The following is a 113750-nucleotide window of genomic DNA, read 5'->3' as shown; positions in this document are numbered from 1 at the left end:
GTCCTCGAGGCGGTCGGCGATCGCGCGACTGTGGTCGCAGGGGCGGGCACCAACGACACCCGTCACAGTGTCGAGCTCGCGAAGCAGGCGGCACGTGCGGGTGCGCACGGTCTGCTGGTGGTGACGCCTTACTACAACAAGCCCCCTCAAGAGGGGCTGTACCAGCACTTCACCGCCGTCGCTGACGCGACCGACCTTCCGGTGATGTTGTACGACATTCCGGGGCGCAGTGGCGTGCCGATCAAGACTGAGACTCTGCTGAGGCTGGCGCAGCACGAACGCATCGTGGCCGTCAAGGACGCCAAGGGTGATCTGTTCGCCGCCAGCCAGGTGATGAGCGCGACCGAGCTGGCCTTCTACTCCGGCGACGACCTGCTCAACCTGGCCTGGCTCTCCCTGGGGGCGGCCGGGTTCGTCAGCGTCGTCGGGCATGTGGTGGGCGCCGAGCTGGCGCGCATGATCCACCTGCACAAGAACGGTGAGGTCTCCCAGGCCCTGGCCGTACACAGTCAGGTGACCCCCGTGGTAGACGGGATCATGCTGCGCGCCGGTGGCGCGATCATGGCAAAGGCGGCACTGAGCATGGTGGGCGTACCGGTGGGTTCGGTACGACTGCCGCTCGTGGACGCGACAGAGACGCAAATCGCCGAGCTGCGTGCTTGCCTGGTAGCCGGCGGGGTGAAGTTGACAGACGCATAGGAACGGGGAGGAACCGGGAGTTTTGAGAACACGAACTGACCGTGGGGGCCAGGCATGAGCCATCCGCATCCTGAGCTTGGTCCCCCGCCGGTGCTGCCTGATGGCGGCTTGCGCATCGTTGCGCTCGGCGGGTTGGGGGAGATCGGCCGGAACATGGCCGTCTTCGAATATGACGGCCGTCTGCTGATCGTCGACTGCGGGGTGCTCTTCCCCGAGCCCGATCAGCCGGGTGTCGACCTCATCCTGCCCGACTTCGAATACATCAGAGACCGGCTCGACGACGTCGAAGCCGTGGTGCTCACGCACGCTCACGAAGACCACATCGGGGCGGTGCCATACCTGCTGCGCGAGCGGCGCGATATCCCGCTCATCGGATCGAAGCTCACGCTTGCCCTGATCGAGGCCAAGCTCACCGAGCACAGGATCCAACCGACCAAGCTCGAGGTCGTCGAGGGCGAACGGCACATCTTCGGGCCGTTCGACTGCGAATTCCTCGCGGTCAACCACTCGATCCCCGACGCACTGGCCGTCGCCATCAGGACGCCTGCGGGCATAGTCCTGCACACCGGTGACTTCCGCATGGACCAGTTGCCGAGCGACGGCCGCCTCACCGACCTCGGCGGTTTCGCCAGGCTCGGCACCGAGGGCGTCGACCTGCTGATGTCCGACTCCACCAACGCCGAAGTGCCAGGGTTCGTCACCAGCGAGCGCGAGATCGGGCCGGTCATCGACGAGGTGATCCGCACGTCCGAACAGCGGGTCATCGTGGCCAGCTTCGCCTCGCACGTGCACCGCATTCAGCAGGTGATGGACGCCGCCGCCAAGCACCGCCGTAAGGTGGCCCTGGTCGGACGTTCGATGGTGCGCAACATGGGCGTGGCCCGCGACCTGGGATATCTCAAGGTGCCGCCGGAGCTGATCGTCGACTCGCGCGACATCGAGGAGTGGCCGCCGCAGGACGTGGTGCTCATCTGCACCGGCTCTCAAGGCGAGCCCATGGCCGCGCTGTCCAGGATGGCCAACCGCGATCATCCGATCCGCATCGCCGAGGGTGACACCGTACTCCTGGCCTCGTCGCTGGTTCCGGGGAACGAGACCGCGGTCAACAAGGTCATCAACGGGCTGACCAGGTGGGGCGCCCGCGTCGTGCACAAGGGCAACGCCAAGGTGCACGTCTCCGGCCACGCGGCCGCCGGCGAGCTCCTGTACGTGCTCAACCTGACCCGCCCGTCGAACTTCATGCCCGTTCACGGTGAGTGGCGTCATTTGCGTGCGCACGCCAAGCTGGCCGCTCTCACGGGCGTTCCCGAGGACCACATCGTGATCGCCGAGGACGGCGTCGTGGTGGACCTGGTCGACGGCCGAGCGAAGATCGTCGGTGCGGTTCACGCCGGGTACGTCTACGTCGACGGCTCGTCGGTGGGCGAGATCACCGACACCTCGCTGAAGGACCGTAGGATTCTCGGCGACGAGGGGTTCATCTCGGTGGTCGTCGTGGTCGACTCCAACACGGGCAAGCTCACCGCCGGCCCCGAGATCCACGCGCGTGGTTCCGGCATCGACCCTGCCCAGTTCGAGGAGTTCATCCCGCAGATAGAGCGAGCCCTCGCGGAGAAGGCCGCAGACGGGGTGGTCGACATGCAGGAGATCCGACGGGTGGTCCGCCGCACGGTGGGACGCTGGGTAAGCGACACCTACCGCCGCCGCCCCATGATCATCCCTGTGATCCTCGAGGTCTGAGCTTTCCCACGGTACGGCAGGCGCGTTTGTCTGCCGTACCCCCGGGGGAGCGGGCGTGGGACGGGCATCCGACCACGTCGCCTGCTCCTTCGGGGGGCCGACCGAAGGCCGGGCGATTCGCTGCCTTCGCCCCTCTGGGTTAGCGGCACTACCGGCCCGGATGATGCGGTGCCGCTGCCTCTTTGGGGCCCCGGCGGCCTGCAGGTTCCGACGACCTTGCTCTCCGGAGTGCGTGCTGGTCGTCAGTAGTCTTTGGTTGTCTCGCTCTCCAGGGTGGGTGCTGGTCGTCACGGGGGATTGCTGGTCTTGCCCTGCGGGGTGAGTCCCGGCCATCACTGGTGCTTGATCGCCTCGCCCTCCAGGGTGGATGCCGGGCATCTGAGGTGCTTGGTGGTCTCGCCCTCTAGCGATTTGGGGGACTTGGCGCCGCTGCCCCCCTGAGCGGCCGCAGTCGGTGTTGATGGTTCGGTGCCATCGCCGTTCCAGGTGGCCGCTGAGGGCTGAGGGGTTTGTTGCTCTCGCTGTCCATTGAGTGGGCGCAGGTGCTTTGGATGGTGTGGCGTCGTTCGCCGTTCTGGGTGGCTGCTGACGGCTGAGACATTCGCTGTCCCTGCTGTCCCTGTAGCCCCTTCTGTTTTCATTTGTCCCTGCTGTTCCGGCCGTCCTTGCCCCTCGTGAGTGCGGCTGGTGGCTTTGGCGCTGGTGGGCGCCCCAAGGGGTGGCAGGAACCTTGGCTGCGGAGGGTCGGCGGTGTTGTGAGCGGCCCGATTCGTTGGGCGTTGTTGGCTGTCGGAGATGGTTGAGCTGTTCTGGCGCTTTCGTGCGTGGCAGACCGATGGCGTGCTGGTCAGATCGGATGTTGAGGACGACTGGTCTTTCTCGCTTTGCCAGGAAGCGGGGAGCCCATGGATTCTGCCGGCGCCTCCGTGCACGGTGAACGGGCACGCTTGCTTGTCCTGTGGGTGCCACTGCGACGGTGTTGCGGCGTGTCCTTGGGAGACCGATGATGCGGCGGACGAGTTGCCAGGCGCGTCTGAGCCGAGAAGTGGCGCTCGGCCTGACGTGGTGATGGGGTGGTCGCATCAAAGGCCTCAGGGCGGACATCTCAGGCGTCCCTCCGGCTTACCAGCCACGCGGCCACTGCCAATGGGAACGCTGCGTACGCGATCAGCACTGCGGCGGCCGCTGCGGGAGATAGAAGGGAGCCGTATACCGATGTGGTGATCAGGTCGCCGGTGATCTCGCGGGGAAGTGCACCGATCATCACAGAGCCGAGGCGTTCGCTCCATGGCTCCGGGATGTTGCCGATGATTATGGGGATCACGTAGACGAGGCCGGCCAAGGTGGCGATCGAGGCGGCGGTCGAACGGAAGAGCGCGCCCAAGCCCAAGCCGAGCAACGCGAACGTAGGCACCGTGAGGCTGATGGCAGTGAGGAGTGGCAGTCGGTCCATGAAGGCGTCGGTGTACGCGCCGGAGAAGCGGTGGCCTATCACCCATCGGGTGACGAAGTAGGTGCCGAAGACCGTCACCAAGCCGATGATCAGGCCCAGCGTGCCGACGATGGCGGATTTGGCGAGGAGGACGGGCCAGCGGCGCGGGACGATGGTCAAGCTCGTTCTGATCAAGCCGGTCACGTATTCGGAAGTGATGGCAAGCGTGCCCAGGACGCCCATGCACAGTTGGGGCACGATCACGATCACCTCCTCCAGATCCGCGATCCGAGCGCCGGGTCGCCGGGTGGCGGGGGCGGTGTCGTACATGTTGGCGGCCATCATGGCGAGTGCGAACCCCAAGACAACCGTGCCTAGGCTGAGGCCGAGAATCAGGCGCGTGGAGCGGAGGGAACGTACCTTCAGCCATTCCGAGGTAAGAACGCTCATGCTTCCGTCCGCTTCGAGCTGAGGATGCCGATGGGGGTACCCATTCTTCGGATGAGTGTGGTCATGCGGGTGGGTCCGTTCGTGAGGGAAATGCTTCGTTACGCCTGTTCCTGAGGCAGGAGCGTTCGTTCGGCCTTGCGTTCCCAGGGCCATTGCCGTGGTGTGGGAACGTTCGGTCAGGTGACAGTGAGGAAGCTCGTGCAGCCGTCGTTATAGCGCCTACTGAGGACGCTTGAGCGAGAGCGTGCCGCCGCTCCTCAGGGAAACGCTCACGCAAGCGGCTCTTCCTGCTGCTGGGGGATGCTCATACAAGCGTCCCGTCGTAGGGCGAAAGCATGCTGTTGCCGCGGTTGGGCATTCATGGTCGTTGGTTCTTGGTGCGGGGATGCTCGAACGCTCGTGCGTCCTTCGGGCGAGAGCGTTCGTTTCACTGGCCGCTCATGTGGCGAGAGCGGGCTTTGGTGTCCTTGCTCCAGTGCTTAGAGCGGGCTTCGCTGTTCGCGCTCCAGCGGTGAGGGCGGCTTCGCAGCCCGCGCTTCCGTGGTGAGAGTACGTCTGTGGTGCTCGATCGTGGCGTAGCGGATGCTCGTGTCACTTCTGGCGCCGGATGCTCCTACGGGTATTTCAGTTCGCGTGGGAGCGCGCCTGTATGGGCGCTCGTTTCGGAGCTGATGGCGCTCTATCGGACCATGGCTTGTTTGTGTGGCGGCGTCTGTGGTGTTCGTTCTGGAAAAGGGGAGGGAGGACTCAGACGTCTCTTCGGTTGAGTTGGTAGTAGCCGATGGCGAGGGCGACGAGGGGATAGGCGAGGAGGGCGGCAAGTGCGGCCCAGGGAGGCAGGAGACCGTCGCCCAAGCGCGAGGAGAGGCGCTGGTCGGCTATTTGGGGGACGAGGTTCGGTAGGAGGAGCGTGGCCACGCGGGTGTTCCAGGGCGGCGGCAAGTAGTTGACGACACCTGGTAGCACGAACAGCAATGCCACGATCGAGACGATTGCTCCCGCTGTTGAGCGGATCGCGGTGCCGAGGCCGAGTCCTACCAGCGCCAGGGCGGTCACCGACAGGCCGGAAGTGAGCAGCATGGGCAGGTCGTCGGTGATCGAGGTGTTGTTGAAGCCCAGCTCGTGACCGCTCGCTATCAAGCGGCTCGCCGAATAGGTGACCAGGAGGACCGCGTTCGCGGCTGTCAACGTGGCCAGGCCGACGATGCCGGCCTTGGCCAGAAGTAATGTGCCGCGTCTCGGGACGGCGATCAGACTGGTGCTGATCGTCCCCGTGGCGTACTCGGAAGTGATCGCGAGCACGCCCAGCACCGCCAGACTGATCTGGACGAGCGGAAGGAAGCCCTGCTCTGGGGCCGCTGCCCGCAGCTCGCCCCGCTCGTCGGCCAGGCCGCTCACATAGAGCGTCCAGGCCACGCCCAGGAGCACTGTGAGGGCCGCCGTGCCCAGCGTCTGGTAGGTGGAGGTCACTGAGCGCAGCTTCAGCCATTCGGCGGAGAGGACCGCTTTCATCGGGATGCTCCGTACTGCACGCTTCCGGCGGTCAGGGCCATGTAGGCGTCTTCTAGCGAGGGGTAGCGCGCTGTCAGCTCCGCGACGGTGGCCTCGGCGATCAGCCTGCCACGGCCCACGATGATGATGCGTTCGGCGGTGAGGGCCATCTCGCTCATCAGATGGCTGGAGAGCAGGATCGTGCGACCTTCGGCAGCCAGAGAACGCATGAGGTCGCGGATCCAGCGCACGCCATCTGGATCCAGGCCGTTCACTGGCTCGTCGAACATCAACACGGCCGGATCGCCGAGCAGCGCCGACGCTATGCCGAGCCGCTGTTTCATGCCGAGTGAGAACCCGCCCACCCGTTTTCGGGCCACGCCTGCCAGGCCGACCTGGTCGAGCACCTCGGCCACGCGCGTAGGGCCGATGTCATTGGTGCGGGCCAGGGACAGCAGGTGATTGTAGGCGCTGCGACCGCCGTGGACGGCACCGGCATCGAGGAGAGCGCCCACCTCGTGCATCGGCTTGGCGATCGACGTGTATCGGCGCCCGTTGACCAGTGCTTGGCCGGAGGTCGGGGCGTCGAGGCCGAGGATCAGGCGCATCGTGGTGGACTTGCCCGCGCCGTTGGGGCCGAGGAAGCCGGTCACGTGACCCGGCTCGACCTTGAACGACAGGTCGTCCACGGCGAGGGTGCCGCCGTAGCGCTTCGTGAGGTGCTGGAGTTCGATCACGCGGTAAAGGATGCGGGACGGTGGGCCGCCCGCGCGTCGGACCACGGTTCGAATCTCAAGGTCAGACCCTGGGTTGACGTGAGGAGACCGTCGCAGCGGCTACCGTTCAACGCGTGGACGACACCCATCCCTTCTTCGCCAGGCGATTGAGCCGTGGCCAGCTGATCATGCTCGATCTGGCGGCGGGGATGTGCTTTGCCTTTGTCTCTTTCACGGTGGCGGTGAACGCCACCGCGCTGCCGCCCTGGATGAGGATCGCCATCCCTTTCTGGCTGGGGCTGCCGCTGGGGTTGCGAAGGCTGTGGCCCCTGCCCGTCTTCTGCTTCACGCTTGTGGTCGCCGTCTTCGCCGCGCTGGTCGACGCCGTGGGGTTCGCCTACCTCGCGCCTGCGTACGCGCTATATATAGTCGCCCTCTCCGACAGGTTCGGGGCCGTGGTCCCGACGTCGGCCATCGGCGGGTTGAGCCTGGTCACGGTTCTTGGCCTGGCTCTAGCAGGTGCGCCGCGTGACACCGCTCCGGGATGGCTGTTGAATCTCGACCAGCCACTCATGGGGATCGCAGCGCTGGGCGGCGCTTGGACGGTCGGCCGGGCCGTGCAGGAGCGCAGGCTCTACGCGGCCCGCGACGCTGAGCGGTTGGCGGCGCAGGCGGTGACGGAGGAGCGTTTACGGATCGCTCGCGAACTGCACGATGTGGTCACACACAGTGTGGGATTGATCGCCGTCAAGGCCGGCGTGGCCAATCACGTGATGGCGACCAGGCCGGACGAGGCGCATGACGCGCTGCGTGTGATCGAGACGGCCAGTCGGAGCGCGCTGGTTGAGATGCGCTATTTGCTCGGTGTGCTTCGATCTTCATCCAAGCCTGACCTTGTCCCCGCGCCTGGTCTGGCGGGGATCGAAGGGCTGGTGGCGCAGGCTCGGCTGGCCGGGGTCGAGGTCAGGCTCGAGGTACGGATCGGGAACGGCGATGGGGGCGGAGAAGGGGAGCCCGGCAGGCGAGGGCGGATGCCTGAGGGCGTGGGGCTGTCGGTTTATCGCATCGTGCAGGAAGCGCTGACGAATGTCATCAAACATGCCGCGCGCGCTCGCTGCCGGGTGTCCGTGGTCGCCGATGGCAAGAAAGTACGGATCGAGGTGGTGGATGACGGGACTGGCAGTCGTACGTCGTCTGCTGCCGGCACCGGGCATGGTCTGATCGGAATGCGGGAGCGGGTCATGATGTACGGCGGGACGTTCGAAGCCGGGCGCCTTTCTGGCCGAGGGTTTCGTGTTTTCGCCGAACTGCCTTATGAGGAGGTCTCGTGATCCGGGTCGTTATCGCCGACGATCAGGCGTTGCTCAGGGGAAGTTTTCGCGTGCTTGTGGACTCCGAGCCGGATCTGGCTGTTGTCGGTGAGGCGGCCACTGGGGTGGAGGCTGTTACTGTCGCTTTGGAGCTGCGGCCGGATGTCGTGCTTATGGACGTTCGAATGCCCGAAATGGATGGGATCGAGGCCGCTCGGCGCCTCCGGGATGTTTCCCGAGTGCTTGTCGTGACGATGTTCGACCTCGATTCTTATGTCTACGATGCGCTGAGGGCTGGGGCTAGCGGATTCCTGCTGAAGGACACGCCGCCTGCGGATTTGCTCGCCGCTATTCGCGTGGTCGCGAGCGGGGAAGCTTTGTTGGCGCCTACGGTTACGCGCAGGCTGATTGAGGAGTTCACGCGTACACCGGTTCTGCCTCGGGTGAAGGGGTTGGACGGGGTTACGGAGCGGGAGCGCGAGGTTCTGATGTTGATCGCGCGCGGCTTGTCCAATGGGGAGATCGCGGAATATCTTCAGGTGAGCTTGGCTACGGTGAAGACTCATATCACTCGGTTGCTGGCCAAGTTGGAGGCTCGGGATCGGGCGCAGCTTGTTATTGCGGCATATGAGAGTGGGCTCGTTTCCGCTGCGGGCTAAATTTGCGCGCGCCGGGGTCGAGTCACGGAGCTGATGTTGGAGCTGTCGGGGCTTGCTAGGGCGATATTAGCGGCCTTGTTTGAGGAATTGGCTGAGGTCTCGGGGGTCAGGGTCTCGGGTGACGTCTTAGCGAGATGCCGGGCGGTGGTGAGGGCCGGGCGGTGGTGGGATGCGGCGCGGTGGTGAGGGCCGGGCGGTGGTGAGGTTTTTCATCCTGGGTCTGTTCGAGGCAGTTGCTGGTCCTCAGCTGAGGCGCAGCTTCGACTTGAGTCATGCGTCGGCTTCCGATGTCGTCGACCGGCTGCCTGTGATCTTCGAGGACCATGACCTCGTCGGTCCGGCAGGCGACGCGCTTCAGAAGATGGCCCGCTCGATGCGGCAGAACGGCACTCGTAGCCGTCGGGCTCGTGCAGCCTTACAGCCGGGATCTCAGCACGTCGACCTCGCAGCCTGGTGAGAACGGGTCGAAGCCGTTCTCGACCAGCCAGCGGATCACCAGCAGGCTTCGCAGCGACCACCACGCGCGGATCACGTCGAGGTCGACGTCGGTGCCGTAGCCGGCGACGACGTCGCCAAGGTGCTCCTCGTGTCCGAGCGTCAAGGTGGCGAGGTCGAACAGGGCATCGCCCTGGCTCGCCTCGGACCAGTCGATCACGCCGGTGATCTCGTCACCGTCGACGAACATGTGGGTGATCTGCAGATCGCCGTGCGTGAATACCGGTGTCCACGGCCGGAGCGCAGCCTCGGCAACCTGGCGGTTGCGCGTGACCAGGTCGGTGGGAAGGACACTGTTCGTGACGAGCCATTCGCATTCGCTGTCGAGGTGCGATGCGATCTCGTCGAGGCTCCGACCGGGCCATGGCGGCAGTGGCGCGTCGTGCAGCATCCGTGCGGCGGCACCCGCCGCGGCCCACGCCGCCGGCGACGCGGTCGATGGCTCTCCGAGGCGGCCGAGTGCCGTGCCTGGGAGAGCGGCGAGCGCGAGCACGGGTGGTTTTCGCCACAGGACCTCCGGAGTCGGGATCGGCGCCATAGCCATCGCCTCGACCTCGACGTCAATGCGCGTCTGATCGGAGTCGATTTTCAGGAACACGTCACCGACGCGCAGGGTTGCGCGCTCGCGATGGGCGACGACGACCTCGACCTCGACCTCGACCTTTTCCACGTCGGCGATTATCGCGGGGATGACCATCGACGTCACCGGGTTTATCGCGTGCGACTGCGCGGCTGATCCACTCCGGCGTCGGCGGCGTGGGCCTGCCCGGCGGCCTTGTGCACGCCACCGACCGCTGACGGATCGAGCAGTGAGGTATTTCTCATCTGAAGGTGCAGGTCATGACCCGATTGCGGATCACCCGGCTTGATCACAAATAGCGAGCCCCTGGTAGATGGGTTGTCGACCAAGAGCAACACCGTTCCAGGAGCTTCGTGTGCTGTTCTACTGCGCCGCAGTATCGGTGTCATGCCGCTCCCTGGCGCACTTCGCCAGCATCATCGTCCGCCGCCACTGCACCGCCGGCGGCTCGCGATGGCGCAAGCTCACCTCTGGCCAGCAGGCATTACTGGTGCTGGCCCGCCTGTCCAACGGTGACACCTACGCCCAGGCCGGCTGCGACCACGCCAAGCTCCGCTGTCTCGACGAGCGCGCGAAAGGCCCAGGCTGTAGAAGCCGCGCGAAAGGCCCAGGCTGTAGAAGCATCGCTGTAGCCCGTTCAAGGCTGAGCATCTCTGCAAGGTCGTCGCCAGGCTTCACGATCGGTGCGTTGCCTGTGCCGTATTGGGACGAAAAGGGGTTGTTGGTGGATCTTTTGGTGTGGTTTTTCTCGGTGGTTGTAAGGCTTGGTGGGGTGTAACGGTGTGGGTTCTTGTGAGTTGGTCAGGTGGTTCTGGTGAGCCATTCGAGGTGGGCGCCGCCGAATGGGCCCTTTCTGTGGCCTACTGCGTCGAGTAGCCAGCGGGCAGCGGCTTCTGCCTGGGTGATGAGCTCGGGGGGATAGCCCAGGAGGACCTGATGTTCGGCGAACTCGTCTTCGTCGTCGAGGATGAGCCGGCCGTCTCGCATCCTGATCACGTCGAGATCGAGGTCGAGCATCGTCACCTCGCCGTCTCTCCACTCGGGGACGGTCGTGACGTCGACGTAGATCTCGCTTCGGTGGGGTGGTGCGTTGAAGGACGCAGTCCACCAGGCGTTTCGAGGGAACAGCATGATCGCAGTGGTCTCCCACGTGACCGGGGGGCCCTCGCCCTTGCGGGCGACCGTTCCGCCGGGGACTTCGGCCCAGACTCCGTGTTCGTCCTCGCCCAGCAGTTGGCCGGGGTGGTTCCAGTGCAGCGCTCCGCCGTACTTTCGGTACACAATTCGCACATTGGTCACGTATGGCAACTTATCTGCGGTGCGGGGGCTTCAGTGTTCAGGGCCCTGCGTATTGCGCAGGGCCCTGTTCGGTTCTCGGCGGGTGTTCGGGTGGCTGGGTTTGTCGTGTTAGGCGTGCTGGCGTAGAGCTTCTGTGATGGCGGCCAGGCGCTGTGGGGAGGCCAGACCGGCGTGGTACAGGTGGAACTCGGTCGCGCCTGCCTTGGCGTACGTACGGAGTTGGTCGGCCAGGGCCGCGGCGTCGGCCGGACGAGGGGGCAGGGCCAGGACGTAGGCACCGATTCGCTGGCCGGGGGTGGACAGGCCCTTGAGCTGGGCGAGGCGGGTGGCGTCCGTGGCGGGGTCGCCCCAGCAGTTGGCCACCAGCACGTCTGCTCCCGGTTCGCCTGACGGCAGTGGTGCGAAGGCGCCTGCTGCCCAGGGGTTCGGGTTGGCGTGCAGGGTGATGGGGGTGTTGGGGGCGGTGTTGCGGGCGATGGCGATCAGGCGGTGGCGGAGAGAGTCGGACAGGTCTACGCGAACGGCGCGTACCTCGTCGGTCAGCTCGCCGAGAGCCTGTTCGATCGTGAGGGGGTGAGTGCTGGGAGTCGTGGCGCCGACCGTGGTGCTGGTGCCGGCTGTTGTGGCGCTGGCCGTGGTGCTGCTGCCGGCTGTTGTGGTGCCGATCGTGGTGCTGCTGCCGATCGTGGTGCTGGTGGCGGCGGTGGTGGGGCCGGTCGTGGGGGCTGGGGTGGGTTGCGTGGGGTGGGTGCGGTCGATGGTGGCGCGGACTCTGTCTCGGGTGTCTGCGGGGTAGCGGTCGGCGCAGGCAGTGCAGAAGCACAGGGAGAGGAGGTCCGAGTCGGCGGGTGTCCAGTCCGCACCGGAGGTCTTCTCGTGGACGCTCTGGTGGCCGAAGCCCATGGGGCCGCAGGCCTCCAGGATGAGGCCGTCCGGCTCGCCCACCGTGAGGATCTCCTTGACCAGGAGCTCGCAGTACTCCAGGACGTCCTCGTGGGCGGGGCAGAGCGCGTACGGGTACGGGTCGCCGAAGGCGTTGCGTACGACCAGGTCGGGATTCGCGGTGCCCAGGTGGGAGTTGTGAGTCAGGACGGTCCAGGCGTGTACCTGGAGGCCGACCGCCTTCAGAGCGTCTCGGGCCTGGAGGTACGCGTCCTCCGGGGTCCAGGTGGGGGTCGCGGGGACCAGGCGGGACCAGGACGCCGGGCGGATCGGCAGGTAGAAGGCCGGATAGGGAACGTCGAGCACGCGATGGGACGGGTGGTAAGGCGTGGCCGCTCTCGTCGAGTGGTAGCTCGCTGCCAGAGCTACCGCCTCCACCCCGAGGCCGGCCAGGCGGTCGGGGGCGGAGGGGTCGCCGACGATGTCCCAGGGGTAGACGTAGGCCACGTTCACCAGCGCGGTCTCCTTGCGGAAAAGGTGGGCTCGAAGCGTTGCATGTAACTCGTGTCGTCGCGGGCGGAGATCCCGCACGTCTCGTACTGCTCGTTCATGACGGCCAGCGCGTCGCGGTCGAGCTCGACGCCGAGGCCGGGGCCGGTGGGCACGGGGACGGCGCCGTTCACGAAGCGCAGGACGCTGGGCGCGACCACGTCCTGGCCATCCTGCCAGGGGGTGTGCGTGTCGCACGCGAACGTGAGGTTCGGTGTGGCGGCGGCCAAATGGGTCATGGCGGCCAGGCTGATCCCGAGATGGGAGTTGGAGTGCATGGACAGCGCCAGGCCGAATGTGTCGCACAAGGTGGCGACATGCGCGGAACGTACGAGACCGCCCCAGTAGTGGTGGTCCAGGAGGAGCACGCCGATCGCGCGGGAGGCGATGGCGGGAGGGAGGTGTTCATGGGTGACCACGCACATGTTCGTGGCGAGCGGCATGGGGACGGCGGCGGCCACTTCCGCCATGCCGGCAATACCGGGAGTGGGGTCCTCCAGGTATTGGAGGGTGCCTTCCAGTTCCTGGCCCACGCGGATCGAGGTCTCGACCGTCCAGGCGGCGTTCGGGTCCAGGCGGAGGGGAACCCCAGGGAATGCCTCGTGAAGCGCGCGGGTTGCCGCTATTTCCTGGTCGGGAGGGAAAACGCCGCCTTTGAGCTTGATGGACTCGAAGCCATATTCCTTGATGAGGAGGGACGCTTGTTCAACGAGACCCGATTCGTCCAAGGCTGCGCCGAACCGGTCGGGGTCCTGGCCGGGGTGGCCCGCCCACTTGTAGAAGAGGTACGCGCTGTACGGCACCGCATCCCGGACACGGCCGCCCAACAGATCGCTCACCGGGACACCGGCCGCCTTGCCCCGGATGTCGAGGCAAGCCACCTCGAAGGGGGAGAAGACCCGGTCGATGCTCTTCTCCTTGGTGGCGGCACCGGTCAGTCCGTGCAGGTCGGTCACCGTGTGGCCGACGATCGCGCTGATCCGGGCGTACATCGTGTTCGTGGCGTGCACGTCGAGGCCGATCAGGGCCTGCGCGCACTCGCGTACCTTGCCCAGGTGCCCGAGGTCCCCATAGGTCTCCCCCAACCCGGTCAGGCCCTCATCGGTGACGACCTCGACAATGGTACGGAGGGCCCACGGTTCGTGGACTCCGGCGGCGTTCAGAAGCGGCGGATCCCGGAAGGCGACAGGGGTGACGTGGATCTGTCTGATGATCATTTAGACCGCCGTCCAGATATGTGAACAATAGCCAGATTTGTGGACAAGTTGCCGCAACTGTAAGAATCAAGCTGAAGAAGTGTCAAGCTCGGAAGGGCCTTTCGATGATCTACGGACACGACCCCAGGACCGGCGGGACCGTTGGCGCCGCACTGCCGGAGACCGACAGTGCCGGGGTCGACTTGATCGTTTCCGCCGCGGCCGCCGCCGGCGCTGCCTGGCGGGCGACTCCGGCGGCTGAGCGGGCGCTCGCGCTCGAGGCCGTCGCCGACGCGCTCACCGCGCACGTGGACGAGCTGTGGCAGCTCGCCGACCAGGAGACCGCGCTCGGCGAGGTACGGCTGCGCGGCGAGGTCGCGCGTACCGCGGGACAGTTCCGGCTCTTCGCCCAGGTCCTCAGGGACGGCGGTTACGTCGAGGCCATCATCGATCATGCGGATGCCTCGCTCGCGCCGCCCCGGCCCGACGTACGGCGGATGAAGCACGCGCTGCCGGGCGTCGTCGCCGTGTTCGCGGCCAGCAACTTCCCGTTCGCGTTCTCGGTGGCCGGTGGTGACACGGCGTCCGCGCTGGCAGCGGGATGTCCGGTGGTCGTCAAGGCGCACCCCGGGCACCCGAACACCTCCGAGCGGGTGGCGAAGATCGTTCGTGGCGCGCTCCCGTACCCCGATCTGCTGGGTCTGGTGCAGGGCATGCAGGCGGGGATCGATCTCGTGCAGCACCCCGGGGTGGTCGCGGCCGGGTTCACCGGGTCCGTGGCCGGGGGCAAGGCGATCCAGCGCCTGATCGACGAGCGGGAGGTGCCGATCCCGTTCTATGGCGAGCTGGGCAGCGTCAACCCCGTCGTCGTGCTGCCCTCCGCGCCGGCCAAGGACGTGGCCACGGGGTTCGCCGGGTCGCTGACGCTGGGGGTCGGGCAGTTCTGCACGAACCCCGGGCTCATGTTCGTGCCCGAGGGTGACGAGCTGCGCAAGGCCCTGGCCGAGGCGGTCGAGGGGACCAGCGGTGGCCCCATGCTGGCCGAGCGGATCAGGGACGGGTACGTCGGCGGTGTCGAGCGGCTGGGCGAGCTGCAGCTGCTGGCCGAGGGCAAGCCTGGGGAGGGGAGCTGGGCGGTCACGCCCAAGGTGTTCACCGCCGATCTCGACACGTTCGAGGAGAAGCTGCCGCGGATCGCCGAGGAGTGCTTCGGGCCGGCGTCGATCGTGGTGACGTATCGGGAAATTTCCGATTTGGGGCCCGTGCTTGAGCGGCTGGAAGGGTCGCTGACCGCGACCGTCCACGGCACCGATCCCGAGGAGGCCGGCGAGGTCGTCGAGGTGCTCGGGAGGAAGGCCGGCCGGCTCATCTGGAACGGGTGGCCGACCGGGGTGGCCGTGTGCTGGGCGATGCAGCACGGCGGTCCTTGGCCTGCCGCGACCACGACGTCCACCTCCGTCGGGGCGACGGCGATCGATCGGTGGCTGGCGCCCACGGCGTACCAGGACTGGCCGGAGGCGCTGCTGCCGGACGAGCTCAAGGACGACAACCCGCTGTCCGTTCCGCGGAGGGTTGACGGTCGTCTGGAGGTGTGAGCGGGTCACTCCCGAAATGGGGGTGATGGTGGTCGCGCACTGACGGGGCTCGTGGCGATGGTTTCGTGCGGCTGACTGGCCGGCTGTGAGGCCGGCTGGTCGGTCGCGGGCCGAGGGAGCGGCCATGGGCGATGGCGCGGCAATGGCGACGGCGTGGCAATGGGGCTGGGTCCGATGCCTGGGGGTGGGGGTCGGCTGTCGGCTTCGGGGTGAGGTCGGGGGTGGGATCGGGTGCTGGCCCTGGGTGGGCTTGAGCCTCGGTTTTGGGGCGAGGGTCAGGCGCTGGCTTGGGGTGGAGGGCCGGGCGCGCGCTGCGTCCCCGCCACCGCAGTCAGGGTCCTGCGCAATGCCCAGCGCTTCATCGACAAGCACCTGCGCAACCTGCGCCAAGACCCGCCGAGCTCGTGGCCGGACTTCCCGCCGGCAGCCATTCTGAACCTGGCCGAGCTGCCGCCCTTCGACGTCAGCTGAGGCTGAATCGACCGGCTATGGCCAGGCCGGTGGTGATGATGCGTTCCAGAGAGGCCGTGTGCTCAGGGGTGGGGTCCAGCAGGGGCGGGCGTACGCCTCCGACCTCCGCACCCCGCAACCGCGCCCCCGCCTTCACCAGCGAGACCGCGTAGCCGGGTACGAGATCGCGGAGCTCCACCAGCGGGAGGTAGAAGTCGGTCAGCAGCCGCTGCGTCAGCACCTCGTCCCCGCCCGTCACCGCCTTGTAGAACGCCAGGGAGATCTCGGGCGCGAAGGCGAACACCGCGCTCGAGTACAGGTTCACGCCGAGGCCGCGGTAGGCGGGGACGGTCAGTTCGGCGGTGGGGAGGCCGTTGAAGAAGGTGAAGTCCTTGCCGGTGGACCGGCGGACGGTGAGGATGATCCGTTGCAGCAGGTCGAAGTCGCCCAGGCCGTCCTTGAAGCCGATGATGTTGGGCAGCTCGGCGAGTTCGGCGACGGCTGAGGGGGTGAAGCGGGCGGTGCCGCGCTGGTAGATGATGATCGGCAGGTCGACGGTCGCGGCCACCTCGCGTACGTAGCGCACCAGGCCCGCGGGCGGGCCGCTGACCAGGTACGGCGGCATGAGCAGCAGCCCGTCGGCGCCCTGGGCGGCGGCCGCGCGGGCGATGGCCCTGGCGGCGGGCAGCGGGCCGCCGGCGCCGGCGAAGACGGGGACGCGGCCCGCGGTGGAGGCGACGGCGACGCCCACCACCCGGGTGTACTCGTCGAGGTCGAGGGCGTTGAACTCACCGGTGCCGCACGCGGCGAACACTCCTCCCGCTCCCGCCGCGACGCCGTCGGCGACGTGCCGGGCCAGCGCGGGTTCGGCGAGGTCGCCATCGGCTTCGAAGGGGGTCACCGGGAAGAAGAGAACACCATCCAGCCGCATCGACGGTCCTTTCTAGCGGATGCCCTCCCTGCGCAGAGTGGCAGCCAGCTTGCGGGTGTGTTTGATCGCCGCCTCGGTGATCCGCTCGACCTCGGCGGGCGCCAGCCTCGCGGGCATCGAGCAGCTGATCGCGTCGGTGGCCGGGATGCGGTAGTCGACCGCGACGGCCACGCAGGCCAGGCCGGGGGTGCCCTGCTCGCGTTCGTACGCCCAGCCGCGGGTGCGGACCTGGTCGAGCTCGCCGGTCAGTTTGTTCAGGTCGGTGATGGTGCGGTCGGTGAGCGAGGACAGCGGGTCGGGCAGGATGGCCATGACCTCGTCGTCGGTGAGCTGGGCGAGCAGCACCTGGCCGAGCGCGGTGACGTGGGCGGGCAGGCGCCGGCCCACCCTGGGGATCACGTGGTCGGCCTCGCGTGACTCGCGGGTGGCCAGGTAGAGCACGTGCGCGCCGTCCCGGCGGGCGAAATGGGCGGTCTGGCCGATCTCTGCCCGCAGGTCCTCCAAGGTCTCCTGCGCGAACGGCAGCGCGGGATCCTTGTCGAGGTACGCGGTGCCGGTGAGCAGCGCGTGCGGCCCGATCCCGAACGCGGACCTGGCCGAGTCGGTCTCGACCCAGTTGAGCTCGACCAGCGTCCGCATGAGGGCGTGGAGGCTGCTGCGCGGGAACCCGGTGCGCTGCTGGAGCTCCGACAGCGTCAGGCTGTCGTGCGAATCGGCCAGGGCCTCCAGGATGCGCACCGTCCGCTCCGCGGACTTGACCAGCTGAGGCTCCATACTCCATCCCCTCTACTGCTGCGGGTTGACATCCAGGATATGGGATAGCGTCCAGATACATGGACACTTAACCCTTGATGGCACCGCTTGTCAGACCGCGCATGAACTGCCGCTGGAAGGCCAGGAACGCGATGATCGACGGCAGCAGCGCCAGCAGCGAGGCGGCCAGCAGCACGCCGATCCCCACCTCCTCGTCGGAGCGGAGCGAACGCAGCGCGATGGGCAGCGTCCACATGCTCGACTCGGGCGCGACGATCAGGGGCAGCAGGTACTGGTCCCAGATCATCGTGAAGCCGAACACCCCGATCACGCCGAGCGCGGGACGGCACAGCGGCAGGATGATGGTGGCGAAGATCCGCATTTCCCCCGCGCCGTCGATGCGCGCGGCCTCCTCCAGCTCGACCGGCACCTCCTTCATGAACTCGGTCATGACCAGGATGGAGAAGCCCCAGGCGCCGACCGGCAGGATCATGCCCGCGTACGTGCCGATGAGGTTCACGTGCAGCAGTGGCATGTCGGCCAGGACCAGCGAGAGGGGGATCGCGATGATCTCCTCGGGGAGCATCATCGTGGTGAGCATGAGCAGCAGGACGAACGTCATGCCGCGGAACTTCTTGCGGGCCAGCGAGTACGCGGCGAAGACGCTCACCAGCATCTGCAGCAGCAGGCCGAAGCCCACGACGATGAAGGAGTTCAGCAGGTAGAGGTAGACGTTCTTCTCCTTGGCCTGGACGAAGTTCTCCAGCGTGAACTCGTCCGGCCACAGGGAGAAGGAGGTGGGGTCGAGCGTCTTGCTGAAGGCGCTGACGAGCAGTCCGACCAGCGGCCCGGTGAAAACCACCACCATAAAGCCATAAATCAGGATCTTTCCGCCGACGGCCAGAGGTCCCTTGCGCGACTCCAGCCCCAGCGCGCTGTCGAACCTCATGTCGCCTGCCTCCTGCGCAACATCTGCGCGACCAGGGTGAGCACCAGCGTGGCCAGGAACAGCACGATCCCGCCCGCCGAGGCCACGCCCAGGTCGTTCTTCTGGAACCCGAGCTTGTAGATCAGCGTCATCAGCACCTCGGACGACCCGTTCGGACCGCCGTTCGTCAGGACGTACACCTCGACGAAGACCCGCAGCCCGCGGATGGCGGCCAGCGTGAACAGGATCCAGAACACCGGCCGCAGGGCGGGCAGCGTGATGTGCCGCAGCCGGTGCCAGGTGGAGGCGCCGTCGACGGCCGCGGCCTCGTAGAGCGTGCGGTCGACGCCGACCAGCCCGGCCAGGAAGATCATCATGTCGTACGGGGTGCCGCGCCAGATGCTCATCAGCATGATCGACCACAGGGAGGAGTGCTCGCTGGCCAGCCACGGCTGGGGATCGATGCCGGCCCAGCCGATGATGACGTTCAGCATCCCGCTGTCGGCCGGGTGGAACATGATCCGCCAGACCTCGGCCACGGCCGCCATCGTGGTGACGACGGGCAGGAACGCCGCGGTGCGCACGAACCACAGGTAGCGCGCCGGCCCCTCGATAAGCAGCGCGAACCCCAGACCCAGGACGAGCGAGCCGACCGTGGTGCCCAGCGCCAGCAGGATGCTGTGCCAGATGGCCGCGGCGAAGTCGGCGTCGCTGATGATCGTCTGGTAGTTCTGCAGGCCCAGCCACTCGTCACCGAGGAACGTCTGGACCTTGAAGAAGCTCTTCCACAGGCCCACGAACATCGGGATGAACTTGAAGTACAGGAACAGCAGCAGCGCGGGCGCCAGGAACAGCCAGGTGATCAGCGGCCCCCGCCACCGCACCCGCTTGGTGCGGCGGTGGGGGGTCGCCGGACGGCTGCGCGCCTCGGTCAGTGTCGAGGTCATGACGCTTTCTGGCTCTGGAGTTCCTGGGTGAGTTTGGTGTTCAGCTGGTCCATGGCCGCCTTGACGTTGGAGGAGCAGTCGGCCCAGACGGCGTTGATGGAGTCGGCCGAGTCCTGGCGGATGGGCGCCCAGTTCGGCACGGGCGGGGCGTAGACGGCGTTCGCGTACGCGTCCTGGAACACCTTCCAGCGCGGATCCTGCCGCTCGGCGGCCATGTCGACCTGGGTGTTGACGGGCAGGCGGACGATGGCGCCGTTGGCGTCCTTGTTCATGCCGATCCGCTGGCCGTCAGGGGAGATCGCGAACTCGGCGAACTTCTTCTGCGCGTCCTGCTGGTCGGAGCCGGCCATCAGGTAGACGTTCTCGCCCTCGCCGAGGGTGCCGGGACCGCCGGACGGGCCCTTGGGCAGGGGCAGAACCTCGATCTTGTCGGTGCCGACGCTCTTGACGAACCTGGCCAGCACGTACGGACCGACCAGGTAGATGCCGCCCTGGCCCTTCTCGAACACCTCGTGCGTGACGGTCGTGTCGTTGCTCACGGCGCCGGGGTTGACGGTCTTGGTCTTGCAGAACTGGTCCTGCAGGTACTGGACGGCCTCGACGGTCTTGGGGTCGCTGACCGTGGACTGGAAGTGGCCGCCACCGGTGCTCTTGATGAAGTCTCCGCCGTTGGCGTAGATGAGGGACGAGGCGTACCAGGAGGCGTAGCCGCGTTTGGTGCCCGCCGGGATGACGAAGCCGGCCGTGTCGGCCTGGCCGTTGCCGTCGGGGTCCTTCTCGGTGAACGCCTGCGCCAGCTTGGCCAGGTCGTCCCAGGTCTTCGGCGGCTCCATGCCGACCTTCTCGCGCCAGTCCTTCCGTACGATCAGCGCGAAGGCCTGGGCGGAGAACGGGGCGGCGTAGAACTTGCCGTCGCTGCCCGTCGCGGCCACCCACGCGCGGTCGGACAGCTTGTCGCCGCCGGCCAGCGTGGCCTTGTCGATCTCGCGCAGCCAGCCCTGCGAGTGCATGTTTCCGAGCTGGGCGGTGTCGTTGATCACAATGTCGGGAAGCTTCTTCTGGGCGGCCTGCTGGTTCAGCTTGGTCTCGAAGTCGTCGAATAGCGCGACGACTTTCGTCTTCACCCCGCTGGCCTTCGTGAATGCGTCGGCGAGTTTCACCGCCGTCTTGGCGGAGTCCGAATCGGGCGCCTGCCTGATCCAGATCTCCAGAGCGTTGTCTGAGCTTGATCCCCCGGAACCGCAGCCTGTCAGCGTTACGGCCAGGGTCGCTGTCATCGCGACCCCGAGCAGACGACGTGACATCAGACCGCCTCCCGTTCACATACGTGGACATGAGTCGTGGACTTGAACTCGTGGCTGTGAACGTAACTAGTTGCATGGTTCACGGTCAATATTCAAGGATGTGAATTTCGGCCAGAATCGTGTACACCATGAGACATGCGCATTCTTATGACCGGAGCTGCTGGAAAGGTTGGCACGCTGCTCCGCCCACGGCTCGCCCGTGACGGCCGCACCCTGCGGCTTTCCGACCTTCACCCGATCGAGCCGGGCCCCGGCGAGGAGTGGGTGACGGCCGACCTCGCCGACCCGGCCGCGGTGGCCGAGGCGATGAAGGGCGTGGACGCGGTGATTCACCTTGGCGGCCAGAGCCGGGAACATCCCTGGGCGGACATCGTGCAGGCCAACATCAACGGCACGCAAGTGCTGTTGGAGGCGGCGCGCGAGGAGGGCGTCCAGCAGTTGGTGCTCATGGGCAGCCACCACGCGGCCGGTTACCACACCCGCCCCGCTGACGGCTCCCATTTGCCCGACTACGCCTTTCCCCGGCCTGACACCTTCTACGGAGTGAGCAAGGTCGTCATGGAGGCGCTCGGGAGCCTGTACCACGACCGGTTCGGCATGAACGTCACCGTGGTCCGGCTCGGCACCTGCAACGAGGCCTCCGGCGACACGCGCGGGCTGGCCACGTGGATCTCGCCTGACGACCTGACCCGGCTGGTCGAGGCGGCGCTGACCGCGCCCGGGTACCACGTGGTCTGGGGGGTCTCGGACAACGCGCGGCGGTGGTGGTCACTGGAGGAGGCCAAGGCCATCGGGTACGAGTCCCGCGACTCCTCCGACTCCCAGGCGGCGGCGCTCATCGCCGAGCTGGGGGAGCCGGATCTTTCTGAGCCGCTCCACAACCGCGCCGGAGGGGTGTTCACCCTCAACGAGCTGGGGGGTCGCTGGTAACCCTGGTTGATCGGCGGCCGCTGCCGTATCGGGACGGCCGACATCGCATGGGGTGGAGAGCGGAGTGGTCGGCAACCGGTTGCAAGAACCTTGACGAGGAGAGGCGTGAAGGTCAAGGTTTAGTCTGGCAACCGTTTGCAAGGGAGAACGACGATGGCGGCGACGATCAAGGACGTGGCCCGCGCCTGCGGCGTGCACGTCTCCACCGTGTCCCGCACCTTCTCCGCCCCCCACCTGGTCAATCCTGCCACCAGAAGCCGCGTGCTGGCCGCCGCCGACGACCTCGGTTACCGGCCCAACCGCGCCGCCAGGGCGCTCACGACCGGCCGCACGTTCAACATGGGCCTGATCGTGGCGGACATCGCCAACCCGTTCTTCCCGCCGCTCATCAAGGCCGCCCAGGCGCAGGCCAGGGGCCGCGACTACCACGTGTTCGTGGCCGACACCGACGAGGATCCGCGCGTCGAGGAGGAGCTGATCAGGACGTTCACCAAGCAGGTGGACGGCGTCCTGCTGTGCAGCCCGCGCCTGTCGAACAAGATGATCGAACGGCTGGCCGAGGACGTGCCGTTCGTGGTGGTCAACCGGCGCATCCGGGGCATGCCCGCCGTCCTGATGAACGTCGCCCAGGGCGCCAAGCTGGCGCTGGAGCACCTGGTCGGGCTGGGGCATCGCAGGATCGCGCTCGTGTCGGGCCCGATCGGCTCGTGGACCAGCAACGAGATGCAGGGCGCCGCGGCCGAGGCGCCCGGGCTCGACCTCGTCTTCTTCGGCCCCAACCAGCCCACGGAGTCGGGCGGCCTGGCGGTGGCCGCCGACGTGGCGGCCTGCGGGGCCACGGCGGTGCTGGCGTACAACGATCTCGTCGCGCTTGGCCTCATTGAGGGGCTGTCGGAGATGGGGATAGGGGTACCAGACCAGATAAGTGTGATCGGGTTCGACGACATCCTGCCGGGACGGCTCAACCGGCCCAAGCTCACCACGGTGGCCATGCCGGCCGTGGCCGCCGGGAGGATGGCCGTCGACCTGCTGCTCCAGTCGGGGGGCGAGGGCGCGACAGTGACCCTCGACACCGCCCTCATTGTCAGAGAGTCCACGGGAAGGGCCCAATCATGAACTTCGGAACGCTGCCGTCAGGGGAGAGCGTCGAGCTGGTGGAGCTGTCGTCGGGACGGCTGCGCGCCGAGGTGCTCACGTACGGCGCCATCGTGCGCTCGCTGGAGGTGTCCGGCCGCAACGTGGTCCTCGGCCTGGACACGCTGGAGGACTACCTGACCCGCAGCCGCTACTTCGGCGCGGTCGTCGGCAGGTACGGCAACCGCATCGCCAACGGCCGCTTCACCCTGGACGGCGTCGAGTACGAGCTGGCCGTCAACAACGGCACCGCCCACCTGCACGGCGGCATCGTGGGCTTCGACAAGCAGGTGTGGTCCATCGAGTCCAACGACGCCACGTCGGTGACGCTCAGGCTGATCAGCCCCGGCGGCGACGAGGGCTACCCCGGCACGCTGACCGCCCGGGTGACGTACACGCTCGAGGACGACGCGCTCCGCATCGACTACGAGACGGAGACCGAGGCCCCGACCGTGGTCAACCTGACCAACCACTCCTACTTCGACCTCTCGGGCGAGGGCGACGTGCGCGACCACGTCGTGCGGATCGACGCCGACCACTACCTGCCGGTGGACGACGCCAAGATCCCCACGGGGGAGCTCGCGCCGGTCAAGGGCACGGCGTTCGACTTCACCGAGCCGCACGCGGTGGGGGAGCGCAACGACGGCGCCTACGACCACTGCTACGTCCTCGGCGGCGGCGGCGCCACGGTGACGGCCGGCGGCCTGACCATGGAGGTCACGACGACCGAGCCGGGCGTGCAGTTCTACACCGGCCACATGCTGGACGGGGACGCGACGCCGTACGGGCCCTTCGGCGGGCTGTGCCTGGAGACGCAGCACTTCCCCGACTCGCCCAACAAGCCCCAGTTCCCCTCCACCGTGCTCCGCCCGGGCACGCGGCGCACCTCGACCACCACGTACAAGTTCATCTAGATGAGGCCTTGATCACCAACAGGGCCACGTCGTCCTGCGACGGCTCCTCGGCGAACGTCTCTACCGCGTGCCGCACGCGTTCGGCCACCGCGTGGGCGCTCAGCCCCGTGCAGCCGGACAGCAGCTCGGCCAGCCCGTCGCCGTCGTCGAGCAGCCGGCCGTCGTTGCGCCGCTCGGTCACCCCGTCGGTGACGCACAGCAGCAGCTCCTCCGGCGCCAGCTCGAACGTCTCGACGTAGAACCTGGCGCCCGACTCGATGCCCAGCAGCAGCTGCGGGCTCGCCATGGGCTCGACCTTGCCGTCCCGCCGCAGCAGGAGTGGGGGAGGGTGGCCCGCGGAGGCGATCGTGCAGAGCGCGCCGCCCTGCGGCAGCGGGGTCAGCTCGCCGCACAGCAGGCTGAGGAACCTGCCCTCCTCGCCCTCCTCCAGCAGCGCGTGGTTGAGCCGGTCGAAGATGTCGGCCACCGTGTAGTGCTCCTTGGCCAGCAGGCGTACGGCGTGGCGGGCGAGCCCGGTGACGGCCGCCGCCTCGGGCCCGCTGCCGCAGACGTCGCCCAGCGCGAAGCACCAGTGGTCGGCCACCGTGAACAGGTCGTAGAAGTCGCCCCCGACGTGCGCGCCCTCCTCGGCCGGCTCGTAGACGACCGCGGACTCCAGGCCGGGCATGGGCGCCACGCGCATGGGCAGCAGGCTGCGCTGCAGCACCCGGGACGTGGTCGCCTGCCTGGCGTACAGCATGGCGGTGTGCAGGTTGAGTGCCACCAGGCGGCACAGGTCCGACAGCAGGTCGGCCAGCTCCAGCGGCAGGGTCGGCTCGGTGCGGCCGATCACCAGCGCCCCGTGCGACCTGCCCTGCGTGAGCAGCGGGAACGACAGCACGGTCTCGGGGCCGACCGGCCAGCTCACCTCGCTGAGGGCGGTGCGCGGGATGGCGGGCAGCGACTTGCGCAGGTCGGCGTTGTGGCGCTCCTCGCTGTGCCAGACGTGGGCGAGCCTGGTCATGCCGGCGAGGTCGGTCAGGTAGACGGCCGCCCAGGTGGCGATCTTGGGTACGACGAGCTGCGCGGTCAGCGCCGCGATCAGCTCCTCGTCGTGCACGCCCGCCAGCAGCTCGCCCGCCTCCGCCAGGAACGACAGCCGCCCCCGGTGCGCGCGGTCCTGCTCGGCCAGCCGCTCGCGCTGCACGGGCACGGCCACCTGGCCGGCGATGTGCTGGAGGCTGACCGTGAGCTCCTGGTCGAAGCGGTCCGGCTGGGCGGCCGTCACCACGATGTAGCCGGCCAGCTCGCCGCCGACCAGCAGCGGCGCGCACGCCAGCGACCTGGCGCGCAACTGCTGGGCCAGCTCGACGTCCACGGCGAGCAGGTCCTCGATCATCGTGGGGGTCGTGCGCTCCGCGCCGAACACGCCGGTGGCCAGCACCCCCACCAGCCCCGCCGTCGCGCCCGCGCCCGCCGCCACGCCGAACCTGTTGCCGCCTTCCGCGGCGAGCAGCACGTACGCGGCGTCGCCCCCGCTGGAGATCTGCACGATCCGGGCGATCGTGTCGAGCAGCTCGGCGAACGGCATGTCCTGGCCGAGCAGGTCCTTGATGCGCCGGCCTGCCCCGCCCAGCTGCGGCGCCGGCGGCGGCGTCAGCACGTAGCCGTGGTCGGCGGCCACCACCATCCAGATCGAGCAGCGCTGCCGCCGGGAGCGCAGGTGGGAGACGTAGACGGGGACGAGCCGGCCGTCCTGGTGCCGCATGCGCGCCTCGCCCCGCCAGCGGCCCAGGCCGAGGGTGTCGGCCAGCGACAGCGCGTACGGCCCGTGGCCGCGCCAGGCCACTAACCGCTCCAGGGATCGGCCGACCGCCTGGTCGGCCCGCCAGCCGAGCAGCTTCTCGGCCTCCGTGTTCCACGACCGTACGACCCCGTCGCGGTCGGCGACGATCACGCCGACGTGCAGGGTCTCGATGGGCGCCGCGGTGGGCGGCGGCGGCGCGGGCTCCTGGACGTCGCAGCCGTCCGAGATCTCCATGCGCACCCAGACGCGCTTGGCGGTCCTCGTGTACGTGACGCCCCAGGCGTCGGCCAGCATGCCCGCGAGCGCGAGGCCCCGCCCCGACGCACGCATGGGCTCGGGCGCGGGCCCGGCCGCCAGGATCGTCCGCGTGGGGTGGCGGTCGTCGACCTCGATCTCCAGCTTCGGAGGGCTGGCCGTCACGTCCAGGCGGCAGGTGAGCTCGACGCCGGTGCCCGCGTGCACGACGGCGTTCGTGACGAGTTCGCTGGTCAGCAGCACGGCGTCCTCCGCCAGATGGCTCAGGCGCCATTCGCCGAGCACCTGGCGGACGAACTTGCGCGCCTGAGCCGGGGCATGGGGAGTCCCGTCGAAGGCCGTGCTCGACACCCTGGTCGTGTCCACTCTGCGTCCTAGAACATCACTCGATGTGGCAGTACGGTCACTCTCAGAGTGTCAGAATGGTGCCGTTGATACCTCCTGTTGCGAAGAAGGTGGGCCGGACCGACGCGATCAGGGCACGAGGGCGGCCCTGAGGCGGTCCACGTGCGCCTTGGTGAGGCCGTTGGCCAGCAGGAGCCGCTCCGCGCCGCCGAGTTCGCCCAGCGCGACCAGGAGCGTCCGCATCGCGCTCTCCGGCGCCTCCAGCAGCGCGGCGGGTGCGTCCCGCGACGGCGTCATGTCCAGCATGAGCATGATATCGGGCAGCGCCTTCGCGGTGAGCGCGTAGTCGCGGACGATGGCCTCGTGCTCCACGCCGAGCAGGTCGAGGATCAGCGCGACGACGATGCCGGTGCGGTCCTTGCCCGCGGCGCAGTGGACGAGGGCGGGCAGGCCGTCGGCGATCTCGGCGACGACGCCGGCGAACCAGGTCGTCCTGTGCCGCAGGAGGCCGACGTACAGGTCGCCGAGGGTCAGGTCGGGCGGCAGCGCCGCGAGCTGGGCGGGCGAGGCGTCGGAGGAGCCCGCGCCGAGCAGCGCGTGCCGGACGGCGCCGCCGAGGACGGGCGCCCAGTCGCCGGGGCCCCGCTCGTTGTCGCCGCGCAGGTCGGCGATGAGCCGCAGGCCGGCCACCAGCTTCGCGTCCTCGGCCGTGAGGGTGTGCGGCTGCGCGGAGCGGTAGAGCACACCGGGGCGCAGCGCGGTCTCCGTCGCGATGTCCCGGAGGTTGAGGAGTGGCATAGGACCATTCAGGAAGGAGTTGTCTGCGGTCGTACGGCTTTTACGTGGACATCGGGTGAACCTTCCCGGGATCTTCGTGCCTGTTTGGCGGGGTCGTCGGCGAGCCTCCGCGCGATCCACGGTGTCTCCGACGTACCTTTGGCATCATGGCCACCCGTACGCCGAAAAGCGCATCGAAGGGGCCGGCGAAGCGGTCGACCTCGTCTCGCTCGACCCCCGCCAAGCGCGGGGCCTCGTCGACGGGACGTCCCCGGGCGGCCTCCGGTCGCAAGCCTTCGATGACCCACCCGGACCCGATCAGCTGGGTCTTCACGATGATCGGCAAGCTGATCGTCGGGCTGTGGATGCTGCTCGCCAACGGCATCGGCAGCACGGCTCGCGCGCTGGGCAAGAACGCCCGCGAGCTCGATCCCGCGCACCGGCGCGACGGGGTGGGCCTGACGGTGCTCGCGGGAGCGATCGTGCTGGCGGCCATGACGTGGCGCAACGCCGACGGGGCCGTCTCCGGCGTGGTGAACGCGACCGTGCACGGCGTGTTCGGCTCGCTGGCGTGGGCGCTGCCGCTGCTGTTCGGGTTGCTGGCCTGGCGCTACCTGCGCCACCCCGACCAGAACGCCGACACCGGGCGCATGGTGATCGGGTGGGCCGCGCTGATGGTCGGCGTGCTGGGCGTCATCCACGTGGCCAACGGCACCCCCTACCCGGCCGGCGAGGGCCAGGGCATGGACAAGGTGTCGCAGGCCGGGGGCATGGTCGGGTTCATCGTGTCGGCGCCGCCGATGAGCATCCTGCCGCCGTGGATCACGATCCCGCTGCTGCTGCTCCTGTCCGGGTTCGGCGTGCTGGTGATCACCGCCACCCCCGTGCACCGGATCCCGGAGCGGCTGGCCGAGCTCAAGCACATGCTCTTCGAACGGCATGCCGAGCCCGCGCCGCGGCAGCCGGGCAAGAAGCGGGTCAGGACCTCCAAGAAGCCCGCCGAGGAGGGTGTCGACTCGGTCAAGCCGTACGACACCCCGGTCCTGTCGGACAAGACCGACAAGCGGCCCGAGCACTCGCCCGAGATCGTGCCCGGCCTGACGGACGAGGACGAGGCGCCCGCCGCCGAGCCCGAGAAGCGGCCGGAGCCGCCCCAGCCGACGCCCGCGCCCCGCAAGGTGGAGCAGCTCGTGCTGTCGCCGCAGGCGGGCCCGTACAGCCTGCCCGACCTGCAGTTCCTCAAGCAGGGCACGGCGCCCAAGCCGCAGACCAAGGCCAACACCACCGTGGTCAACGCGCTGACCAGCGTGCTCGAGCAGTTCACCATCGACGCGCAGGTGATCGGGTTCACCCGGGGGCCGACGGTGACCCGCTACGAGATCGAGCTGGGGCCCGCGGTCAAGGTGGAGAAGGTCACGGCGCTCACGAAGAACATCGCGTACGCCGTCAAGTCCGCCGACGTCCGGATCTTGTCGCCCATCCCGGGCAAGTCGGCGATCGGGGTCGAGATCCCGAACGCCGACAAGGACCTGGTGGCCCTGGGCGACGTGCTGCGCGCGCAGGTGGCGCAGGCCGACCATCACCCGATGATCGTCGGCCTGGGCAAGGACGTCGAGGGCCGCACCATCGTCGCGAACCTCGCCAAGATGCCCCACCTGCTCATCGCGGGCGCCACCGGCGCCGGTAAGTCGGTCTGCGTCAACGGGCTGATCACGAGCATCCTGATGCGGGCCACGCCCGACGAGGTGCGGATGGTGCTGGTCGACCCGAAGCGGGTCGAGCTCAGCGTGTACGAGGGCATCCCCCACCTGATCACGCCGATCATCACCAGCCCGAAGAAGGCCGCCGAGGCCCTCGAATGGGTCGTGGGCGAGATGGACCGGCGCTACGACGACCTGGCGGCGTCGGGGTTCAGGCACGTCGACGAGTTCAACAAGGCCGTGCGGGCCGGCAAGCTGCAGCCGCCGCCCGGGAGCGAGCGGGTCTACCAGCCGTACCCGTACCTGCTGGTGATCGTGGACGAGCTGGCCGACCTCATGATGGTGGCCCCGCGCGACGTCGAGGACTCGATCGTGCGCATCACGCAGCTCGCCCGCGCGGCCGGCATCCACCTGGTGATCGCCACCCAGCGGCCCTCCGTGGACGTCGTCACCGGCCTGATCAAGGCGAACGTGCCGTCCAGGCTGGCGTTCGCCGTGTCGAGCCTCACCGACTCGCGGGTCATCCTCGACCAGCCGGGCGCCGACAAGCTGGTCGGCCAGGGTGACGCGCTGTTCCTGCCGATGGGCGCGAGCAAGCCCATCCGCATCCAGAACGCGTTCGTCTCCGAGAAGGAGATCGCGGAGATCGTCACGCACTGCAAGGCGCAGATGCAGGCCGAATACCGCGAGGACGTGTCCGCCGCGCCGGTCAAGCGCGAGATCGACGAGGACATCGGCGACGACCTCGACGTGCTGATCCAGGCCGCCGAGCTGATCGTGACCACCCAGTTCGGCTCGACCTCGATGCTGCAGCGCAAGCTGCGGGTCGGGTTCGCCAAGGCGGGACGGCTGATGGACCTCCTGGAGAGCCGGAACGTGGTCGGCCCGAGCGAGGGCTCCAAGGCCCGCGAGGTGCTGGTCAAACCGGACGATCTGCCGGGTTTGCTGGCCGACCTGCGTGGCGAATGACCCCAATGCGTGCCTGCCGGGTAGTAACTGGTTGAATATAAATCACTACCCATTGTGGTAGCAGGTGCAGGTGCCGTGGGGGAGGCGTTCGTTGTGCAGGAGCAGAGCATCGGGGCCATGCTGGCGGCAGCCAGGCATGCTGCCGGGCTGACCGTCGAGCAGGTCAGCGCGGCCACCAGGATCCGCGAGGCGATCATCCATGGCCTGGAGCAGGATGACGGCAGCCAGTGCGGTGGCGACTTCTACACCAGGGGGCACGTCAAGGCCGTGGCCAAGGCGGTGGGGCTCGATCCGGAGGCCACCGTCCATCTCTACGACCAGCAGCACGGCGGGGCGCCCAGGCCGGTCGCGGCCTCGGCCGTGTTCCAGGCCGACAAGAAGATCAACGTTCCGGAGCGGCGGGGGCCCAACTGGACGATGGCGCTCGGGGTGGCGCTGGCGATCGTGGTCGTCTTCGGCATGATGCGGGTGCTGGGCGGCGCGAGCGACCAGGTGCGGACGGCCGACGTGCAGGTGGCCTCGGCCCGGCCCAAGGTTCCGCCGAACATGCCCGTCCAGCCGAAGCCGGCGGCGGGCAAGGCGGTCAAACGCACGGTTACCGTCGAGATCAAGGCGAAGCGGTCGTCGTACGTCCAGGCTCACGACGCGATGGGGCGCAAGCTGTTCGCGGGCACGCTGAAGGCCGGAAAGTCCGACACGTGGAGTGCGGAAGACAAGGTCAGCGTGCTGCTGGCGGATGCGTCGGCCGTTACGCTGCAGGTGAACGGCAAGAAAGTGAAGCTGGACGCAGGCAGGGGGGAGATGCTGCGGCGCTCGTTCGGGCCGCCCAAAACGACCGAGCGATAGTCATCTGGCGGGAGCCCGTGCATCGGGTGGTGGCCAACTCCCGATACCGTAGTGTTCACCATGTCATCCCGCCGAACCGCATCGCTGATCACTCTGGGCTGCGCGCGCAACGAGGTCGACTCCGAGGAGCTGGCCGCGCGACTTGAGGCTGCCGGTTGGCAGCTGGGCGACGACGACCCCGATGTCGTCGTCGTCAACACGTGTGGCTTCATCGACTCGGCCAAGAAGGACTCCATCGACACGCTGCTGGCCGCCGCCGATACCGGCGCGAAGGTGGTCGCAGCGGGCTGTATGGCCGAGCGCTACGGCAACGAGCTGGCCGAGGCACTGCCCGAAGCCAGCGCGGTGATCTCCTTCGACGACTACACGGAGATCGGCGGCCGCCTCGACGACGTCCTCGCCGGGCGGCCGCTGAAGCCCCACACGCCACGTGACCGCCGCACCCTGCTACCCATCTCGCCGGTGGACCGTGCCAGCGCTCCCAAGGCCAACATCCCCGGTCACGGCGATCTGCCCGCGGGCCTCGCGCCCGCGAGCGGCCCGCGCGTGCTGCGCAAGCGCCTCGACGAGAGCCCGGTGGCCTCGCTCAAGCTGGCCTCCGGCTGCGACCGGCGCTGCACGTTCTGCGCCATCCCGGCCTTCCGCGGCTCCTACGTCTCGCGTCGGCCCGACGAACTGCTGGCCGAGGCCGACTGGCTGGCCCACCGTGGCGTGCGCGAGCTCGTCCTGGTCAGCGAGAACTCCACGTCCTACGGCAAGGATCTCGGCGACCTCCGGGCGCTGGAGAAGCTGCTGCCCGAGCTGGCGGCCGTCGAGGGCGTCTCCCGGGTGCGGGTCAGCTACCTGCAGCCCGCCGAGCTGCGTCCGGGGCTCATCGACGTGCTCACGGGCACCGAGGGCGTCGCCCCCTACTTCGACCTGTCCTTCCAGCACGCGAGCGGCACCGTGCTGCGCAGGATGCGCCGCTTCGGCGACCCTGAGCGCTTCCTGGGGCTGCTCGAGACCATCCGCGAGCGCGCCCCCGAGGCGGGCGTGCGCTCCAACTTCATCGTGGGCTTCCCCGGCGAGACCGAGGAGGAGTTCGGCGAGCTGGTGGGCTTCCTGGAGGCGGCCAGGCTCGACGTGATCGGCGTGTTCGGCTACTCCGACGAGGACGGCACGGAGGCCGCCGATCTGCCGGGCAAGCTCGACCAGGAGGTCATCGACGAGCGCGTGCGCGTGCTCACCGAGCTGGCCGAGGAGCTGACCGCCCAGCGCGCGGAGGAGCGCATAGGCACCGAGGTCGACGTGCTGATCGACGACGACCTGGGTGACGGGGGCTACGAGGGCCGGGCCGCCCACCAGGGTCCCGAGGTCGACGGCTCCGTCACGGTTCAGGGGATCGGCCTCGTCAGGGGGCAGATCGTGCGCGCGGTCGTGGTCGACTCCGAGGGGGTCGACCTGATCGCGCGTATCAAGGCAAGTCCATGAAAAGGGACGAGCGCCGCGTCGTAAGCCCGTGGAACATCGCCAACGTCCTCACGGTTCTCCGGTTGGTGCTCGTCCCCTTCTTCGTCGTCTGCCTGTTCCTGCCGGGGACGGGCTGGCGGGTGGCCGCGCTGGCGGTCTTCGCGGTGGCCTCGATCACCGATCACCTGGACGGTGAGCTGGCCAGGCGGTACGGCCTGATCACCGACTTCGGCAAGATCGCCGACCCGATCGCCGACAAGGCGCTCACCGGCGCGGCGCTGGTGAGCCTGTCCATACTCAACGAGCTGCCCTGGTGGGTCACGATCCCGATCCTTGGCAGGGAGCTCGGCATCACGGCCCTCAGGTTCCTGCTGCTGCGGCGCGCGGTCATCCCGGCCAGCTACGGCGGCAAGGTCAAGACCGTGCTGCAGATCGCCGCGATCGTGCTCTATCTCCTGCCGGGGGTGCCGGGGCCCGTCCGGTGGGTGGTCATGGGGGCGGCTCTGGTGGTCACCGTGGCCACCGGGGTCGACTACGTCATCAGGGCAGTGCGGCTGCGCAAGGTCGCGAAGCAGGTGCGCGGGGAGTGATCGATGGCCGATGTGGCCGAGGTTCTGACGATGCTGGTGGGCCGGTCCGCCACGGTGGCGGTGGCCGAGTCGCTGACCGGCGGGCTCATCGGGGCCGCCATCACGTCGGTCTCGGGGTCGTCGAAGGCGTTCAGGGGCGGGGTGATCTCGTACGCCACCGATCTCAAGCAGGAGCTGCTGGGGGTGCCGGGGGAGTTGCTGCGGCGCGAGGGGGCCGTACATCCTGAGGTGGCCGCGGCCATGGCGGCGGGGGTCGCGCGGCTGTGCGGGGCCACGTACGGGCTGGCCGTGACGGGTGTGGCCGGGCCGGAGCCGCAGGACGGCAAGCCCGTCGGCACCGTCTACGCGGCCGTCTGCGGGCCGGGGGGCAGGATTTGGGGGCGTGAATTGAGACTTGGCGGGTCGCGCGAACGTATCAGGGTAGAGACGGTGGACGAGGCAGTCGATCTACTGTCAGGTGTGCTGAAGGCGAACATAGGGGAACATTCCGGGTGATTACCGTGTTACGTCCCGAGCGAACATGCGAAGCACGGTCTGACGCGGTGTCGGTGGATACGGGTACGGTGGAGCTGTGAGTGAGGTCCGTGAGCCAACTGCAAGCACCGAGCGCCCGGCAGGCGGGCCTGAAACGTCGCGAGCGGCGGTCCAGGGGCGGCCACGCCCCATGATGACGGCGAGGAGTATGTACGAAGCTAAGAAGACCACAGTGCGGCACGATCCGATCGCGCGGGGCGTGGTGAAGTCATCCGCGCCGGGGAGGGAGCGACAGATGATTCTGCTGCGTCAGCTGCTCGGCGACGTGCTGAGGCGGTTGAGGGTGCGGCAGGGACGCACGCTACGCGAGGTGTCCACCCAGGCACGTGTCTCGCTCGGCTACTTGTCCGAGGTCGAGCGCGGCCAGAAGGAAGCCTCGTCGGAGCTGCTGGCGTCCATTTGCGGCGCACTCGAAGTGCCCCTTTCGCAGGTGTTGCGTGAGGTTTCCGACCAGTTCGCGCTGGCGGAGCTCCAGGCTGCCCCTGTGCTGGCCGACGTGCCCGATCGCGAACGGCTGCCCCTTGCGGAGACGGTCCCCGGGTCTATTTCCGACTCCGTGTTCCCCGAAGTCAAGGACATGGTGGCTGCCTAACCCAGCTGGCAGCCAGCACACCACAGGATCAGCCGTTCCTGTGGCTGCGCCCCCATCTCCCCACGGCTGATGCGGGTGCCGCATCGGCGACAGGGCCTCCCTGCCCTGCCGTAGACCCACGTCTGGTTCGCCGGGCGGCGATCACCTGTGGTCACCGTGCCCGCATGCCCCTTGTTCGCGTCCAGCAAGCGCTGGGCCAGTGACACGAGCCCGTTGAGATCCTCGATCTCCCCGACCTTCTTCCACGGCCAGACACCGCGCAGGAACAGGGTCTCGGCGCGATAGATCGTGCCGATCCCAGCCAGGTTGCGCTGATCGAGCAGCGCCTCCCCGATGGTCCTGTCGGGCGCCCCTCGCAGCCTTCGCACGGCCTCATCCGGGTCCCAGTCCGGGCCGAGCAGATCCGGCCCCAGATGGCCGACCAGCCGTGCCTCCTCGCCTGTCCTGACGAGATCCACCATTCCCAGCCTGACCCCCACCGCCTGCCACCGTTCGTTGGCCAGGATCAGCCTGACCTGGTCGCCCGGCGCGGTCCGGCGTCCGGTCGCCATGACCTGCCAGCTCCCGTCCATGCGCAGATGGGTGTGCACGGTCAGGTCGCCTTCGACGCGGGTGAGCAGGTGCTTGCCTCTGGAGACCGTGGTGAGGACCGCACGGCCGGTCAGGTCGGCCGTGGCGTGCCTGGGGACGCGGAAGTCCGACCTGGTGAGCACCTGACCGTCCAGCGCGCCGCGCAGCTTCGCGGCCGTGCGGTAGACGGCGTCTCCTTCGGGCATCCCTCCAGTCTAGGAACGCGCACCCGTCTCGTGCGCGGCCACCCAGCCGTCCACCAGCGCGCACAGCTGGTCCAGCGCCTCCTCCGCACGCTCGCGCTCGCCGGTCGTGAGGAAGTCGATCTGCAGTCCCGAGTACGCCGAGTTGACCAGCGTGGAGATCCGCAGCGCCTCCGCCTCCGGGACGCCCCGATCGCGCAGCAGGCCCGCCACGAACTCCGACCGGTCCGCCAGCAGCCGGGGCACGTGCCCCATGAGCCGGCCACCGGCCGCCAGCCCCTCGATCTCGCGGATCAGGCGGGCGACCGGCAGGTTCTCCTCCCGCGCCTGCCAGTCCCAGGTGCGGCGGATGATCGTGCCCACGCTGTCGGAGCCCGACCAGCCCGGCAGCGCGCGCAGCCATTCGCGGTGCCGCTCGTCCAGGCGCTCCATGGTGGCCGAGAGCAGCGCCTCCTTGTCGGCGAAGTGGTGGGTCAGCACGCGGGTGGACTTGCCCAGGTGCTCGGCGAGCGGGCGCATCGACAGGGTCGAGAGGCCATGTCCGGCCAGGTAGTCGACGATCTGGTCGAGCAGTTCGGCCCGGCGGTGCGGGTCGGCGGTCCTGGCCATCGGCGAAATCCCTTTGCGGTCATTGGGGTTACGACTGTTACCTTATATGGGAAACGACTGTTACCCTTATGGAGGGGATACCCATGCCCGCGTGGCTGCTCGCCCTGGTCTTCACCACGTTCACCTTCGCCACCGACGACTACGTCATCGCGGGCGTGCTGCCCGAGGTCTCCGCCGATCTCGGGGTCAGCGTGGCGGCGGGCGGGCAGCTCGTCACCGCCTTCTCGCTGGCGTTCGCACTGGGGGCGCCCGTGGCCTCCGTGGTGGGCGCCACCTGGTCGCGGCGCGGGCTGCTCACCTGGGCCCTGGCGGTGTTCACCGCGGCGAACTGGGCGGCGGTGTTCACGACGTCCTACGCCGTCCTCATGGGGCTGCGCGTGCTGGCGGCGCTGGCCGCGGCGGCCGTCGTGCCCGCCGTGTACGCCCTCGCGACCTCGCTGGCCCCCGAAGAGCGCCGGGGACGTTACCTGGCGCTGGTGATGGGCGGGATGACCGGCTCGCTCATGCTCGGCGTGCCCGTCGGCACGTGGGTGGGCGGCGCGTTCGGCTGGCAGGCCACGTTCGGGCTGGGCGGGCTGCTGGGGCTCGTCGCGCTGGTCGCGATCAGGGCGACGCTGCCCGATTCGCCCCCGGCGGCCACCATGCCGGTCAGGGAGCGGCTGGCGCCGCTGGCCCGGCCGCAGGTGCTGCTCGGCCTGCTCGGGGTCGTGGGGATCGTGCTGGGCAGCATGATGCTGATGACCTATCTCGCGCCGTTCCTGCGGGACCTGGCCGGAGCCGGGCCGGTGGAGCTGGGGTGGGTGTTCGCGCTGGCCGGGCTCGCCGGGCTGGCGGGCGGGCAGCTCGGCGGGTGGGCCGCCGACCGGTGGGGCGCCGACCGGGCGCTGATCGTGGGCATCGCCGGGTTCACGGCGGTGATGGGCCTGTTCGCCGTCTGCTGGGCACTGCGGCCGCTCCCGCTGCCCGCGCTCCTGCCGCTGCTGCTGGTGTGGGCGGCCGTGTCGTGGTGGATCCCGCCGCCCGCGCAGACCCGGCTGCTCGCCCTGGCCGGCCCGGCCGGGCCGCAGGCGCTGGCGCTCAACAGCAGCGCCGTCTACGTCGGGGTCTCGGGCGGGGGCGCGCTGGGCGGGCTCGTGCTGGAGAGCCACGGAAGCGGCCGGCTGCCCTTGGCCGCGGCCGTCGTCGAGCTGGCCGCCCTCGCGCTCTTCTGGGCGGCCGGCAGGGCACGCCCCCCGGCTACCGTCGAGGATCGCGCGGCGGCGCAGGGTGAGGCGGGCGGTTGATGATCGAGAACGGCTGCGTCGGGGCGGCGGGGGGATCATAATGACGGCGAGGAGTAGGCCTGGCGGAAGGCTGATCGCGGCATGCCGGAGATCACAGGTTTACGCGGGGGCGACCCCGCCGAGATCGGCGGATATCGGCTGACCGGCCGCCTGGGCTCCAGCGTGTACGCCGCACGCTCCCGCTCCGGGGAACCCGTGGCCGTCAGGCTGCTGCCGGCCGAGATGGAGCCCGAGCCCTTCCTTCTCGCCATGGAACGGCAACAGGCCGTCTCCGCGGTCACCACCGCGCAGATCCTGGCCACCGGCATGCTGGGCGAGCAGGCGTACGTCGTCAGCGAGTACGTCGAAGGGCCCGCGCTCGAAGAGGCCGGAGGCTTCCTCGGCGAGGTGGGGCTCCACCGGCTCGCCGTCGGGACCATCACGGCGCTGGTCGCGATCCATCAGGCAGGGCTCGTGCACGGCGACATCCGGCCCGGCAACGTGCTGCTCGGCCCGGACGGGCCACGGGTGATCAACGCCGGGCTCGAGCAGGCGATGGCGGAGGCGGCCATCTCCACCCGCAAGGTCGCCGTTCCCGCGTACACCGCGCCCGAGCGGCTGCGGGGCGCGGGGGCCGAGCCGCCCGCGGACGTGTTCTCCTGGGCGGCCACCATGGTGTTCGCCGCGACCGGGTCGGCTCCGTTCGACGGCGGCTCCATGGCCGCGACGGTCGATCGGATCGTCCGCGACGCGCCCACGCTGCCCGGCAACCTGGGTGAGCTGCACGGCCTGATCGTGGCGTGCCTGGACAAGGATCCGGCCGGGAGGCCCAGCGCCAGCGCGGTGCTGTTACGGCTGGTGGGCCAGACGATGTTCCTGACCGGGCAGGCGGAGCCGCCCGTCCCACAGCCACCGCCCCCCGACCGGCCGAGGCGTGGGGGAAGAGGACTGGCCGCGCTGGCCGCGGCGTTCGCGGCCGGAGCGCTGGTCTCCGGAGCCGGGGTGTACGTGCTGGTCGACGAACCGGCGCCGGTCAGGCAGGCGGCCGCGACCACCAGTGCCACGCCGAGCACCACGCCCACGGTCACCTCCTCGCTGACGCAGGTTCCGGTGGAGAAGGTGGAGGCGAAGGCCGCCACGGACACCAAGCTCCCGGCGGTCGGCGCGACCCTGCACGAGAACCCCAAGGACCCCGTCAGGCTGACGGCCTACCTGGAGGTCGCCGGCAAGTTCACCAGCTACGTCAGGGACAGGTCGGGCGCCTTCAAGGCCGTCGGCCTGGCCGAGGAGCCGATGGTCTCGCCCGACGGCGACTGGGTCGCGCTCAACCCGTGGCTGAAGTTCCAGAACGCGGAGATGGACCAGGTGAAGTTCACCAGGTTGTCCACCGGCGAGAGCTTCACCGTCGCCACGGTCAAGAAGCCCTTGCGGACCATGATCCCGGCCTGGTCGCGCGACGGGCGCAGGCTGCTGCTCTCGGTCGTCGACGACGGCAAGCCGCAGCGGATCGTGGGCTTCGTGCTGGTCGACGTGGCCGCCAGGAAGGCCGTGCATGTCGAGACGGCCTTCACCGACAACGCCTCGCTCAACTTCACCTTCACCCCCGACGGCAGGATCGCCAAGGCCTACTTCGACGGCAAGACCAACGGGATCGACTTCTACAGCGACTCAGGTGAGGTGACCAGGTCGATGCACTGGGTGGGCCTGCCGCGTGACCGCGACTGGTACTCGCCGTCGGGCAAGCAGTTCGTCACCGTCTGCCCGGGCGGCCGCAAGGACCTGTGCGTCTGGAACGCCGCGACCGGCGTCAGGCTGAAAACGGTGCCCCGCGCCACCTCGGAGGGCAACCTGCTCGGCTGGTTCAACGAGTCGCACCTGCTGGTGCAGGAGCCGGGCAAGAAGAAGGGCACGGCCCAGGTCAAGATCATCGATCTGGTCGGTGACACCGTCCGTGTGCTCGCCGACGTGCTCCCGCTCAAAGCCTCGATGCAGTTCGCCGCCGCGCCGCGATGACGAAAGCGCTGAGCGCCGGTGACCCCGCCCAGGTGGGCGGGTACCGCATCGTGGGCCGGCTCGGCGAGGGCGGCCAGGGGGTGGTCTACCTCGGTGAGGCGTCCGGCGGACGGCGGGTCGCGGTCAAGATGCTGGGGGCCGGGCTGGACGACCCCGACGCGCGGACGCGCTTCCAGCAGGAGATCGGGTACGCGCGCCGGGTCAAGGCGTTCTGCACCGCCCAGGTGCTGGCCAGCGGCGAGCTGAACGGCAGCCCGTACGTGGTGAGCGAGTTCGTCGACGGGCCGTCGCTGGCGGAGGTGATCCGCGAACGCGGCGCGCTGCGCGGAGCGGAGCTGCGCAGGCTCGCCATCGGCACGCTGACCGCGCTGTCGGCCATCCACCAGGCGGGCGTGGTGCACAGGGACTTCAAGCCCGGCAACGTGCTGCTGAGCAGGGACGGGCCACGGGTGATCGACTTCGGCATCTCCAGGGCGCTGGAGGAGTCGGAGCTGGCGGGGGAGCACCTGGTGGGGACGCCGCCGTACATGGCTCCCGAGCAGTTCGGCGGGCGGGCGGCGGGGCCGGCGGCCGACATGTTCGCCTGGGCCTCGACCATGGTGGCCGCCGCGACGGGCACCCCGCCGTTCGGGGCGGGCGACGTGCCCGCGCTGATCAACCGGATCCTGTACGCCGAGCCCGACCTGGGCGGTCTCGACGAGGAACTGCGGGACCTGGTGGCGCGGTGCCTGGTCAAGGCTCCGGAGGCCCGCCCCACCGCGGCCCGGGCGCTGCTCGGCCTGCTCGGCCACCACGTGCCGGAGCAGCGCCTCCTGGCCGAAGGGCAGCAGTCGGCGGCACCGCCTCCCGGCCGAGCGCCGGGCCGCCGGTGGTGGCTGGTCGGAGCGGCCGTGACCGCCGCCGTGGCCGTGACGGCGGCCGTGCTGCTCACCCGTCCCGCCCCGCCGCCTGCCGGCACGGGCACCCCCACGCTGATCGCCGCGCCCCTGCCCGCCCCGCGCGAGGGCCGGATGGAGCTCACCTCGACGGCGAAGGTGAAGATCCCCGACACCAAGATCACGCTGTACGAGAACCCGGCCGACCCGATCTGGGTCTCGTCGTACCACGACCAGCGCGACGGCGGCGGCTACCCGTCGTACGTGCGGGACCCGTCGAACGGGACCTTCGGCTACTTCGGGGGCTTCGAGGAGCCGATCGTCTCGCCCGGCGGCGGCTACGTGGCCTCGCTCTCGGCCACCCGCTTCCGCACGCCGGACTTCGAGTCCGTCCGGATACGCGACCGCGTCACCGGCCAGGACCGGCAGATCCGTACCGTCGACAAGCCCGCCACGCTGTTCCGCCCGAACTGGTCGGCCGACGGGCGCCGGTGGCTGGCCACCGTCATCGAGGATCAGGAAAAGGACCGCGTGGTGGGCTTCGCGGTCGTGGACGTTGTCGCGGGCACCGTCAAGGTCACCAAGGTCGCCGGCGGGAACGACGTCAGGTTCGGGTGGGGCGCGGACGGCAAGAGCGTGCTGTACGAGATGCCCGGCGGGGCCGTGCGGGTGCTGGATCTCGAAGGCAGGGCGTTGCGGACGTTCATGGGAGTGGGCGAGCTTTACGAAGGCGGCGTCGCCCGCACCACGCTCGGGTCAATCTTCTCCACTAAATGCCCCGATATTTCGGCAAATGTCTGCTTCTGGGATGCGGAGAGCGGCGCCAAAAAAGGCGTGGCCCGGCTGCCGAACGGCGGCGCCTACCACGGGTGGCTCGACGACGCCCACTTCCTGGCCACCACGCCGACCGGCAAGAACACCGACGTGGTCCTCGCGGACGCCACCGGCCGCACCGTGCGCAAGCTGGCCGCCGGACCCAAGACCGAGCTCGACCGGGTGGTGCTCTGGTTCACCCGGAAGTGATCAGTCCCAGGCGGCCGGGTCGGCGGCGAGCTGGCGGACCCGCTCGGGCAGCGCCCCGGAGGCGACCTGGTCGAGCGTGACCTCCTCCAGGATGGAACGCTCGGTGGCGCGCAACGCGATCCACACCTGCTGCAACGACTCGGCGGGCCCCCGGTAGCCGACATGCTCGGGCCGCTCGCCGCGTACGTTGGCCAGCGGGCCGTCCACGGCCCTGATCACATCGGCCAGCGAGATGTCGGTGGCGGGCCTGGCCAGCACGTAGCCACCCTCGGGCCCACGCTGCCCGCGCACGAGCCCGGCACGCCGCATCTGCAACAGGATGTTCTCCAGGTATTTGGGCGGCATGTCCTGTTCCTTGGCGAGTTCGCCCACGGTAGTCGGCCCTGCACCGGCTGCGGCGAGTTCGGCGGCGGCACGGAGGGCGTAGTCGACACGAGCGGAAAGGCGCATGTTCTCGATTATCCCCCCTGGTCAACATGGTTGGTGCGCTCGTGTGCCGGTTGTGGGGGTGCAGGTTGCTCTTGACCTGCATTCGGACAACGGCCAGCGTCTCAGGGAATCTCAGGACATGTTGCCTCCCGTGGCCGACGAAGCCCCGGCCGGACGGCTCGGGGGACGTTGTCGCCTGCGGACGCTTCCTGGTTCGGGAGGAGATCTGGGATGCTCTGCGGCGTGACTGACTCAGAGCACGCCTCCAAGCCCGCAGACGCGTCCGACCCCTTGAACTTTGACCCACTGCGTGTCGGCACCATCGCCTTGTACGCGGGTGCCGGGCTGGCCGTGCTGGTCTTCATCGCCTTCTTGGGGCGGCCGCCGTGGCTGTGGATCGTGGCGGCCTTCGGCATCGCGTTGATCGGGGTGGGCTTGCGCATCGAAGCCGCGATTCGGGCTCGGTCGAAACGCTGACGGGAACAGCGGTTCGCGCCGGGGAGAGGCAGAATCGGGTCATGGTGCGGCAGGAGATCGACTGGAGCAGGCTCAAGGTCACGAGCCGGCAGCAGATCGCGGAGTTACGCGTTGCGCGGGCCCATGAGCGGGAGATGCGCGAGGTGCGCAAATGGCAGCGGCTTTACCGGAATGTGCGCACGGCCTCGATCTTGACCCTCTTGACGGCGTGGGCTGTGGTGGCGGTTCTGCGTGGGGTCGGTGTACTCCCGCCGCTGCTTCCGTAGTGCGCCGCGGGCACCCGATCCGAATGCGCGCGATGGTGAGAGCGCTAAACTTCCAACAACCTTTTCGATAACAGCGGTTCTCATGAGACGGCGGAATTCAGCGTGGAGCGACGCCCTGGTGTGCCCAGACTGCTCAGGGAGATCAACGACCGGGCCGCGCTGGACCTGTTGCTCGCCACAGGCCCCATGACCCGTGGCCAGATCGGCGATCTGACCGGCCTGTCCAAGGTCACGGCCTCGCAGACGCTGGCCAGGCTGGAGGAGCGCGGCCTGGTCGAGGTGGTCGGCGCCCAGGCGGGCGGGCGGGGGCCCAACGCGGCCCTCTACTCGGTGATCCCCTCCAGCGCGTACGTGGCCGGTCTCGAGGTCGGGCCCCAGCTGATCTCCACCGCGGTGGCCGACATCCACGGTCACACGATCGCCGAGGTCACGGTCGACCCCGGCGGCCACGACGACCCCGTCTCGGTGGTCCACGGCGCGATCGTCAAGGCCTGCCGCAGCGCCAAGATCAGCCTCTCCAAGCTGCGCGGCGTCGTGATCGGCACCCCCGGCGTGGTCGATCCGCGCAGCGGCGACGTGCGCTTCTCGTTCGACCTGCCGGGCTGGCACGAGGGCATCCACGAGGCCCTGGCCGGCGACCTGCGGCGCGCGGTCACCATCGAGAACGACGTCAACCTCGCCGCCATCGCCGAGCGGGCCGACGGGGCGGCCAAGGGGCTCGACGACTTCGTCCTGCTGTGGTCCAGCCGCGGCCTGGGCCTGGCGATCATGCTCGGCGGCAAGCTGCACCGGGGCCGCTCCGGCAGCGCGGGCGAGATCGGCTACCTGCCGGTGCCCGGCGTGCCGCTGCCCGAGGACATCCGCACCGAGCCCGGACGGCTGCCCTCGCTGGCGGGCGGCCTGCAGTCGCTGGTCAGCGCCGAGGCGGTGGCGGAGCTGGCCCAGACGTACGGGTTCGCGGCCGACAGCGCGGGCGAGTGCGTCAAGGTCGCGATGGCGGCGGGCGCCCAGGGCGAGCCGCTGCTCGACGAGATCGCCAACCGGCTCGCCCTGGGCGTCGCCGCGGTGTGCGTGATCCTCGACCCCGGGCTGGTCGTGCTGGCCGGGGAGATCGGCCACGCCGGCGGGCCCGCGCTCACGTCCCGGGTGGAGGAGGCCGTGGCCAGGATCTGCCCGGTGCGCCCCCAGGTCGTCACCACGAAGATCACCGACGCCAACCCGGTGCTGCGCGGCGCCGTGCTGGCCGCCCTCGACCAGGCCCGCGAGGAACTGCTGGCGCCTTAGGCGGCGAGCGGCCCGACCAGGCCCGCAAAGGGCTGCCGGCGCCTCAGGCCAGGAGCGGCTCGACCGGGCCCGCGAGGGGCTAGGCCGTGAGCAGTTCGATCGCGGCCTGGGCGTTGGCCCGGGCGGCCCCGTACGTGGCGATGTAGGCGGCGCTGTCGGGGCGCCACACGGGCAGCCCCATCTCGATCACCGTCGCGTCCGGACGGGCCGCCACCAGCGCGGAGACCAGTTCCTGGCTCGCCCGGTGGCGGTGCGCGTCCTTTACCACCACGACCAGGGACCGGTTCACGGCCTTGGCCAGCAGGTCAGGGACGTCGGCGGCCGCGGGCTTGACCCGGACGATCTCCGCGTCCGGCAGCCACGGGCCCACGCCCCACGGCACGTCGCCCACGGCGATCGTCGGCGGGGTGTCCACCTCGATCACCAGGGGCTCGACCAGGGGCTCCGTCGCTCCGGTCAGCCGCACGGCGCGGCGCGCGGCGTGCAGGCCGACCACGTTCTGCTCGGCGGCGACGGGTGCGGGCGCCCCGAACCAGGCCCGTAGCGCCGCCACCCGCGCCGCCGCCTCCTCCAGCCGGGAGAGCGGCAGCCGCCCCTCGCGCACCGCGGAGACGATCTCCGCGATGATGGCCTGGACGTCGTCATAGGTCGGCAGCGGCCCGAGGCACAGCAGGTCGGCCCCGGCCGCGAGCGTCAGCACCGCGCCGCCGGCCAGGCCCACGCTCCTGGTGATCGCCCGCATGTCGAGCGCGTCGGTGATGACCACGCCGTCGTAGCCGAGCTCGCCCCTGAGGAGCCCGGTGAGCGCGGCGCCGGACAGCGTGGCGGGCGTCTCGCCCGTCACCGCCGGCACCGCGACGTGCGCGGTCATCACCGACCTGGCCCCCGCGCCGACCGCCGCGCGGAACGGGGCCAGCTCCCGCTTCCGCAGCACGTCCAGGTCCACGTCCACGACGGGGATCGCCAGGTGGGAGTCCACCCGGGTGGCGCCGTGGCCGGGGAAGTGCTTGACGCAGGCGGCCACGTTCACCGACTGCAGGCCCTCCACGGCCGCCACCGTGTGCCTGGCGACCAGCTCCGGGTCGGGCCCGAACGACCTGGTGCCGATCACCGGGTTGTCGGCCTCGGTGTTGACGTCGGCGCTGGGCGCCATGTCCAGGTTGATGCCGCAGGCGGCCAGCTCCGAGCCGATCGCGCGGTAGACCCGGCGGGTCAGCTCGACGTCGTCCACCGCGCCCAGCGCCGCGTTCCCCGGGTACGGGCTGCCGACGTGGTACGCCAGCCGCGTCACGTCGCCGCCCTCCTCGTCCAGCGAGATGACGGGCTCACCGGCGCCCCGCAGCGCGGACGTCAGGTCGCTCACCTGGCCGGGATCGGCCACGTTGAAGCCGAAGAGCGTGACGCCGCCCAGGCCCTGCTCCAGCTCGCGCAGCACCCATTCGGGCGCCACGGTGCCCTGGAAGGCGACGAGCAGCGTGCCGGCCGCGAGACGGCGCAGCCCCCGATCACTCTGACTCATGGCTCCTCATCGGAATTCAGGCCCAAAGATGGGCAGGGTCGAATAAGGCATTCGCCCTGCGGAGGTCAGCCCTTCACAGCCCCGGCGACCAGGCCGGAGACCATGCGGCGTTGTACGAGAAGGAAGAAGATGACGACCGGGATGGTCATCATCGTGGAGCTGGCCATGATGGCGCCCCAGTCGGTGCCCTTCTGCCCGAAGAAGTACTGCAGGGCGACGGGCATCGTGTATTTCGTCGGGTCGTTGATCAGGTACAGCGCCATGATCAGCTCGTTCCACGCGGTGATGAACGAGAAGATGCTGGTCGCGACCAGCCCCGGGGCCACCAGCGGGAAGAGCACCTTCCAGAAGGTGGTGAACCGGCTCGCGCCGTCGATCCAGGCCGCCTCCTCCAGCGACTTGGGCACGGCGGCCACGAACGTGCGCAGCATCCAGATCCCGAACGGCAGCGTCAGCGCGACCTGCGTGACGATCAGACCGAGCAACTGGTCATAGAGGCCCAGCCGCTTGACGCCGAGGAACAGTGGGATGAGCAGCGCCTCGGCCGGGATCATCTGCGCGACGAGCAGCAGGCTCAGGAACGCCGTGCGGCCCTTGAACCGGAACCGGGCCACGGCGGTGGCCGACAGCAGCGCGAAGACCGCGCCGATCAGGACCGTCCCGAGCGCGACGATGGCGCTGTTGCGCATGTAGAGCCAGATCGAGTGCCCGGCCACGCCGTCGGTGAGCACCCGCGTGACGTGCTCGAAGGTGAAGTGCGTGGGGAACGGGATGAATTCGGTGGTGAAGATCTGGTCGTTCGCCTTGAAGCCGGTGGAGACCATCCAGTAGACGGGGAAGACGGCGACCAGGAAGACCAGGACGCCTGCCGCGTTGAGCGTGGCCTTGCCCAGGCGCCTGCGGGCCTGCGGGCTCTTCACAGCTCCTCCTGCTTGAACATCTGGCGGATGTAGGCCGCGGTGACGATGAGCAGGATCACGGTCAGGACCACCGCGATGGCCGCGCCCGATCCCATCTTCGGCGGGGCCTTGAACGCCTCGGTCACCGCGTACATCGACAGGTTGTAGGCCTCCCGGTTGGTGGTGCCGGCCAGCACGTACAGCTGGGAGAAGACCTTGAAGTCCCAGATGATCGAGAGCACGGTCAGCACCGCGAACACCGGCTTGAGCAGCGGGAAGGTGATCTTCCTGAACGTGCGCCAGGCGCCGGAGCCGTCCACCTTGGCCGCCTCGTACAGCTCGGCCGGGATGCCCTTGAGGCCGGCCAGCACCGAGACCGCGATGAAAGGGAAGCCCGCCCAGACGACGCAGACGATCAGCGCCATGTAGATGGACCAGGCGTCGTTGAGCCACGGCTGACCGGTCCAGTCGGCCCGTCCGAACAGGGCTTTGGAGAGCCCGTCGGGCAGCAGGTTGAGCGCCCAGTTGACGATGCCGGCCTCGGCGTCGAACAGCGAGCGCCAGATCATGCCCTGCGCCACCGGCGGGACCGCCCAGGCGAACATGATGCCGATGATCACGAATAGCGACATCTTCTTGCCGAGCCGGTGCAGCAGGACGCCGACGGCGGTGCCGAGGATCAGCGTGAGCGGCACCGCGATCACCGCGAACACCACCGTGTTGCGCAGCGAGGACCAGAAGATGTCGTTCTCGAAGACCTTGGTGAAGTTCTCGAGCCCGACCCAGGTGGCCGGCTTCTTGCCCGAGATCTGGACGAGTCCCACCTTCTGGAAGGAGATGATCACCATCTGGATCAGCGGCCACAGCAGCAGCGCGCCGATGACCAGCAGTCCCGGGATCAGCAGGACGTAGGGGATCGACCAGGCGGGCAGCCCGCTGGCCCGCGGTGGCCGGTGTGAGCGGCGCCGCCCCGGGGCGGAGGCGCGGCCTCCGCCCCGGGGGGCGAGCGTTGACGTGTTCGTCATAGGTCTCAGGAAGCGTTGAGGATGTCTTCGAGTTCCTTGTTGGCAGCGGCCAGCGCGTCATCCGCGCTCGCCTTGCCCTCGATGACCTTGCGGGCCGCGTTCTGCAGCACCGCCTTGGTCTCGTTGGCCTCCGTCCACTGCGGGTCGGCGGGGAAGGCCTTGGCCTTGGCGAAGGCGGCGGCGAACGGCGCCTGCGCCGGGTCGCTGGACAGCGCGGCGAGGGCCTCGGGGTAGACGGGGAGCAGGCCGCCGTCGGTGGCGTACTTGACGCCCCACTGCTTGTTGGAGGCCAGCTTCACGAACTCCTTGGCCGCGTCCTTCTCCTTCGCGGAGCCCCACACGGCGATGTCGTTGCCGCCGAGGAAGGACTGCGCCTCGCCGCCCGCCTTGGACGGAAGCGGGAAGAAGGCCAGCTTGTCACCCTTGAGCTTGCCCTTGCTGTCCTCCGCGATCCCCGGCAGGTCCCACGACGCGGTGAGGTACATGCCCACCTTGTTGTTGGCGAAGCGGGTGCGGATCTCGGTGGTGTTCTGGTTGAGTCGCGACTTGCCGGACAGGCCGTCGGTCACCAGGCCGGTGTACTGGGCGAAGCCCTCCTTGAAGGCCGGGTCGGTGAGCTTGCCGACCCACTTCTCGCCCTCCTTGACGGCGTAGTCGCCGCCGGCGGTCCAGGCGAGGGCTCCGAGCAGGTGGTTGGCGTCGGAGCCGCCGTTGAAGGCGAAGCCGTCCACGTCCTTGCCCTTCTTGGCCTGGATCTTCTTGGCGGCCGCCACGAGCTCGTCCCAGGTCTTGGGGATCTCGATCTTGAGCTCCTTGAACCAGTCGGCGCGGTAGAGCACCGCCCGGCTGCCGCCGCCCCACGGCACGGCGTACGTCTCGCCGTCGATGGTCTCCAGCCCCATGAGGTTCTTGGGGATCTGGGCCTGGTCGCCGCCCGCCACGATGTCGGTGATCGGCTCCAGGGCCTCCTGGCTCTGCCACAGCGGCACCTGGTCGTTGCCGATCTCCGTCACGTCAGGACCGGTGCCGCCGGCGGCCGCGGCCGTGAACTTGTCGTTGACCTGCGGCCAAGGGATCCACTCGACGTTCACCTTGGCGCCGGTCTCCTTCTCGAACTCGGCGACCAGCTCGTCGGTGTACTTCTGCGCGGCGGGGTTGGTGTCCCCGAGGCGCCAGAACGTCAGCGTCTTGCCGGCGTACTTGGGGCCGCTGCTGGCGGGTGCGGCGGCGCTTGGTGAGGACGAGGGGGTCTCGCTCGAGCCACAGGCGGCCAGACCCAGGGCCAGCGCGGCCGTGCTGACCGTAGCGGCTGTGATCTTCGCGATCCTCACAGGGTTCTCCCTTCCCGGGTGCCGGCCCACGGTCCGCACCAGGCTGATCGTCAATGTCGAACAACGCTGCTAAACTAACAAGAAACTTTCTTAAAAGAAACGCCCGTTAGCCATTCGTGACGAGAGGGGTGCGGTAATGAGTCGAAGCCCGGGAGTCCCCCGGCTGCTGCGCAGGTTGAACGATCGCGCGGCACTCGAACTCCTCCTGATGGACGGCCCGCTCACCCGGGCCGAGCTGGGGGAAAGGACCGGGCTCTCCAAGGTAACCGCAGGTCAGCTGCTCGCTCGCCTGGAGGAGCGGGGGCTGGTCGAGGTCGCGGGGGAGCGCGCAGGGGGCAGGGGGCCGCACGCCGCCCTGTACGCCGTCGTTCCCTCCAGCGCGTACGTCGCCGGGCTCGAGGTCCTGCCCGACAGCCTCAAGGTCGCTGTGGCGGACATCACAGGCAGGGTGGTCGTGGAGATCACGCTCAACCCGTCCGACGGCCGCGACCCGGTCAAGGCGGTCCACGAGGCGGTGCAGCGCGCCTGCGACACGGCGAACGTCAGCCTGTCGCGGCTGCGCGCGTTCGTCATCGGCACTAGGGGGGTGGTCGATCCGATCACGGGCGACGTGCGCTGGTCGTACGACCTGCCGGACTGGCACGTCGGCGTGCTGGCCAGCCTGCGCGAGACGCTCGGCGCGTCCGTCACCATCGAGAACGACGTCAACCTGGTCGCGCTCGCCGAGCACAAGCACGGCGCGGCCGTCGGCCACGACGACTTCGTGGTGATCTGGGCCGGCGTCGGCCAGGGCCTCGGCGTCATGCTGGGCGGCAGGCTGCACCGGGGCATCAGCGGGGGAGCGGGCGAGATCGGCTGGCTGCCGGTCCCCGGCGAGCCGCTGCCGACCGACGTCTCGGAGCCGCAGTCGGGCTCGTTCCAGCGCCTGGTGGGCCACGACGCGCTGCGCGGCCTGGCCGACCGGCACGGCGTGACCGGCAGGACGGTGCCCGACCTGGTGCGCGGCGGCGACGAGGGCTATCTGGACGAGGTGGCGGGACGGCTGGCCGTGGGCGCGGCGGCGGTGACCGTCGTGCTCGATCCCGGGCTGATCGTGCTCAGCGGCGACATCGGCCGGGCGGGTGGCGCGCGGCTGGCCGCCAAGGTGCAGGAGGCGGTGGCCCGCGTCTGCCCCAGCCGGCCGACCGTGGTGACGACCCAGGTCGCGGGCAATCCCGTGCTGCGCGGGGCGCTGGTGGCCGCTCTGGAGCAGGCCCGGGAGCAGGTCTTCTCCGATACTGTGTGAGAATTTCTGCTCATGTGGCTGTCCCCCAACGATGTCGTGCTCATCTCCGACCCCAGGGTGACCGCGCTTCCCGTGCGCGAGTGCGGCGAGCCGCTGGCCGACGTACGCGGGCGGCTGCGCGTGGACACGCGGCTGGCCGACGACGAGGGCGCGTACGCGCACCTGCGCTCTGGCCTGCTCGACCGGCTGGAGCGGGCCGAGCGTTCGCTGCCCGACGGGTTCCACCTGCTGATCGTCGAGGGCTACCGGCCCATCGCCACCCAGCGGCGGATCTTCGAGACGTACCGGGCGGAACTCCACACCACATTCCCCGAAATTTCCCCCGACGAGTCATATATCGCGGCGAGTCGGTACGTGTCCCCGGTCGAGGTCGCCCCCCACACCGCCGGTGCCGCCGTGGACCTGACCCTGTGCGACCCCGACGGCGTCGAGTACGACATGGGCACCCAGGTCAACGACAACCCGGAGCAGAGCGACGGCGCCTGCTATACGGCCGCCCCCAATATCTCCGACGACGCGCGCGCCCACCGCAAGCTCCTCGCCGCCGCCCTGGAGCCCACCGGCCTGGTCAACTACCCCACCGAGTGGTGGCACTGGTCGTACGGCGACCGTTATTGGGCCATGTCCACGGGATTTGCCCACGCCCTCTACGGGCCCATCTGAGCAATCGTTTGCTCCAGGGGTTTTCCCCTGGGCGTGCGCCGGGCACAACCTTCAGTCGGAGGTTTGGACTCCCAGCGAGGTGTGGGTATGGTTCCGTTGATCGGGATCGAAGAGGAATACCTCGTAGTCGATCCCCGCACCCGCCACGTGGCTCCCCGAGCGGCCGATGTCCTGGCCGCGGCGACGGATGTGCTCGACGTGGTGCAAGAAATCACGCGTTTCCAGGTGGAGGCTCGCACGCCGCCCTCCGCCGACCTCAGCGAGCTCGGCTCGCAACTGCGTTCCGCGCGGCAGGAGGTGGCGTTCGCCGCCCGTTCGTGCGGACTGGCCGTCGTCGCGAGCGGCATCCCCGTGCTGGGGAACGTCATGCCGCCGCCGCTCGCCGACGACGATCGCTATCACCAAGGGAGGACGCTCTATCGCGCACTTCATGACGAGATCAGCATCTGCGCCCTGCACGTGCACGTGGACGTGCCCGATGAAGAGCACGCCGTCTACGTCGGCAACCACCTGCGTCCCTGGCTGCCCACGCTGATCGCGCTGGCCGCCAACTCGCCGTTCTTCGTGGGCCGCGACACCGGCTACGCGTCCTGGCGGGTGATCAGCTGGGGTCGCTGGCCGGTGTCCGGCGCGCCGCCGTACTTCCCGTCGTTCGGCGACTACGAGCTGGCGGTGCGCGCGCTCACGGACTCGGGCGTGCTGCTCGACGCCAAGACGGTCTACTGGGACGCCCGGCCGTCGTCCCGGCTGCCCACGGTCGAGATCAGGGTGGCCGACGTGCCGCTCGACGTGAGCGACAGTCTCACCCTGATCGGGCTCATCCGCGCGCTGGTGGTGACCGCGCTGGCCGCGGTGGAGCGGGGTGACCGTGGGCTGCCGATCCCGGCGGAGGTGCTGCGCGCCGCCTACTGGCGCGCGGCCCGCTACGGGCTGACGGGCGACAGCATGGACGTGCGGCACGGCGCCCTCGTGCCCGCGCCGGTGATGGCGGGCCGCCTCCTGGAGCACGTACGCCCGGCGCTGGCGGAGACCGGCGACCTGACGTTCGTCCAGGAGGGGCTGGACCGGCTGCTGCGCAAGGGCTCAGGAGCCATGCGCCAGCGCCGGGTGCACGCCAGGGGCCACGACCTGGCCGACGTGGTGGACGACCTCATCGAGGCCACCGTCGCGTAGCGATACCGCCTAACGCAAGGCAAGCGCCACGGCCACACCCAGGCCGAACGCGACAACGACGCCGCGCAGGACCTTGGCCGACATGAGTTTGGCCAGACGCGTGCCCAGGAACCCGCCGACCAGGCTGGCCGGCGCGATCACCGCCACGGCCTGCCACTGCACGGGACCGAACAGGGAGAACGCCACGACCGACACCGTGCTGATCACCAGCGCGAGCGTGGCCCGCACGGCGTTCACCCGATGCAGGTTGTCGTGCAGGAACATGCCGAGCACCGTCAGGAGCAGTACCCCCATTCCACCGTTGAAGTAGGCGCCGTAACAGCCGCCCAGGAAGACCCCGGCGTACACGAGCTTGCTGGGCGGCCCGTCGGCCTCACCGCCGAAGAGCCTGCGCAGCCACGGCTGGGCCAGCAGCGCCAGGCTGGCGAAGGCCACCAGCCACGGCACCAGCGACTCGAACAGCCGGCCGGGCGTGAGCAGCAGCAACGCGCTGCCCACGCCCGCGCCCAGCACGGTCGTGACCGACAACGCCGCCGCCCGGCGCCGCTGGCCGCGCAACTCGGCCCGGTAGCCGAGCACGCCGCCCAGGTAGCCGGGCCACAGCGCCACCGCGTTGGTCACGGACGCGGTCAGACTCGGATAACCCAGCGCCAGCAGCGCGGGGAACGAGATGAGCGTCCCGCCGCCCGCCAGCGCGTTCACCACACCGGCCAGCAGACCGGCGCCCAGCATGAACAGGAGATCCGTCATCGGCCGACTGCGTAGCCCTGGGCGCCGCGCGGGTTGGCGGCGGCCTTGAGGAACCCGCCGTCACGGGCGACGGCGCTGAGCCTGCCGAGCGTCCACGAGCCCTGCACCTCGACCTCGTGCCCGCGCCGCCGCAGCTCGGCTGTCACGCCCGCGTCCACCCGGTCCTCGACGTGCAGCACGCCGGGACGGGAGCCGCGCGGGAAGAACGAGCTGGGGAAGTGCTCGGAGTGGAACATGGGGGCGTCGATGGCCTCCTGCAGGTTCAGCCCGCCGTGGACGACCGCGAGGAAGAAGTTCAGGCTCCACTGGTCCTGCTGGTCGCCGCCGGGGGTGCCGAACGCCAGCCACGGCCTGCCGTCCCTGAGCGCGAACGACGGCGTCAGCGTGGTGCGCGGACGCGTGCCGGGGCGCAGCGAGGCGGGCAGCCCGTCCTGCAGCCAGAACATCTGCGCCCTGGTGCCCAGGCAGAAGCCCAGCTCGGGGATGGTGGGGGAGCTCTGCAGCCAGCCGCCGCTGGGGGTGGCGGAGACCATGTTGCCGTAGCGGTCCACGACGTCGAGGTGGCAGGTGTCACCCTTCACCGTGCCGTCGCGGGCGACGGTCGGCTCGCCGACGCCCTGCGGGGAGCGCGCGCCGGAGACGCCGGGGGCGTCGCTCGCCGTGCCGGGCGCGGGGTAGTCGGGCAGCCTGGGCACGCGGCCGCCCGGGGCGCCGGGCCGCAGTTCGAAGCTGGCTCGCGCGCCTATGAGCTTGCGCCGCTCGGCGTTGTAGGCCTCGCTGAGCAGGTCGGACACGGGGACGTCGGTGTCGCCGTACCAGGCCTCGCGGTCGGCGAAGGCGAGCTTGGCGGCCTCCGTCACCGTGTGCACGTAGTCGGCGCCGAGGAACTCCATCCCGTCCAGGTCGAAGCCCTGCAGGAGCGCGAGCTGCTGCAGGAACACCGGCCCCTGCCCCCACGGCCGCGTCTTGTAGACGGTGTGGCCGCGGTAGTCGAAGGCGAGCGGCTCCTCGACCGAGGCCGACCAGCGGGCCAGGTCGTCGCCGGTGAGCAGCCCGCTGTGCGCCTCGCCGCTGCTGTCCCGCCAGGCCGTCTTGGCGCAGAACTCGGCGATCGCCTCGGCCACGAACCCCTCGTACCAGGCGCGACGGGCGGCGTCGAGCTGTCCTTCGCGGGTGCTCGAAGCGGCCTCGGCCTCGGCGACCACCCGCCGGTAGGTGGCCGCCAGCACCGGGTTGGCCAGCTTCGACCCCGCCGCCGGGACCCGGCCGCCGGGCAGCCAGGTCGCCGCCGACGTGGGCCAGTCGTCGTTGAACAGTCCTTCGACCGACTCGATCGTGGCCGCGATGCGCTCCAGCACCGGCACCCCGTGCTCGGCGTAGTGGATCGCGGGGGCCAGCACGTCGGCCAGCGACCAGGTGCCCCAGCGCTCCAGCATGAGCATCCAGCCGCCGAACGCCCCCGGCACGGTGGCCGCCAGCAGCCCCGTACCGGGCACGATGTCCAGGCCCAGCCCGGTGTAGCGCTCGATGGTGGCCGCGGCCGGGGCCACGCCCTGCCCGCACACCACGGACACCTTCTGCTCGTCCTCGCTCCACAGCAGGATCGGCACCTCGCCGCCGGGGCCGTTCAGGTGCGGCTCGGCGACCTGGAGCACGAACCCGGCGGCCACCGCCGCGTCGAAGGCGTTGCCGCCGCGTTCCAGCACGCCCATGCCGGTGGCCGAGGCCAGCCAGTGCGTGCTGGCGACCATGCCGAAGTCGCCCGTCAGCTCGGGCCTGGTGGTGAACAAGATCTCTCCTTCTACAGATTGGCGGCCGCGTCGGGGACGCGGTCCACCGTGACAAGATGACACGCGGCCGGATGGCCGTTGCCGCGCGGGTCCTGAAGCAGCGGCTCCTCGGTACGGCAGGCGTCGTACGCCAGCGGGCACCGCGTATGGAACCGGCACCCGGACGGCGGGTCGACCGGGCTGGGGACGTCCCCGCCGAGCACGATCCTGCGCCGCTCCCGCTGCCGGACCGGATCGGGCACCGGCGCCGCCGACAACAGGGCCTGCGTGTACGGGTGCCGCGGCGCGGCGAAGATCTCGGCCGTCGGGCCGGTCTCGACGATCTTGCCCAGGTACATGACGGCGATCCGGTCGGCGAGAAACTCCACCACCGACAGGTCGTGCGTGATGAACAGGCACGAGAACCCCATGTCCCGCTGCAGGTCCGTGATCAGGTTGAGCACCGACGCCTGCACCGACACGTCCAGCGCCGACACCGGCTCGTCCGCCACGACCAGCTTGGGCTCCAGGATCAGCGCCCTGGCCAGCCCGACCCGCTGCCGCTGCCCGCCGGACAGCTCGTGCGGGAACCGGGAACGCATCTCCTGCCGCAGCCCCACCTTCTCCAGCATGGCGGACACGCGTCCGGAGACCTCACGCCGGTCGGCCACCTTGTGCCGCAGCAGCGGCTCGGCGACGATCTGCCCGATCGTGAAACGCGGGTTGAGCGAGGAGTAGGGGTCCTGGAAGACCATGTGGACGTCCCTGCGCAGCGGGCGCATGGCCCGGCGCGACAGGTGGGTGATGTCGCGGCCGTCCAGCTCGATGGCCCCCGAGGTGGGCTCGGTCAGGCGCAGCACGCACTTGCCGACCGTGGACTTGCCGCTGCCCGACTCGCCGACCAGGCCGAGCACCTCGCCCTGGGCGAGCTCCAGCGACAGGCCGTCCACGGCGCGTACCTGGCCGTAGTGCTTGACCAGGTTGTCGATCCGCAGGATCACTGCTTGCCTCCCGGGTGGAAACAGGCCGCCAGATGGCCGTCCGCGTGCCGTTCGAGCGGGGGTCTGGCCGCGCGGCAGTCGCCCTGGGCGCGCGGGCAGCGGGCCTGGAACGCGCACTCGTCGGGATCCGACAGCGGCGAGGGCACCATGCCGGGGATCTCGGCCAGGCGGCCGCCGACCGCCGCGGACGGGAGCGCGTTCATCAGGCCCAGCGTGTACGGGTGCCGCGGGTTCGCGAACAACTCGGCCACCGGGGCCTGCTCGACGGCGCGGCCGGCGTACATGACCACGGCCCGGTCGGCGATGTCGGCCACCACGCCCAGGTCGTGCGTGATGAGGATGATCGCCGTGCCGAGCCGGTCGCGCAGGTCGCGGAAGACGTCCAGCACGCCCGCCTGGATCGTCACGTCGAGCGCCGTGGTGGGCTCGTCCGCGATCAGCACCCGGGGCGAGCAGGCCACCGCGATCGCGATCATCACGCGCTGGCGCATGCCGCCGGAGAGCTGGTGCGGGTACTCCTTCATGCGGCGCTGCGGCGCCGGGATGCCGACCAGCTCCAGCAGCTCGACGGCGCGGCTCCTGGCGGCCTGGCGCGAGAGACGCTCGTGCCTGCGCAGCACCTCGGTGATCTGGTATCCGACGCTGAACGACGGGTTCAGCGAGGTCATCGGCTCCTGGAAGACGACCGAGACCTCCTTGCCGCGTACGTGCCGCAGGTCCGCCTCGGGGAGCGTGGTGAGCTCGCGCCCGTCCAGCCTGACCGAGCCGGACAGCCGGGTCGTCTCGGGCGGCAGCAGCCTGGGCACCGACATCGCGGTGACCGACTTGCCGCAGCCGGACTCGCCGCACAGCGCCAGGATCTCGCCCTCGTCCAGCGTGAGCGAGATGTCCCTGACCGCCTGCACCAGGCCGTCCTCGGTGTCGAAGCCGACCCTCAGGTCGGTGATCTCCAGCAGGCTCATCGGCCGCTCCTCGGGTCCAGAACGTCCCGCAGCCCGTCGCCCAGCAGGTTGAAGCCGAGCGTGGCCAGCGCGATCATGATCCCGGGCCAGACGGCCAGCCAGGGTGCGTCGCTCAGATACTGCTGCGCGGTCGTCAGCATCACGCCCCACGAAGGCGTGGGCGGCTGCACGCCCAGCCCCAGGAACGACAGCGTGGCCTCGCCGATGATCGCCCCAGGGATCGCCACGGTGGCCTGCACGATGAGCGGGTTGAGGCAGTTCGGGAGCACGTAACGGAAGATGAGGTGCCCGTCGCCCGCGCCGTCGGCGACGGCCGCGGCCACGTAGTCCATCTCCCTGACCGCCAGCACCTCGCCACGGGTGATCCTGATGACGGCGGGCAGCTGCGAGAAGCCCAGCGCGAACACCACACCCTTCAGCGAGGGCCCGATGATCGCCGCCAGGCCCACCGCGAACACCAGGAACGGGAACGCCAGCGTCACGTCCACCAGCCGCATCACGACCGGGTCGAGCCAGCGCCGGTAGAACCCGGCGACCAGGCCGATCGGGATGCCCACGGCCATCGCCAGCAGCGTGGAGAGCACGCCGGCCTGCAACGACACCTGCGCGCCGTGCGCGATCCTGGCGAACGCGTCGCGGCCCAGGTCGTCGGTGCCCATCGGGTGCGCGCCCGACGGGGGCGCGAGCGTGGCCAGGTAGTCCTGCGCGGTGGGGTCGCCGGTCACCAGCGGCCCGATCAGCGCCAGCAGCACGAACGCGACCACCAGCACCAGCCCGGCCATCGGCATCGGGCGCCGCTTGAAACGCCGCCACAGCCTAGTCATTCGCGCCCCCCGACAGCCTGATCCGGGGGTTGAGGAACGCGTACACGATGTCGACCAGCAGGTTGACCAGCACGTACCCGATGACCGTGATCAGCACGACGGCCTGGATGACGGGGTAGTTCCTGGTCAGCACCGCGTCCACGGTCAGCTTGCCGAACCCGGGGATCACGAAGATCTGCTCGGTCACCACCGCGCCGCTGATCAGCGCGCCGAGTTGGAGGCCGAGCACCGTGACCACGGTCGTCAGGCTGTTGCGCAGCGCGTGCGCGCCCACGACCTTGACCTCGGACAGGCCCTTCGACCTGGCGGTCCGGACGTAGTCGGCCGAGAGCGCGCCGAGCATGGCCGAGCGGGTCTGCCGCATGAGGATGGCGGCGAAGCCGGTGCCGAGCACGAGGGCGGGCAGGATCATGCGCTGGAGGTTCTGGCCGGGGTCCTGGGTGAAGGGGACGTACCCGGAGGCGGGCAGGACCCGCCAGGTGACCGCGAACAGCAGGATGCCGAGCAGGCCGAGCCAGAAGTGCGGCACTGACAGCCCGGCCAGGCCGAACCCGGTGGCCAGGTAGTCGGCGAGCCGGCCGCGCCGGACGGCCGCGACGATGCCCGCGCCCACCCCGACGACGATCGCGACCAGCATGGCCAGGGCCGACAGCTCCAGCGTCACCGGCAGCCGCTCGGCGATGATGTCGATCACCGGGAGCTGGTCCTGCGTGGAGCGGCCGAGGTTGCCGGTCAGGGTCTGGCCGACGTAGTCGAGGTACTGGGCGGGCAGCGGCTTGTCCAGGCCGAACTCGTGCCGGATGGCCTCGATCACGGCGGGCGAGGCCTCCTCGCCCGCCATGACCGTGGCCGGGTCTCCGGGCAGCGCCCTGATCCCGAGGAAGATCAGGACGCTGGCCAGGAACAGCACGATCACGGCCGATCCGCAGCGCCGGAGGATGAACCAGAGCATTACGCGGTGAACCCGGCGGTGACGAAGCGCGGCAGGCCGTCCTTGAAGTACTGGACGCCGGCCACGTTCTTGCTCATGCCCAGGTAGTACTTGTTGTGGTACAGGTACAGGACGCCTCTCACCTCGGCGGCCTTCTTCAGGGCGCCCGCGTAGAGCTCGGCCCGCTTGACCGGGTCCGACTCGGCGGCGGCCTGCTTGATCGGGTCGTCGATGCCCGCGTCGGACATGCCGCTGTAGTTGTTGCTGCCGCGGCTGGTGATGAGGTTCGTGAGGTTGCCGTCCGGGTCGACGCGGCCCGACCAGCCGTTCAGCAGGACGTCGAACTTGCCGGACTTGCCCTGCTCAAGTGTGCTGACGAACTCGGCGGTCTGCACGTTAACGTTGAAGCCCGCCTCCTTGGTCATCTGCTGGATGACCTGTGCGAGGCGCACGTTGGTGGCGTCGTTCGGGCTGGTGAGCGTGACCGGGACCGGCGTCTGCACGCCGGACGCCTGCACCAGCTGCTTGGCCTTGGCCAGGTCACGCGCCGGGCACTGCAGGTCCTTGGCGCGGTACGGGCTGTCCACCGGCACGGGGAAGCAGTCCACCTCGTGCAGGCCGTTGTAGACGGTCTTGTTGATCACGTCGCGGTCGAGGGCCAGCTCGAACGCCTCGCGCAGCTGCGGGCTCTTGGCCAGCGCCGTGTTCACCGTGCCGGGCTTCTCGGTGGAACCGCCGGCGTTGCCGGTGTTGATCGTGATGCCGTAGTAGCCGAGGCCGCCGCCGGACACGACCTTGAGGTTGGGGTCGCTCTGCACGCCCTTGACCGTGGTGGTGGCGAGGTTGTCGCCCACCTGGACGTCGCCGGACTTCAGGTTCGCGGCCCGTACGTTCGGGTCCACGATGATTTTGTATACGAGCTTGTCGAGCTTGACCTTGGCCGCGTCGTAGTAGTCGGAGGCCTTCTCCAGCACGATCTGGCTGCCGGACGTACGGCTGGCGAACTTGAACGGCCCGACGCAGACCGGGCTCGCGCCGAAGTTGTCGTTGCCCGCGTCCAGGGCCTTGGGCGACATGATCATGCCGGCGCGGTCGGCGAGCTGCGCGGTCAGCGGCGTGAACGCCTGCGTCAGCGTGAGCTTGACCGTCGTGGGGTCGACGACGGTCACCTTGGACACCGCCGCCAGGTCGGCCTGGCGCGCGGACTTCTCCCAGGTGCGGTGCCGGTCCAGCGACTTCTTGACCGCCTCGGCGTCGAACGCCGTGCCGTCGTTGAACTTCACGCCCTCGCGCAGCTTGATCGTCACCTCCTTGCCGTCGCCGGAGACCTCGGGCAAGGCGCCGGCCAGCTGCGGGACCAGGTTCGACTGCGCGTCGATGTCGAAGAGCTTCTCGCACATGTTCGCGAACACCTCGCGGCCCACCAGCGTGGTCGAGATGCTCGGGTCGAGCGCGTCGGGGTCGGCGCTGAGCGCCACGTTGAGCGTGCCGCCCGCCTTGACCGGCCGGTTGTCGGCCGAGGCGTCGGCTATGGAGGGAGGGGCTGCGGGGGTGCCGCTCGATCCGCCTCCGCCGCAAGCTGTCAGGGCAAGGGGGAGAACGGCGAGCGCCGCGACGAGCCTGGGGGACGGTCTCATGGGGCCTCCGTTGAAAGGTTTAGGAGACTGTATACAAGACCTCACATTTCACTGGTGTTTCCTGACCCTGTGTTGTTATCTGAGTGTTTTCTAATCGTTCGGGGGATTTTCCCTGCGGATCGCCGCCAGGAACGACCGCCTGGCCGCGGCCACGTGCGCGATGGCCCTGGCCTGCGCCTCGTCCTCGTCGCCCGCCGCGATGGCCTCGCACAGGCTCAGGTGCTCGGTCCAGGAGTGCGGCCCGCGGGCGGCGGCGGTCTGGCTGAAGACCCACTGCGCCCGCAGGAGCATGGGCTTCATCATCAGACTCAGGTACGAGTTGCCCGCCGCCTCGCCGACGGCCAGGTGGAAGGCCGTGTTCAGATCGGCCACCTCCTCCAGCCGCCCGTTCTCCACGGCCTCCTTGGCCTGCTCCAGCACCTGCCGCAGCCGCACGGCGGACTCGGGGGTGCGCTTGCGCGCGGCCAGCCGCGCCGCCAGGCCCTCGACCGCCATGCGCACGTCGAAGAGCTCCTCACCCTCCGCCGCCGACAGCCGCGCGACGGTGGCGCCGAACCGGGGCACGACCTCGACGAACCCCTCGGCGGCCAGCACCCGGATGGACTCGCGCACGGGGTTGCGCGACACGCCGAGCAGCGCGGCCAGCCGGTCCTCGACCAGCCGCTCACCCTGGGCGAGCTCGCCGGAGAGTATGCGTCGCCGCAGCTCCTTGGTGACCTCGTCGCGCAAGGTCGGATGGGCCGCGCCCAGCGTCAAATCAGCCATGAGGCGACAATCGTATACAGTCCGCCCACCTCCCCCACCCATCCCGCCCCCACCCTCAACCACCAACCCAACCCCTGCCCCCACACCCCCTCGCCCCGGCCACGGCCCTCGACCTCCGCACCTCCGGCTCCCACACCGCCGGCTTCGGCCCCGGCCCTTCCCGGTCGCCTCCGCCCTTCCGAAACCTCGCGCCTCCGGCTCCCGCACACCGCCGGCCCCACATTTCGGCCCCGGCCCTGCCCTGTCGCCTCCGCCCTTCCGGCCCCCGCGTCTCCGGAGCCCACACCGCCAGCCCTTCACTTTCGGCCCCGCGGACTCCGCGCCTCCGCACCGCCGGCTCCCGCGCTCTCGGCCCTCGCGCCCCGCGGTCGTCGCGTCGGAGCTCAGGAGCGTAGGCGTAGCCCGCGGGGGGTGGGGTGGAAACCGGCCGCCTCCAGGGCCGCCGCCAGTGGCGACTCGACGATGGCCGTGCCGTCGGCCCGTTCCACGGTCAGCTTCCCGAGCGCCCCGTCCCGCACGGCCAGCGCGAGGGCGTCGACGGCGGGCTGCAGCCGGTCGTCGTCGGCGAACGACAGCAGCGTTTTGCCGCCACGTTCGACGTAGAGCACCAGGTGCCCGTCCACGAGCACGACCAGCGAACCCGCCTTCCGGCCAGGCTTGTGCCCGAGTTCGCCAGGGTGTTGCGGCCAGGAGAGCGCGGCGCCGTACGGGCTGGCCGGGTCGGCGGCGGCCAACACCACGGCCCTCGGCCCGCCCCCAGAGCCGGACGCCAAACCCCCAGCCCCTGAACCGGGCCTAAAGCTCCCAGCCCCGGAGCCGATCCCCGGACCGCCGGCCCCCGAGCCGGACCCCAAACCCCCAGCCCCGGAGCCGGACCCAAAACTCCCAACCCCCGAGCCGGCCCCTGGGGAGAGCCCCGGATCGCCGGACGGGGCGAGGCCGGGCGCCATGGCGCGCATCCGGTCGACCGCTCCCGGCAGGGCGAACTGCGCGCCCCCGAGGCCCTCGACGAAGTAGCCCCGGCGGCACCGCCCGCTCTCCTCGTACGCCCGCAAGACCTGATATACGGGCGTAAATCCCCCAGGAAGTCGTTCCGACGTCACCGCGCCCCGGGTCACCACACCGTGCCGTTCCAGCAGTACCTCGGCCTGAGCGTGCGCCCGCTGGGTGGTGTCGGCGGCGGGCGCGGGCAGCAGCCACCACCGGCCGCCCACCGTGGGCGGCCCGCTCCGGCTCGGCAGCACGGCCCGGCGCCGCCGCGTGGTGGCGGGTCGGTGCGCGGGGCGGCCGGTGCCGAGCGTGGCCCGCAGCGGCGCCAGCGTGTCGCCGGAGATCCGCCCCGCCCACACCAGATCCCACACCGCCGCCGCAAGGGTGGCGTCGTCCAGGGACCCGAGCTGGTCGGAGATGCCGCGGAAGAACAGCGCGCCGCCCCCGCCCAGCAGCTCCAGCACGCGTTCGTGCAGAGGGGTCATCGTGATCTCGGCGGGCTCGGGCAGGAGCAGCGGCGCGGTGTCGCCGTAGTAGAGCGACACCCATCCGTCGCCGCCGGGCAGCGAGCCCTGCCCCGCCCACATCACCTCGCCCGACGAGGTCAGCTCGTCGAGCAGCGCCGGATGGTAGCCGGGCACCCGCGCGGGCAGCACCAGCGTCTCCAGCGCGGACGCGGGCACGGCGGCCCCTTGGAGTTGTTCGATCGAGCGGACCAGCGCGTCCATGGCCCGGGCCGCCTCGCTCGCGCCCCGGCCGCCGGCCGCTCCCGCGGCTCCCGAGCCGGTGATGCCGTGCCAGGCGGGCAGGAAGCGGGCCAGGGTCTCCGGCGCGACCGGCTCGACCTCCTTGCGCAACCGGGCCAGCGACCTGCGCCGCAGCATCCGCAGCACCCCGGCGTCGCACCACTCCTCGCCCCGCCCGCCGGGCCGGAACTCCCCGTTCACGACCCGCCCGGACGCGGCCAGCCGGCGCAACGCGTCCGTCACCACGGCCACGCCCAGCCCGAACCGGGCCGCGGCCGAGCCCGCGTGGAAGGGCCCGCGGGTGCGGGCGTGCCGCGCCACCAGGTCGGCCAGCGGATCGGCGACCGGCTCCAGGAACGCGTGGGGCACTCCGACCGGCAGCGGCACGCCCAGCGCGTCACGCATGCGGGCCGCGTCCTCGATGGCCGCCCAGTGCTCCTCGCCGGCGATGCGTACGCGGATCGCGCGACGCGAGCGTTCGAGCTCCGCCAGCCAGGCCGGGTCACCGCCGCGCACGCTCACGTCGGGCGCGAGCAGCGGCCCGTGGGAGCGCAGCAGGTCGGCGAGGTCCTCCAGGTCGCGCAGCGGCCGGTCGAGCCTGGCCAGCTCGCGCTCGGTGTCGGAGATCACGTCGGGGTCGAGCAGCTCGCGCAGGTCGGCCTGGCCCAGCAACTCGGCCAGCAGCGTGGTGTCCAGCGCCAGTGCCTGGGCGCGCCGCTCGGCCAGGGGCGCGTCGCCCTCGTACATGAACGCGCCCACGTAATGGAACAGCAGCGACGCCGCGAACGGCGAGGCCTGCGAGGTCTCCACCTCCACCAGCCGCACCCTGCGCGCGGCGATGTCCCGCATGAGCTGGACGAGCCCCGGCACGTCGAAGACGTCCTGCAGGCACTCGCGCATGGTCTCCAGCACGATCGGGAACGAGGCGTACTGCGAGGCCACGCCCAGCAGGTGGGCGGCGCGCTGGCGCTGCTGCCACAGCGGGCTGCGCTTGCCCGGCGTGCGGCGCGGCAGCAGCAGCGCCCGCCCCGCGCACTCCCTGAACCGGGAGGCGAACATGGCCGACCCGCCCAGCTCCTCCGTGACGATCTGCTCGATCTCCTCGGCGTCGAACTCGGCCACGTCGGTCGGCGGCTCGGCCAGCGTGTCGGGGATGCGCAGCACGATGCCGTCGTCGGAGTGGACCGCCTGCACGTCGATGCCGTAGCGCTCGCGCAGGCGCCGGTTGATCGCCAGCGCCCACGGGGCGTGCACCCGCGCGCCGTAGGGGGAGTGGATGACTACGCGCCAGTCGCCGAGCTCGTCGTGGAAACGCTCGACGAGGAGGGTGCGGTCGTCGGGGACGTAGCCGGTGGCCTCGCGCTGCTCGTGGAGGTAGGACAGCAGGTTTCCGGAGGCGAACTCGTCGAGCCCTGCCTCCCGCATGCGCTCGGTCGAGCCGTTCTTGGCCTGCTCGCGCAGGAACTGCCCGATCGCCTTGCCCAGCTCGGCTGGGCGCCCGGGCGCGTCGCCGTGCCAGAACGGCAGCTTGCCCGGCTGGCCCGGCGCGGGCGAGACGAGCACCCGGTCGGTCGTGATGTCCTCGATCCGCCAGGACGTCGCGCCCAGCACGAACACGTCTCCCACCCGCGACTCGTAGACCATCTCCTCGTCCAGCTCGCCCACCCGGGAGGCCTTCTCGCCCACCAGGAAGACGCCGAACAGGCCGCGGTCGGGGATCGTGCCGCCGTTGGTGACCGCCAGCCGCTGCGCGCCCGGACGCCCCTGGAGGGTGCCGGTGACCCGGTCCCACACGATGCGCGGCCGCAGCTCGGCGAACTCCTCGCTCGGATAGCGCCCGGCCAGCATGTCGAGCGTGGCCTCCAGGGCGGTCCTGGGCAGCGTGGCGTAGGGGGCGGCCCGCTTGACCACGGACTCCAGCTCGTCGACCGTCCACTCGTCGAGCGCGGTCATCGCCACGATCTGCTGCGCCAGCACGTCGAGCGGGTTACGCGGATAGCGCAGCTCCTCGATCTGGCCGCTCTTCATCCGCTCGGCCACCACGGCCGTCTGCACCAGGTCGCCCCGGTACTTCGGGAAGATCACACCCTTGGACACCGCGCCGACCTGGTGGCCCGCCCGGCCGATGCGCTGCAGCCCGCTGGCCACGCTCGGCGGCGCCTCCACGCACGCGACCAGGTCGACCGCGCCCATGTCGATGCCCAGCTCCAGGCTGGAGGTGGCGACCACGGCGGGCAGCCGGCCCGACTTGAGCGCCTCCTCGATCTGCGCCCGCTCCTCCTTGGAGACCGAGCCGTGGTGCGCCCGGACGATCTCGGTCACGACACCCTTGCTCGCCCCGGCCTGCGCCATCATGTCGGCGGGCATCCGCTGGGGCTTCTCCGGCGATGAAGGCGTCTCCCAGATGGAGAGGTCGATGGCCTCGACGCCGCCGCCCTCCCGCTCGTACGCGAGCTCGTTGAGGCGGGTGCACAGCCGCTCGGCCAGCCGCCGCGAGTTGGCGAAGACGATCGTCGAGCTGTGCGCCCCGATCAGGTCGAACAGCCGCTCCTCCACATGGGGCCAGATCGACCGGTTGCCCGGCTCGGGGGCGAACTCCTCCCCGCCCTCCGGCTGTGGCCGGCCCTCCATCTCCGTCATGTCCTCGACCGGGACGACGACCTCGACCTCGATCCGCTTCTCCGACGGCGGCTGCACGACCGTGGCCGGTCGCGTGCCGCCCAGGAACGCCGCCACCTCGCTCACCGGCCGCACCGTCGCCGACAGCCCGATCCGCTGCGCCGGCCTGTCGAGCAGCGCGTCGAGCCGTTCCAGGCTGAGCGCCAGATGAGCGCCGCGCTTGGTGGCCGCGACCGCGTGGACCTCGTCCACGATCACCGTCTCCACGCCCCGCAACGCCTCGCGCGCCTGGCTGGTGAGCAGCAGGAACAGCGACTCCGGCGTCGTGATCAGGATGTCGGACGGCTTGGCGGCGTAGCGCCTGCGGTCTTCTGAGGGGGTGTCGCCCGAGCGGATCGCCACCGAGATCTCCGGCACCGGCAGCCCGAGCCGGCGCGCCGTCTGCTTGAGCCCGGCCAGCGGCGCGCGCAGGTTGCGCTCGACGTCCACGGCCAGGGCCTTGAGCGGCGACACGTACAGCACCCGCGTCCCCTTCGGCGCGTCTTTGCGCCCGGCGGCGGCCGCGGACGCGGCGGCGCCTTTACGTACGGCGGCCTCGGACGCGGCGGGCCCGGCCCCGGGTGTGGCGGCGGGGCCGGTCTTCTCGAACGCCAGTCTGTCGAGCGACCACAGGAAGGCCGCCAGCGTCTTGCCCGACCCGGTGGGAGCGACGACCAGGGTGTTGTCGCCGCGCGAGATCGACTCCCACGCCCCCTCCTGGGCGGCCGTGGGAGCTTCGAAGGCCCCGGTGAACCATTGCCTGGTCACCTGGCTGAACTGGTCTAGCGAGCTCACCAGCACATATTGCCTCGCGCCACCGACAGAAAACGCATTTGGCTCCCCGGCGAGCGGTTGAGCGGGGGCCTTGGCGGACATACAGCGACCGTGACCATTGACTATGCGGCCATCGAAGCCCGCCGAGCGGAGATGAGACGGCGCCACGTCTTAGCGCACCGGCCATCGAGCAGCGCTCGGGGCCTACACCATATGGCCCTGCTCTCGTCGGACGTGGAACGCACCATCAAGTTCTACCAGGAACTCCTGGAGTTCCCGCTCACGGAGATCATCGAGAACCGCGACTACAAGGGCTCGAACCACTTCTTCTTCGACATCGGCAACGGCAACCTGCTCGCGTTCTTCGACTTCCCCGGCCTCGACCTCGGGCCGTACCAAGAGGTGCTGGGCGGGCTGCACCACGTCGCGATCTCCGTCGACCCCGCCACCTGGGAGCGGTTGCGCGGGAAGCTGGAGATGGCCGGCGTGCCGCACCAGATAGAGAGCGGCGCCTCCATCTACTTCAAGGACCCCGATGGCGCCCGGCTGGAGCTGCTCGCCGACCATCTCGGTGAGATGTACGGCTCGCGTGTGCTGTGACCGCGGGTCCGCCCTAGCGCCGCGACGCCCTGCGCGTACGCGGCTTGCCCGCACGGGGCTCCTGCCTGACGCCCGCGTGCCTTTCTGATCGCTCGGACTTCTCCTTCTGTACGGTGAGGCGCAGCGTGTGCAGTAATCGGCGGCGCCTGGCCCTGTGGGCCTTGGTCTCGGCTGTCTTCGGCGGCGAAGACTTGGGGGTCTTTGGCATGGGGATGTCCTACCCACCCCCCGGGCGATTCCATACTTGAATCCATGCGCCTGACGGAGTTCTGGAGACGGATGAACGCTCACTTCGGCGACACGTACGCCGAGTCGTGGGCCCGCGACTACGTGCTCGCGCCGTTGGGCGGGCGGACCGTCATACAGGCGCTGGCCGACGGGGAGAGCGCCAAGACCGTCTGGCGCGCGGTCTGCCAGGTGGAGGACGTCTCACCCAAGCTCCGCTAGCCGCGGCGGCGTCAGGGCTGCGACATGTCCAGGGCCTGCCGCAACGCGGCCGCCGTGAGCTCCAGCTCGTCCACGCTGCCCTGCCCTCCGGGCGACCACAGGAACGTCCATCCGTGGTGTGACGGGGTGGCGAAAATGATCGTCTGACGGCCCGTACGCGGGTGCCAGACCCACAGCACCGGATCGTCGTTGCCGACCATGCGACTGACCAGGCCATGATGGGGGAGCACCTCGGCGAGTGCCTCCAGATGGGTGCGCCGTTCCCTGGTGTAGCCCCTCGACACTCGCCGCCTCCAACCCTCGGCCCTGCAGTGAGTCTCCCCAGCTCACTGCCCGGACAACACATTGGCGGCCAACATCAGCGGGGTGTGTTCATGAGGATGCGCATGCGTCCGAAGTCGAACGTGAGCGCATACGGCTTGAAGAACTCGTGCGTGGGCAGGCCCCCGATGCGGAAACCGAAACCGTGCTCGAACCAGGAGGGGAACGCGCCGGACAACCCGGGCACCCGGCGGCGGGTGACGGACCCGAGCGCCACCTCGTCCACGGTCACCGGGTGCAAGCCGTCGCCCGGGGGGATCGGGATGCCGGCGGCCTCGAAGGTGGCGCGGGGAGCGGTGAACCCGATGTCGGCGCCCCCGGTGTCGACGAGGAACACCATCCGGTCCAGGCCGTCCACGGTGCCGTGGGACAGCAGGAAGTGGTCGCCCACGTACCCCATGGGCACGCTGTGCTCCGGCCGGACCCAGCCGTTCCTGCGCAGGACGAGTTTCTCGGCCGGATAGTCGATCGTGGACAGGAACCGCGACAGGACGCTCGTGCCGATCGCTCCCTGGGTGACCCGCCCGTCGGGCGCGGTGAGCCGGATCGTGTCCGGAATGGTGTGGACGGGCACGTCCTCGATGCGGAGGTCGCCCATGGCGAGCCGGTCCACGTGTCCCTGGTAGGCCTTGTGGTCTCCGCCGATGGTTCTGCCGGTCGTGTAGCCGTACATGGGGACGCGCAGGCGGTCGGCGTACTCCTGGTTGAGGAAGAACAGGGCAGGCGGAGCGCCGTTCACCGACGCCTCGATCAGGGGCAGCGGATCGGCCGCCACGAACGGGATCTCCACGGTCCGCGGGCTGGAGATCTCGAACTACTCCAACTTCGACGGCAAGGAGGACCTGCTGATGGCGGTCATGCCGCACCGGCTCGAGAGCGAGTCGCGGACGCAGGCGGAGCGCCTGCTCCGTGCCGGGCGGCGACCCGCCATCCCACCGTCCGTGACCAGCTCGTCGCGCTGTTGTTCCCGCCGGGGCACCCCGGCTGCCACCCTCTCGCGCCTCCCGGCAGCTCGCTGGGGGGAGCTCCCGTACGAGCAGGCCGACGCGATACTGAAGTCGCTGGACATCGGCGTGCGACTGCTCACCCTTCTCGCTCCTGAGCAGTGCCCTCCGGAGCCGTTCAGGAGGGCGCTCGAGCTCCTCACCGCCCCCAGATGTCCAGTGACAGCGAACCTTCGGTTGTGACAGCGAAGTTTGAGCGGTCATGCCCCTGCCTGGCGTGACTCACGCCTTCGCGTCGCCATCGTCGATCGGCTCACCTTCGGCGGTCGGCGCTTGGTCCCGTGGAACCTGCTCAGGCGTGACGGCGCAGGCCGTCGACGATGACGCGCAGGAGGTGATGGGCGCGGGCGTCCCACTCGGCGGGTTCCAGACGGGTCAGGTAGCCGATCAGCAGGATGATGTCGCGGGCGTCCACGTCGGGGCGGATGACGCCCTCGGCTTTGCCCGCGTCGAGGAGCGTGGTCAGCGTCTCGCCGATCGGGCCGAGGCTGTGCGCGGACAGATCCTGCCACACCCCCGCCTCGACAGCTGCGAACACCTCGCGCTTGACCTTCGCGTACTCGGCCACCCGGTCCAGCCAGCCGACCAGGGCGGGCAGCGGCTCGTGTTCGGCGAGCAGTTTCGGTGCGGCGGCCACGAGGTCGTCCACGTCCTTGCGATAGACCTCGGCGAGCAGGGCCCCCCGAGTCGGGAAGTGGCGGTAGAGGGTGCCCTGACCGACACCCGCCCGCTTGGCGATCTCATTGAGCTTCACCTCGTTCGCGTTCACGATGACCTCTCGTGCGGCCTTGAGGATCCGTGCGCGGTTCTCGGTGGCGTCGGCTCGGCGGCGGGGGGCGTTCATCGGTCCTCTTCATGGCGAGTTGGCTAAGCGGACACGTGTCCGGTACGGTGGGAGCCCTTAAACGGACACGTGTCCAGTTTACTGTGGAGGAAATCCCCATGTCAGCCATCAGGGGCAAGGTCGTGGCCATCACCGGGGCGAGCAGCGGGATAGGCGAGGCCACCGCGCGCCTGCTCGCCGAGCGGGGCGCCGCCGTCGTGCTCGGCGCGCGGCGGACGGAGCGGCTCGACAAGATCGCCCGTGAGATCCGCGACCGCGGCGGGCGCGCCGTCATCCGAGCCGTGGACGTCACCGCCCGCGAGGACCTCGAACAACTCGTCGGCCTGGCCGTGACGGAGTTCGGGCAGCTCGACGTGTTGGTCGGCAACGCCGGCATCAGCAAGATCGGCCCCGTGGCAGACCTTGACGTGGCCGGCTGGTCGGCGATGATCGACGTCAACCTACGCGGCGTGCTGCACGGCATCGCCGCCGCGCTGCCGGTGTTCCGCGAGCAGGGACAGGGCCACCTCGTGACCACCGTGTCGACGGCCGGGCTGAAGATCACACCCACGATGGCGGTCTACGCCGCGACCAAGAACGCCGTGCGTACCCTCCTGGAAGGGCTGCGGCAGGAGTCGACCGACGGCGTGTTGCGGACGACGGCGGTCTCGCCGGGCTACGTGCGTACCGAACTCGCCGGCTCCATCGACAACCCCGAGGTCCGCGAGGAGATCCGCCGCAACATGAACCAGTACGCCATCGCGCCGGAAGCCGTCGCCCGCGCTGTCGCCTTCGCCATCGAACAGCCCCGTGATGTGGAGATCGGCGAGATCGTCATCCGCCCGACGACCCAGAACTGAGCCGGCCGCCCGCGATCAGGGCGATGCCCTCCAGCAGGCGGCCAGGTGTCGTGGTCGACCCAAACGCCGCGCAGGCTCGCCTCCCACGCGCCCGCGATGTCCGCGAGAAGGTTGGCGCCCATCTTCCAGCCGCCCTCGTCCACGCCGGCCCCACACCGCCGGGCTGCGATGACGAACAGCTCTGCCGCAGGCTTGCGCACCCCTCGGCCCCCGAGATCAACCTTCGACGGCACGAAACCAGTGTTCATCAACCTCGGTGACAATGATCAGCCTTCAGTGACACAGGACGCCAGGGCGGGTGATTGACGGCGACCTGCGTGTTCTTGCTGTGATCGAACAGCCGTTCGGCTACGATGAGTTTCGCCCGAGCCACGCCTTCCCCGGCAGTCGCATGAAAAATGTCGGTGGCAGGCCGTAGCTTTCACTCGACTGATCGGACCACGACCCTCCAGGGGGAGTTCCCATGGCAATCAACGACCGCGAGAAGGCCCTCGAGACCGCGCTCGCTCAGATCGAGCGACAGTTCGGCAAGGGCTCCGTCATGCGCCTGGGCGATGACGCCCGAGCTCCCATCGAGGTGATCCCCACCGGGTCGATCTCCCTTGACGTGGCCCTCGGCATCGGCGGCCTGCCGCGCGGCCGCATCGTCGAGATCTACGGCCCCGAGTCCTCCGGTAAGACCACGATCGCCCTGCACGCGGTGGCCAACGCCCAGCGCGCCGGCGGCATCGCGGCGTTCATCGACGCCGAGCACGCCCTCGACCCCGAATACGCCAAGAAGCTGGGGGTCGACACCGACGCCCTGCTGGTCTCCCAGCCCGACACCGGTGAGCAGGCGCTGGAGATCGCCGACATGCTGATCAGGTCCGGCGCCGTCGACATCATCGTCATCGACTCGGTGGCCGCGCTGGTGCCCAAGGCCGAGATCGAGGGCGAGATGGGCGACAGTCACGTCGGCCTCCAGGCCCGCCTCATGTCCCAGGCCCTGCGCAAGGTCGCCGGCGCGCTCAACAGCACGGGCACCACCGCCATCTTCATCAACCAGCTCCGCGAGAAGATCGGCGTCATGTTCGGCAGCCCCGAGACCACGACCGGTGGTAAGGCGCTCAAGTTCTATGCCTCGGTCCGGATGGACATCCGCCGCATCGAGACCCTCAAGGACGGCACGGAGGCGGTCGGCAACCGCACCAGGATCAAGGTCGTGAAGAACAAGATGGCCCCGCCCTTCCGCGTGGCCGACTTCGACATCCTCTATGGCGTGGGCATCTCCCGCGAGGGCGGCCTCATCGACATGGGTGTGGAGCACGGCTTCGTCCGCAAGTCCGGCGCCTGGTACACGTACGAGGGCGACCAGCTCGGCCAGGGCAAGGAGAACGCCCGCAACTTCCTGAAGAACCACCCCGACATGGCCAACGAGATCGAGAAGAAGATCAAGGACAAGCTGGGCGTGGGCCCCCGCCTCGACGCCCCGGCCGAAGCCGCCGCGGCCCCTGCTCCTGCCCCGGCCGCCGCTCCTTCCGGCCGTGGCTCGAAGTCCACCCCGAAGCCGGGTGACGTCTGATCGTCCACCCCATGAGCGATCGTGCCCCCTCCCATGAGTAACCCGAACCGGCCACCGGCGCCCCAATCCGGGGGCGCCCGGCCCGTCCCTTCCCCCTCCCGGGGCCGCGACCTGGCCCGCTCGGCCGCGGACGGCTGGCCATCGGTCGACGAGTGGCGCGAGCACCGCACCCGCCAACGCGCCTCAGCCGAGAGCGAGGCCGCGACAGACCAGGAAGGACACCCCAACAACCCCACCGCCACAGACGAACAGCCCGACGAGCACACGGCTACAGACGGGCAGGGCGTTGTGCATGCCGCCACGGGCGAGCCGGACGATGTCCGTGCCGCCATGGGCGGACAGGACGGCGTCCACACCGACGATCACGTGACCGCCGGCACCCGGGAGGCCACAGGCCACCTCTACCGGGAACGCACCGGCAGACACCCCTTCTTCGGGAACGACACCGACGATCAGGACGGACCCCGCTTCATCCCCGCGGCCCAAGCCCGATCAGCCGACCAGTACGAATCCCGCACAACCGCCGACACCCAAGTCGGGGCGGATGATCAGCGCGCATCCCGGATCACTGCTGAGGGCCAGGCCGTCGCAGACGATCAGCACGATATGCGCACCGACACCCAGGCCAGCTCAGACGCTGAGGTTGCCGGGCACCCTGGCGACGATGGCTCCGCTGACGCTGACCCGAGTCCTGCCGGCGCCGACCGGGGAGACCCGGACGGCGGATGGGCCACCACCAAGGGATGGCATGCCACAGAGGAGGCCGAGCCTGCCAACCGGGGGGACGGCGGGTGGCACTCCGAGGTGCTCGCGGGGAGCAGCTGGTTCTCGGCCGAACCGTCGGACGACGGCGAGGCCGGGAGGAAACGATCCAGCAAAGGGCGGCGATCCGCCCGCTCCAACGGACGGGCCGGGCGAAATACCCGCGGGCGCGGCCGGCCATCCGAGGAGCCGGACGCCGAAGACCCTGCCGAGGCCCGACAAGACAGCGGGTCCTCCGCCGAAGCTGCGCAGCATGACCACGACTTCGCCGGAGCGCCAGACGACGGTGCCGATTCCGCCGAGTCCGTGCAGGGTGGTGGCGGCTTCGCTGGAAGCGCGCGAGGCGGTGACGGGTTTGCTGGGGCCTGGCCTGATGACGAGCGTCTTGGCGGAGCTGGGCGCAGCGGCGGGGGCTTTGCCGGGACGGGGCGTGGTGATGGGCGTTCTGGCAGATCCAGGCGGCGTGGCAGGGGCTTCGCTGGGGCCGAGCGTGATGGTGGGGGCGGGCAGGGTGATGGGAGCTCTGCCGGATCCGGGCGGAGAGGTGGGAGGTCTCGCGGGTCTGGGCTGAGCGGTGAGGGCTTCGGCGGGGGCGGACAGGACGCTGATCCGGAGTCGGTGGCGCGGGCCATTTGTCTTCGTTTGCTCACCATGGCGCCCAAGACGCGGGCCCAGCTTGCCGAGGCGCTCCGGAAACGTGACGTGCCCGACGAAGCCGCCGAAGCGGTCCTCAGCCGCTTCTCCGAGCTGGGGCTGATCAACGACGAGGCGTTCGCTGCGGCTTGGGTCGACTCGCGGCACCACGGCCGAGGGCTGGCCAAGCGCGCCTTGGCCGCTGAGCTACGTCATCGCGGCGTGGATACCGACACGGTCAAGGAGGCCGTCGAGCGGCTGGATCCCGATCAGGAGGCGGAGACGGCGCGGCGGCTGGTGGAGCGCAAGCTCGCGTCCACTCGGTCGCTCGACCCGCAGACCCGCACGCGGCGGCTGGCGGGCATGCTGGCACGCAAGGGGTACGCCTCAGGGCTGGCTTTCCGCGTCATCCGCGAGGCGCTTGAGCAGGAGGGGATCGAGATGGATGAGGACTTCCCGTAGCATCTCCTGCTCCACGGCGCGCCCCGGATACACGGCTCTCCCCGGGTTTTTCGGGCTCTTCGGGCTCTCGGGCTTCTCCGCGCCCGGGGTTCCGTGGGGTCCCCGAGTCCTGGGGCTCGCTCTGTTCTGTGGCTGTCCTGGTTTGGGGTTCGTCTCGTTCTGGGGCTGGTGCGTTTTGGGGATCTTCGGGTGGCGGCTTTGGTGGATTGCTCGGTCTGCATGTGCTCTTGCATCTGCATCTGCTAGTGCGGCAGTGATTGCGGGTGCATATGCGGGTGCGGGTGCTCTTGCACTCGCACATGCTCCCTTGCCCATGCGCGTCCCCTGTCTTGCCTGTAGGTGTCGGTAGAGATGCAGGCCCGTAAGACACGCTTGATGACGCGTTTGCTTGCTCGTGACCTGTTCGACGCATAACCTCGACGGCAGTGAGGAGTTACTCCGCGCAGCGCGGATTGCCATACCGGTGAACGACGGACGAACGAGGCTGGTTGATCTAGGCGGGCGAGGTGTCGGCTTTGCGAGTCGACGCCCGGTCAGCCTTGGCTGTATATCGATCCAGACGCCGACCGGGCTATTCGTGGCGCGCTTGTGACCCCTCCCGTTTGTGGCCGCGTTATGAGGTGTTGACGACGCGAGGAGGGCGGGGCGCACATGGGGCCGCTTGTCGTAGTGCTGATGGTGGCGGTGCTCGTGCTCGCGTTCGGGATGATCGTCGCGCTTCTCGTCGTCATAAGGCGCACCTCGAGCAGTCTGCCACGCGCTTCCAAGGCCAGTCCCGAGCAGCAGCAAGTCGTACACGAGGAGCTTGAGCAGGCGCGCGAGGAGGCGCAGGAGATCCGGCGCAAGGCCGAGACCGACGCCCAGGAGATTCTGCGCAGGTCGGAGGCTGCGGCCGAGAGCGCCGCGCAGATGCGGCGGGAGGTCGAGGAGGAGAGCCGGACACTCAAGTCCGAGCTCAAGGAGCTGCGCACCGACCTGGAGCGCCGGGAGTCCCGGCTGGCCGAGCGGGAGCAGCGGCTGGACGAGGAGGCCAGGCGGCAGTCCGAGCGCGACAGGAAGCTGGGCGAGACCGAGGTCGAGCTGGCCGACCGGCGCGAGGAGCTGCTCCAGGTCGAGGGGGAGCGGCGGGCCATCCTCGAACGGGTCTCCGGGCTGACCGGCGACCAGGCCAAGGCCGAGCTGGTCAAGGAGATCGAGAACCAGGCCAAGCGCGAGGCCGCGCTGATCGTCCGGGAGATCGAGAGCGATGCCCGCAAGGAGGGCGAGAAGCGGGCCACCAAGATCGTGACGCTGGCCGTGCAGCGGGTGGCGGCGGAGCAGACGGCGGAGTCGGTCGTCAGCGTGCTGCATCTGCCCGGAGACGAGATGAAGGGCCGGATCATCGGGCGCGAAGGGCGGAACATCCGGGCCTTCGAGTCCACGACCGGCGTGAACCTCATCATCGACGACACCCCTGAGGCCGTGCTGCTGTCGTGTTTCGATCCCGTGCGCCGGGAGACGGCCCGGCTGACGCTGGAGAAGCTCGTGCTGGACGGGCGCATCCACCCCCAGCGCATCGAGGAGGCGCACGATCGCAGCCGCCAGGAGGTGCAGGATCTGTGCGCGCGGGCCGGGGAGGACGCCCTGGTCGAGCTGGGTATCACCGACATGCATCCCGAGCTGACGCTGCTGCTCGGGCAGCTCAGGTATCGGACGTCGTACGGGCAGAACGTGCTCAAGCATCTGATCGAGTCCGCGCACATCGCCGGGATCATGGCCGCCGAGCTGAGGATGAACCAGGCGCTGATGAAGCGCTGCGCGCTCCTCCACGACATCGGCAAGGCGCTCACGCACGAGGTCGAGGGCAGCCACGCGCTGATCGGGGCGGAGATCGCCCGCAGGTACGGCGAGGAGGAGGACGTGGTGCACGCCATCGAGGCGCACCACAACGAGGTCGAGGTGCGTACCGTCGAAGCGGTTCTCACGCAGGCCGCCGACGCGATCAGCGGCAGCCGTCCTGGCGCCCGCCGCGAGTCCCTGGAGGCGTACGTCAAGCGGCTGGAGCGGCTGGAGGAGATCGCGCAGTCGTACGAGGGCGTGGAGAAGGTCTTCGCCATGCAGGCCGGGCGGGAGATCCGGGTCATGGTCAAGCCGGATGCGATCGATGACATCCAGGCGCAGGTGATCGCCCGTGATGTGGCCAAGCAGGTGGAGGAGGAGCTGACGTATCCGGGGCAGATCCGCATCACCGTGGTGAGGGAGTCCCGGGCCACCGAGTTCGCGAGGTAGGACTCGTCGCTGGTCTGGAACACCGCGGTGGGGGAACACCGCGGTGGGTGTGGTGGTTGGTCGGCGTTCGTCGATGCGGCGTGGGTGCGGCGGTGTTCGATCGTCCATGTGGGGCTGCCGGGTGTGGTGGTGCCAGGGGAGGGTGAGGGGCCGGGGCCGGGTTCGCGCTGATCGGCCGGCGTTCGTGGAGGGCCGACGGGCGCGGAGGGGCGGCGTTCAGGGCGGGCCAACGGGTGCGGAGGGCCGGTGGGCGCAAAGGGTCGGTGGGTGGGGAGGGCCGGCGGGCGTGGTGGTGCCTGAGGGAGGCTGAGGCGCCGGAGCACGCCCGCCGGAGTCCACCTCCTGGAGGAGCGTCAGGCAAGGCGGATCCGGGGGTCGAGGAGCCCGTACGCCACGTCCACCAGCAAGTTCGCCACCACCACCGCGGTCGTCGCCAGCGTGACCACGCCCATGATCACGGGCAGGTCCCCGCTGACGAACGCCTGCACCACCGCCTGCCCCACGCCGCCCAGGCCGAAGACCGACTCCGTCACCACCACCCCGCCGATCAGCGTGCCCACGTCCACCCCGAGCTGCGTCACCACCGGCGTGAGCGCCGCCCGCAGGCCGTGCCGGTAGATCACGCGCCGCTCGGGCACCCCCTTGGCCCGGGCCGTGCGGATGTAGTCCTCGCCGAGCACGTCCAGCATGGAGCCGCGGGTGAGCCGGGCGTACGACGCCGCCTGGACCGTGGCCAGCGTGATCCACGGCAGGATCAGGTGGCGGGCCCATTCGGCGGGGTTCTGCGAGAACGGCACGTACGAGTCGGGCGGCAGGATAGGCACCCCCGCCATGGTGAGCTGGAAGAACAGGAAGTACAGCAGCAGCAGGCCCACCACGAAGGTCGGCATGGAGACCCCGGCCAGCGCCAGCAGCGTCAGGCCGCGATCCATCAGCGACCGGACCCGGGTGGCGCTGAGCACCCCCGCGCCGACGCCGAGCGTGAACCACAGCACCGCACCCCCCAGCACCAGCGAGAACGTCGGCGGGAAGTCGGCGGCCAGCAGCTTGCCGACCGATTCGCCGGAGAAGTACGACTGGCCGAGGTCGCCGTGGAGCAGCCTGCCCAGGTAGTCCAGGTACTGGACGAGGGTGGGCCGGTCGAGGCCGAGGTTGTGGCGGATCAGCTCCACCTGCTCGGGCGTGGCCTGCCGCCCGGCCAGCGTCCTGGCGGGATCGCTCGGCGCGACGAAGAACAGCAGGAACGTCCCGAGGGTGACCAGCCAGAGCACGAGCAGGCCGAGCAGGGCCCGGCGCAGCAGGAACGCGCGCAGCATCACGCCCCCTTACGGGTACGTCGGCGGCGGCTGAACAGGCGCTCCATCCGCGGATCGAGCGCGTCCCTGATCCCGTCGCCCACCAGGTTGAACGCGAGCGTGGTGACCAGCAGCGTGGCGGCCGGGAACCCCAGGTACCAGTACGCCACCCGGTAGAACCCCTGCGCCTCGCTCAGCAGGTTCCCCCACGACGGGGTGGGCGGGACGATCCCCAGCCCCAGGTACGACAGCGTCGACTCGAACACGATGGCCGCCGGCACCAGCAGCGTGGTCAGCACGATGACGGGAGCGAGCAGGTTCGGCAGGATGTCCACGAACATGATCCGGAAGTCGCCCGCCCCCATGGACCGGGCCGCGTCGACGTACTCGCGCTCCTTCACCGACAACGTCTGCCCGCGCACCACGCGGGCGATGGCCGCCCACGAGTAGAAGGCGATCACCCCGATCGTGGCGGACAGCGAGGGCCCGGCGATGGACACCACCGCGATCGCGAAGATCAGGTACGGGAACGACAGCACCACGTCCATGAGCCGCGACAGCACGGTGTCCACGACGCCGCCGTAATATCCGGCCAGCAGCCCGACGACCACCCCGACCAGTGCCGCCAGGCCGGTGGCGACCACGCCGACGAGCAGCGAGACCCGGGCCCCGTACAGGACCCTGATGAACAGGTCGCGCCCGAGCCGGTCGGTGCCGAACCAGAACTCCCCGTTCGGCGGCACGGGCAGCCCCTGGGCCGTGATGCCGGTGTCGCGGAACTGGTCGTCGGGGCCGTGGCCGTTCCAGGCGGCGATGAGCGGCGCGGCCAGCGCCAGCGCGCACAGGAGGATGACGACGAGGCCGGACACCATGGCGACCCGGTCGGTCCTGATCCGGCGCCAGGCGAGCTGCCAGGGGCCGCGCCCGGCTATCCCCTGGGAGGTGACGGCGCCGGGTCTGATCTCGGTCAGTGTCATACGACCACCTCAATGGGGAAGTGGCAAGCCGCCGACCCTTCGAGCTGGGGCTCCACGGACGAGCAGACCTCCTGGGCCCGCGGGCACCGCGGATGGAACCGGCACCCGGACGGCGGATCGATCGGGGAGGGCACGTCCCCGGTCAGCACGATCCGCTGCCGCCGCTCGGCCTCGTCCGGGTCGGCCACCGCCGTGGCCGACAACAGCGCGTTCGTGTACGGGTGCCGCGGCCGGTCGTACACCAGCTCCGCGTCCCCCACCTCGACCACCTTGCCCAGGTACATGACCGCGATCCGGTCGCTGATGTGCCGCACCACGGACAGGTCGTGGGCGATGAACAGGTACGTCAGCCCGAACTCCGTCTGCAGATCCTTCAGCAGGTTGAGGATCTGCGCCTGGATGGACACGTCGAGCGCCGACACCGGCTCGTCGCAGATGATCAGCCGGGGCCGCAGCGCGAGCGCCCTGGCCACCCCGATCCGCTGCCGCTGCCCGCCGGAGAACTCCGCCGGGAACCGGTTGTAGTGCTCCGGATTGAGCCCGACCCGCTCCATCAGCTCCTGAACGGTCCGGCGGAGCTGCTCGCCGCTCATGACCCGGTGGATCACGAGCGGGTCGGCGATGATCGACCCGACCCGCCGGCGCGGGTTCAGCGAGCCGTACGGGTCCTGGAAGATGACCTGGATGTCGCGGCGGTAGGGCCGCATGCGCTTCCTGGGCAGGTTCGTGATGTCCGCGCCGTCGAACCGCACGCTGCCGGAGGTGACCGGATGCAGCCCCGCGACGCAGCGCGCGAGCGTGGACTTGCCGCAGCCGGTCTCGCCGACCAGGCCCAGCGTCTCGCCGGGGGCGAGCGCGAAGCTGACCCCGTCGACCGCCTTGACCTGCCCGACCACGTGCTTGACCAGCGCGCCCGTGGTGATGGGGTAGTGCTTGACCAGGTTGGAGACTTCGAGCAGCATCACGACTCCTTCGCCTTGAGCCGCAGCGCGTCCGCCGCCGCGCCCAGCCCGACCGCCTCGTGCGGCAGCCAACAAGCTGAGGCGTGACTGCCCTCACCTGTGACCGTGGCCAGGGGCGGCCGCTCGGCCGAGCAGACCGGCATCGCGTACGGGCAGCGCGGGTGGAACGCGCACCCGGACGGCAGCGCGATCAGGCTCGGCGGCGAGCCGGGGATGGGCCGCAGCCGCCCGCCCCGGTCCCCGCTGCTGCCGGGGATCGACTCCAGCAGGCCCTTGGTGTACGGGTGGTGCGGCCGGTAGTAGAGCGTGCGCCGGTCGGCCCGCTCCACGGCGAGCCCGGCGTACATGACCAGCACCTCGTCCGCCATGCCCGCCACCACGCCGAGGTCGTGCGTGATGAGGATGAGCGCGATCCCGAACTCCGCCTGCACCCGCGTGATGAGCTCCAGGATCTGCGCCTGCACGGTCGCGTCGAGCGCCGTGGTCGGCTCGTCGGCCACGATCAGCTTCGGGTTGAGCGCGAGCGACATCGCGATCATCGCCCGCTGCCGCATGCCGCCGGAGAACTGGTGGGGGTAGTCGTCCACCCGTCGATCCGGCCGGGGGATGCCGACCAGGCCGAGCAGCTCGACCGCCCGCCTCCTGGCCTCGGCGCGGGAGGTGTCCGGCCGGTGCACCCTGATCAGCTCCTCGATCTGCCAGCCGACCTTGTAGAGCGGGTGCAGGCTGGTCAGCGGGTCCTGGAAGATCACGCTGATCTCGGCGCCGCGGATGTGGCGCAGCCGCTCGCCGTCGAGCTCGAGCAGGTCGACGCCGTCGAACACGGCGCTGCCCGAGATGTCGGCCCCGGGGGTGAGCCCCAGGATGGCCTGGGTGCTCACCGTCTTGCCGCTGCCGGACTCGCCGACGATCGCCAGCGTGCGGCCGCGTTCGATGCGGAACGACAGCCCCCGCACGGCCTGCACCACGCCGTCGGACGTGGGGAAGGCCACGCGGAGGTCTGTCACCTCGAGCAGGCTCATCACGGGTTGTTGGGGTCGAGCCAGAGGTTGGTGAAGTCGTAGAGCTGGAACGCCGGCAGGTACAGGGCATTCTGCACGCGCTTGCTCTTGTAGATCGGCGTGTTCTGGTTGTTGAGCGGCACGATCACCGCGTCGCCCATCACCGTCGTGTCGACCTGGTGCCACAGCGCGGCCGACTTCGTCTGGTCCTGCTCGGCCAGCGCCTGCTTGATCAGCGAGTCCACCTTGGGGTTGCTGTAGCAGCCGTAGTTGCTGGTGCCGGGGTTGCAGTTGGTCTCGAACAGCGGCTGTACGACCGCGCGGCCGTTGTTGCCGTACCAGTCGGGGACCCAGCCGGGGGCCGAGATGTCCCACTTGCTGGCCTTGGCGATGGAGGTGTTCTGCAGGAAGGCGCCGTAGTAGTCGCCCTGCCGGACCGGCAGCCCCTTCACCGTGATCCCGCACTTCTGCAGGTCCGCCGAGTACGACTGGAAGTTGGCCGGGTGGTTGCCCGCGTTGCGGAAGGCGCCGATGAGGGTCAGCCCGTTCGGGTAGCCGGCCTCGGTGAGCAGCTGCTTGCACTTGGCCGGGTCGCCCGCGTCACCCGGGCTCGGGTACGGGTTGTACTCCTGGTATCCGATGTTGCCCGGCGGGATCGCCGTGTGCAGCGGCGTGGCCACGTCCGCGCCGCCGTAGACCTTGGCGATGGCGACCTTGCTGACCGCGTACTCGATGGCCTGGCGGACCTTGAGCTTGCCCATGGCGCCGCCGGCGTTCTTGCTCTGCAGGTTGAAGACGATGTACGGGTTGCTCACCGCGCCCGGGAAGATCGTGAAGTTGGGATCGCCGGAGCTCTTGAGCCGCGGGATCTGCGCGGTCGGCACCGGCAGGTCCCACGACAGGTCGGCGCTGCCGGCCTCGAGCTGCTGCTGCACCGCGTCCGGCTCGTTGACGCCCATCTTGACCTCGATGGCGTTCACGTACTGGTGCCTGATCGGGTCCGAATCCTGCTTCCAGGCCGGGTTCCGCTCCAGCCTGATCGACTTGGTGGCCACGTACTGGGTGATCCGGTACGGGCCGTCGGAGATCGTGTGCTGGCGGAACGTGGCGTCGTCCGGCACGTACTGGTCGTACTCCTTGGGCGCTGCCACGGAGAAGTTCAGCGACAGGATGTTGAGGAAGTCGCTGGCGGGCTGGGTCAGCGTGAACACCAGCGTCTTGTCGTCCTTGGCCTGGACGCCCGCGATCTCGTGGGAGTTCTGGAAGTCGGCCAGCGCCGCGGCGGTGGGCTTGGCCTTGGTGAACGCCTTGGCGTACGCGTCGCAGTACGCCTTCATGCCCTTGATCGTGCTCGTGTAGTAGCCGGGCGCGCCGGAGCCCGCCACCGGGTTGCAGATGCGCTTGAAGCCGCGCACGAAGTCGCCCGCCGTCACGTCGCGCGGCGGCTGCGTGTCCCACTGCACGCCGTCACGGAGCTTGATCGTGTACGTGAGCCCGTCGGCGCTCAGGCCGCCGTTGCCCGTCGTGGGCAGCTCGGAGGCGACGTCGGGGACGAGCGCGAAGCCCTTGGTGGTGTCGGACCCCTTCGCCACCCCGTTGAGCGCGAAGAGCCCGCGGGTGTACGTGCGCAGGATCCCGTTGGTGACCGTGTAGTACGAGCTCGTGGGGTCGAGGTGATCGACGTCCCCGCCGCCCACGAGCCTGAGCGTGCCCCCGGAAACCGGCTGGCCCGGGGCGGAGGAGGTGGGCGGGGCGGAATTCCTGGCTCCGGTGTCTGTCTGGCAGGCGGTGGCGAACAAAGTTGCGAAGACCGCCACGGCAATGCTGAAATGGCGCATGCTGGCCATCTGGCCTCCCTCGTGCCGAGATGCGGGGCGTGCATGGCTGGCCGTGTGGGGCGTGCGCCGTGGCCGCGGAGCACGTCCCACCTTGCATGGTCACGCCGGAGGAAGCGCAGGAGAAAAGCCGGTTATACAACCGATGATGATTAGCGACTCGTAAGTAATATCGATTTGGTGCGAATTCTGTTAAAGAATTACGACATTAGCTAAAAAGCTGCTGGTAGAAGGCCAACTCGGCGGCCAGCGCGGTCACCCGCGTCTCCGTGCGACGGAAGCCGTGCGACTCGCCCTCGAACGCCAGATACGTGCACGGCACGCCCCGCTCCGACAGCGCGTCGGCGAACGCCGTCGACTGCTCGGGCGGCACCACAGGATCGTCGAGCCCCTGCAGGAGCAGCATGGGGCAGCTCACGCCGTTCACGAGGGCGAGCGGCTCCCTGGAGGCGTACACCTGCGGGTCGTCCGGCCCCACCAGCCACTCGACGTATCGGGATTCGAAGTCGTGGGTGTGCGCCGCGAGGGGCGCGAGCGCGCTGACGCCGAAGTACGACACCCCGCCGGCGAACACGTCGGACCGGCAGCAGGCCGCCATCACGGTCCACCCGCCCGCGCTGCCGCCGCGCACCGCGATCCTGCGGGGGTCGGCGAGCCCTTCCGCGGCCAGCCACCGGGCGGCGGCGATCGTGTCGGCCACGTCCACCAACCCCCACTGCCCCTTCAGCCGCTCGCGGTAGGCCCTGCCATAGCCGGTCGAGCCGCCGTAGTTGACGTCGAGCACGCCGATGCCGCGCGAGGTCAGGAACGCCTTCTCCAGGTCGAGCGCGGTGTCGGCGTGCGCGGTCGGCCCGCCGTGCACGAAGATCACGTAGGGTGGCGTGTTCTCGGCCGCCGGACCGTACGGCGGGTAGAGGAAGGCGGGCGCGGGCGACTCGACCGCGCGGGGGACGGGCAGGAGGGCCCGGTCGGGCAGCCGCGAGAGGTCGCTCTTGAGCGCGCCGGCAGCGCCGGAGGCGACGTCCACGCTGACGACCGAGCGGGGGAGCGTGGGGGCGTACCCGATGCCGACCACGGACGTGCCCTCCGCGGCCAGCGCCGCGTCCCACCCGTCGTAGGGCACCTCGAGGTCGGTGAGCGTGCCCGAGCCGGGGTCCAGCACGCCCAGCCGCAGGTCGCCACGGCCGTGCAGGACCGCGAGGCGGCCGTCGCCGAGCACGGTGTACGGATGCCCGCCCAGCCGCCACGGCGGAAGCGTGAACTCCTCCTCGGCGGCATGGAGCGCCCGGAGCCCGTCGCCGCGCAGGCCGACCTCGTAGAGGTTCCACCAGCCGGAGCAGTCGGAGACCAGGTAGAGGCTGGAGTCGTCCTTCCAGGCCGGGGCCAGCACCGACTCGGCCGGGCCGCCCTTCACCGTCCAGGCGCCGCCGCCCGACAGCCGGGTGACGCGCAGCTCGGTGCCGTCCCAGGGCATGCGCGGGTGGTTCCAGCAGACGTAGGCCAGGTGCCGCCCGTCGGGGGAGAGGGTGGGAGAGGCGTAGAAGTCGCAGCCGGTGGCCCACTCGTGGATCTCGCCGCCGTTCAGCGAGATCGACACGATCGCCCGGGTGACCTTGCCGTCTTCGGTGTGGCGCTCGCGGACGCACCAGACCTGGCCGTCGCGCACCAGCGGGTCCGCGTAGCGGCAACCCTCGTCCGTGATGGGTTTCGGGTCGCCGTAATCGCCCAGAATGTACAGGCGTTGGTCTTTGAAGTTGGCGAAGACCACTTCGCCCCCTGTTGTGATGGCGTACGGTCTGCCGCCGTACTCGTGGACCCTGGTGTGCGCGCTCCATGGGGCCCGCAGCAGGTCACGCTGGGTGCCGTCGGCGTCGCGGCACACGATCGTGGTGCGCCCGCCTTCGTCCGGGCGGTCCTCGGTCCACCAGATCCGGCCGTCCTGGGCCGTGGGCCAACCGGGGCGCACGCCGGAGGCGGCCACGTCTCTGGTCGAGATGGGGGAGGGCCAGAAAGGCATACCCGCATCCTGCCGGAAGATCGGCAAGCGCGTGGGGCGGTCCCCACAGTTCAGGGGCACCCCGCGGGCGCCGGGAGGGACGGCGGCAGCTTGAGCCCCGTCTTGCCGAACCACCTGTGCAGCAGCCGCGTGGCCGTGCCGTCATGCCACATCGCGGCGACCGCCTGGTCGACGGCCTCGCAGGTGGCGGTGTCGCCCTTCTTGATGCCGACTCCCCAGTACTCGTTGCTGACGGGGTCGTTCAGCAGCCGGAAGCGGCCCGGCTCCTGCTCGGCGAACCCCGCCAGGACCAGGTTCTCGGTGCTGACCGCGTCGAGCTTGCCGGCGGCGAGCTTGCGTACGCAGTCGGAGTAGTTGGCCGCGGGCACTAGCTGCATGGGCAGGCTCAGCTTGCCGTTGGGCGGGGGATCGACGATCCGCCGGTACGCGTTCGAGCCCTCCGCCAGGCAGAGCCGCTTGCCCCGCAGGTCGGTCACCTTCTTGATGCTGGTGTCGCTCGCGCGGACCATCGTGTCCTGCGGGGTGACGACGTAGGGCCCGCCGAACGTCACCTTGGGCCGGCGCGACGGGATGACGCTGTAGGTGGCGACGATGAGGTCCACGCTGCCGTTCTGGAGCAGCACCTCACGGGCGGACGAGGGCGACTCGCGCCAGGTGATCTGCACGTGCCGGCCGCGGGCGAGGTACTTGACGATGTAGTTGGCCACGTCCACGTCCAAGCCCTCAGGAGGGCCGTCCCCGGTCTTCAGGCCCAGGCTCGGCTGGTCCCACTTGGTGCCGACGACGACCCTGCCGGCGTTCCTGATCTTGTCCACGACGCTGGCGTAGGAGCCCGCGCCTCCGCACGCGGCGGCCAATGCCACCACGGCCGCCCCCGCGAGAGCCACCCCACGCATGGAGACAGTCTGAGGGCTGGGCAAACCGTACGGGCCGGACTTGGGGCGGTTTCAACGGAGAAATGGGGTCTTTTTGGAGATTTGCGGACGTACGGGCGCCATTGCGCCCGTACGTCCGATCACTCCACGGAACGGTCGGGACCCAGCCCGGCGTCCTCGGTGCCCTCACCCGCGCCCACGCTGACCTCGGCCGAGCCGGGCGCCGCGATCGGAGCGGCGGCCGTCTTACGGCTGCGCCTGCTGCGCCGCTCCAGCCACGTGGCCAGGAAGCTCAGCGCCATGTTGAGCGCCACGTAGATGATCCCGATGACGATCGCCGCCGGGATGAGCGAGCCGAAGAACGCGGCCGGCAGGATCTTGAAGCCGGTGTTGAGCAGGTCGACGTAGGCGATGATGTAGCCGAGCGCGGTGTCCTTCAGCAGCACCACGAGCTGGCTGACGATCGCCGGCATCATCGCCGTGACGGCCTGCGGCAGCAGCACCAGGCGCATGACCTGGTTCTTGCGCATGCCCACCGCGAAGGCCGCCTCCGACTGGCCGCGCGGCACCGCGTGCACGCCCGCCCTGACCACCTCGGCCAGCACCGAGCCGTTGTAGAGCATCAGGCCGAGCACGACCGCGATGAAGGTGTAGTCGCCGCCCCCCAACACCGCCGGCGCGAGGTAGAAGATGAAGAAGATCAGCAGCAGCAGCGGGATGGCCCTGAAGACCTCGACCACCACGCCCGCCGGGATGCGGATCCAGGCGTGGTCGGAGAGCCTGGCCAGGCCGAAGACCGCGCCGAAGACCAGCGCGAGCACCGCGGCCACCACGGCGGCCTGCAGCGTGCCGAGCAGGCCGGGGAGGATGAAGGTCTCCCACGTCCCCCATTGCAGGAACGGCTGCCAGATCTTGCCTTCCCACTGGCCCTTGGCGTCGAAGCCGCGGTAGATGCCGTAGAGGACGGCGGCCACGGCCACGACGCTGATCACCGTGAGGAGGCCGTTGCGCACCCGCGCGCGCGGCCCGGGGGCGTCGAACAGGACTGTGGTGCTCATCGCGCCACCGCCAGACGCCTGGCCAGCCGGCCGGTGAAGAAGCCGATGGGCAGCGTCACGGCCATGAAGGCGACCACGATGCCGAGGAAGATCGGGATCGACGCGCCGACCTGGTCGAAGGCCTCCTTCATCTTGCTCGCGGAGTCCATGGCGAACCCGCCGGCGGTCGCCACGGTCGTGTTCTTGACCATGGCGATCATCACGCTGCCGAGCGGGGCGATGACCGCGCGGAACGCCTGCGGGAGGATGATCATCCGCAGCGACTGCATGAACGTCAGCCCGATCGCCCTGGCCGCCTCGGCCTGCCCGAGCGGCACCGTGTTGATGCCCGCGCGCAGCGCCTCGCAGACGAAGGCCGCGGTGTAGGCCGACAGGCCCATCGCGACGATCCAGAACGAGTTGGTGGTGGGCACGTCGGAGAAGACGAGCCCGAGCTGGTCGCTGAGGCCGAGCGCGGAGAAGGCCAGCACCAGCGTGAGGGGGGTGTTGCGCACTATGTTGACGTAGATCGTGCCGGCCGCGCGCAGCACCGGCGTGGGGGAAACTCTCATCGCCACCAGGACGGTGCCGAGAATGAGCGAGGCGATAGCGGCCACGATGGAGAGCTTGATGTTCTCCAGGAACCCCAGTGCGAGGTCGGGCGCGTATCTAATCAGATCTTCCATCGTGCTCCACCGCATAGGGGAGCGGCGGCCGGGTCACCGGCCGCCGCCTCTGGCATGATCAGCTGCAACCCTCGGCGGGCGGTGCCGCCTCCGACAACTTCAGGCCCTGAATGCCGCCGAACCACTTCTCCAGCAGCTGCTTCATGGTGCCGTTGTCCCAGAGCGCCTTCACGGCGGTGTTGACGGCCTCACACGTCTTGGTGTCGCCCTTCTTCAGGCCGACGCCGTACTTCTCGTCAGTGAAGCCCTGGCCGAGCACCTTGAAGTTGCCGCCGGCCTGCTTGGCGAAGCCCGCCAGGATCAGGTCGTCGGTGGTGACGGCGTCGAGGTTGCTGCCGGTCAGCTTCTGCACGCACTCGGAGTAGTTGGCCGCGTCGACGGTGGTGGCGTCGATGTCGAGCTTGCCGTCCGGCGGCGGGTCGGTGATCCGCTTGTAGGAGTTGGAGCCGGCCGCCTTGCAGATCTTCTTGCCCTTGAGGTCCTGCGGCGCGTTGATCGCGGTGTCGTCCTTGCGGACCATCACGTCCTGGTGGGCGACGACGTAGGGGCCGCCGAAGGTGACCTTGCCCTTGCGCTCCTCGGTGATGGAGTACGTGGCGAAGATGATGTCGACCGTGCCGTTCTGGAGGAACGGCTCGCGGTTGGACGAGGCCGACTCCTTCCAGTTGATCTGCGGGTCCTTGCCACCGTTGATCTGCTTCAGCACGGCCTTGGCCACGTCGACGTCGAAGCCCTCGGGCCCGTTGGCCGCCTTCAGGCCCAGGCTCGGCTGGTCCCACTTGGTGCCGACGACGATCGTGCCGCCGTCCTTGACCTTGTCCACCACGCTGGCGTAAGTCTTGCTCCCGCCGCCGCAAGCGGTCAGACCGGCGGCGAGTGCCGCAATTGAGAGCACTGCTCCCATATGACGCATGTGCATGTATACCTGCCTCAATGATCAGTGCGTGAGGATCTTGGAAAGAAAGTCACGCGCCCGGTCGGTCTGCGCGTTGGTGAAGAACTCGTCGGGGGTGTTCTCCTCCACGATCTGGCCGTCGGCCATGAAAACCACCCTATTGGCGGCTCTCCGGGCGAAGCCCATCTCGTGGGTGACGACCATCATGGTCATCCCGTCGCGAGCCAGCCCGATCATCACGTCGAGCACCTCCTGCACCATCTCGGGGTCCAGAGCGGAGGTCGGCTCGTCGAACAGGATCATCTTCGGCTCCATGGCCAGCGCCCTGGCGATGGCCACACGCTGCTGCTGGCCGCCGGAGAGCTGGGCCGGATATTTGTCCGCCTGCGCCGCGATGCCCACGCGCTCGAGCAGCTCCATCGCCCGCTTGTTGGCCGCGTCCTTCGAGACGCCGCGCACCTTGAGGGGGCCGAGCGTGACATTGTCACGGATGGTCTTGTGAGCGAACAGGTTGAACGACTGGAAGACCATGCCGACTTCGGAGCGCAGCTTCGCCAGCCCCTTGCCCTCCTGGGGGAGCACCTGGCCGTCAAAGATGATCTGCCCCTCGCTGATCGTCTCCAGACGGTTGATCGTGCGGCAGAGCGTGGACTTGCCGCCGCCCGAGGGACCGATAACGACCAGCACCTCGCCGCGGGAGACGGTCAGGTTTATGTCCTTCAGGACGTGCAACGCCCCAAAGTGTTTGTTGACGTTCTCCAACCGTACGAGTGGAGCGTCGTTACCGTTCTCCGTCATGGGTCAAACCGTAGAGTGCTCTAGAGCGCTGGTCACTAACCAAGCGGTACCGATCCGATCACATCATGCCACCAAGCTGGCCTTTTAGCGCAGTCGGGACTATGTGGAGCCGGAGAGCGACTACCCTTGAACGTGCCATGACTGTGACCCAGGAGGGCGCCCGCACATACGAAGTGCGCACATACGGGTGCCAGATGAACGTGCACGACTCCGAGCGGCTGTCCGGTCTGCTGGAGGACGCCGGCTACGTGCCCGCCCCCGAGGGCGAGACCGCCGACGTGGTCGTGTTCAACACGTGTGCCGTGCGGGAGAATGCCGACAACCGCCTCTACGGCAACCTCGGCCATCTCCGGCCCGCCAAGGTGAGCAACCCGCGCATGCAGATCGCGGTGGGCGGCTGCCTGGCGCAGAAGGACCAGGGCGAGATCGTCCGCAAGGCGCCGTGGGTCGACGTGGTCTTCGGCACCCACAACATCGGCTCGCTGCCGGTGCTGCTGGAGCGGGCCCGCATCGAGGGCGAGGCGCAGGTCGAGCTGAAGGAGTCGCTGGAGGTCTTCCCCTCCACGCTGCCCACCAAGCGCGAGTCCGCCTACGCCGCCTGGGTGTCCATCTCGGTCGGCTGCAACAACACGTGCACCTTCTGCATCGTGCCGTCGCTGCGCGGCAAGGAGAAGGACCGCCGCCCCGGCGACATCCTCGCCGAGGTCCAGACGCTGGTCGACCAGGGTGTGCTCGAGGTCACGCTGCTGGGCCAGAACGTCAACACCTACGGCGTCGAGTTCGGCGACCGCCTGGCCTTCGGCAAGCTCCTGCGCTCGTGCGGCGCGATCGACGGCCTGGAGCGCGTGCGCTTCACCTCGCCCCACCCGGCGGCCTTCACCGACGACGTCATCGCCGCCATGGCCGAGACGCCCAACGTCATGCACCAGCTCCACATGCCCCTGCAGTCGGGCTCCTCGCGCCTCCTGCGCGCGATGCGCCGCTCCTACCGGGCGGAGCGCTACCTCGGCATCATCGAGCGGGTGCGCGCGGCCATGCCCGACGCGGCCATCTCGACCGACATCATCGTCGGCTTCCCGGGGGAGACCGAAGAGGACTTCCAGGGCACGCTCGACGTGGTCCGCGAGAGCCGCTTCGCCAACGCCTTCACCTTCCAGTACTCCATCCGGCCCGGCACCCCGGCGGCCACCATGCCCGACCAGGTGCCCAAGGAGGTCGTGCAGGAGCGCTACGAGCGGCTCGTGGCCCTGCAGGAGGAGATCTCCTGGGAGGAGAACAAGAAGCAGGTGGGGCGCACGCTGGAGGTGCTGGTCGCCGAGGGCGAGGGCCGCAAGGACGACGCCACCCGCCGCCTGTCGGGCCGCGCCGCCGACAACCGCCTGGTCCACTTCGCGGTCGGCGCCGAGACGCCGCGGCCCGGTGACATGGTCACGGTCGAGGTCACGTACGCGGCCCCGCACCACCTGGTGGCCGACGGCCCGGCGGCGACGGTCCGGCGCACGAGGGCCGGCGACGCCTGGGAGTCCCGCCAGGGCGGCGCGAAGCCCGCGCCGGGGGTTCTGCTGGGCATGCCCACCATCGGCCGCCCGGCCCCTGCCCCCGCCGCCCCTTCCGGAGCCTGCTCGGCCCACTGAACGCCGCCCCGGCTCCGGTCAGTGCGCGAGGCGGTTGAGGTATGCGTAGCAGGGCTCGCGGCGGAAGTCGCGGAACGTGGCGCAGGGATCGGCCCCTCCCGAGATCGCCGGCGGCGGGTCCGCGCGCCGGTCCGGCTCCGGGGCGGAGCGCACCTCGGGCGGCGCCTGGGGAGTGGGTGAGCTCACCGGTGGCGGCACGGCCACCTCGTTCCGGGGTGGCGCCGAGCGCTTCGGGGCCGTTCTCGCGGACGGTGGTGTCGTGGCGACGGAGGCGGGAGGCCGGGTCGTCGGGGCGAGCCGGTCCGGGACGGGCGCCGGAGGGAGCGGCGGGTCGCCGTAGACCGAGGCCGGCGGGCCCGGGTCGAGGGACGGCACGGCGTAGAGCGATGCCAGGGGGTCCGCCGCACCGGGCGAGGGAACGACCTGGACCCACGAGAGCTCCTGGAACGATCCATGCGATTGATCCGGGCTCGGTGTCGCGGAAGGAGAATTCGATCTTGGGGTAAGCGGGCTTTTCTGATCGAATTCGGGTGGGCTTTGCGCGGGCGGTTCGGCGGAGTTGGTAAATGCCAGGAATATGCCCGCGATCGCGGTCGCGAGCACCCCGGCGACTCCGGCGACCGGTGCGAGGTGGGCACGGCGACCTGGGTAAACGGATCCACGGGGGGACATGTCGTGATTCCTTTGTGATTGGTGTGCGAGCATTCATCCGTTGCGGCTAGTGTGGTCCATCACCCGCGGAAGCCGGTTAGCTTTCGCCGATACGACCGCAGGGAGCTGTACCACCATGCGAGATCCGATCGAGCCGGATCGTCACGAGATCCTGTCCGGGCCCGGGGACACCCACCCGGCGGACAAACCTCCGAAGAGCACGAAGAAGACCGTCGCCATCGCCGCTTCGGCGCTCGTCGCCGTGCTCGCGGCGGGTGGCGTCGGCTACATGCTGGCCGCGAACCCCGCCGGCACCGTCCAGCCGGGCGGCGCCCGCCCCGCGCCCGCCCAGAGCACGGCGGGGAACGAGGACCTCGGTGGCGACGACGCCACCATGGGCGACGTCACCACCGACGCCCCCGAGGGTGACCCGGCGGCCGACGCCCCCGACGCCGCCCCCGACGATGGCGGCGTGGGCGACGCCGCCCCCGACCTGGGCACGGGCGACGAGCCCACGGGTGGCAAGCGGCCCGCCACGACGTCCCCCGCCAAGCCGGGCCCCACCAAGTCGGCCCCCACCAAGTCGGCCCCCACCAAGTCGGCCCCCACCAAGTCGGCGCAGCCGGCCGACGGCGACAATCCCGCCGACGGTCCGGCGGGCGAGCTCAGCGGCCAGTGCTCCAAGAGCGGGTGCTGATCCGGCCCGGTCAAGTGGCTCGGCGTTTATCGGTGGCATTGGACCTACGGCGAGAGCCGCCTCGGTCCGTAGAGTCGCACCATGACGACTGACAGAGCCTCAGCCCTGCGCGCGCTGCACGTGCCGGGAGACCCCGTGATCCTGCCGAACGTCTGGGACGCCGCCTCCGCCCTGGCCGTGCGGGAGGCCGGGTTCCCCGCCGTGGCCACCAGCAGCGCCGCCGTCGCCCGGGTCCTGGGGTACGAGGACGGCGAGCGGACGCCGGTCGGCGAGATGATGGCGGCCGTCGCCCGCATCGCCAGGGTCGTGGACGCGCCCGTCACCGCCGACATCGAGCGCGGCTACGGGCTCAAGCCCGCCGAGCTGGTCGAACGCCTGCTCGCCACCGGAGCCGTGGGCTGCAACCTGGAGGACTCCGGCGCCGGCGGGCTGATCGATTCCGGCGAGCAGGCCGACTTCCTGGCCGAGGTCCGGGCCGCGGCGGGTCAGGCGCTGGTGATCAACGCGAGGGTCGACACCTACCTGCTCGGCCCGAAGACGCGCGAGGCGGCGCTGGAGCGCGGGCGGCGGTATCTGGCGGCGGGGGCCGACTGCGTCTACCCGATCGGGCTGGTCGACGAGGACGAGATCCGGGCATTGGTGAGCGAGCTGGGCGGGCCGGTGAACGTCTACGTCCGGCCCGGCGCCGCGGAGCCGGCTCGGCTGGCCGAGCTCGGCGTGGCCCGGATCAGCTTCGGCAGCGGGCTGCACCAGGCCGTCCACGTCTACGCCCAGGGTCTGTTCGCGAAGGTCAGGGCAGGTCGCAGTCCGTACTGAGCGGGCCGCCGCGTACGCTTGCCCCGTGCTTGTCGCCGCGGCCGTCTGCCCGCCCACTCCGCTGATCACCCTCCAGCTCGACGAGCTCCGCTCGGCCTGTCACACGGCGATCGCCGCGCTCCACGACGCCCGTCCCGACGCGCTGATCGTGGTGGGCGGCGCGGACACCGCGGCCGCGTACGGAGGGCAGGCGGCGGGCACCCTCCGCCCGTGGGGGATCGACGTCACGGCCGGCGGCGCGGACGCCGTGCTCCCGCTGTCCCTGACCGTGGGCCGCTGGCTGCTGGGCGACCGTGCCCCGGACGGCTTCCGGTCCGTCGCGCTCGACGCGCCGAGCGCCGAATGCCTCCTGTTGGGCGAAAAGCTAGGAAAAATCGCGGGAAAGGTGGCGTTGCTGGTCATGGCCGACGGCTCCGCCTGCCTCAGCCCGAGGGCTCCCGGCAAGTACGACGAGGCCGCGGGACCGTACAACCACCTGATCGCGAACGCCGTCGCCCAGGCCGACCCCGGCGCCCTCGCCGCCCTCGACCCCGCGCAGGCGGACCGGCTGTGGGTGGGCGGGCGGGCCGCCCTCCAGGTGCTGGCCGGCGCGGCCGGCACGCAGAGGTACGAGGGCCGCCTGCTCATGGAGACGGCCCCGTACGGCGTGGGCTACGTCGCCGGCCTGTGGACCTGACGCTTCGGCACCGGGATCTTCATCAGGTCGCGGGCGAGCACGACCTCCCCGTCGAAGTGCCGGCGCACCTCCGCCACGAAGGCGGGCTCGTCGGCGAACCCGTAGCGCTCGGAGAAGTGCGTCAGCACCAGCCGCCGCACCCCCGCGTCCGCCGCCACCAGCCCCGCCTCGAACGCCGTCAGATGCCCGTACTCCTTGGCCAGCGCGCTCTCCGACGACAGGAACGTGCACTCGATCACCAGCAGGTCCACGCCCGAGGCCAGCTCGAACACGATGTCGCAGAGCCGCGTGTCCATGACGAACGCCGCGCTCTGCCCCGGCCTGGGCACGCTGCACCGGTCGAGCGTGACCCCGCGCACGGAGCCGGTGCGCTGGAGCTCGCCGACCTCCGGGCCGCGGATGCCGTACGCGGCCAGCCGGTCGGGCAGCATCGTGCGGCCGGCCGGCTCCTGGACGCGGTAGCCGTACGACTCGACCGGGTGGGACAGGCGGCGCGCGGTCAGCGCGCCGACGGTGGCCAGGTCGCCGGAGAGCGGGTGCTCGGAGATCACCGAGGTGTCGGCGAAGGCGGCGGCGTGGCGGAGCCTGCGCCAGTATTCGGCGCCGGAGCCGGGGAAGACCGCGCGCACCGGATGCCTGACCCTGTCACGCGCGATGCGCTGCACGACCCCGGGCACGCCCAGGCAGTGGTCGCCGTGGAAGTGCGTGACGCAGATCCAGTGCACGTCGTTCGCGCTCACCCCGGCGTGCAGCATCTGCCGCTGCGTGCCCTCGCCGGGGTCGAAAAGGAAGCCTTGTCCATCCCAGCGCAGAAGGTAACCGTTGTGGTTACGGTGTCGGGTAGGAACCGCGCTGGAAGTGCCCAGCACCACCAACTCACGTGAGGACATGATGACCACAGTCGCGTTCGCCGAGGTGCCGACGCCGGTTGGGCCGTTCGTGCTGGCCGTCACCGAGGTCGGGCTCGTCGCGTCGGGCTGGAGGTCCCGGCCGCGGCTGGACGAGCGGCTCGCCCTGGCTGAAGTCCATGATTCGGATCGTACGGCCTTCGTGGTCTCCGAGCTGAATGCTTATTTCGCCGGTGAACTGAAGACCTTCGAGACGCCGGTGGACTGGCGGCTGATGTCCGGTTCGCGGCTGCAGGTGCTCCAGACGCTGCACAAGGTCCCGTACGGCACCGCCGTCACGTACGGCGAACTGGCCACGCGCAGTGGCTCCAGCGTGCCCGCCCGCGGCATCGGCTCGATCATGGGCTCCAACCCCATCCCCATCATCGTGCCCTGCCACCGCGTGATCGCGGGCAACGGCCTGGGCGGGTTCAGCGGCGGCGAGGGAGTGGAGACCAAGCGCCGGCTGCTCACCCACGAGGGGTACCTGCAGCCGACACTCCTCGATCTCTAGCAGACTTGTTCTCGTGCGTCAGCAGCCAGTCATCGCCGTCGTGGGCCCCACGGCGGCCGGAAAGTCCGACCTCGCCGTGGACATCGCGCTCCGCCTCGGGGGCGAGTGCGTCAACGCCGACTCCATGCAGCTCTACCGCGGCATGGACATCGGCACGGCCAAGCTCACCCCCGCCGAGCAGCGCGGCGTCCCGCACCACCTGCTGGACGTCTGGGACGTCACGGTCACGGCCAGCGTCGCCGAATACCAGAAGCTGGCCAGGGAGGTCATCGACTCCGTCGCGGTGCCCGTGCTGGTCGGCGGCAGCGGCCTGTACGTGCGGGCGGCCATCGACGAGCTGGAGTTCCCCGGCACCGATCCGGAGATCAGGGCCAGGCTGGAGGGCGAGCTGGCCGAGCGCGGCCCCGCCCCGCTCTACGAGCGCCTGCGCGACCTCGACCCGCTGGCCGCGGCGGCGATCCTGCCGAGCAACGGCCGCCGCATCGTCCGCGCGCTGGAGGTGATCGAGCACTCCGGGCGCCCGTTCTCGGCGACCATGCCCGGCTACGACGCCGTCTACCCGAGCGTGCAGATCGGCCTCGAGGTGCCCAGACCGGAGCTGGACGAGCGGATCGCGCTCAGGGTCGAGCGCATGTGGCGGGCGGGCCTGGTCGAGGAGGTGCGGGGGCTGCTCGGGCGGGGCCTGGCCGAGGGCCGCACGGCTAGCCGCGCCCTCGGATACGCCCAGGTCATCCGCTTCCTGGAGGGGGAGTGGAGCGAGGAGCAGGCGATCGAGGAGACCGTCAGGACCACCAGGCGCTTCGCCCGCCGCCAGGAGTCGTGGTTCCGCCGCGATCCCCGGGTGTGCTGGCTGCCGTACGACGCGCCTGATCTGCTTGAGAGGTCCCTGGCGCTGATCTCCGCAAACCCGTTCGCATAAGCTTGCAAGATGCGGTTTCTTAAGGGGCACGGCACCGAGAACGACTTCGTCATCCTTCCCGACCCTGGCGGAGAGGCAGGCGTGACCGCCTCGCTCGTCGCCAAGATCTGCGACAGGAGAGCCGGCATAGGGGCTGACGGCGTGCTGGTGGTGACGCGCACCAAGGAGAGCCCGGAGGTGGCCGAGCACGCCGCCGTGGCCGAGTGGTTCATGGACTACCGCAACGCCGACGGCAGCGTGGCCGAGATGTGCGGCAACGGCGTGCGCGTGTTCGCCCGCTACCTGATCGACGAAGGGCTGGAGAAGCCCGGCGAGTTCATGCTGGCCACCAGGGGCGGCGTGCGCAGGGTCCGCGTCGAGCCCAACGGCGACATCACCGTCGACATGGGCAAGCCCGTCGTGCGCGGCGAGAGCTGGGCCACCGTCGGCGGCCAGGAATACCAGGGGCTCCACATCGACATGGGCAACCCCCACCTGGCCTGCGCCATCGGCGACCCCGTCGTCCAGCTCGACCTCCACTACCAGCCGGGCTTCGACCCCGGTGTCTTCCCCGCCGGGGTCAACATCGAGCTGTTCAACCCCGTCGGCATCAGCCGCGCGGTCATGCGCGTCCACGAGCGCGGCTGCGGCGAGACCCGCTCCTGCGGCACCGGCACGGTGGCCACGGCGGTCGCCGCCGCGGCCCTGTCGGGCGAGACCACCGGCACCTGGACGATCGAGGTGTCCGGCGGCACGCTGACCGTCGTCCTGGACGAGGAGACGAGCTACCTTTCAGGCCCCGCGGTCATCGTGGCCAAGGGCGAGCTGATGCTTGCAGAATAATGTTCTCTTGAGGGATGCTGGGTCCACTTCGCGAACTGAGAGGCGGACCATGGCTGACCCACGCACCACCGCGAGGCAGGTCAAAGCGGCGATCGGCCAGTACGGCGGCGGGTTCATGATCTCCAGAGAGGCCAAGGCCGTCTGCGAGGAGTACGGCCTCGGCGCCCGCGAGTTCTACTTCCGGGGGCGCTGCGGCGTGCTCGGCGAATGCGACGCCGACGTCGTCAATTCGGTCGTCGTTTTCTTCCCGCCCGACCACGTCGAGGAGAGCTGGAACGGCGGCCGCAAGCTCCCCGTCGACCAGGCCGTCGAGCTGTACGCCGAGGTCTGCGGGGCCTGGGGGCGGCGCAAGCTGGGCGGCTACGAGGGCTGCGCGCGGCTCGCGGAGCTGCTCCAGCCGGTCGTCGATGCCGCCCCGTGCGCGGGCGTCCCGCTGTTCGCGGGCTGGCGGGCCGTGCCGCTGCCCGACGACCCGCCCGCGCGGGCCGTACAGCTCATGCACGTCGTACGCGAGCTGCGCGGCGGGCTGCACGCCAACGCCGTGATCGCGGCCGGCCTGCACCCGCTGGAGGCCACGCTCGCGAGCGGCCACGACGCGACCCCGTTCGGGGCCACCACGGGAGAGATGATCGCCAAGTTCTTCCAGTGGCCGGAGCCGTACGCCACGCCGGGCCCGGAGGTCGTGGCACGCCGCGCCGCGGTGGAGGAGACGACGGACGACCTGATGGCATCGGCATTTTCGGTCCTTGACAGCAGCGAAACGGACGAGCTGATCGGCCTTCTGCGTTTTGGGGACGCTCGTTGACCTGGCAGACTGGCTCCCCATGGACGTGGACATCTGGGCCTGGGTCGGCGAAACCCAGCAGCAGCTTTCCGAGGCGGGCAACGTTGGCCTCGCCATGGCGCTGGGAGACCTCCCCGCACAGGCCTACGAGGGCCGATATCCGCAGCTCGACGTCATGGCCCCGGCCATCGCGCAGCAGGCCGAGGCCCTTGAGCTGCCCTGGCTCGAGTTCTACGCCCGCTACTGGCACCTGATCGGCCGCCTCGGCGACCGGGCGCAGGGCGCGGTCGCCCTCGACGACGCGCAGCAGCTGCTGGCGTTCGCCCAGCGCGAAGACGTACGCGACTGCCCGGCCGCCCCGGCGGCCGTCGAAGCCCTCGCCATCGCCTGGGCCAACACCGACGGCCCCGGCTACGCGAGCGAGCGCCTGGAGGCGCTGGGGACGCACATCGAGGGCATGAGCCCGGAGAAGCCCGCCTTCACGGGCCTCGTCACCGAATACGTCGCCGCGCTCATCGACGCCGGCAAGCCGGGCGAGGCCGTGACCTACGCCGAGTCCGCCGTCGAGCGGCTGCGGGTCGCGGGCCGCGAGGCGAGCTGGGAGCTCGGCGCCGAGAGCGCCCGCGCGCTGCTCGCCGCGGGCCGCGCCGAGGACGCCCTCGACGCGCTGCAGGCCGCGGCCGAGTTCCAGGCCGACGACCCGGTGGCCAAGGAGCACCGCGACGGCGTGCGCCGGGCCCTGATCCTCGCCACGCTCGGCCGCACCGCCGAGGCCGTGGACGCGCTGCCCGACCTCGACGTGGTCGGCGAGCACCCGCGCGTGTTCGTGGAGTGGTCGCAGGCGGTCAGCAAGCTGGCCGGCTCGTCCCAGATCACCAACACCTGGCAGCTCGGCCGCGTGCTGCGCCAGTGGATCGACTACTTCGGCATGATGGGCGGCTACCGCGCCCGCGTCGAGCTCGCGCTGGTCGCCGGCGACCTGGCCATCGCCAGGCAGGGCGTGTGGCAGGCCAGGCTGCTGGCCGACCTGACCGAGTCCGCCGCCGCCGAGCTGCGCGAGACCGAGGGTGTCGCCGACCGGGTCGCCGCCCTGCGGGCCGCCGCCGAGGCCACCTCTGAGCCCGAGGCCCCGGGCCCGCTCGGCGAGCGTGTCGGCCTCTTCGACGCCGCCGACGGCTTCAACGCCGACCCCGAGCGGTGGGTCGGCTGGCTGGCGCCGCTGTCCGGGGAGGACCTGGAGGCCACCCGCCGCCACACCACCACGCTCGGCTTCCTCGGCTACCCCGCCACCGGCGCCGACATCTACTGGAAGATGCTGGTCGACACCGGCGACATCGCCACCGCCGACTCCGACGACGTGGCCTACCTGACCACGCTGCTCGTCGAGGCCCGCCAGGACGAGCGGCTGGAGCAGATGGCCGCGATGCTGCCGCACGCCGCCCAGCACCTCACGCTGGCCCGGCTGCACAGCGCGCGCGAGCGCTGGGAGGAGACGGTCGAGGCCGCCGAGCACGCCGTCGCGGCCGGCGCCGGGATCGAGGCCCGCCGCCTGCTGTCCGGCGCCGCCCAGCAGCTCGACGCCAACTCCAGGGCCGCGGAGGTGCTGCTGGAGGTGATCGACGAGCTCGCCGACGAGGACGTCTGGCGCATGATCGTCATGGCCACCTCGGCGGAGGACTGGGACACCGTACGCAAGGGCGCGGCCAAGATCGGCATGCCGATCAAGTCCAAGGAGGGCCCGATCGAGGAGGAGATGGGCCTCATCAGGCTCATCCTCCCCGCGCCCGACGGCGGCCAGCGCCAGGTGCTGTCCATCCGCACCGGCCCCGCCACGGCCCGGCTCGCCCTGCCGCAGCCGCGCGGCATGGACTACAACGCCGGCGACCTGGTCGTCTTCGACCCGCAGCTGCTGGAGCCGGTGCCCGACGACCCGCAGGAGCAGCAGAACTTCGTGCCGCCGTTCGCGGCGGTGCGCATCCTGCGGCCCGGCGGCTACACCAGCTACTTCTTCGACGGCGCCGCGCCGAGCGAGGAGGACTGGGCGGAGTTCACCGAGGTCATGGCCGAGCGTGGCTGGCCGATGTGGGTCTACAGCGACGAGAACTACACCATCACCCACCCGAGCTCGGGTGAGGCGCTGCCCGGGGTGTTCGGCTGGGTCGCGGTCCCGCCGAACGTGTCGGCCTCCGAGGTCGACGCGTTGCTCGACGACGCCACGGAGCGGTGGGTGCACCCGCTGGCCTGGCTCGACCTGGCCCGTGAGATCGACGTCGAGGTCGAGCGGCACGAGCGGATCGTCAAGGAATACGGCCTCTGACGGCTGCGGTCCTGCCATCGGAAGGGCGTCGCGCGCGTGCGGCGTCCTTCCCCCGGGGCGGTGCTCGGCCTTGCACGGGCGCGTCACCTCGAGCCGCGCGGAGCGAGGTCCACACGGTGTTCGGCCTCGCAAGGGATGCCGGGTCGTGAACGGAAGGCGGGATGTGACGTGCTGGAGCGGTTCGCGCTCGACGGCAAGGTGGCCATCGTCACCGGCGCCTCCTCGGGGCTGGGTGTCGCGTTCGCCCGCGGTCTCGCGGAGGCCGGCGCCGACGTCGTGATCGGGGCCCGGCGCGCCGACCGCCTGGAGGAGACGCAGCGGCTGGTCGAGGAGACCGGCCGCCGGTGCCTGGCCGTGCAGACGGACGTGGCGCGTCCGGAGGACTGCGACGCGCTGGTGGCCGCCGCCGTCGATGCCATGGGCGCCGTGGACGTGCTGATCAACAACGCCGGCATCGGCACCGCCGTGCCCGCGCTGCGGGAGACGCCCGAGGAGTTCCGGCAGGTCATCGACGTCAACCTGCTCGGCACGTACTGGATGGCCCAGGCGTGCGCGCGCGTGATGCGGCCCGGCTCGTCGATCGTGAACATCGGCAGCATCCTCGGCGAGACCACGGCCGGGCTGCCCCAGGCCGCCTACAGCGCCTCGAAGGCGGCGATCATCGGCCTCACCCGGGACCTCGCGCAGCAGTGGACCGGCCGGCGCGGCATCCGGGTCAACTGCCTGGAGCCGGGGTTCTTCCACTCGGAGATGACCGAGCAGTTCAAGCCCGGCTACGTGGAGGCGGTCGTCGAGTCCAGGGTGGTGATGAAGCGGCCGGGCGATCCGGCGGAGCTGGTGGCCGCGGCGGTCTTCCTGGCCGGCGACGCGGCCTCGTACATCACCGGGGTGACGCTTCCGGTGGACGGCGGAGTGCTGCTCACCTGACGCGGGCGGCTACGAGCCGAAGCTGGTCACCGGCCGGCCGGCCGAGCACTCGATCTTGAGCTCGACCTCCGCGCCCTCCTCGGGCTCGAACTCCACCTTGGCCTTGCGGGCGGGCCCCGGCTCGACCTGGTCCACCGAGTAGTTCTGGGCCGGGCTCCACGAGCGCAGCGTGACCAGGTCGCCCTCGCACGAAGCGATCACGGTGCCGCCCGCGGTGCGGATCAGCTTGCCCTGGGCCGTCTGCGGCGGCGTCCCCGCCGTCGGGGTGGCGTCGCCGGCCGGGGTGCCGGTGGCGCGCTGGGTGGCGGTGTTCAGGGCGGCGCGGACCTCGGCAGGGCTGAGCACGTGGCCGGGGTCGCCGGTGAGGCCGGTGCCGAGCAGGGTGAGCACCGCCACGGCCGCGCCGGTCGCGGCGACGGCGGTGGCGGCCCAGGCCAGCACGAGTCTCTTCATGGTCGACAACATCCCCCATGTACGGCTAACGCCAGGTTAAGGCGGTGCTAAGGCTGCTCGGGGCATCGTCATCGACCGTCTACGTTCTTGTACATGGCTGACATCCTGCTCATCGAGGACGACGTGGCGATCCGTACGGCGCTCAGCCGCGGCCTGCGCGAGCTCGGTCACGCCGTCTCCTCGTCCCCGACGGCGCTGGACGGGCTGCGGCTGGCCGTGCAGGACCGTCCCGACCTGATCGTGCTCGACCTGGGTCTGCCGGATCTGGACGGGGTGGAGCTGCTGCGGATGTTGCGGGCGGTCAGCAGGGTGCCGGTCATCGTCGCGACCGCGCGTGACGGGGACGCCGAGATGGTTCCGGTGCTGGACGCGGGGGCCGACGACTACGTGGTCAAGCCGTACAGCGCGGCGCAGCTCGACGCGCGGGTGCGGGCCGTCCTGCGGCGGGCCGGGGGGTCGGCGCCCGAGCCGGCGCTGGCGGTGGGGGCGTTGCGGGTGGACCCGCGGGCGCGTACGGCCACGCTCGACGGGGCGGCGCTGGATCTGACGCCGCGCGAGTTCGACGTGCTGCACTATCTGGCCGCGCGGCCCGGCGAGGTGGTGACCAAGCGGGAGCTGCTGACGGAGGTGTGGCAGCTGCCGTACGGGGGCGCGGACAAGACCGTGGACGTGCACCTGTCGTGGCTGCGCAGGAAGCTGGGGGAGACGGCCGCGGAGCCCCGCTACCTGCACACCGTGCGCGGGGTCGGCGTCAAGCTGGTCGAGCCGTCATGAGGCAGATGACGGCGGTCGCGGGGACGCGGAGGGGGCGGGCGTGAGGCGGTGGCTGGCGTTGCTGGTGGCGGCCACGACGTCCCTTGTGCTGATCGCGTTGCTGGTGCCGATGGCGCTGCTCATCCGGGCCGTGGCCGAGAACGGCGCGATGGGCAGGGCGACCGCCGCAGCGGAGTCCGTGGCGGTCGCGGTGGGCACGCCCGACCTGGAGCTGGCGATGGCGCAGGTGCCGCGTCCGGTGACGGTGTTCCTGCCGGGCGGGCGCACGGTGGGCGCGGCGGCGGCCCGTACCGACGCGGTGCGCCTGGCCGCGACCGGGCGCAGCGTCACCGCCGTGGCCTCCGGCGGCAGGGAGGTGCTGGTCTCCGCGCAGTCGTCCGAGGGGACGGCGGTGATCAGGGTGTTCGTGCCGGAGGCGGAGCTGACGAAGGGCGTGCGCGAGGCGTGGCTCGGGCTGCTCGTGCTGGGGATCGTCCTGGTGGTGCTGGGGATCGTGCTGGCGGACCGGCTGGCGCTGGCCGTCACGCGGCCGGTGGACGGGCTGGCCCGGGTCTCGCACCGGCTGGCCGGGGGCGACCTGACGGCCCGGGCGGAGCCGGGCGGGCCGCCCGAGGTGCGTTCGGTGGCGCTGGCGCTCAACCATCTGGCGGGGCGGATCGACGAGCTGCTGGTGGCGGAGCGGGAGTCGGTGGCCGACCTGTCGCACCGGTTGCGTACCCCTTTGACCGGCCTCAGGCTGGACGCCGAGTCGCTGCGGGACCCGGAGGAGGCGGCGCGGCTGCAGGCCCGCGTGGACGCCCTGGAACGGGCGGTGAGCGCCGTCATCACGGACGCGCGGCGCCGCTCGGCCGGGCGCGCGTCGTGCGACGCGGCGGCGGTGGTGGGGGAGCGGGTGCGGTTCTGGTCGGTGCTGGCGGAGGACCAGTGCCGCGAGGTGTCGATCTCGCTGCCCGACGGGCCGCTGCCCGTCGCGGTGAGCGCCGAGGAGCTCGCGGCCTGCGTGGACGCCCTGCTCGGCAACGTCTTCGCGCACACCCCGGAAGGGGCCTCCATGGCGGTACGGCTCACGCCGCACCCGTCGGGGGCTGTGCTGGCGGTCGAGGACTCGGGGCCGGGCTTCGACCCCGAGCTGCTGGAACGGGGTAACAGCGGAGGCGGTTCGACCGGCCTCGGCCTCGACATCGCCCGTCGTACCGCCGAGTCCTCGGGCGGCCACCTGGCCGTCTCCACGCCAGAAGGGGGCGGCGCGCGGGTGGAGATGGTCTTAACCGGTGCTTAGCGCGCGATTATCGGCGATCGCGATTTCGTGGAGTCATGCAGATCACGAAGAAGTTCATCGTCGTCGGTGCCGGGATCGTCACGCTGGTCGCGGGCGGGGGCGTCGCCTTCGCCGCCACCACGTCCACGGCCGCCGCACCCAAGGTCACGGCCGAGCAGGCCATGGAGATCGCGCACAAGGAGGTGGCCGGGGCCTGGGTCAGCGAGATCGACTACCAGCGCAGGGGCACGCGGCCCGACGCGTGGGAGGTCGAGCTGACCAAGGGCACGGAACGGCACGAACTGGACGTGGACGCGGCCACCGGCAAGGTCATCAAGCACCAGACGGGCAGGGACGACGACCACGGCCACGACGACCACGACGACGACTGACGGCATCCCCTACGGCCGCCGGAAGGCCCACCGCGCGCGGCGGTGGGCCTTCCGGCCGTCAGCGGGTCATCTTCATGACGACCGGACGGTGGTCGGACAGGGTGCTCGACAGGACGGAGCCGCTCGTGGTGGTGACGCCCTTGGCGTAGATGTAGTCGATGCGGGCGTCCCCGTGGGTCGGCTGGTTGGCGTACCGGGCGCCGGTGTCCACCCAGCCCGCGCTCACGAACTTCTTCGACAGCGCGTCCGTGGGCGGCGCGTTGAAGTCGCCGGTGAGGATCAGCGGGGACCGGTTCGCGAGGTAATTACGCACCTTGTCCGCCTGGGCCTCGCGGCGGGCCACCGAGGTGGCCGACAGACCGGGGGACAGGTGGGTGGTGAACACCGTGATCGTCGAGCCGCCGCCGAGGTCGAGCTTGGCCCCGGCCATGGAGCGGTTGACCGGGCAGGTCTCGAAGTCGCTGATCGGGATCGTCACGCGCTCGAGGATCTTGAACGAGGACAGGATCGCGTTGCCCGCCTTGCCGGGCTGCGGATCGTCGCAGGGGCCGGGGTTGTCGCCCGCGCCGAAGTGGGCGTTGGCCGTGATGTCCCAGCCGAGCTCGTCCGCCAACTGCTTGACCTGGTCGGCCTCCGGCTTGCGATGGATCTCCTGCACGGTCACGATGTTGGCGCCGCTGCCGCGGATCACTGCGGCGATGGCCTTCATGTCAGCGGTGTCGCCCGCGACGTTCCAGTCGAGGACCACGAGGTTCGTCGTGGCGTGCGCCGGGACGGGCAGGGCGGTGGAGGCCAGCACCGTGACCGCCGCGGCCATCATCACTTTGATCCGTTTTGTCGCATGCATGCCGTCGGATCTTACGGACCGCGTGACTGTTCGTATAGATCTTCAGCAGCTCGACAGGATGCTCTCCATGGCGTCCTTCTCCGCCGACGTCACCCAGACGGCGTACTTCGTCTTCACGTCGATCTGGCGGGCGATGTAGGTGCACCGGTACGACTTGACCGGCGGCAGCCAGGTGGCGGCGTCGGAGTCGCTCTTCTGGCCGTTGAGCGGGCCGTCGACGGCCATGAGGTTCAGCGGGTCGTTGGCGAACTCCTTGCGCTTGTCCGCCGCCCACTGCTGCGCGCCCTTCTGCCAGGCGTCCGACAGCGGGATCACGTGGTCGATCTGGACGGCGGTGCTGGTGTCCTGGCCGCGCTTGAAGTTGATCGTCTTGCCGCTGTACGGGTCGTGCAACGTGCCGCTCAGCACGATGCAGTCGTGGGTCCCGGCCTTGAACTTCTCGTCCACCAGGTCCCGCTTGAGTATGTCGTTACGGGTGTCGCAGCCGTTGTGGTCGACGTCCGACCACGCCGGGCCGAACTTGTCCCGGTCGAACCCGGTCTTCGGGGCCCGGCCCTTGACCGTTAACTTGGCGAGCTTCTTGCGGGCGTCCGAGACGGACACCGAGTCGGACTTGCCCCCCTTGTCGGTACCGGCCGAGGACTGCCCCTGCAGCCCGCCACAGCCCGCCAGCACCGCCACCGTGGCCGCACCGGCCATGAACGCCCGAACCCGCCGCCCCACGCCCACTCCCCAGACTTCGTCGAACCTTCGTAAAGTCTAGGTCAAGTGCCCATAAAAGGCCCTATCACGCGTCCAAGGTGCCCACTTCAACGTTTTGCCGTGGATAGGGCCCTGTGCACCTCCGGGCAAGGCTGCCTTAATCTGAACGTGGATCATGGCATGTCGGAAAGAGGGGACATGGCGCAGCGGCGCTTGCTGGAGGGACTCGGCGTCACCGTCGCCGAGGAGACCGCCTACCGCGCGCTGCTCAGGCACGGACCGGCGACGCTGAGCCAGCTCGCCGCCGAGACCGGCTCGTCCGCCGCGGCCATCCGCCGCATGCTGCCCAGGCTGGAGGACCTCGGCCTCATCTCCCGCGTCGCCGGCCGGCCGCTGCGGCTGATCGCCACTCCGCCGAACGTCGCCATCGACATCCTCGTCGCGCGCCGCCAGGAGGAGATCGCGCACAGCAGGGCCGCCGCCGCGCTGCTGGCCACCGAGGTCGCCGAGCGCAACGGGCCGAACCCGGAGGAGGTGCTGGAGGTGGTGAGCGGGCGCGACGCCGTGGCCCGCCGCTATCTCCAGCTGGAGCGCAACGCCACGCGGGAGATGCTCGTGCTGGTGCATCCGCCGTACGCGGTGGATGTCAGCGACGACCGGGAGAACCGCAGGCGGGCGGCCCGCCAGGGGGCGCCCATTCGCGGCATCTACGGTCCGCAGGCGTTCGAGCACCCCGGCATGCTGGCCCACACGCGGCGGGCCATCGCGGACGGCGAGGAGGCCAGGCTCGGGCAGGTGCCGGTCAAGCTGGCCATCGCCGACGCCCGCACGGCCATCCTGCCCCTGGTCTCCGACGAGGACCAGGCCGTGGAGAGCGCGCTCGTGGTGCACCCGTCCGCGCTGCTGGACGCGCTGGTGGGGCTGTTCGAGACGCTGTGGCGGGCCGCCGTGCCGCTCCGCCTGACCGCCGCGGACGGCCTGGAGCCCGAGGTGTGGCCGCGCACGCCCGACACGGAGGTGCTGGCGCTGCTGGCGGCCGGGATGAAGGACGACGCCATCGCCAGGCAGCTGGGGCTCAGCCCGCGTACGGTGCAGCGCCGGGTCCAGATGCTGTGCGAGCGCCTGGACGCCAGGACCCGTTTCCACGCGGGCTTCCTCGCCGCCCAGCACCGCCTGCTCGAATGAGTCAGGCCTCGGCGCTCAGGGCTGTCTTCGTCAGCTCCGCCTGGCGCTGGATCTGTCCCAGGACGACGGGGTTCACCCCCTTGGCCTGGAACGTGGCGACCATCTGGTCCATCACCGCGTTCGCCCGGTCCAGGTCCCCCTGCCGCGCCTCGGCCCTGGCCAGGCGGCGCATCACCAGGTTGAGGGTGATGTTGTCGATGCTCGCGTCGCGGGCGACCTGGCTGAGGTGCTCGATGCCCTGCTTGGGATCCGGCGGCCGGACGCGCAGCCGCTTGCCCGCCGTCACCGCCTTGAACTCGCGCTCGGCGTTCAGCCCCTTGACCATGCGGGCGTAGACGGCCAGCGGGTGGGCGCCGTACCGGTCGATGACCTCGTCCAGGGCCTCGTTGCCCGAGCGCAGCGCGGGCGAGTCGGAGCCGAGCAGCGAGAACAGCTGTCCCTGCTCCTCGCCGAGCATCAGCTCGGCCACCTGGTGGTCGTCGCGGCTGACCGGGAAGCGCACCCTGACCAGGCACGCGGGGGAGACGATGCGGGAGCCGTCCGCGGCGATGTACTGGGCGCGCACGTGGTATTCGCCGGGCTGCTGGAAGTAGTGCCCGTCGCGGCCGTGCCCGATGTACGCGCTGCGGTACATGGCCGGGTTGCCCTCGTCCAGCCGGATCTCCGGCGAGGCGTCCACGCAGTGCCGCATCATCGGCCGGTACAGCACGGTCCTGCCGCCCGGCTGCGTGATCGACACCTGGGTGAACTCGGTGTCGGGGTGCAGGTGGCCGTGCGTGACACGGGGCTCGCCGGCGCAGGACAGCTTGAACTCGACCACGACGGGCTCGCCCAGCTCGAACGACTCCTTGGCGCGCAGCTCCAGCCGCAGCCCGGAGCGGTCCTCGACGGGCTGCTCGAACGGCGCGATCTCGGCGGCGCCGGTCCCGAACGCGTTCGCGCCCATGGCCACGTCGCGGTAGAAGCCGTGGCGCAGGTGGATCAGCTCCGGGTCCGTGAAGTGGAACGGGAAGGCGGCCCAGTAGCCTGGCTCGCCGCCCGGGCGGTAGTTCTGCACGTAGTTCATCCACGACAGATCGCCGAAGCCGCAGTCGGGGCCCAACGGCTGGGGCGGGGTGCCGAGGTTCTTCTGCCAGGAGTGCAGCAGGTTGAAGGCGTGCCCGAGCTCGTGCACGTACGTGCGCAGCTGAGCCCGCTGCGCCTGCGGCGTGGCCCCCTTGATCACGTCGTAGAACACCGCGGACCCCTGCCGCTGGTGCGCGTCGTTGTAGTCGAACATGATCCCCCGGTAGCCGCCCACGTGCTTGCTGGCCACCAGCAGCCACACCCGCCAGGCCGGCGCGTCGCCGAACCCGCTGAACTGCTGCGTCATCGCGTGATGCAACTCGGCGTCGTCCCACGCCAGGTCCGCGCCCGACCCGTCCACCGGGATCACCCCCGGCTGGGCGAGGGTCAGCTCGATGCCCGCCTCCGCGTACGCCGCCGGCACGCTCAGCTCCCTGACCGGCGAGCCGCCCGGCCCCGGCAGCGTGCCGGTCTGGTACGACACGAACGGCACGGTCCCGATCACGGAGTCCTGCTCCAGCAGCACGCTGCGGAAGTACGGAGAGGCGAAGGCCACCTGGTACGTGCGCCCCGCGACCTCGGCCGTCCCCGACCCGTCGGCGATCGTGACGCTCACGTCCTTCACCGGAGTGTCGAACGTGAAGACCCCGCGCCCTTGGATCCGGGACTCCCGCACGGTGGGCGCGTTGACCACGAACGAGCCGGCGTAGGAGGTCGTCGCGCCCGCCACGGTGAACAGGTCGCCGCTCACCCGCCCGGTGGGCCTGGTCCCGTCGACGTCGACCCGGAGCGCCAGCTGCGAGTCGCCGTCCTGTCCCTGGTACAACCCGCTGATCATGGGCCGCTCCCTCGCTCGGGGCCTACACGAGGGAACACTTCACCGACCGCGGGTGCCTGTCAACGCGATCCGCGAACTTGGAGAGCCCCGAGCAACTCCTCCGACGCCTTGGTGATCGTCTCCACCGCCCGGTCGAACGCCTCGGCGTTGTGCGCGGCGGGCGCGCGGAAGCCGGAGATCTTCCTGACGTACTGCAAGGCCGCCGCCCGCACGTCCTCCTCGGTGACGCTCTCGGTGAACGGGGGGCGCAGGGTTTTGATGCTTCTACACATGCCCTAACCGTAACTTCGTTCAGCGTGCGTCGACCGCCGGGCCGAGCTCGTTGCCGAAGTCGAGCGCGATCTTGCGCATGCCCTCGGCCAGGTCGTCGCGGTCGATCGCGTCGATCCGCTCGGCGGGCCCGGAGACCGACATCGCGGCCACCACCCGCTCGCCGTCCCACACGGGCACGGCCAGGCAGTGCACGCCGAGCTCCTCCTCGCCCAGGTCCATGGCGTAACCCTGGGCCCTGACGAGCTCGAGCTCGGCCAGCATGGCCGTCAGGTCGGTGATCGTGTTGGGGGTGCGCCGGGGCATGCCGGTGCGCTCGAAGACGGCCACCGCCTCGGCCGCGGGCCGCCCGGCGAGCAGCGCCTTGCCCACGGCCGTGCTGTGCGGCAGCACCCGCCGGCCCACCTCGGCGAACATCCGCAGCCTGCGCGGCGAGGGCACCTGCGCCACGTAGACGACGAAGTCGCCTTCGAGCACGGCCAGGTTGGCGGTCTCGCCGGACAGCTCGACCATCTTGGTCAGGTACGGCTGCGCCCACACACCCACCATGCTCTCGGCGATGCCGCCCAGCCGCACGAGGCCGCCGCCCAGGGCGTACCTCTTGTCGGATTCCTGGCGCACGTAGCCGCGGGCGAGCAGGGTGCGCAGCAGCCGGTGGATGGTCCCGTACGGCAGGCCGGTCCTGGCGGCGATCTCCGACAGGCCCGCCTCACCCCCGTGCTCGGCCAGCGCCTCCAGCACGTCCAGCGCCCGCTCCACCGACTGAACACTCATAGGATTACCCCGCGCAGCGACGCGTCCAGCACCTCGGCCGTGTGGGCCACCCTGATGTCCGAGCCGGCGCGCCGCATGGCCGCGGCGATCTGCATCGTGCAGCCGGGGTTGGCCGAGACCAGCAGCTCAGCGCCGGTCGTGGCGACCGCGCCGGCCTTCCTGTCGCCGAGGTCGCGGGCGGCCTGCGGCTGGAAGATGTTGTACGTGCCCGCCGACCCGCAGCAGATGGCCGACTCGGGGATCTCGCGGACCACCAGGTCGGGGATGCCGCTCAGCAGCTCGCGCGGCTGGGCGCGCACGCCCTGGGCGTGGGCCAGGTGGCAGGCGTCGTGGTAGGCGACGGTGAGCGGCAGCGGGTGCCGCTTGGCCACGGGCCCCAGCTCGGCGAGGTACTCCGACAGATCGACCACCCTGAATCCCGGCTCGCGCCCGAGCAGCTCGCCGTACTCCTTCATCGACGAGCCGCAGCCGGCCGCGTTCACCACGACGGTGTCGACCCCGGCCCTCTCGAACGTCCTGACCGTGCGGCGCGCCAGCCGCCTGGCCTGGTCCTCGCGCCCGGAGTGCACGCTGAGCGCCCCGCAGCAGCCCTGACCGCGCGGGATGACCACGTCGCAGCCCTCCAGGGAGAGCACCCGCGCGGTGGCCGCGTTCACCTGGGGGAAGAACTCGCCCTGCACGCATCCGGTGAGCATGCCCACCACGGCCCGGCGCTCGCCCCTGGCCCTGACGACGCGCGGCATCCGCTGCCGGTGCTCGACGCGCGGCGCGAGCGCGGCCATGGCGCCGAGGCTCGGATTGGCCCTGGCGAGGAACGGCGCCAGGCGCTCGGCCAGCCACATCCCCGGCCGCAGCAGCCGCAGCCTGCGCGGATAGGGGAACAGGCTGAACACGATCCCGCGCACGGCCCGCTCCTGCGGATCCCGCACGTGCGTGCGCTCCACCTCGGCCCTGGTCTGCTCGATCAGGCGGTCGTATTGAACCCCGGACGGGCAGGCCGTGACGCACGCCATGCACCCCAGGCAGGCGTCGAAGTGCCCGGCCATCTCCGGGGTGACCGGAGTGCCCTCGACGTGCTGCTTCATCAGGTGGATGCGGCCGCGCGGCGAGTCCATCTCCTCGCCCCACAGCACGTACGTCGGGCACGTGGGGAGGCAGAACCCGCAGTGCACGCAGTCGTTGATCAGCTCCGGGTCCATGTCAAATGCCTCCCAAGAACCGGCCGGGAGACATCCTGCGCCCGGGGTCGAACCGTTCCTTGACCCGCCGCATCAACGGCAGCCCGCTCACCTGCCCCCACCTGTCGACGCCCTCGTACGGCGTGGCCAGCACGTTCAGCCGCCCGCCCAGCGCCTCGATCCGGCCCCGCAGCAGGGTGACGGCCGCCGCCAGTTCCTCCTGCGAGACCTCGCCCCAGAGCTCCAGGTACGCCCGCCCTGCCGCGGCCGACCCGCGGAAGGCGAACCCGGCCTCCCCGGCGGCGGCCAGCGCCCCGGCCGCGCGCGCGGGCGGGAACCGGGCCTCCAGCAGCACGTCGTCCCTGAGGATCAGCCCCCACCACTCCGGCGCCTCGGCCGTGACCGTGCCCTCGCCCAGCACCTCGCGCAGCGCCAGCGCACGCTGCTCGGCCGCCGAGCCCTCCACGAGCACCGCGACCGTCGCCTCCTTGCCGTCGGGGCAGTCGATCTCCACGGCGGACGGCTCGGCCTGGGAGGCGGCCAGGCGGAGCAGCACGTCGTCGGCCGGTTCGGTGGTCGCCACGAGCCAGCGCCGCTCCACGGGCAGCGGGTGCAGCCGGAACGTGGCCTCCGCGATCACGCCGAGCGTGCCCTGCGAGCCGGTGAAGAGCTTGCCGAGGTCGTAGCCCGCGACGTTCTTGACCACCCGGCCGCCGGACCTGGCGACGGTCCCGTCGGGCAGCACGACCGTGATGCCGATGAGCAGGTCACGGGCGGTGCCGTACCGGAAGGCGCGCGGGCCCGCCGTCGCGGTGGCGAGCGTGCCGCCGACCGTGGTGTGCTCCCTGAACGGTGGGTCGATCGCCAGCTCCTGGCCCTGCTCGGCGAGCGCGGCGGCCAGCGCGTCCATGGTCAGCCCGGCCTGCGCGCGCACGACGAGGTCGCCGGCGGCGTGCTCGATGAGGGAGTTCATGCAGCACAGGTCGATGAGCACGTCGCAGCGCTCGGGCGGGGCACCCCAGTGCAGCTTCGTGCCGCCGCCCGCGGGCACCGCCGCCAGGTCCTGCTCGGCGCAGGCCCGCAGCACGGCCGAGATCTCCTCGACCGTCTCGGGCAGGGCGACCCAGCGGGGCAGCACGCCGTTGACGGCGTCGTCGGCGTCCGCCTGCCTGATGGTCACCCCCGTGTCGGTCAGCATCAGAACTGCTCCGCCTTCCCCGACTCCACCAGCGGGTGCACGCCCTTGCGCACGCCCGGTACCTCGCCGCACAGGCGCGGGGTAGGGAACACCTTGCCCGGGTTCGACAGGCCACGGGGGTCGAACGCGCACCGGACGAGTTGCATGGTGTCCAGGTCGTCCGCGCTGAACATCTTCGGCATATAGCGGGATTTATCCACCCCGACTCCGTGCTCGCCCGTGATCGAGCCGCCGTGCTCGATGCACAGGTCGAGGATCGCCCCGGAGACCACCTCGGCCCGCTCGCCGGCCCCCGGCTCCGCGTCGTCGAACAGCACGAGCGGGTGCAGGTTGCCGTCTCCCGCGTGGAAGACGTTGGCGACCCTGATGCCGTGCTCGTGCGAGAGCCGGTCGATGGCCGCCAGCACGCCGGGCAGGGAGGTGCGCGGCACGACGCCGTCCTGCACGATGTAGGCCGGGCTGATGCGCCCGACGGCGGCGAACGCCGACTTGCGGCCCTTCCAGATCGCCGCCCGCTCGTCCGGGCCGGCGGCCACCCGCAGCTCGAAGGCGCCCGAGCAGATCTCCGTGAGCCGGGCGAACTGCTCGTCCACCTCCGCCCGCGGGCCGTCCAGCTCCACGATCAGCACGGCGCCCGCGCCCTCGGGGTAGCGGCAGGCCACCGCCGCCTCGGCCGCCTCGATGGCCAGCGCGTCCATCATCTCGATCGCGGCGGGCACGATGCCCGCGCCGATGATCGCCGAGACGGCCTGGCCGCCCTGCTCGATGCTCTCGAACGCGGCCAGCACCGTGGTCACGGCCTCCGGCGCGCGGCAGAGGCGTACCGTGATCTTGGTGGCGATGCCCAGCGTGCCCTCGGAACCGATGAACGCGCCCAGCAGGTCGTAGCCGGGGTCCATGCGGTCGAGCGTGACCAGGTCGCCGTCGGGGGTGACGATCTCGCAGGCCTCGACGTGGTTGACCGTGAAGCCGTACTTGAGGCAGTGGGCGCCGCCGGAGTTCTCGGCGACGTTGCCGCCGATGGAGCAGACCTGCTGGCTGGAGGGATCGGGCGCGTAGTAGTAGCCCCGGTCGCGCACGGCCTCGGTGATGGCCAGGTTGGTGACGCCGGGCTCGACGACCGCCCGGCGGTTGTCCAGGTCGATCTCCAGGATCCCGCGCATCTTGGAGGTGACGATGAGCACGCCGTCCTCGCGGGGGAGCGCGCCCCCCGACAGGCCGGTGCCCGAGCCCCTGGCCACGAAGGGCACGCCGAAGTCGTTGCACACGCGTACCACGCGGGCGACCTGCTCGGCCGTGTCGGGCAGCACGACCACGCCGGGGGTCGCCCGGTGGTAGGTGAGGCCGTCGCACTCGTACGTGCGCAGGCGTACCGGATCGGTGATCACCGAGTCATGGGGCAGCAGCGAGCGCAGGGCCGCTGTCAGCGTTTCCAGCACCCGATCCCCCTCTTTTTCCTAGTTCTACGGCATTTGAGCATAGGCGGGAAGCGTCAGGAACTCGGCGAAGTCGTCGTCCAGCGCCACCTGCTTGAACAGCGCGGTCGCCTGACCGTACAGCTTGTCGTCGTGGCCGGGCTCCTCGGCGATCCTGGCGAGCTCCTCCGCGATGATCTGCTCGACCAGTTCCTTCGTCACCTGGGCGCCCGTGTCGGCGAGCGTGATGTCGTTGTGGATCCACTGCCAGATCTGCGAGCGCGAGATCTCGGCGGTGGCCGCGTCCTCCATGAGGTTGTGGATCGCCACCGCGCCCAGGCCCCCCATCCAGGCGGCGAGGTAGCGCAGCGCCACGTCCACGTTGTTGCGCAGCCCGGTCTCGGTGATCTCGCCCGGCGTCTCGGAGACGGCCAGCAGCTCGGCCGCGGTCACGTTGACGTCCTCGCGCAGCCGGTCGAGCTGGTTGGGCCGCGACCCCAGCACGCCGTCGAACACCTCACGGCACACCGGCACCAGGTCGGGGTGCGCCACCCACGAGCCGTCGAAGCCGTCGCCCGACTCGCGCGTCTTGTCCGCCCGCACCTTCTCCAGCGCCACGGCGTTCACCTCGGGGTCGCGCCGCGAGGGGATGAAGGCCGCCATCCCGCCGATGGCGTGCGCGCCGCGCTTGTGGCAGGTGCGCACCAGCAGCTCGGTGTACGCGCGCATGAACGGGGCCGTCATCGTGACCGCGTTCCGCTCGGGCAGCAGGAACTCGCGGCCCCGGGTCCGGAACTTCTTGATCACGCTGAACAGGTAGTCCCAGCGGCCCGCGTTGAGCCCCGCCGAGTGGTCGCGGAGCTCGTACAGGATCTCCTCCATCTCGAACGCGGCCGGGTAGGTCTCGATGAGGACGGTCGCCCTGATCGTGCCGTGCGGGATGCCGAGGAGCTCCTGAGCCCTGGTGAACACGTCGTTCCAGAGCCGCGCCTCCAGGTGGGACTCCATTTTGGGCAGGTAGAAGTACGGCCCCTTGCCCTTGTCGATCTGCCGCTGGGCGCAGTGGAAGAAGTAGAGCCCGAAGTCGAACAGCGAGCCCGAGACCGGCTGCCCGTCCACCTGGGCGTGCTTCTCGTCCAGGTGCCAGCCGCGCGGGCGCACGACGACCGTGGCCAGCTCGTCGTCGGGCCTGAGCGCGTACGACTTGCCGCCGGTCTCGAAGTCGATCGCGCGGTCGAGCGCGTCGCGCAGGTTGAGGTGGCCGCTCACGCAGTTCTCCCAGAGCGGCGAGTTGGCGTCCTCGAAGTCGGCCAGCCAGACCTTGGCGCCGGAGTTGAGCGCGTTGATGGTCATCTTCTTGTCGACCGGGCCGGTGATCTCCACCCGGCGGTCCTCCAGACCGGGCGCGGGCGGCGCGACCTGCCAGTCGGCCTCCCTGACCTGCTTCGTCTCCGGCAGGAAGTCGAGCAGGCCGCCCGCGGACAGCTCCGCCTGCCGCGCCTGACGGGCCTCCAGCAGCTCCAGCCGCCTGGCGCCGAACTCCCGCTGGAGAGTCGCCACGAAATCGAGCGCCTCAGGAGTGAGGATCTCGTCGAACCGGTCGAGCATCGGGCCGGTGATCTCCATGGGGTGCCTTTCCGCTTCGTGGAAAATGACTTCTGGATTGTGGAAGTGAAGTTACTCCCCTGGTAGTCCCGGGTCAAAGGTTGGGGTTCCTTCGGGGAGTCGTCGGGGGCATCCCCGATGTGACCGGGGTTCTTCCCGGACAGGATTGGGGGCATGAAGACCATCGCGATCGCGGGCGGGCTGCTGGCCTCCGCGCTGATGTTGACGGGGTGCGGGATGGCGAGCATCGCCGGCCCGAGCAGCGAGGAGACCGCGTCGTACGAGGTGACGGACAAGGTCGCCAGGCTGCAGGTCAAGAGTGGCGCGGGCGATACCGAGGTGACCGAGACCGGCGGCAGCGCCGTACGCGTCACCGAGACGCTGCGCTGGCGCGGCGACGACAAGCCGAAGCCGGAGCACAGCGTCGAGGGCGACGCGCTGCGCCTCTCGTACGACTGCCCGTCGAGCCTGGGCAGCTGCAGCGTCGACTACAAGATCGAGATCCCCAAAGGGCTGACCGTCGACCTGGACAACGGCTCGGGCAACATCACGCTCAGGGGCCTGACCGGGGAGCTCGGCGTACATGTCGGCTCCGGCGACCTCGACGCCGCGGAGCTGGCGGGCAAGAAGGTCGTCGCGGAGGCGGGGTCCGGGAACATCGAGCTCAAGTACACCGCCGTGCCCGGCAGCGCCGATCTGCAGGCCGGCTCCGGGGACATCGTGCTCCGCGTGCCCGACGGGGCCTACGACGTGAAGACCCAGGTGGGGTCCGGCGACGCGAACGTCTCGGTCAGGAAGGACAGCTCCTCTCCCCACAAGATCTCGCTCAAGGCCGGATCCGGCGACGTCACGGTGGCTGCCGGATAAGGGGGTGATTGTGGCGGGGGTGTCGTGCCACCATCGTGGGAAGACACCGAGGTGTCCAGACGTTCCCTAATAGAGATGACACGAATGCACGATTACACCGCGCTCGACCTCGACGAGTTCGAGACCGGCGACATGGACCTCGAGGAGCGCCAGGCGCTGCGCCGCGTGGCGGGCCTCTCCACCGAACTCCAGGATGTCTCCGAGGTCGAGTACCGGCAGCTGCGGCTGGAGCGGGTCGTCCTCGTCGGCGTCTGGACGTCAGGCACAGTGGACGACGCGGAAAACTCCCTGCTGGAGCTCAAGCTCCTGGCCGAGACGGCTGGGTCGGAGGTGCTCGACGGCCTCATCCAGCGCCGCCAGAAGCCGGATCCGGCCACCTACATCGGCTCGGGCAAGGCGCTCGAGCTGCGCGACGTGGTCGAGTCGACCGGCGCCGACACCGTGATCTGCGACGGCGAGCTGACCCCCGGCCAGCTCCGCCAGCTCGAGGAGACGGTCAAGGTCAAGGTCATCGACCGCACCGCGCTGATCCTCGACATCTTCGCCCAGCACGCCAAGAGCCGCGAGGGCAAGGCCCAGGTCGAGCTGGCACAGCTCCAATACCTGCTGCCCCGCCTGCGCGGCTGGGGTGGCAACCTGTCCAGGCAGGTCGGCGGTCGCGCCGCGGGCGGCGTCGGCATCGGCGGCCGTGGCCCCGGTGAGACCAAGATCGAGCTGGACCGGCGCCGCATCCGCGAGCGCATGGCCAAGCTGCGCCGTCAGATCAGCGGCATGTCCACCTCGCGCGACACCATGCGCTACCAGCGCCAGCGGCGCGAGGTTCCCGCCGTGGCCATCGCCGGCTACACCAACGCGGGCAAGTCCTCGCTGCTCAACCGCGTCACGGGAGCCGGGGTGCTGGTGGAGGACGCGCTGTTCGCCACCCTCGACCCGACCGTACGCCGGGCGCGCACGGCCGAAGGCCGGCTCTTCACGATCGCCGACACCGTGGGCTTCGTGCGGCACCTGCCGCACCAGCTCGTCGAGGCGTTCCGTTCGACGCTGGAGGAGGTCGCCGAGGCCGACCTGATCCTGCACGTGGTGGACGGCTCGCACCCCGACCCCGAGGGCCAGCTGGCCGCCGTGCGCGAGGTGTTCGCCGACATCGAGGGCGCCTCCGAGATCCGCGAGATCGTCGTGATCAACAAGGCCGACGCGGCCAAGCAGGACGTGATCGACCGGATCAT

The 113750-nt window shown here is 70.2% G+C and carries 104 protein-coding genes and 2 pseudogenes (2 of these 106 cut by a window edge); 49 read left to right on the top strand and 57 right to left on the bottom strand.

Annotated features, from left to right (window positions below):
* Positions 1-699 carry the 3' portion of a 4-hydroxy-tetrahydrodipicolinate synthase gene (gene dapA, locus AB0L65_RS04610; RefSeq protein ID WP_363967670.1) on the top strand. The gene continues 219 nt to the left of window position 1, outside the view, so the window shows 699 of its 918 coding nt (coding positions 220-918); the start codon falls outside the window, past its left edge; the stop codon is at positions 697-699.
* Positions 700-753: 54 nt separating this feature from the next.
* Positions 754-2439 (top strand): ribonuclease J, encoded by a 1686-nt coding sequence (locus AB0L65_RS04605; protein WP_364240231.1) that lies wholly within the window; start codon positions 754-756, stop codon positions 2437-2439.
* A gap of 1105 nt (positions 2440-3544) precedes the next feature.
* On the opposite strand, the gene AB0L65_RS04600 is transcribed toward AB0L65_RS04605, so the two are convergent.
* From AB0L65_RS04600 to AB0L65_RS04590, 3 genes and pseudogenes are all read right to left on the bottom strand, one after another.
* A complete protein-coding gene (locus AB0L65_RS04600) occupies positions 3545-4321 on the bottom strand; it encodes an ABC transporter permease subunit (protein ID WP_364240229.1) in 777 nt (258 codons plus the stop codon).
* A gap of 747 nt (positions 4322-5068) precedes the next feature.
* A complete protein-coding gene (locus AB0L65_RS04595) occupies positions 5069-5833 on the bottom strand; it encodes an ABC transporter permease subunit (RefSeq protein WP_364240227.1) in 765 nt (254 codons plus the stop codon).
* 77 nt (positions 5834-5910) lie between these two features.
* Positions 5911-6549, bottom strand: a pseudogene (locus AB0L65_RS04590) (ATP-binding cassette domain-containing protein); the annotation flags it as partial.
* Positions 6550-6662: 113 nt separating this feature from the next.
* Between AB0L65_RS04590 and AB0L65_RS04585 the strand changes: the two are divergent.
* Both AB0L65_RS04585 and AB0L65_RS04580 read left to right on the top strand, forming a co-directional pair.
* On the top strand, positions 6663-7859 hold the full coding sequence (locus AB0L65_RS04585; protein WP_364240225.1) for a histidine kinase: 1197 nt from the start codon (positions 6663-6665) through the stop codon (positions 7857-7859).
* Positions 7856-8497, top strand: coding sequence for a response regulator transcription factor (locus AB0L65_RS04580; protein ID WP_364240223.1), 642 nt, complete (start codon positions 7856-7858; stop codon positions 8495-8497). Before AB0L65_RS04585 ends, AB0L65_RS04580 begins: the two co-directional genes overlap by 4 nt.
* 415 nt (positions 8498-8912) lie before the next feature.
* Here AB0L65_RS04580 and AB0L65_RS04575 read toward each other — a convergent pair whose 3' ends face one another.
* Entirely contained in the window at positions 8913-9689 is a 777-nt protein-coding gene (locus AB0L65_RS04575; RefSeq protein WP_364240576.1) for a phosphotransferase, read from the bottom strand.
* 238 nt (positions 9690-9927) lie between these two features.
* On the opposite strand from AB0L65_RS04575, the gene AB0L65_RS04570 reads away from it, so the two are divergent.
* Positions 9928-10350: a hypothetical protein gene (locus AB0L65_RS04570; RefSeq protein WP_364240221.1), complete on the top strand. Its 423-nt coding sequence runs from the start codon at positions 9928-9930 to the stop codon at positions 10348-10350.
* A gap of 23 nt (positions 10351-10373) precedes the next feature.
* Here the strand turns inward: AB0L65_RS04570 and AB0L65_RS04565 are convergent, their stop codons facing one another.
* From AB0L65_RS04565 to AB0L65_RS04555, 3 genes are all read right to left on the bottom strand, one after another.
* On the bottom strand, positions 10374-10871 hold the full coding sequence (locus tag AB0L65_RS04565; protein WP_364240573.1) for a DUF402 domain-containing protein: 498 nt from the start codon (positions 10869-10871) through the stop codon (positions 10374-10376).
* A 108-nt stretch (positions 10872-10979) separates the two neighbouring features.
* Entirely contained in the window at positions 10980-12266 is a 1287-nt protein-coding gene (locus tag AB0L65_RS04560) for a hypothetical protein (protein ID WP_364240220.1), read from the bottom strand.
* Entirely contained in the window at positions 12263-13519 is a 1257-nt protein-coding gene (locus AB0L65_RS04555) for a glucarate dehydratase family protein (protein WP_364240218.1), read from the bottom strand. Before AB0L65_RS04555 ends, AB0L65_RS04560 begins: the two co-directional genes overlap by 4 nt.
* 104 nt (positions 13520-13623) lie before the next feature.
* Here AB0L65_RS04555 and AB0L65_RS04550 point away from each other — a divergent pair, with 104 nt between their 5' ends.
* Entirely contained in the window at positions 13624-15093 is a 1470-nt protein-coding gene (locus AB0L65_RS04550) for an aldehyde dehydrogenase (NADP(+)) (RefSeq protein WP_364240217.1), read from the top strand.
* Positions 15094-15324: 231 nt separating this feature from the next.
* Complete coding sequence (locus AB0L65_RS04545; RefSeq protein ID WP_364240215.1) at positions 15325-15564, top strand: hypothetical protein; 240 nt, start codon at positions 15325-15327, stop codon at positions 15562-15564.
* Here the strand turns inward: AB0L65_RS04545 and AB0L65_RS04540 are convergent.
* The 5 genes from AB0L65_RS04540 to AB0L65_RS04520 form a co-directional block, all read right to left on the bottom strand.
* Positions 15557-16474 carry a 5-dehydro-4-deoxyglucarate dehydratase gene (locus tag AB0L65_RS04540; protein ID WP_364240214.1) on the bottom strand — a complete coding sequence of 306 codons (918 nt, stop codon included), beginning with the start codon at positions 16472-16474 and terminating at the stop codon, positions 15557-15559. The genes AB0L65_RS04545 and AB0L65_RS04540 overlap by 8 nt on opposite strands.
* 12 nt (positions 16475-16486) lie before the next feature.
* The gene (locus AB0L65_RS04535) at positions 16487-17248 is read right to left on the bottom strand and encodes an IclR family transcriptional regulator (RefSeq protein WP_350724718.1); all 762 of its coding nucleotides are present in this window, start codon (positions 17246-17248) and stop codon (positions 16487-16489) included.
* Between the two features lie 67 nt (positions 17249-17315).
* Complete coding sequence (locus tag AB0L65_RS04530) at positions 17316-18176, bottom strand: carbohydrate ABC transporter permease (RefSeq protein ID WP_364240212.1); 861 nt, start codon at positions 18174-18176, stop codon at positions 17316-17318.
* Positions 18173-19102 (bottom strand): sugar ABC transporter permease, encoded by a 930-nt coding sequence (locus AB0L65_RS04525; protein WP_364240211.1) that lies wholly within the window; start codon positions 19100-19102, stop codon positions 18173-18175. The genes AB0L65_RS04530 and AB0L65_RS04525 overlap by 4 nt, the downstream gene beginning before the upstream one ends.
* Positions 19099-20406 (bottom strand): sugar ABC transporter substrate-binding protein, encoded by a 1308-nt coding sequence (locus AB0L65_RS04520; RefSeq protein ID WP_350724723.1) that lies wholly within the window; start codon positions 20404-20406, stop codon positions 19099-19101. Before AB0L65_RS04520 ends, AB0L65_RS04525 begins: the two co-directional genes overlap by 4 nt.
* 135 nt (positions 20407-20541) lie before the next feature.
* Here AB0L65_RS04520 and AB0L65_RS04515 point away from each other — a divergent pair, with 135 nt between their 5' ends.
* The 3 genes from AB0L65_RS04515 to AB0L65_RS04505 all read left to right on the top strand — a co-directional run bounded on the left by AB0L65_RS04515 (position 20542) and on the right by AB0L65_RS04505 (position 23384).
* The gene (locus AB0L65_RS04515; RefSeq protein WP_364240209.1) at positions 20542-21336 is read left to right on the top strand and encodes an NAD(P)-dependent oxidoreductase; all 795 of its coding nucleotides are present in this window, start codon (positions 20542-20544) and stop codon (positions 21334-21336) included.
* Positions 21337-21489: 153 nt separating this feature from the next.
* Positions 21490-22452 (top strand): LacI family DNA-binding transcriptional regulator, encoded by a 963-nt coding sequence (locus tag AB0L65_RS04510; RefSeq protein WP_350724727.1) that lies wholly within the window; start codon positions 21490-21492, stop codon positions 22450-22452.
* On the top strand, positions 22449-23384 hold the full coding sequence (locus tag AB0L65_RS04505) for an aldose epimerase family protein (RefSeq protein WP_364240207.1): 936 nt from the start codon (positions 22449-22451) through the stop codon (positions 23382-23384). Before AB0L65_RS04510 ends, AB0L65_RS04505 begins: the two co-directional genes overlap by 4 nt.
* Here AB0L65_RS04505 and AB0L65_RS04500 read toward each other — a convergent pair.
* Positions 23377-25791: a SpoIIE family protein phosphatase gene (locus AB0L65_RS04500; RefSeq protein WP_364240205.1), complete on the bottom strand. Its 2415-nt coding sequence runs from the start codon at positions 25789-25791 to the stop codon at positions 23377-23379. The two genes, AB0L65_RS04505 and AB0L65_RS04500, sit on opposite strands and share 8 nt — an antisense overlap.
* A gap of 108 nt (positions 25792-25899) precedes the next feature.
* On the bottom strand, positions 25900-26568 hold the full coding sequence (locus AB0L65_RS04495; RefSeq protein ID WP_364240203.1) for a tyrosine-protein phosphatase: 669 nt from the start codon (positions 26566-26568) through the stop codon (positions 25900-25902).
* A gap of 146 nt (positions 26569-26714) precedes the next feature.
* On the opposite strand from AB0L65_RS04495, the gene AB0L65_RS04490 reads away from it, so the two are divergent.
* The 6 genes from AB0L65_RS04490 (at position 26715) to AB0L65_RS04465 (ending at position 33227) form a co-directional block, all read left to right on the top strand.
* Positions 26715-29216 (top strand): DNA translocase FtsK 4TM domain-containing protein, encoded by a 2502-nt coding sequence (locus AB0L65_RS04490; protein WP_364240202.1) that lies wholly within the window; start codon positions 26715-26717, stop codon positions 29214-29216.
* Positions 29217-29291: 75 nt separating this feature from the next.
* Entirely contained in the window at positions 29292-30062 is a 771-nt protein-coding gene (locus tag AB0L65_RS04485) for a RodZ domain-containing protein (protein WP_364240200.1), read from the top strand.
* Between the two features lie 60 nt (positions 30063-30122).
* Positions 30123-31532 carry a 30S ribosomal protein S12 methylthiotransferase RimO gene (gene rimO, locus AB0L65_RS04480; protein ID WP_364240199.1) on the top strand — a complete coding sequence of 470 codons (1410 nt, stop codon included), beginning with the start codon at positions 30123-30125 and terminating at the stop codon, positions 31530-31532.
* Positions 31529-32101, top strand: coding sequence for a CDP-diacylglycerol--glycerol-3-phosphate 3-phosphatidyltransferase (gene pgsA, locus AB0L65_RS04475; RefSeq protein ID WP_364240197.1), 573 nt, complete (start codon positions 31529-31531; stop codon positions 32099-32101). The genes rimO and pgsA overlap by 4 nt, the downstream gene beginning before the upstream one ends.
* 3 nt (positions 32102-32104) lie before the next feature.
* Positions 32105-32596: a nicotinamide-nucleotide amidohydrolase family protein gene (locus AB0L65_RS04470; protein ID WP_355201665.1), complete on the top strand. Its 492-nt coding sequence runs from the start codon at positions 32105-32107 to the stop codon at positions 32594-32596.
* A 274-nt stretch (positions 32597-32870) separates the two neighbouring features.
* Entirely contained in the window at positions 32871-33227 is a 357-nt protein-coding gene (locus AB0L65_RS04465) for a helix-turn-helix transcriptional regulator (RefSeq protein WP_139630401.1), read from the top strand.
* Here AB0L65_RS04465 and AB0L65_RS04460 read toward each other — a convergent pair.
* Both AB0L65_RS04460 and AB0L65_RS04455 read right to left on the bottom strand, forming a co-directional pair.
* Positions 33224-34003, bottom strand: coding sequence for a DNA-formamidopyrimidine glycosylase family protein (locus AB0L65_RS04460; protein WP_364240194.1), 780 nt, complete (start codon positions 34001-34003; stop codon positions 33224-33226). The genes AB0L65_RS04465 and AB0L65_RS04460 overlap by 4 nt on opposite strands.
* A gap of 9 nt (positions 34004-34012) precedes the next feature.
* On the bottom strand, positions 34013-34609 hold the full coding sequence (locus AB0L65_RS04455; RefSeq protein ID WP_364240192.1) for a TetR/AcrR family transcriptional regulator: 597 nt from the start codon (positions 34607-34609) through the stop codon (positions 34013-34015).
* Between the two features lie 83 nt (positions 34610-34692).
* On the opposite strand from AB0L65_RS04455, the gene AB0L65_RS04450 reads away from it, so the two are divergent.
* The 3 genes from AB0L65_RS04450 (at position 34693) to AB0L65_RS04440 (ending at position 39782) form a co-directional block, all read left to right on the top strand.
* On the top strand, positions 34693-35892 hold the full coding sequence (locus tag AB0L65_RS04450; protein ID WP_364240191.1) for an MFS transporter: 1200 nt from the start codon (positions 34693-34695) through the stop codon (positions 35890-35892).
* Positions 35893-35973: 81 nt separating this feature from the next.
* Positions 35974-37884, top strand: a complete 1911-nt coding sequence (locus AB0L65_RS04445) for a protein kinase (RefSeq protein ID WP_364240190.1) — start codon at positions 35974-35976, stop codon at positions 37882-37884.
* Positions 37881-39782 (top strand): serine/threonine-protein kinase, encoded by a 1902-nt coding sequence (locus AB0L65_RS04440; RefSeq protein ID WP_364240188.1) that lies wholly within the window; start codon positions 37881-37883, stop codon positions 39780-39782. Before AB0L65_RS04445 ends, AB0L65_RS04440 begins: the two co-directional genes overlap by 4 nt.
* On the opposite strand, the gene AB0L65_RS04435 is transcribed toward AB0L65_RS04440, so the two are convergent.
* On the bottom strand, positions 39783-40232 hold the full coding sequence (locus tag AB0L65_RS04435) for an Rrf2 family transcriptional regulator (protein ID WP_185071836.1): 450 nt from the start codon (positions 40230-40232) through the stop codon (positions 39783-39785).
* 222 nt (positions 40233-40454) lie between these two features.
* On the opposite strand from AB0L65_RS04435, the gene AB0L65_RS04430 reads away from it, so the two are divergent.
* The 3 genes from AB0L65_RS04430 (at position 40455) to AB0L65_RS04420 (ending at position 42238) form a co-directional block, all read left to right on the top strand.
* The gene (locus tag AB0L65_RS04430; protein WP_364240186.1) at positions 40455-40688 is read left to right on the top strand and encodes a hypothetical protein; all 234 of its coding nucleotides are present in this window, start codon (positions 40455-40457) and stop codon (positions 40686-40688) included.
* Positions 40689-40729: 41 nt separating this feature from the next.
* Positions 40730-40954, top strand: coding sequence for a hypothetical protein (locus AB0L65_RS04425; RefSeq protein WP_364240184.1), 225 nt, complete (start codon positions 40730-40732; stop codon positions 40952-40954).
* Positions 40955-41056: 102 nt separating this feature from the next.
* Positions 41057-42238, top strand: a complete 1182-nt coding sequence (locus AB0L65_RS04420; protein WP_364240183.1) for an ROK family transcriptional regulator — start codon at positions 41057-41059, stop codon at positions 42236-42238.
* 79 nt (positions 42239-42317) lie between these two features.
* Here the strand turns inward: AB0L65_RS04420 and AB0L65_RS04415 are convergent, their stop codons facing one another.
* The 4 genes from AB0L65_RS04415 to AB0L65_RS04400 all read right to left on the bottom strand — a co-directional run bounded on the left by AB0L65_RS04415 (position 42318) and on the right by AB0L65_RS04400 (position 47012).
* Positions 42318-43757 carry a glycoside hydrolase family 3 protein gene (locus AB0L65_RS04415; protein ID WP_364240181.1) on the bottom strand — a complete coding sequence of 480 codons (1440 nt, stop codon included), beginning with the start codon at positions 43755-43757 and terminating at the stop codon, positions 42318-42320.
* A 65-nt stretch (positions 43758-43822) separates the two neighbouring features.
* On the bottom strand, positions 43823-44677 hold the full coding sequence (locus AB0L65_RS04410) for a carbohydrate ABC transporter permease (protein WP_350724762.1): 855 nt from the start codon (positions 44675-44677) through the stop codon (positions 43823-43825).
* A complete protein-coding gene (locus AB0L65_RS04405) occupies positions 44674-45681 on the bottom strand; it encodes a sugar ABC transporter permease (protein WP_364240179.1) in 1008 nt (335 codons plus the stop codon). The genes AB0L65_RS04410 and AB0L65_RS04405 overlap by 4 nt, the downstream gene beginning before the upstream one ends.
* A 5-nt stretch (positions 45682-45686) precedes the next feature.
* Complete coding sequence (locus AB0L65_RS04400) at positions 45687-47012, bottom strand: extracellular solute-binding protein (protein WP_364240177.1); 1326 nt, start codon at positions 47010-47012, stop codon at positions 45687-45689.
* 136 nt (positions 47013-47148) lie between these two features.
* Here AB0L65_RS04400 and AB0L65_RS04395 point away from each other — a divergent pair, with 136 nt between their 5' ends.
* The 3 genes from AB0L65_RS04395 (at position 47149) to AB0L65_RS04385 (ending at position 50133) form a co-directional block, all read left to right on the top strand.
* Positions 47149-48297 carry an ROK family transcriptional regulator gene (locus AB0L65_RS04395; RefSeq protein WP_364240176.1) on the top strand — a complete coding sequence of 383 codons (1149 nt, stop codon included), beginning with the start codon at positions 47149-47151 and terminating at the stop codon, positions 48295-48297.
* A 12-nt stretch (positions 48298-48309) separates the two neighbouring features.
* Positions 48310-48960 carry a M15 family metallopeptidase gene (locus tag AB0L65_RS04390; RefSeq protein WP_364240174.1) on the top strand — a complete coding sequence of 217 codons (651 nt, stop codon included), beginning with the start codon at positions 48310-48312 and terminating at the stop codon, positions 48958-48960.
* 87 nt (positions 48961-49047) lie between these two features.
* A complete protein-coding gene (locus AB0L65_RS04385) occupies positions 49048-50133 on the top strand; it encodes a glutamate--cysteine ligase (protein ID WP_364240173.1) in 1086 nt (361 codons plus the stop codon).
* A gap of 9 nt (positions 50134-50142) precedes the next feature.
* Here the strand turns inward: AB0L65_RS04385 and AB0L65_RS04380 are convergent, their stop codons facing one another.
* From AB0L65_RS04380 to AB0L65_RS04340, 9 genes are all read right to left on the bottom strand, one after another.
* On the bottom strand, positions 50143-50883 hold the full coding sequence (locus AB0L65_RS04380) for a sulfite exporter TauE/SafE family protein (RefSeq protein ID WP_364240171.1): 741 nt from the start codon (positions 50881-50883) through the stop codon (positions 50143-50145).
* Positions 50880-52673 carry a gamma-glutamyltransferase family protein gene (locus AB0L65_RS04375; protein ID WP_364240170.1) on the bottom strand — a complete coding sequence of 598 codons (1794 nt, stop codon included), beginning with the start codon at positions 52671-52673 and terminating at the stop codon, positions 50880-50882. The genes AB0L65_RS04380 and AB0L65_RS04375 overlap by 4 nt, the downstream gene beginning before the upstream one ends.
* A gap of 11 nt (positions 52674-52684) precedes the next feature.
* Entirely contained in the window at positions 52685-53653 is a 969-nt protein-coding gene (locus AB0L65_RS04370) for an oligopeptide/dipeptide ABC transporter ATP-binding protein (protein WP_364240168.1), read from the bottom strand.
* Positions 53650-54615, bottom strand: a complete 966-nt coding sequence (locus tag AB0L65_RS04365) for an ABC transporter ATP-binding protein (RefSeq protein WP_364240167.1) — start codon at positions 54613-54615, stop codon at positions 53650-53652. The genes AB0L65_RS04370 and AB0L65_RS04365 overlap by 4 nt, the downstream gene beginning before the upstream one ends.
* Positions 54612-55439, bottom strand: a complete 828-nt coding sequence (locus AB0L65_RS04360; protein WP_364240165.1) for an ABC transporter permease — start codon at positions 55437-55439, stop codon at positions 54612-54614. Before AB0L65_RS04360 ends, AB0L65_RS04365 begins: the two co-directional genes overlap by 4 nt.
* Positions 55432-56391: an ABC transporter permease gene (locus AB0L65_RS04355; protein WP_364240163.1), complete on the bottom strand. Its 960-nt coding sequence runs from the start codon at positions 56389-56391 to the stop codon at positions 55432-55434. Before AB0L65_RS04355 ends, AB0L65_RS04360 begins: the two co-directional genes overlap by 8 nt.
* Positions 56391-58007, bottom strand: coding sequence for an ABC transporter substrate-binding protein (locus tag AB0L65_RS04350; protein ID WP_364240162.1), 1617 nt, complete (start codon positions 58005-58007; stop codon positions 56391-56393). Before AB0L65_RS04350 ends, AB0L65_RS04355 begins: the two co-directional genes overlap by 1 nt.
* Before the next feature lie 90 nt (positions 58008-58097).
* A complete protein-coding gene (locus AB0L65_RS04345; RefSeq protein WP_364240160.1) occupies positions 58098-58772 on the bottom strand; it encodes a GntR family transcriptional regulator in 675 nt (224 codons plus the stop codon).
* Between the two features lie 383 nt (positions 58773-59155).
* Positions 59156-63961 carry an ATP-dependent helicase gene (locus AB0L65_RS04340; RefSeq protein WP_364240158.1) on the bottom strand — a complete coding sequence of 1602 codons (4806 nt, stop codon included), beginning with the start codon at positions 63959-63961 and terminating at the stop codon, positions 59156-59158.
* Between the two features lie 132 nt (positions 63962-64093).
* On the opposite strand from AB0L65_RS04340, the gene AB0L65_RS04335 reads away from it, so the two are divergent.
* Positions 64094-64540 (top strand): VOC family protein, encoded by a 447-nt coding sequence (locus AB0L65_RS04335; RefSeq protein ID WP_364240570.1) that lies wholly within the window; start codon positions 64094-64096, stop codon positions 64538-64540.
* Positions 64541-64553: 13 nt separating this feature from the next.
* Here the strand turns inward: AB0L65_RS04335 and AB0L65_RS04330 are convergent, their stop codons facing one another.
* Positions 64554-64748, bottom strand: a complete 195-nt coding sequence (locus tag AB0L65_RS04330) for a hypothetical protein (protein WP_364240156.1) — start codon at positions 64746-64748, stop codon at positions 64554-64556.
* Between the two features lie 44 nt (positions 64749-64792).
* Here AB0L65_RS04330 and AB0L65_RS04325 point away from each other — a divergent pair, with 44 nt between their 5' ends.
* On the top strand, positions 64793-64987 hold the full coding sequence (locus AB0L65_RS04325; protein ID WP_350724793.1) for a DUF3046 domain-containing protein: 195 nt from the start codon (positions 64793-64795) through the stop codon (positions 64985-64987).
* An 11-nt stretch (positions 64988-64998) separates the two neighbouring features.
* Here the strand turns inward: AB0L65_RS04325 and AB0L65_RS04320 are convergent, their stop codons facing one another.
* Together AB0L65_RS04320 and AB0L65_RS04315 are read right to left on the bottom strand one after the other, a co-directional pair.
* Positions 64999-65271: a hypothetical protein gene (locus AB0L65_RS04320; protein ID WP_364240154.1), complete on the bottom strand. Its 273-nt coding sequence runs from the start codon at positions 65269-65271 to the stop codon at positions 64999-65001.
* 74 nt (positions 65272-65345) lie between these two features.
* Positions 65346-66047, bottom strand: a complete 702-nt coding sequence (locus AB0L65_RS04315; protein ID WP_364240152.1) for an aspartyl protease family protein — start codon at positions 66045-66047, stop codon at positions 65346-65348.
* Here AB0L65_RS04315 and AB0L65_RS04310 point away from each other — a divergent pair.
* Positions 66013-66495, top strand: a complete 483-nt coding sequence (locus AB0L65_RS04310; protein ID WP_364240150.1) for a hypothetical protein — start codon at positions 66013-66015, stop codon at positions 66493-66495. The genes AB0L65_RS04315 and AB0L65_RS04310 overlap by 35 nt on opposite strands.
* 109 nt (positions 66496-66604) lie before the next feature.
* Here AB0L65_RS04310 and AB0L65_RS04305 read toward each other — a convergent pair whose 3' ends face one another.
* Positions 66605-67156 carry a TetR/AcrR family transcriptional regulator gene (locus AB0L65_RS04305; protein WP_364240148.1) on the bottom strand — a complete coding sequence of 184 codons (552 nt, stop codon included), beginning with the start codon at positions 67154-67156 and terminating at the stop codon, positions 66605-66607.
* Between the two features lie 98 nt (positions 67157-67254).
* Here AB0L65_RS04305 and AB0L65_RS04300 point away from each other — a divergent pair, with 98 nt between their 5' ends.
* Positions 67255-67995, top strand: a complete 741-nt coding sequence (locus tag AB0L65_RS04300) for an SDR family oxidoreductase (RefSeq protein WP_364240146.1) — start codon at positions 67255-67257, stop codon at positions 67993-67995.
* A gap of 463 nt (positions 67996-68458) precedes the next feature.
* Positions 68459-69445: pseudogene (recA, locus tag AB0L65_RS04295) on the top strand (recombinase RecA); the annotation flags it as partial.
* Positions 69446-69739: 294 nt separating this feature from the next.
* Here the strand turns inward: recA and AB0L65_RS04290 are convergent.
* A complete protein-coding gene (locus AB0L65_RS04290; RefSeq protein ID WP_364240606.1) occupies positions 69740-69922 on the bottom strand; it encodes a hypothetical protein in 183 nt (60 codons plus the stop codon).
* On the opposite strand from AB0L65_RS04290, the gene recX reads away from it, so the two are divergent.
* Both recX and rny read left to right on the top strand, forming a co-directional pair.
* Positions 69887-71413, top strand: coding sequence for a recombination regulator RecX (recX, locus tag AB0L65_RS04285; RefSeq protein WP_364240567.1), 1527 nt, complete (start codon positions 69887-69889; stop codon positions 71411-71413). The genes AB0L65_RS04290 and recX overlap by 36 nt on opposite strands.
* A 651-nt stretch (positions 71414-72064) precedes the next feature.
* Positions 72065-73681 (top strand): ribonuclease Y, encoded by a 1617-nt coding sequence (gene rny, locus AB0L65_RS04280; RefSeq protein ID WP_364240144.1) that lies wholly within the window; start codon positions 72065-72067, stop codon positions 73679-73681.
* A gap of 353 nt (positions 73682-74034) precedes the next feature.
* On the opposite strand, the gene AB0L65_RS04275 is transcribed toward rny, so the two are convergent.
* The 11 genes from AB0L65_RS04275 to AB0L65_RS04225 form a co-directional block, all read right to left on the bottom strand.
* Positions 74035-74997 (bottom strand): ABC transporter permease, encoded by a 963-nt coding sequence (locus AB0L65_RS04275; protein ID WP_364240142.1) that lies wholly within the window; start codon positions 74995-74997, stop codon positions 74035-74037.
* A complete protein-coding gene (locus AB0L65_RS04270) occupies positions 74997-75953 on the bottom strand; it encodes an ABC transporter permease (RefSeq protein WP_350724807.1) in 957 nt (318 codons plus the stop codon). Before AB0L65_RS04270 ends, AB0L65_RS04275 begins: the two co-directional genes overlap by 1 nt.
* A complete protein-coding gene (locus AB0L65_RS04265; protein WP_364240140.1) occupies positions 75950-76915 on the bottom strand; it encodes a dipeptide ABC transporter ATP-binding protein in 966 nt (321 codons plus the stop codon). The genes AB0L65_RS04270 and AB0L65_RS04265 overlap by 4 nt, the downstream gene beginning before the upstream one ends.
* The gene (locus AB0L65_RS04260) at positions 76915-77922 is read right to left on the bottom strand and encodes an ABC transporter ATP-binding protein (protein WP_364240138.1); all 1008 of its coding nucleotides are present in this window, start codon (positions 77920-77922) and stop codon (positions 76915-76917) included. The genes AB0L65_RS04265 and AB0L65_RS04260 overlap by 1 nt, the downstream gene beginning before the upstream one ends.
* A 14-nt stretch (positions 77923-77936) precedes the next feature.
* Positions 77937-79763, bottom strand: a complete 1827-nt coding sequence (locus tag AB0L65_RS04255; protein WP_364240136.1) for an ABC transporter substrate-binding protein — start codon at positions 79761-79763, stop codon at positions 77937-77939.
* 196 nt (positions 79764-79959) lie between these two features.
* A complete protein-coding gene (locus tag AB0L65_RS04250) occupies positions 79960-81768 on the bottom strand; it encodes a prolyl oligopeptidase family serine peptidase (protein WP_364240134.1) in 1809 nt (602 codons plus the stop codon).
* Between the two features lie 50 nt (positions 81769-81818).
* Positions 81819-82664: a transporter substrate-binding domain-containing protein gene (locus tag AB0L65_RS04245; RefSeq protein WP_364240132.1), complete on the bottom strand. Its 846-nt coding sequence runs from the start codon at positions 82662-82664 to the stop codon at positions 81819-81821.
* 119 nt (positions 82665-82783) lie between these two features.
* Entirely contained in the window at positions 82784-83701 is a 918-nt protein-coding gene (locus AB0L65_RS04240) for an amino acid ABC transporter permease (protein WP_364240130.1), read from the bottom strand.
* Positions 83698-84366 carry an amino acid ABC transporter permease gene (locus tag AB0L65_RS04235; RefSeq protein WP_364240128.1) on the bottom strand — a complete coding sequence of 223 codons (669 nt, stop codon included), beginning with the start codon at positions 84364-84366 and terminating at the stop codon, positions 83698-83700. The genes AB0L65_RS04240 and AB0L65_RS04235 overlap by 4 nt, the downstream gene beginning before the upstream one ends.
* Before the next feature lie 58 nt (positions 84367-84424).
* Positions 84425-85270, bottom strand: coding sequence for a glutamate ABC transporter substrate-binding protein (locus AB0L65_RS04230; RefSeq protein WP_363967561.1), 846 nt, complete (start codon positions 85268-85270; stop codon positions 84425-84427).
* Positions 85271-85303: 33 nt separating this feature from the next.
* Positions 85304-86059 carry an amino acid ABC transporter ATP-binding protein gene (locus AB0L65_RS04225; RefSeq protein WP_192791054.1) on the bottom strand — a complete coding sequence of 252 codons (756 nt, stop codon included), beginning with the start codon at positions 86057-86059 and terminating at the stop codon, positions 85304-85306.
* A gap of 137 nt (positions 86060-86196) precedes the next feature.
* On the opposite strand from AB0L65_RS04225, the gene miaB reads away from it, so the two are divergent.
* The 5 genes from miaB (at position 86197) to AB0L65_RS04200 (ending at position 90533) form a co-directional block, all read left to right on the top strand.
* A complete protein-coding gene (miaB, locus tag AB0L65_RS04220) occupies positions 86197-87693 on the top strand; it encodes a tRNA (N6-isopentenyl adenosine(37)-C2)-methylthiotransferase MiaB (RefSeq protein ID WP_364240126.1) in 1497 nt (498 codons plus the stop codon).
* Between the two features lie 76 nt (positions 87694-87769).
* Positions 87770-88033, top strand: a complete 264-nt coding sequence (locus AB0L65_RS04215; protein ID WP_364240125.1) for a hypothetical protein — start codon at positions 87770-87772, stop codon at positions 88031-88033.
* Positions 88034-88480: 447 nt separating this feature from the next.
* A complete protein-coding gene (locus AB0L65_RS04210) occupies positions 88481-89041 on the top strand; it encodes a hypothetical protein (protein WP_364240123.1) in 561 nt (186 codons plus the stop codon).
* Between the two features lie 81 nt (positions 89042-89122).
* On the top strand, positions 89123-89857 hold the full coding sequence (locus tag AB0L65_RS04205; RefSeq protein WP_364240121.1) for an isocitrate lyase/phosphoenolpyruvate mutase family protein: 735 nt from the start codon (positions 89123-89125) through the stop codon (positions 89855-89857).
* Between the two features lie 25 nt (positions 89858-89882).
* Positions 89883-90533 (top strand): hypothetical protein, encoded by a 651-nt coding sequence (locus tag AB0L65_RS04200; RefSeq protein ID WP_364240119.1) that lies wholly within the window; start codon positions 89883-89885, stop codon positions 90531-90533.
* Here the strand turns inward: AB0L65_RS04200 and AB0L65_RS04195 are convergent.
* The gene (locus tag AB0L65_RS04195) at positions 90509-91423 is read right to left on the bottom strand and encodes a ribonuclease Z (RefSeq protein ID WP_364240117.1); all 915 of its coding nucleotides are present in this window, start codon (positions 91421-91423) and stop codon (positions 90509-90511) included. The two genes, AB0L65_RS04200 and AB0L65_RS04195, sit on opposite strands and share 25 nt — an antisense overlap.
* Between AB0L65_RS04195 and AB0L65_RS04190 the strand changes: the two genes are divergently transcribed.
* The 6 genes from AB0L65_RS04190 (at position 91422) to AB0L65_RS04165 (ending at position 97703) form a co-directional block, all read left to right on the top strand.
* Positions 91422-91934, top strand: a complete 513-nt coding sequence (locus AB0L65_RS04190) for a methylated-DNA--[protein]-cysteine S-methyltransferase (RefSeq protein ID WP_364240115.1) — start codon at positions 91422-91424, stop codon at positions 91932-91934. The genes AB0L65_RS04195 and AB0L65_RS04190 overlap by 2 nt on opposite strands.
* Positions 91935-91947: 13 nt before the next feature.
* Positions 91948-92853 (top strand): tRNA (adenosine(37)-N6)-dimethylallyltransferase MiaA, encoded by a 906-nt coding sequence (miaA, locus tag AB0L65_RS04185; RefSeq protein ID WP_364240113.1) that lies wholly within the window; start codon positions 91948-91950, stop codon positions 92851-92853.
* A gap of 9 nt (positions 92854-92862) precedes the next feature.
* Entirely contained in the window at positions 92863-93675 is an 813-nt protein-coding gene (gene dapF / locus AB0L65_RS04180) for a diaminopimelate epimerase (RefSeq protein ID WP_364240111.1), read from the top strand.
* 49 nt (positions 93676-93724) lie between these two features.
* Positions 93725-94480 carry a hypothetical protein gene (locus AB0L65_RS04175; protein WP_364240109.1) on the top strand — a complete coding sequence of 252 codons (756 nt, stop codon included), beginning with the start codon at positions 93725-93727 and terminating at the stop codon, positions 94478-94480.
* Between the two features lie 19 nt (positions 94481-94499).
* The gene (locus tag AB0L65_RS04170; RefSeq protein ID WP_364240107.1) at positions 94500-96776 is read left to right on the top strand and encodes a tetratricopeptide repeat protein; all 2277 of its coding nucleotides are present in this window, start codon (positions 94500-94502) and stop codon (positions 96774-96776) included.
* Positions 96777-96944: 168 nt separating this feature from the next.
* Positions 96945-97703, top strand: a complete 759-nt coding sequence (locus AB0L65_RS04165) for a glucose 1-dehydrogenase (RefSeq protein ID WP_363967538.1) — start codon at positions 96945-96947, stop codon at positions 97701-97703.
* Positions 97704-97712: 9 nt separating this feature from the next.
* Here the strand turns inward: AB0L65_RS04165 and AB0L65_RS04160 are convergent, their stop codons facing one another.
* The gene (locus AB0L65_RS04160; RefSeq protein WP_364240106.1) at positions 97713-98156 is read right to left on the bottom strand and encodes a hypothetical protein; all 444 of its coding nucleotides are present in this window, start codon (positions 98154-98156) and stop codon (positions 97713-97715) included.
* A 93-nt stretch (positions 98157-98249) separates the two neighbouring features.
* Here AB0L65_RS04160 and AB0L65_RS04155 point away from each other — a divergent pair, with 93 nt between their 5' ends.
* Genes AB0L65_RS04155 through AB0L65_RS04145 form a run of 3 tightly spaced genes read left to right on the top strand, consistent with a single transcriptional unit; the run spans position 98250 to position 100580 of the window.
* Positions 98250-98930, top strand: coding sequence for a response regulator transcription factor (locus AB0L65_RS04155; RefSeq protein ID WP_185071881.1), 681 nt, complete (start codon positions 98250-98252; stop codon positions 98928-98930).
* 40 nt (positions 98931-98970) lie between these two features.
* Entirely contained in the window at positions 98971-100209 is a 1239-nt protein-coding gene (locus AB0L65_RS04150; RefSeq protein ID WP_364240104.1) for a HAMP domain-containing sensor histidine kinase, read from the top strand.
* A 35-nt stretch (positions 100210-100244) separates the two neighbouring features.
* The gene (locus AB0L65_RS04145; RefSeq protein WP_364240102.1) at positions 100245-100580 is read left to right on the top strand and encodes a PepSY domain-containing protein; all 336 of its coding nucleotides are present in this window, start codon (positions 100245-100247) and stop codon (positions 100578-100580) included.
* A 58-nt stretch (positions 100581-100638) separates the two neighbouring features.
* Here AB0L65_RS04145 and AB0L65_RS04140 read toward each other — a convergent pair whose 3' ends face one another.
* Positions 100639-101427 (bottom strand): endonuclease/exonuclease/phosphatase family protein, encoded by a 789-nt coding sequence (locus AB0L65_RS04140; RefSeq protein WP_364240100.1) that lies wholly within the window; start codon positions 101425-101427, stop codon positions 100639-100641.
* Positions 101428-101469: 42 nt separating this feature from the next.
* The gene (locus tag AB0L65_RS04135; RefSeq protein WP_350724858.1) at positions 101470-102150 is read right to left on the bottom strand and encodes an HNH endonuclease family protein; all 681 of its coding nucleotides are present in this window, start codon (positions 102148-102150) and stop codon (positions 101470-101472) included.
* A 177-nt stretch (positions 102151-102327) separates the two neighbouring features.
* Here AB0L65_RS04135 and AB0L65_RS04130 point away from each other — a divergent pair, with 177 nt between their 5' ends.
* Complete coding sequence (locus AB0L65_RS04130) at positions 102328-103314, top strand: helix-turn-helix domain-containing protein (RefSeq protein WP_364240098.1); 987 nt, start codon at positions 102328-102330, stop codon at positions 103312-103314.
* Between the two features lies 1 nt (position 103315).
* Here the strand turns inward: AB0L65_RS04130 and AB0L65_RS04125 are convergent, their stop codons facing one another.
* From AB0L65_RS04125 to aceB, 7 genes are read right to left on the bottom strand one after another with little or no spacing between them, the layout of a single operon-like run.
* Complete coding sequence (locus AB0L65_RS04125) at positions 103316-105217, bottom strand: hypothetical protein (protein WP_364240097.1); 1902 nt, start codon at positions 105215-105217, stop codon at positions 103316-103318.
* A 59-nt stretch (positions 105218-105276) separates the two neighbouring features.
* Positions 105277-105489, bottom strand: a complete 213-nt coding sequence (locus tag AB0L65_RS04120) for a DUF2277 domain-containing protein (RefSeq protein WP_138672144.1) — start codon at positions 105487-105489, stop codon at positions 105277-105279.
* A 19-nt stretch (positions 105490-105508) separates the two neighbouring features.
* On the bottom strand, positions 105509-106261 hold the full coding sequence (locus AB0L65_RS04115; RefSeq protein ID WP_364240095.1) for an IclR family transcriptional regulator: 753 nt from the start codon (positions 106259-106261) through the stop codon (positions 105509-105511).
* Positions 106258-107460, bottom strand: a complete 1203-nt coding sequence (locus tag AB0L65_RS04110; RefSeq protein WP_364240093.1) for a heterodisulfide reductase-related iron-sulfur binding cluster — start codon at positions 107458-107460, stop codon at positions 106258-106260. The genes AB0L65_RS04115 and AB0L65_RS04110 overlap by 4 nt, the downstream gene beginning before the upstream one ends.
* A gap of 1 nt (position 107461) precedes the next feature.
* The gene (locus tag AB0L65_RS04105) at positions 107462-108637 is read right to left on the bottom strand and encodes an FAD-binding oxidoreductase (RefSeq protein ID WP_364240091.1); all 1176 of its coding nucleotides are present in this window, start codon (positions 108635-108637) and stop codon (positions 107462-107464) included.
* Complete coding sequence (locus AB0L65_RS04100; RefSeq protein ID WP_364240565.1) at positions 108637-110073, bottom strand: FAD-linked oxidase C-terminal domain-containing protein; 1437 nt, start codon at positions 110071-110073, stop codon at positions 108637-108639. The genes AB0L65_RS04105 and AB0L65_RS04100 overlap by 1 nt, the downstream gene beginning before the upstream one ends.
* A gap of 27 nt (positions 110074-110100) precedes the next feature.
* Complete coding sequence (gene aceB, locus AB0L65_RS04095) at positions 110101-111678, bottom strand: malate synthase A (protein WP_364240089.1); 1578 nt, start codon at positions 111676-111678, stop codon at positions 110101-110103.
* A 153-nt stretch (positions 111679-111831) separates the two neighbouring features.
* Here aceB and AB0L65_RS04090 point away from each other — a divergent pair, with 153 nt between their 5' ends.
* Together AB0L65_RS04090 and hflX are read left to right on the top strand one after the other, a co-directional pair.
* A complete protein-coding gene (locus AB0L65_RS04090) occupies positions 111832-112524 on the top strand; it encodes a DUF4097 family beta strand repeat-containing protein (RefSeq protein WP_364240087.1) in 693 nt (230 codons plus the stop codon).
* A 75-nt stretch (positions 112525-112599) separates the two neighbouring features.
* Positions 112600-113750, top strand: partial view of a GTPase HflX gene (gene hflX, locus AB0L65_RS04085; protein ID WP_364240086.1) — the 5' portion only. 277 nt of this gene lie beyond the right edge of the window; only the first 1151 of its 1428 coding nucleotides appear in the window; the start codon lies at positions 112600-112602; its stop codon lies off the right edge, out of view.

It is taken from the genome of Nonomuraea sp. NPDC052116 (assembly GCF_040680035.1).
Lineage (GTDB): Bacteria > Actinomycetota > Actinomycetes > Streptosporangiales > Streptosporangiaceae > Nonomuraea > Nonomuraea angiospora_A.
The sequence above is the reverse complement of the archived record's forward strand: the minus strand, read 5'-3'. Positions and strand labels throughout refer to the sequence as shown.

Bases quoted from the DNA above. Each gene is read 5' to 3' on its own strand.
- AB0L65_RS04425 (WP_364240184.1), top strand. From the start codon at position 40,730: ATGGTGCGGCAGGAGATCGACTGGAGCAGGCTCAAGGTCACGAGCCGG.
- AB0L65_RS04380 (WP_364240171.1), bottom strand. From the start codon at position 50,883: ATGACGGATCTCCTGTTCATGCTGGGCGCCGGTCTGCTGGCCGGTGTG.
- AB0L65_RS04390 (WP_364240174.1), top strand. From the start codon at position 48,310: ATGTGGCTGTCCCCCAACGATGTCGTGCTCATCTCCGACCCCAGGGTG.
- AB0L65_RS04195 (WP_364240117.1), bottom strand. From the start codon at position 91,423: ATGTCCTCACGTGAGTTGGTGGTGCTGGGCACTTCCAGCGCGGTTCCT.
- AB0L65_RS04170 (WP_364240107.1), top strand. From the start codon at position 94,500: ATGGACGTGGACATCTGGGCCTGGGTCGGCGAAACCCAGCAGCAGCTT.
- AB0L65_RS04530 (WP_364240212.1), bottom strand. From the start codon at position 18,176: ATGAGGTTCGACAGCGCGCTGGGGCTGGAGTCGCGCAAGGGACCTCTG.
- AB0L65_RS04190 (WP_364240115.1), top strand. From the start codon at position 91,422: ATGATGACCACAGTCGCGTTCGCCGAGGTGCCGACGCCGGTTGGGCCG.
- AB0L65_RS04355 (WP_364240163.1), bottom strand. From the start codon at position 56,391: ATGCTCTGGTTCATCCTCCGGCGCTGCGGATCGGCCGTGATCGTGCTG.
- AB0L65_RS04330 (WP_364240156.1), bottom strand. From the start codon at position 64,748: ATGCCAAAGACCCCCAAGTCTTCGCCGCCGAAGACAGCCGAGACCAAG.
- AB0L65_RS04385 (WP_364240173.1), top strand. From the start codon at position 49,048: ATGGTTCCGTTGATCGGGATCGAAGAGGAATACCTCGTAGTCGATCCC.
- AB0L65_RS04120 (WP_138672144.1), bottom strand. From the start codon at position 105,489: ATGTGTAGAAGCATCAAAACCCTGCGCCCCCCGTTCACCGAGAGCGTC.
- AB0L65_RS04250 (WP_364240134.1), bottom strand. From the start codon at position 81,768: ATGCCTTTCTGGCCCTCCCCCATCTCGACCAGAGACGTGGCCGCCTCC.
- AB0L65_RS04265 (WP_364240140.1), bottom strand. From the start codon at position 76,915: ATGCTGCTCGAAGTCTCCAACCTGGTCAAGCACTACCCCATCACCACG.
- pgsA (WP_364240197.1), top strand. From the start codon at position 31,529: ATGAAAAGGGACGAGCGCCGCGTCGTAAGCCCGTGGAACATCGCCAAC.
- AB0L65_RS04140 (WP_364240100.1), bottom strand. From the start codon at position 101,427: ATGCATGCGACAAAACGGATCAAAGTGATGATGGCCGCGGCGGTCACG.
- AB0L65_RS04510 (WP_350724727.1), top strand. From the start codon at position 21,490: ATGGCGGCGACGATCAAGGACGTGGCCCGCGCCTGCGGCGTGCACGTC.
- AB0L65_RS04245 (WP_364240132.1), bottom strand. From the start codon at position 82,664: ATGCGTGGGGTGGCTCTCGCGGGGGCGGCCGTGGTGGCATTGGCCGCC.
- AB0L65_RS04495 (WP_364240203.1), bottom strand. From the start codon at position 26,568: ATGCCACTCCTCAACCTCCGGGACATCGCGACGGAGACCGCGCTGCGC.
- AB0L65_RS04175 (WP_364240109.1), top strand. From the start codon at position 93,725: ATGGCTGACCCACGCACCACCGCGAGGCAGGTCAAAGCGGCGATCGGC.
- AB0L65_RS04345 (WP_364240160.1), bottom strand. From the start codon at position 58,772: ATGGCTGATTTGACGCTGGGCGCGGCCCATCCGACCTTGCGCGACGAG.
- AB0L65_RS04520 (WP_350724723.1), bottom strand. From the start codon at position 20,406: ATGTCACGTCGTCTGCTCGGGGTCGCGATGACAGCGACCCTGGCCGTA.
- AB0L65_RS04160 (WP_364240106.1), bottom strand. From the start codon at position 98,156: ATGAAGAGACTCGTGCTGGCCTGGGCCGCCACCGCCGTCGCCGCGACC.
- AB0L65_RS04415 (WP_364240181.1), bottom strand. From the start codon at position 43,757: ATGAGTCAGAGTGATCGGGGGCTGCGCCGTCTCGCGGCCGGCACGCTG.
- AB0L65_RS04125 (WP_364240097.1), bottom strand. From the start codon at position 105,217: ATGATCAGCGGGTTGTACCAGGGACAGGACGGCGACTCGCAGCTGGCG.
- AB0L65_RS04550 (WP_364240217.1), top strand. From the start codon at position 13,624: ATGATCTACGGACACGACCCCAGGACCGGCGGGACCGTTGGCGCCGCA.
- rimO (WP_364240199.1), top strand. From the start codon at position 30,123: ATGTCATCCCGCCGAACCGCATCGCTGATCACTCTGGGCTGCGCGCGC.
- AB0L65_RS04595 (WP_364240227.1), bottom strand. From the start codon at position 5,833: ATGAAAGCGGTCCTCTCCGCCGAATGGCTGAAGCTGCGCTCAGTGACC.
- AB0L65_RS04395 (WP_364240176.1), top strand. From the start codon at position 47,149: ATGAGTCGAAGCCCGGGAGTCCCCCGGCTGCTGCGCAGGTTGAACGAT.
- AB0L65_RS04145 (WP_364240102.1), top strand. From the start codon at position 100,245: ATGCAGATCACGAAGAAGTTCATCGTCGTCGGTGCCGGGATCGTCACG.
- AB0L65_RS04460 (WP_364240194.1), bottom strand. From the start codon at position 34,003: ATGCCCGAAGGAGACGCCGTCTACCGCACGGCCGCGAAGCTGCGCGGC.
- AB0L65_RS04090 (WP_364240087.1), top strand. From the start codon at position 111,832: ATGAAGACCATCGCGATCGCGGGCGGGCTGCTGGCCTCCGCGCTGATG.
- aceB (WP_364240089.1), bottom strand. From the start codon at position 111,678: ATGGAGATCACCGGCCCGATGCTCGACCGGTTCGACGAGATCCTCACT.
- rny (WP_364240144.1), top strand. From the start codon at position 72,065: ATGGGGCCGCTTGTCGTAGTGCTGATGGTGGCGGTGCTCGTGCTCGCG.
- dapF (WP_364240111.1), top strand. From the start codon at position 92,863: ATGCGGTTTCTTAAGGGGCACGGCACCGAGAACGACTTCGTCATCCTT.
- AB0L65_RS04505 (WP_364240207.1), top strand. From the start codon at position 22,449: ATGAACTTCGGAACGCTGCCGTCAGGGGAGAGCGTCGAGCTGGTGGAG.
- AB0L65_RS04555 (WP_364240218.1), bottom strand. From the start codon at position 13,519: ATGATCATCAGACAGATCCACGTCACCCCTGTCGCCTTCCGGGATCCG.
- AB0L65_RS04305 (WP_364240148.1), bottom strand. From the start codon at position 67,156: ATGAACGCCCCCCGCCGCCGAGCCGACGCCACCGAGAACCGCGCACGG.
- AB0L65_RS04515 (WP_364240209.1), top strand. From the start codon at position 20,542: ATGCGCATTCTTATGACCGGAGCTGCTGGAAAGGTTGGCACGCTGCTC.
- AB0L65_RS04450 (WP_364240191.1), top strand. From the start codon at position 34,693: ATGCCCGCGTGGCTGCTCGCCCTGGTCTTCACCACGTTCACCTTCGCC.
- AB0L65_RS04465 (WP_139630401.1), top strand. From the start codon at position 32,871: ATGATTCTGCTGCGTCAGCTGCTCGGCGACGTGCTGAGGCGGTTGAGG.
- AB0L65_RS04115 (WP_364240095.1), bottom strand. From the start codon at position 106,261: ATGAGTGTTCAGTCGGTGGAGCGGGCGCTGGACGTGCTGGAGGCGCTG.
- AB0L65_RS04600 (WP_364240229.1), bottom strand. From the start codon at position 4,321: ATGAGCGTTCTTACCTCGGAATGGCTGAAGGTACGTTCCCTCCGCTCC.
- AB0L65_RS04435 (WP_185071836.1), bottom strand. From the start codon at position 40,232: ATGCGCCTTTCCGCTCGTGTCGACTACGCCCTCCGTGCCGCCGCCGAA.
- AB0L65_RS04405 (WP_364240179.1), bottom strand. From the start codon at position 45,681: ATGACGAACACGTCAACGCTCGCCCCCCGGGGCGGAGGCCGCGCCTCC.
- AB0L65_RS04235 (WP_364240128.1), bottom strand. From the start codon at position 84,366: ATGGAAGATCTGATTAGATACGCGCCCGACCTCGCACTGGGGTTCCTG.
- AB0L65_RS04335 (WP_364240570.1), top strand. From the start codon at position 64,094: ATGAGACGGCGCCACGTCTTAGCGCACCGGCCATCGAGCAGCGCTCGG.
- AB0L65_RS04205 (WP_364240121.1), top strand. From the start codon at position 89,123: ATGACGACTGACAGAGCCTCAGCCCTGCGCGCGCTGCACGTGCCGGGA.
- AB0L65_RS04490 (WP_364240202.1), top strand. From the start codon at position 26,715: ATGGCCACCCGTACGCCGAAAAGCGCATCGAAGGGGCCGGCGAAGCGG.
- AB0L65_RS04155 (WP_185071881.1), top strand. From the start codon at position 98,250: ATGGCTGACATCCTGCTCATCGAGGACGACGTGGCGATCCGTACGGCG.
- AB0L65_RS04455 (WP_364240192.1), bottom strand. From the start codon at position 34,609: ATGGCCAGGACCGCCGACCCGCACCGCCGGGCCGAACTGCTCGACCAG.
- AB0L65_RS04605 (WP_364240231.1), top strand. From the start codon at position 754: ATGAGCCATCCGCATCCTGAGCTTGGTCCCCCGCCGGTGCTGCCTGAT.
- AB0L65_RS04230 (WP_363967561.1), bottom strand. From the start codon at position 85,270: ATGGGAGCAGTGCTCTCAATTGCGGCACTCGCCGCCGGTCTGACCGCT.
- AB0L65_RS04575 (WP_364240576.1), bottom strand. From the start codon at position 9,689: ATGGTCATCCCCGCGATAATCGCCGACGTGGAAAAGGTCGAGGTCGAG.
- AB0L65_RS04325 (WP_350724793.1), top strand. From the start codon at position 64,793: ATGCGCCTGACGGAGTTCTGGAGACGGATGAACGCTCACTTCGGCGAC.
- AB0L65_RS04210 (WP_364240123.1), top strand. From the start codon at position 88,481: ATGCGAGATCCGATCGAGCCGGATCGTCACGAGATCCTGTCCGGGCCC.
- AB0L65_RS04360 (WP_364240165.1), bottom strand. From the start codon at position 55,439: ATGACTAGGCTGTGGCGGCGTTTCAAGCGGCGCCCGATGCCGATGGCC.
- AB0L65_RS04300 (WP_364240146.1), top strand. From the start codon at position 67,255: ATGTCAGCCATCAGGGGCAAGGTCGTGGCCATCACCGGGGCGAGCAGC.
- AB0L65_RS04130 (WP_364240098.1), top strand. From the start codon at position 102,328: ATGGCGCAGCGGCGCTTGCTGGAGGGACTCGGCGTCACCGTCGCCGAG.
- AB0L65_RS04270 (WP_350724807.1), bottom strand. From the start codon at position 75,953: ATGACACTGACCGAGATCAGACCCGGCGCCGTCACCTCCCAGGGGATA.
- AB0L65_RS04275 (WP_364240142.1), bottom strand. From the start codon at position 74,997: ATGCTGCGCGCGTTCCTGCTGCGCCGGGCCCTGCTCGGCCTGCTCGTG.
- AB0L65_RS04470 (WP_355201665.1), top strand. From the start codon at position 32,105: ATGGCCGATGTGGCCGAGGTTCTGACGATGCTGGTGGGCCGGTCCGCC.
- AB0L65_RS04105 (WP_364240091.1), bottom strand. From the start codon at position 108,637: ATGCTGACCGACACGGGGGTGACCATCAGGCAGGCGGACGCCGACGAC.
- AB0L65_RS04440 (WP_364240188.1), top strand. From the start codon at position 37,881: ATGACGAAAGCGCTGAGCGCCGGTGACCCCGCCCAGGTGGGCGGGTAC.
- AB0L65_RS04240 (WP_364240130.1), bottom strand. From the start codon at position 83,701: ATGAGCACCACAGTCCTGTTCGACGCCCCCGGGCCGCGCGCGCGGGTG.
- AB0L65_RS04540 (WP_364240214.1), bottom strand. From the start codon at position 16,474: ATGCGGCTGGATGGTGTTCTCTTCTTCCCGGTGACCCCCTTCGAAGCC.
- recX (WP_364240567.1), top strand. From the start codon at position 69,887: ATGGGCGGACAGGACGGCGTCCACACCGACGATCACGTGACCGCCGGC.
- AB0L65_RS04225 (WP_192791054.1), bottom strand. From the start codon at position 86,059: ATGACGGAGAACGGTAACGACGCTCCACTCGTACGGTTGGAGAACGTC.
- AB0L65_RS04445 (WP_364240190.1), top strand. From the start codon at position 35,974: ATGCCGGAGATCACAGGTTTACGCGGGGGCGACCCCGCCGAGATCGGC.
- miaB (WP_364240126.1), top strand. From the start codon at position 86,197: ATGACTGTGACCCAGGAGGGCGCCCGCACATACGAAGTGCGCACATAC.
- AB0L65_RS04535 (WP_350724718.1), bottom strand. From the start codon at position 17,248: ATGGAGCCTCAGCTGGTCAAGTCCGCGGAGCGGACGGTGCGCATCCTG.
- AB0L65_RS04255 (WP_364240136.1), bottom strand. From the start codon at position 79,763: ATGGCCAGCATGCGCCATTTCAGCATTGCCGTGGCGGTCTTCGCAACT.
- AB0L65_RS04525 (WP_364240211.1), bottom strand. From the start codon at position 19,102: ATGACCTCGACACTGACCGAGGCGCGCAGCCGTCCGGCGACCCCCCAC.
- AB0L65_RS04350 (WP_364240162.1), bottom strand. From the start codon at position 58,007: ATGAGACCGTCCCCCAGGCTCGTCGCGGCGCTCGCCGTTCTCCCCCTT.
- AB0L65_RS04110 (WP_364240093.1), bottom strand. From the start codon at position 107,460: ATGGACCCGGAGCTGATCAACGACTGCGTGCACTGCGGGTTCTGCCTC.
- AB0L65_RS04365 (WP_364240167.1), bottom strand. From the start codon at position 54,615: ATGAGCCTGCTGGAGATCACCGACCTGAGGGTCGGCTTCGACACCGAG.